Raw genomic sequence first — 115,343 nt, 5'->3', positions numbered from 1 at the left:
TCACCAATGAAACCATCGCGCCTATTTATCTGGATAAGCTGACTCGCCAGTTTGCCGGCATCCAGTGTGACACCCTGATTCTGCCGGATGGCGAGAAATTCAAGACGCTGGATACCCTGGAAACCATCTTTGATGCGTTGATGAGCAAGCGTCACTCGCGCACCACTACTCTGGTGGCGCTGGGTGGCGGCGTGATCGGCGATATGGTGGGTTTCGCTGCTGCCTGCTACCAGCGCGGAGTGGATTTCATTCAGGTGCCCACCACGTTACTGGCGCAGGTGGATTCCTCGGTGGGAGGCAAGACTGCCGTCAATCATCCCCGTGGCAAGAACATGATCGGTGCATTTCATCAGCCGCGACTGGTGCTGATCGATACCCTGGTGCTCGACACGCTGCCCGCTCGTGAGTTGGCGGCGGGTTATGCGGAAGTGGTGAAGTACGGCCTGATTCGTGATCCCGATTTTTACGCCTGGCTGGAAACCAACAACCAGGGATTGTTGTCCAGAGAAGCAGAACTGCTTGCGGAAGCGATCTATCGCAGCTGCGAAAACAAGGCCCAGGTGGTTGCCGATGATGAGACCGAGCAGGGCAATCGTGCCTTGCTGAATCTCGGCCATACCTTTGGCCATGCCATGGAAACAGCAACAGGGTATAGCCACTGGTTGCATGGTGAGGCTGTAGCTGTGGGCATGATTATGGCGGTTCATATGTCCAGAGAGTTGGGCTGGCTGGAGCAGGGGCTGGAGGAGAAGCTGACTGCGCTGCTGGCGAGCTGGAAACTGCCGGTGGCGGTGCCGCAGGGCATGACGCCAGCGCAGTTCATGGATCTGATGGCCATGGACAAGAAGGTTCTCAACGGACAGCTTCGGCTGGTGCTGCTCAAGGCACTGGGTCAGGCTGTAGTGACGGCAGAATACGACAAGGGTGCACTGGATAGCACCCTGGAGGCGTTTTGTGGAGTTTGATGAAGATCGTTTTTTCAGTGGTGCATCCCGCGGTGATTACCTCGAAGCGCTGACCGCCCATGCGGGCCTCGGGTCGGTGGTCGTGGTGGACGGCGAAGCGGGCAGTGGCGTCTCCACACTGCTCGGTCAGGCGGTGATGGCGTTGCTGGATGATCTTGAGGTGGTGCGCATTGATGGTGCTGATGATCATGATGGCAATGTGGTCGTCGATGCCTTGTTGCGCCATTTCAATATCGAGCGCCCGGAACTGCCGGAAACCCTGCGTCGCACCCTGGTGGATGGACGCATTGTGGTGGTGGTAGATAACAGTGAACGGCTGTCTGCCGAAGCGCTGGCGACCATGGCGTCCCTGAAGCAGAAGCTGGCCGGGCGGCTGGGCTATTTCTTCGGTGGTTTACCGGGCGCTATCGAGCAGATCCGGGCGGCCGGGTTCACCATTGATGACGTGTTGAGCCTGCCGGAGCTGAGCGCAGAGGATGTGCAGGATCTCGCCTGGTTCGTGCTCGGGCTTGAGCTCGATGATGGCGAATCAGCGGAGCAATGCGGCAGTGCCAAGGGCAATCTTGCCGCGGTGCTGGAGGCGTTGGCACCGCAGAGCCATCTGGTCGCGGCCGACGCTGATGATGATGACATGCTGCGTTTTGCTGCCCATGAGGCCGATGATGACCTGGATGAGGTCGACTCCTGTGATGACAGCGGCTCGGAGGGAGACGAGGCTGAAGATTATCGGGACAAGGCTGCGCCGCCCTGGCGCCATATCGCTGCTGTGGCCGGTCTGCTGATTGTGGTTGGCCTGCTGTGGGTTGGATTGTCTTCCGATCCGGAGGATGAGGCTGGTCCTCGGCCTATTGCTCTGCCAGTGCCGGATAGTGTGGAAGGCGCAGGCGGTGAGTCAGGGGCGGAGGTTGCAGCGGGTGATGCTGATCCGGCGGAGAGGTCGCCCATGCAGCCAACGATGGAGCCGGTGGCGCGACTGGAAGATCTCGGGCAGTCGGCGTCGCCATCGCGTACTGACGGTGAGGTGATCCTCGAGCCGGTTTCCGATCCGGTGATGCAGTCAGATCCGCCTCCGCAGGATACCGTGATGACCTTGCCGGACGCACCCGAAGCGTCGCTGGGCGAGGAGCCTGAGCCGGCGGAAGTGAAGGGGGAGGAGGCGGCTCCATTGGTGGATTCCCAGGGCTATCAGCATGCCGGCTGGCTGGCGACCCTGGCTGACGACCGCTGGTTTCTGCAGATTATGGCCACCAGTCAGCAAGAGGGGGCTCAGCAGGTGCTCGATCAGGTGGGGCGCAAGGGGGCTTATTATCGGGCGGAGCGTAACGGAAAGACCGTCTGGCTGGTGCTGGCCGGGGACTATTCCAGCCGTCAGGCAGCCCTGGATGCCAAAACCTCGCTGCCGTCGAAATTGCAGCAGGCTGGCCCATTTCCCCGCAAGATGGGCGACATTCGCGGCGAACTTTAGGAGTTTCGCCGCCTTAACGGTAAACAAAAATGCGGGCTGGGTGCGTGTTCAATTTGTCGCCCAACCCCGCAATGTGTAGAATGCATATCCCTTTTTTGCCGTCACCACTGGCCTGACGCCATTTGCCTTCTGTAAGTCTCTGAATTTCAAGAGGAAAAGGTTTTGATGCAGCAGAACTCAACGCTGGTGCGGGGGCTCACTGAGCCCGGAGAATTCCGGGACAACTGTGGTTTTGGTCTGATTGCCCATATGGAGGGCAACGCCAGCCACGAGCTTTTGCAAACCGCCATCGAAGCACTGACATGTATGACCCACCGGGGCGGCATTAATGCCGACGGAAAAACCGGTGATGGTTGCGGTCTGTTGCTCAAGAAACCCGACTCTTTCTTCCGCAAGGTTGCGCAAGAACAGTCCATCAGTCTGCCCGAGAACTACGGCGTGGGCATGGTGTTCACTCACCCTGACAGCGCTGAAGCCGACAAGCAGAAAGCTGCCATCAATGCCGCTCTGGAAGCGCAGGATGTGCAGGTGCTGGGCTGGCGCGAAGTGCCCACCGATGACGCCTGTCTCGGTGAGTTGGCGCGTGCCTCCCTGCCCGGTTTCTGGCAGGTGCTGGTGGCCGCTGATGGCAACACTGAGCTGGAACTGAATCGTCGACTGTTCTTTGCCCGTCGCCACGCGGAGAAGGCCATCGAGAGTGATGGCTATTTCTACGTGTGCTCTCTGTCCGCTTCGGTGATCTCCTATAAAGGGTTGATGATGCCGGTGGACCTGCCGACCTTCTTCCCGGATCTGGGTGATGAGGCCATGGAAACCGCCATCGTGGTGTTCCATCAGCGCTTCTCTACCAACACCCTGCCGCAGTGGCCGCTGGCCCAGCCGTTCCGTTATCTGGCCCACAACGGTGAGATCAACACCGTTCAGGGTAACCGTAACTGGGCGCTGGCCCGTGAAAACAAGTTCCAGAACGATTTGCTGCCGGGCCTGGAAGAACTGAGCCCGCTGGTTAACCGTACCGGTTCCGATTCTTCCAGCATGGACAACATGCTGGAAATCCTGTTGTCCGGTGGTATGGACCTGTTCCGTGCCGTGCGCATGATGATTCCGCCGGCCTGGCAGAACGTGGACACCATGGACGCTGATCTGCGTGCCTTCTACGAATATAACTCCATGCACATGGAGCCGTGGGATGGCCCGGCGGGTCTGGTACTGACTGACGGTCGCTACGCGGTATGCATGCTCGACCGTAACGGCCTGCGTCCGGCGCGTTGGGTTGTCACCAAGAATGGTTTCATTACCCTGGCCTCTGAAATCGGTGTTTACGGCTACAAGCCGGAAGACGTGGTGGCCAAGGGCCGTGTCGGACCGGGGCAGATTCTGGCCGTGGATACCGAAACCGGTGAAGTGCTGCACACCAAGGACATCGATAACCGTCTGAAAGTGCGTCACCCCTACCGTGACTGGCTGAAGAGCAATGCCCTGCGCATTGAGGCGGATTACGACCACGAAGTGGGTCGTACCGACGAAGTGGATCCACAGGATCTGCTCAGCTACCAGAAATTCTTCCAGATCAGCTTCGAAGAGCGTGATCAGGTGCTGCGCCCGCTGGCCGAATCCGGTCAGGAAGCCACCGGCTCCATGGGTGATGATACTCCCATGGCGGTGCTGTCCCGTCGTGAGCGTCAGCTGTCTGATTACTTCCGTCAGCAGTTTGCCCAGGTGACCAACCCGCCCATCGATCCGCTGCGCGAAGCGATCGTGATGAGCCTGGAAACCTGTGTCGGTGCCGAGCGTAACGTGTTCGAGGAAACTGCCGATCACGCCGATCGTGCCATCCTCTCCACGCCGGTGCTGTCGCATTCCAAGTTCACCAATCTGCTGAACATCGAGCGCCCCGGCTACGACGTGGCCAAGCTGAGCCTGCACTACGATCCGAAGATCGGCCTCAAGCAGGCGGTGCTGGACGTTTGTGCTGCTGCCGAACAGGCGGTCCGTGATGGCAAGGTGGTGCTGGTGCTGAGCGACCACGGTATCAGCCAGGATACGCTCACCGTACCTGCGTTGATGGCCACCGGTGCCGTGCATCACTCGCTGACCGAAAAAGGTCTGCGCTCCGATGCCAACATCATTGTGGAAACCGCCACTGCCCGTGACTCCCATCACTTCGCGGTGCTGTTCGGTTTCGGTGCCACTGCGGTGTACCCGTATCTGGCCTACGACGTGATTGCCGACATGGTGCGCTCTGGCGAACTGTTGGGCGATGCTGTCGAGCTGCAGAAGAACTTCCGCAAGGGCATCAACAAGGGCTTGATGAAGATTCTCTCCAAGATGGGGATCTCCACCATTACCTCCTACCGTGGTGCGCAGCTGTTTGAGGCCGTAGGGGTCGACAGCGATGTGGTTGACCTGTGCTTCCGTGGCGTGGCCAGCCGTATCCAGGGTGCTGGCTTCGAGGATTTTCAGGCGGATCAGGTGAGCCTGGCCAAGGATGCCTGGAAGCAGCGCAAGCCCATCGACGCGGGCGGTATCCTCAAGTTTATCCACGGCAAGGAATATCACGCCTTTAACCCGGACGTGATCCATGCCCTGCATCGTGCCACCCAGGACAACGACTACGACGCGTACCGTGAGTATGCCGAGCTGGTCAACAAGCGCCCGGTGGCCACCCTGCGTGACCTGTTCGCCCTGCGTGATGACGTGGATGCGATCAGCGTTGATGAAGTGGAGCCGCTGCAGGACATCCTGCTGCGCTTTGACTCCGCGGGCATGTCTCTGGGTGCCTTGAGCCCGGAAGCCCACGAAGCTATCGCCACCGCCATGAACCGTATTGGCGGCCGCTCCAACTCCGGTGAGGGTGGTGAAGATCCGGCCCGTTATGGCACCGAGCGCGTATCCAAGATCAAGCAGATTGCCTCTGGCCGTTTCGGCGTGACCCCGCATTACCTGGTCAACGCTGAAGTGCTGCAGATCAAGGTGGCCCAGGGCGCCAAGCCTGGTGAAGGTGGCCAGCTGCCAGGCGGCAAGGTGAATACCCTGATCGCCCGTCTGCGTCATTCTGTGCCCGGCGTGACCCTGATTTCACCGCCGCCGCACCATGACATCTACTCCATTGAGGATCTGGCCCAGCTGATCTTCGACCTCAAGCAGGTCAACCCGGATGCCCAGGTATCCGTGAAGCTGGTGTCCGAGCCGGGTGTGGGTACGGTTGCGTCCGGTGTGGCCAAGGCCTATGCCGATCTGATCACCATTTCCGGTTACGACGGCGGTACCGCGGCCAGCCCGCTGACCTCCATCCGTTATGCCGGTTCCCCTTGGGAATTGGGTCTGGCGGAAGCCCATCAGGCACTGCGTGGCAACGATCTGCGTGACAAGATCCGCCTGCAGACCGATGGTGGTCTGAAGACCGGTCTGGATGTGGTCAAGGCGGCCATTCTGGGCGCCGAGTCCTTCGGTTTCGGTACCGTGCCGATGATCGTGCTGGGCTGTAAGTACCTGCGTATCTGTCACCTGAACAATTGCGCCACCGGTGTCGCCACCCAGCGTGATGATCTGCGTAAAGAGCACTACATCGGTGCTCCGGAGCTGCTGATCAACTACTTCACCTTTGTGGCCCAGGAAGTGCGTGAGCTGCTGGCAGTGCTGGGTGTGAAGAGCATCCCCGAGCTGATCGGCCGTACCGACCTGCTGAAAGTGCTGGAAGGTGAAACCGCGCGTCAGGGCAAGCTGGATCTCACTCCGATCCTGCGTAATGACCTGGTGCCGGCGGACAAGCCGACCTCCTGTCAGGTAAGCCGCAACGAGCCGTTCGACAAGGCGCTGCTCAGCCAGAAGATGGTTGAGGACATGAAGGTGGCTATCGACAGCAAGTCCGGTGGTTCCTTCCACTACGAGATCACCAACTGTGATCGCTCCGTAGGTGCCCGCGTCTCTGGTGAGATCGCCAAGCAATACGGCAACCTGGACATGGAAAGCGCGCCGATCAAGGTTCGCTTTACCGGTACCGCGGGCCAGAGCTTCGGTGTATTCAACGCCGGTGGTCTGCACATGTATATCGAAGGTGATGCCAACGATTACGTGGGTAAGGGGATGGCCGGCGGCAAGCTGGTGATTCGTCCGCCCCAGGGCAGCCCCTTCAAGAGTCAGGAAACCGCCATCATCGGCAACACCTGTCTGTACGGTGCCACCGGCGGCAAGCTGTTTGCCGCAGGTACCGCCGGTGAGCGTTTCGGGGTGCGTAACTCCGGTGCCCACTCGGTGGTAGAAGGCGCAGGCGATCACTGCTGTGAGTACATGACCGGCGGTTGCATCACCGTACTGGGCCGCACCGGCCATAACTTCGGTGCGGGCATGACCGGTGGTTTTGCCTTTGTACTGGACGAAGACAACGACTTCTTCGACCGCATCAACCCGGAACTGATCGAATTGCATCGCATCAGCTCGGAAGCCACCGAGTCTCACCGCAGCCATTTGCGCGGTGTAATCAGCGAATACGTTGAAGAGACCGGCAGCGAGTGGGGCCAGTACATTCTGGATAACTTTGATGCCATGAGCCGCAAGTTCTGGCTGGTGAAACCCAAGGCCGCGAGCCTGGACAGCCTGCTGAACTCCACGCGCGCCAATCCGGCATAACGGAGGTTGGGATAACATGGCTGAACGTTTGAACAACAATTTCCAGTTTCTCGACGTGCCCCGGCACGACCCGAAGAAAAAGGACATTGAAGACCGCAAGCACAAGTACGAGGAAATCTACTACCCGTTCGAAACCCGGGAAGTGGAGCATCAGGCACACCGTTGCCTGCACTGTGGTAACCCGTACTGCGAATGGAAGTGCCCGGTCCACAACTACATCCCGAACTGGCTGAAACTGATCAGTGAAGGCAACCTGATGGAAGCGGTGGAGCTGAGTCACCAGACCAACTCCCTGCCGGAAGTCTGTGGCCGTGTCTGCCCGCAGGACCGTCTCTGTGAAGGGGCCTGTACCCTGAACGACGGTTTCGGTGCAGTGACCATTGGTGCTACCGAGAAATACATCACCGACACCGCGCTGGCCATGGGCTGGCGTCCGGACATGTCCAAGGTGGTGTGGACCGACAAGAAGGTTGCCGTGATCGGTGCCGGTCCTGCCGGTCTTGGCTGTGCCGACGTGCTGGTGCGCAACGGCGTCAAGCCGGTGGTCTTCGATCGTTACGAAGAGATTGGTGGCCTGCTGACCTTCGGTATCCCCGAGTTCAAGCTGGAAAAGCCGGTCATGGCCAAGCGCCGTGAAGTGTTTGAAGGCATGGGCGTGGAATTCCGTCTGGGCGTGGATGTGGGCACCGATGTGACCATCGACGAGCTGCTGGCCGATTACGATGCCGTGTTCATGGGCATGGGTACCTACACCTACATGAAGGGTGGTTTCCCCGGTGAAGACCTGGATGGCGTGTTTGAAGCACTGCCGTTCCTGATCTCCAATGCCAACCGCAACCTGGGCTTCGAAAAAGACGAAGCTGATTTCATCGGTATGGCCGGCAAGCGTGTAGTGGTACTGGGTGGTGGTGACACCGCCATGGACTGTAACCGTACCTCCATCCGTCAGGGTGCCGAGGCGGTGACCTGTGCCTACCGTCGTGATGAAGAAAACATGCCGGGCTCCCGCAAGGAAGTGGCCAATGCCAAGGAAGAGGGGGTGCAGTTCCTCTTCAATCGTCAGCCCATCGAAGTGGTCGGCGAGAACGGCAAGGTGGTCGGCGTCAAGGTAGTGGAAACCAAGCTGGGTGAGGCGGACAATAACGGTCGTCGTCGTCCCGAGCCGATCCCGGGCAGTGAAGAAATCCTGCCGGCGGATGCGGTGATTATCGCCTTCGGTTTCCGCCCCAGCCCGGCGGACTGGTTTGCTGACAAGAACGTGAATACTGACGATTCCGGCCGCGTCACCGCTGCCGAGAAGCAGGAATTCCCGTTCCAGACCAGCAACGAGAAAATCTTTGCCGGTGGTGACATGGTGCGTGGTTCCGACCTGGTGGTAACCGCCATTTGGGAAGGCCGTGAAGCCGCCAAGGGCATTCTGGATTACCTCGACGTTTAAGCGTTGTGCTATGACATGTCCTGACAGAAAGGCCCGCATTAGCGGGCCTTTCTGTATGCGCGGGGAGGGGGCGAACTCGCCGCCAATCAGGTAAAGTGCGTTATTCAATATTTGTCCGGTGCGTCGCTCGCACCACTGTGAGATTCGGGAAACTGCATGACCAGCTTTGCGCCACTTCAGAATGACCTTTTCCTTCGTGCCCTCAACCGCGAGAACGTTGAGCGTACGCCGATCTGGATGATGCGACAGGCGGGGCGCTACCTGCCGGAATACCGTGCCAGCCGCGAACATGCCGGCTCGTTCATGGATCTGTGCAAGAACGCTGATCTGGCCTGTGAGGTGACCCTGCAGCCTCTGGAGCGCTACCCGCTGGATGCCGCTATCCTGTTCTCCGATATCCTCACCATCCCGGATGCCATGGGGCTGGGGCTGTACTTCGAGACGGGTGAAGGGCCGAAATTCAAGAAAGTGGTGCGCACCGAGGCCGACGTGGCGGCCCTGCCTATCCCGGATGCGGAATCGGATCTGGGCTACGTGATGAAGGCCGTGAGCACCATTCGTGGGGCCCTCAATGGTCGTGTGCCATTGATTGGCTTTTCCGGTAGCCCCTGGACTCTGGCCACCTATATGGTGGAAGGCGGCTCCAGCAAGGATTTCCGTCACCTCAAGGGCATGGTCTACAGCCAGCCGGAGCTGGCCCATGCCATGCTCGACAAGCTGGCCCAGTCGGTCACTGCCTACCTGAATGCCCAGATCCGTGCCGGCGCCCAGGCCGTGCAGATCTTTGATACCTGGGGCGGGGCGCTGTCTGCCGAGGCGTACCAGCAGTTCTCCCTGAAATACATGAAGCAGATTGTCGATGGCCTGATTCGCGATCATGATGGTCGCAAGGTGCCGGTGATTCTTTTCACCAAGAATGGTGGACTGTGGCTGGAGTCCATGGCGGACACAGGTTGTGATGCGCTGGGCCTGGACTGGACCATCAACATTGGCGAAGCTCGTCGCCGTGTGGGCCACAAGGTGGCCCTGCAGGGCAATATGGATCCGGCGGTGTTGTATGCGTCACCCGATGCCATCCGTGCTGAAGTGAAACGCATCCTGGACGATTTCGGGGATCATCCGGGGCATGTGTTCAATCTGGGGCACGGCATCACGCCGCAGGTAGACCCGGAGCATGCGCGGGTCTTTATCGAGGCTGTGCACGAGTTCAGTACGAAATAACAGAAAGGCAAGCTACAAGCTTCAAGCTGCACCGCGGTTGCAGGTTTGATGTGTGTGCGACGCTGGAGTCCGCGACCAACGTGTCGGCGCGGCTCCAGAGCAATCAAACCTTACAGACCCTTGGTTCGCGTTGCAGCTTGCAGCTTGCAGCTGCTCCACGGGGGGAAGGATTCTCATGCGTTTTTTGATGGTTGGGTTGTTGCTGGGGTTGTCGCTGCCGGCGTTTTCCATGTCTCTGGCGCTGGCCAAGGTCGAACGCGCCGAGGACGGCGAAACCGAACAGCAGGTCTGTGACCGGGCATTGACCAAGATGACCGATGAGCTACACACCAGCCTGCTCAGTGTGATTTCGGCCACCGATACCTATCAGCAGCGAAAACTGGCCTATCGCGACAAGGGGCTGGAAGAATCCTTGCTGAATGATGCCTATCTGAGCCAGCTGTTTGCAGAAAAGCCCGATGTTCAGGGTAAGCGCTGGACGGGCTCTCGCTGCTCTGTGCGGGCCCGCTATGAGGCCGATATCGATGCGCTTGCCTTGCGGGTACCGATGCCGGAAGTCGTTCCGGCCTCTTCCGGTGAATCCCGCAATCCGCCGCCGCCGGGTGTGGATGAGAAGACCTGGCAACTGTTCAGTAGCAGCCGCGACCGGGCAGAGCTATCCCAGGTGTTTACCACTGTAGCGGCGCTGCGAATACAGATGGTGGAATACTACGCCATGACCGGTGCCTGGCCTGAGGACCTGTCCAGTATTGGTGTGGCGCCGGAACAGGTGGTCGGCAAGCGTATCAGGCGTGCCTACATGCTTCAGGACGGTTTGCTCAAGCTGGAACTGGCGGGGCCGCTGCAGGGGCACAGTCTTAGTACCTGGCCAACCGATGCGGGGGTGCGTGGGGTGGAATGGCAATGCACCACCACCGTGGACATGGGGCCGAACAGCTTTTGTGAGCAGGTGGAATAAGAGACGCATCACGCACCACGCAGCACGCGGGCGTTCAGGATCGCTCAAAGTCTTTAATGCGCGAAACACAAAAAAAGGCCGCGTCCGGTATCTGGGCGCGGCCTCTTTTGTTTGAGTCGCTTACATCATCCCCCGCGTTGTTGCGTGCAGCGTGATGCGTGTTGCGTCTCTTTAAGCGCCAATTTTACGCATCTGGTAGACGTTGTGGGAGATAGCAACTACCTCGCCGTTGGCGTCTTTCAGTTCCACGTCCCACTCGAAGTCACACTTGCCGTTTTCTTCGGTGGTTTGCTCGATGCGCTGGATCTCTTCTTCGCTCAGGGTCACTTCCACGGTCACGTCAGTGGTGGCCGGGCGGCGGAAGCGGATCGACATGTCCTTGACGATGGGGTAGTACTTCTTGGTGTCGAAGGAGGTCAGGTAGATGGTGCCACCGGGCAGTTCGGCGATGGTGTACAGGGCGCCGGCGTACATGATGCCCACGTGGTTGATGTTGGGCTTGAACGGCATCAGCATCTTGCAGTAACCGCGATCCACATCCAGGGTCTGCACTTCACAGCGCTCCACGAACGGGAAAGTCTTGTCGCTGGCAGATTTGATAAAGTTCTTCTGTTCTTCGGTAAGGGCCATGTCAGTTTCTCCTCAAGTTACCGGGGATGCTAACAAAGGCCTGAAGTGTGCAGTGAAGCCGTTTCGTTCACTGCACTGGCGTAAACGGTCAGTCCGCGTGTCGCCGCCTACTGGTCCAGCAGGGCGTCCGTCTTGGCGGCACAGATGAAGTCATTGCGGTGCAGGCCGCTGATCTTGTGGGTCCACCAGGTAACGGTCACCTTGCCGTATTCCGTCAGGATGGCCGGGTGGTGGCCTTCGCGTTCAGCAAGCTGACCGACCTGGTTGGTGAAGGCCAGCGCTTGCTCAAAGTTGCGAAAGCTGAAATGGCGCTGGAGTTTTTCCACGCCATCTTCCTCTACCTGGATCCACTCGGGGATCTGGGGGAACAAGGATTCCTTTTCCTGCTCGGTGACCTCGGGAGCATCTGCCCGGCAGGCTTCGCAGGGTTGGTTATTCAGGGTTGTCATGGCTGTTTCCGTTCTCGCACTGACAATGAAATACCGCTTCCATTGTCAGTGATCCTCTCTGGATTGGCAATTTATGGGGTGGCAGGCTCGCACAGGCGAACCGGGTCACCATCGGTACCGCCCGGGGCCATTTTCTTCAGTACCCGGCGCAGTTTCTCCAGATCGGTGTCATCGCGTACCTGGCCGGGGATCTCCATGCCTTCGGCCAGATTCAGCAGTACCGCCTTCATCTTCTCGGGCATCAGTACCGGCTGTCTGTGCTGCAGTACATAAATCAGGTCGCCACGCTTGAACAGCAGGAAGCCGTAGTAGTAGGTGCCGCTCTCGGCTTCCAGATCCTTCACCTGGGCGGCATCAATGTTGATACCGATGATGGCAAACAGGGCCTTTGGGTCGGCATCTTCGAGGAATTCACGGTAGGACGCTTCGGCGCTGGTAATCATGGGAGCCTTGGCCACCACTTCGCGCAGGTAGCTGTTGAGCGTCAGGTTAAGCAGGGTCAGATCAGAGGCAAAGCGCGGGGCCTCGATCATCGGGTGATTCTGGACGTTCAGGAAATCGGCCCGGAACAGCCGTCCGCTGCCATCCCAGAAGGTGGTGGAGCCGCCGTTGCGGTCGCAACGTTCGTCCAGCACCACTTCGCCGCGGAAGGTGTTGATACTCAGGTCAAGGATGTAGGCGCCAGCCGGTGAGAAGTAATAGTCGCCCTCTCGTTCACCCTGCAATCCCTGGCAGCCCGCCAGAAGTGAGAGCATGAATGTCATGAACAGTGGCGCGGCGGTCTTGGTTATTTTCATTATTGGCCCCGAATTAAAAAATGCAGCTGGCAGCCTGCAGCACGCCTGATGGCGCCTGCCAGTACGGCAAAGCCGATGCTCGCTGATCATAGCATAATCCGGAAGGGGGGCCGCCAGCCTGCAGTCTGACCGCTGTGACTTACATCAATGGCAGATTGTCCACTGTCACAAGTGTCTTGCTGTCGCCGGGACGCCTGGTCCGGTTGTAGTGCCATGTGGCCTTGCCCGGCTCGGAAAAGACCCGCAGGGATACCGAGTCCAGCGGAGTGTCGCACGCTTTGAAGTTTCCCGCCGTGGCGTTAAACGCCTCCAAAAGTTGCACCATCAACGTTTCCTGTCGTTGTGTGGCTGCGGCATGGCATTCCAGTGTGCCGCTGTTGAAGTAGTTGACGGAGGGTGAGATCAGTAGCGTTTGCTGCAGCTGGCGCTTGCTCGCATCGATGATCTCCACACACTGGTGGCTCCAGTAATAGTAGCAATCACTGGCGCGGGTGGCGGTGGAGAAAAGCAGCACCAGGCCGCCCAGGATCAGGCGGATCATGTGGAAGCTCCCTGTTGCTGGCGCCCGGGTTCCCACTGCAGAAAGACATGATCGGCGATCAGATGGTCTGGAATACGGTCACGGATACGGGCATGAAGGGCCGGAAGCTCGCTCCAGTGAATGCCCGGTACCATGTGATGTGCAGTATGGTAGCCAAGGTTCCAGGACGGCAGGTTGTAACGTTTGAGTTCCACATTGCGTGAGGCATGAAAGTGATCCTCGAAACCGGTGCCCGCGTGCTGGCCATAGGTGTTGTCCAGTAACAGGAACAGCATGGTGACCATGGGAATGATGAACAGGATAGTGGCATTGCGGGGGTCGTAGAGTAATGCCGTTACCAAAGGGATATTGGCAATAAGAAGCAGACGGAGAAAACGCTGGTAGAGCTGACGGTGTTGCTGGCCAATCCGATGAATCTCCGGGTAGATCATCAGGGTGTTAACCAGCACATAACGCCAACGGGGCATCAGTGAGCCGTCAGGCATCTGCCACGGAGAAGGATCCTTTTGCGGGTCCAGATAGAGTTTGTGGTGGCCGATATTGTGGTGCAAGGTCCAACTCAGCGGGCTGGTCCCGGTCTGCAAATACAGGATGCATTCCAGTAATCGGTTAAGTGGGCGTTTGGTGAAGATGTTGACGTGGTGGTGGTTGTGGCAGATGGCGCCGCAGGAGACCTGTATCGGCAACAGGGCCAGCATGGCAAGCCAGGTCGTCAGTCCCTCACTGAAGAAAAACAGTGTCAGCTGCAGGAGAAAAACCGCCAACACCAGGGCAACAGCGGCACGATCGGCCCTATAGCGAATCAACATCTCACCCATCCAGGCCATGCATCCGGCCATTACTACGAATAATGGGTGATTCTAAATGTATTCAAAAGTATAGGTGAGGCCTCATTGACCAACACGCCAAGCGCGTTGGTCAATGGCTCTGTTTGAGCAGCCCGGTTGGCGGATCAGGCTCTGGCGAGCAGATCCCTGGCAATGGCGATGATTTGCATCTCATCGGTGCCGGCGTAGATTTGCAGGATCTTGGCATCGCGCATCAGCTGCTCTACCCGCGACTCACGCATGTAGCCATAGCCGCCGTGGATCTGAACCGCTTCGGTGGCCACCTCCATGGCGGCCTGGGCAGCATACAGTTTCATGGCCGAGGCTTCGGCCAGGGTCATCTGTTTACCCTCGGCGGTCATCTCGATATAGCGAAATACCATGTTCTGCAGGTTGCTGCGGGCCACTTCCATCTTCGCCAGCTTGAGCTGGATCAGCTGGTTCTGGCCGATGGGGCGACCAAACTGGCTGCGGTCGTTGGCGTACTGCACAGACAGTTCCATGGCCCGTTCCACCATTCCCAGTGCCATGGCGGCCACGCCAGCGCGCTCCTGCATGAAGGTGCCCTTGGCGCCACTGCGGCCATAGCTGTCTTCGCTGCCGCCCAGCAGACGGTCGGCACCGACCTTAACGTCAGACAGGAACAGTTCGCCGGTGGGGGAGGAGCCAATGCCCATCTTCTTGAAGGGTTTGGACTGTTCCAGGCCGTCCATGCCGCTGTCCAGAATGAAGGACACGATCTTGCGTTGTTCGGCAGGAACTCCTTCCTCATCCAGCTTGCAGATCAGGATGATGGTATCGGCAAAGGGACCGTTGGTGATCCAGGTCTTGCTGCCGTTGATGATATAGCCGCCTTCGCCGTCGCGGCGGGCCACGGTCTTCATCTGGCCGAAGGCATCTGAGCCGGCATTGGGTTCGGAAATGGCCCAGGCGCCGACCTTTTCCAGAGTCAGTAGCGGCAGTGCCCAACGTTCCTTCTGCTCGATGGTGCCCTTGCTCATGATGGCGCCACCCGCGAGCCCCATGGATACGCCCATGGCGGTGACCAGCCCCTGGGCGTGACGGCAAATCTCGATGATCGGGATCATGCGCATGGCGGCCTCTTCGCCTGCCATGGCGGAGGGACCATCCTTTTTCTTTTCCTCGGCCTCGCCGGCGGCAATGGCCTTCTCCCGGGCCAATTGTTTCTCGAAGTTCTGTTTGGCCATCACATCCATGCCGAAGGTCTTGATCAGCTTGCGCAGGATGTCATAGGGGGGAACACCGTTGTATTCAATCTCGTCCAGTTGCGGCACCACTTCCTTTTCCACGAAGTCGCGCACCATTTTCTGGATCATCTGTTGTTGTTCTGACCACTGAATCATGGGGCTGTCCTGTCCATTCGAAGTTGCCCCAACAGTAACAACAAGCTTCCCGCCGCCGCATTGATCATAACGAACGGAATCATTGACGTTCGGGATCAATGGCGCGCCAGGTGCTCAACGCCTGATACCTGTCGCAGAAATGCAACACCGGAAAAGCCTGCCTGAAGCCTTGCAGGCTGCTGTGCCGGGGATCAGTGGGCGGTGATGCAGGGGAAGGGGTCGAAGCGGACCTTCATGACCAAGGCGCCGGGACCGGCGTTGCTGGCGGCGGCCTCGATATCATCCGGGCGCAGGCGCGGGTGGCTGCCGTTGAAGAACTTCTGTGCGGCGCTGGCATTGAGGGTGCGCTGGCGGGCGGTCTCGTAGGTGATGCCTTCGCCGCCCAGCAGGTGGCGGATGTATTCGGCGCAGGCTACATCCTCATCGCCGGTGGGGTGAGAGGCTACCAGTACCACGGTGGGAGGATTCAGCTCGCGCAGGTAATTGGCTGTGGCCTCAGCATTGATCAGCCCGGCAACCAGTACCTCGCGGCTATCGCGGGCGCGCAGGGTGGCCGCTACACCGTTGGTGGTGCGCAGGATCATTTCCCTGCCGTCCAGATCGGCCTGATCCATTTCCCAGGGGGAGTTGCCGAAATCGAACCCCTTGATCGGCAGTGCCTCGACTTCGCCGGCCAGCAGGGCATCGGGCAGATGTTCATCGCGCAGGGCGAAGGCCTGCTCGGCGCTGGCCACGGGCCAGATGCAACGCAGGCCCTTGCGAAAGGCGTGGTGGCAGGTGGTGAAGGCGCGAATCACGTCAATTACCACGGTAATGCCATGGATGTTATGTGGCGGGTTGTGCCCCTGGGCAATATGAATATCCATAGAAATCCTTGCGGGGCACGGCGCTAGAACAGCAGCCCGATGCCCCAGGTCGCATTGTCAAAAATCTCTTCTTCGTCGTCCAGGTACTGCTCGATGGCGATGGTAAAGGTGATGCGGTCGCCAATGGTCAGTCTGTCCTTGGGCGTGCGGGTGCCGGACAGGAAGTCCATCACCGAGCGGAAGTTGAAATCGGAACGGTAGCGCATCAGGTCGCCGTGGTTGCCGTACCCGTATTGCACCTGAATCAGGCGACTGAAACCAATGCCGAGATAGCCATTGTTGACTCGTTCGCCATCGGCTTCGGAAAAGTTGTCGCGGCTGTCTGGCCGCAGGGGGGAATCGCCGAATTTCTTGGTCGCGACACCGCCGTTGAGAGCCACGCTGCTGTAGTTGGCATCTACAAAGAAGCCGGTGTCGATATCTTCGGTGGGATCTACTCGCCCGACAGACACCACGGTGCCGCGGATGAAGTTGACGCCACTGTAACGATCTTCCGCCTGAACGCCGCTACTGAGCAGGGCCAGAGTTACCATTGTGGTTATTATTGTTTTCATGCGTATCCCTCCGTGAACAAGGCGTCATTATGCCTACAGTCAGTGGGGGTTTCACCCATCCCGGCGCGCAATGGCCCGTTTGGCGGGGCGGTCGGGGGCGTTACAGGGTTCTTGCCAGACACCATACCCGTACCGAGGCTGCGCCGGCATCCAGCAGTGCCCGGCTGGCTTCCCGGGCAGTGCTTCCGGTGGTCATCACATCGTCGACAAGCAATACATGGCGCTGGCGTACATCCGTCTGACATTGAAAGGCGCGGCGCAGATTGCGCTGCCGCTGGCTACGGGTCAGCCCCTGCTGGTGCGGGGTGGCACGGCGACGGGCCAATGCTGTCACTACCGGGAGATGCCAGTGTTGGCCGAGCAGTCGGGCCAGTCGTTCGCCTTGATCGAAGCCCCGTTGCCAGCGACGAAACCAGTGAACGGGGAGAGGGCAGAGCAGGTCACACTCAGGCCAGGGGAGCTCGGCATGCAGGAGCAATTGCTGCAGGGCTCGCTCATTGACCAGCTTGCCCTGGTACTTGAAGCCCTGGATCAGCATATCCAGCGGGAACTGGTAGGGGTACAGGGCGGTGCTGGCCACAAACCCGGGAGGGCGGCGAATGCAGCGACCACACAGCGGAGGCGAGTCTGTGTCTGTGAGCGCCGGGGCGGCACTGAAAGGCAGGCCGCAGCGGCATTGCCTGCTGTTCATTGGCTGCAATAGTGACACACAGCCATGACATACCGGGTTGGCGTTGCGAAAGCCGCAGAGCAGGCAGGGCATGAATTGATCAATTTTTAATCGTCGGTAAACTTTTGTGGCAGTCTCAAGGTTGACAGGTGCCATGGCTCTCCCTAGCCTTTTGGATTCAAACAAGGAGACAAGCATGCCCGCCACCGCCAGCACCGCCCAATCGTCACAGTCTCAAATGGTTGTACGCCATGACTGGAAACGCAGTGAGATCGAAGCCCTTTTCGCATTGCCGTTCAACGATCTGTTGTTCCAGGCAGCCAGCGTTCACCGGGCCCATTTTGATCCCAATGCGGTGCAGGTCAGCACCTTGCTGTCCATCAAGACCGGCGCCTGCCCGGAAGACTGCAAGTACTGCTCCCAGTCCGGTCACTACAACACCGAGCTGGAAAAGGAAAAGCTGCTGGAAGTGGCGCGGGTAGTGGAAGAGGCTAAGGCTGCCCGTGAAAAGGGCGCATCCCGTTTCTGCATGGGCGCGGCCTGGCGCAGCCCCCGTGACCGTGACATGCCCTTCGTGCTGGACATGATTCGTCAGGTGAAAGGTCTTGGCATGGAAACCTGCATGACCCTGGGCATGCTGGACAAGGATCAGGCCGAAGCCCTGGCCGATGCCGGTCTCGACTACTACAACCACAACCTGGATACCTCGCCGGAGTACTACGGCAAGGTGATCACCACCCGTACCTACAACGATCGACTGAGCACCCTTTCCAATGTGCGCGATGCGGGCATGAAGGTGTGTTGTGGCGGCATCGTCGGTATGGGCGAAGAGCGTGATGACCGCGTCGGTCTGCTGCAGCAGCTGGCCAACCTGCCGCATCATCCGGAGTCCGTGCCGATCAACATGCTGGTAAAAATTGAAGGCACTCCGCTGGCCGACGTGGATGACCTGGATCCGTTTGAATTCGTTCGCACTGTGGCGGTGGCGCGGATTCTGATGCCGGAGTCTTATGTGCGTCTGTCCGCAGGCCGTCAGGAAATGAATGACGAAGCCCAGGCGCTTTGCTTCATGGCCGGCGCCAACTCCATCTTCTATGGTGAGCGTCTGTTGACCACCGATAACCCGGAAGCCAATCACGATCAGCAGCTGTTCAAACGTCTCGGTATCCACCCGCTGGACCCCCGCCATGAGGCTTCGGATGAAGCCCATGAAGAAGCGATCAAGGCTCAGGTGGCCGAACAGCAGGCGGAAGAAGCTGGCCTGTTCTATAACGCCATGGACAAGCGTGCAGCCAAGCACGTGCTCGACAAGGACACAGGCCGCCCTGCTGCTACCGAGCATTGATTCTCCGTAGGGTGGAAATCGGCGTGAGCCGATCTCCACCGATGGCTGATTACCATGCCGGGTATCCATTTTCTCCAGCCATTGATTGGCGCTTACGTCGTGGCGGAGATTGGCTCACGCCAATTTCCGCCCTACGGGTTTCGCAATGACCTTTGATCTCGCTGCCGATCTTGAAAAGCGCCGCCAGCAACATCGTTTCCGCGAGCCGCTGGTGATGGACGGCCCCTGTGGCCGTCATGCACGGCTGGACGGCCGGGACTATCTGAACTTCTGCAGTAACGACTACCTGGGGCTGGCCAATGACCGGGAGGTGATTGCAGCCTTTCAGCAGGCCGCCAGTGAATGGGGTGTCGGTAGTGGTGCCTCCCATCTGGTGTGCGGTCATCAGCGCCCCCATCAGGACCTGGAAGAAGCGCTGGCGGCACACACCGGCCGCGAACGCGCCCTGCTGTTTTCCACTGGGTACATGGCCAACCTTGGTGTGATCTCGGCGCTGCTGGGCAAGTCTGATGCGGTGTATGAAGACCGCCTCAACCATGCCTCCCTGCTCGACGGTGGTTTGCTCAGTGGTGCACGCTTTCGTCGCTTTGCCCACAACGATGCTGGCGCGCTTGCCGGCCAGCTTCAGCGTAGTGAAGCCCGTCGCAAGTTAGTGGTGACCGATGGCGTATTCAGCATGGATGGAGACGAAGCACCGTTGGCGGCGCTGGCTGATGTTTGTGAGGCCAGCGATGCCTGGCTGATGGTGGATGATGCCCATGGCATTGGCGTGCTGGATGAAATGGGGCGTGGCTCCCTGTTTGCCCAGGGCGTCAACTCGCGTACCCAGATTCTGATGGGGACGCTTGGCAAGGGCCTGGGTACCGGTGGTGCCTTTGTGGCCGGAAGTCATGAGCTGATCGAGACCCTGATACAATTCGCCCGCACTTTTATCTACACCACCGCCATGCCGGCGGCCGTTGCGGCAGCGACACTGGTCAGTCTGGAGAAATCCCGTCAGGAGAATTGGCGCAGGCAAAAGCTGGCGGCATTGATTACGCGTTTCCGTGCCGGTGTCGGTGAATTGGGTTACACGCTGATGGCCTCGCAAACGCCGATCCAGCCGATCCTGATCGGCAGTGATTCGGATGCGATGGCACTGAGTGCAGCCCTCAGGGAAAAGGGTTTTCTGATCACCGCGATTCGGCCTCCCACGGTGCCTGAAGGCGAGGCTCGCTTGCGGGTCACGTTGTCTGCGGCCCATGAACTGGCGGATGTGGATGCGTTGCTGACGGCGCTGGAAAGTGCAAAAAAAGATTGTTAACCACAGAGGTCACAGAGAACACAGAGCGTAACAAGCTTGTTGGCAGCCCTCGCTGGCAAGAAAACGTGGCATGTTTTTCTCTGTGTGCTCAGTGATCTCTGTGGTGAAAAAAGGAAATTCAATGCCCAAGCTGATTCCCTATCACAACACCTACAAGGCCACTGGCGTAGATGATGCCGATGCGCAGGACATTGTCCTGATTCATGGCTGGGGACTGCATGCCATTGTCTTTGATGACATCGTGCCTGCCTTGCTGGAGCGATTCCGGGTGACGGTGGTGGATCTTCCCGGTATGGGCCAGAGCCCGCTTCCCGGCGCGGATTACACGCTGGAGTTTCTTGCCGATCAGGTGTTGGCAATCATGCCGGGGAGAGCCCATGTTCTGGGCTGGTCACTGGGGGGGCTGGTGGCGCTGGCCATGGCGGGCAAGGCGCCCGAGCGGGTGCTGTCGGTGGTGACAGTGGCGGCTTCGCCTCGTTTCACCTCCACAGAGAATTGGGATGCGGCCATGAAGCCGGAAATCCTGGCGAAATTTGCCGAAATGTTCGATGAGGATCAGGAGGGCACGCTGGTACGTTTCCTTGCCCTGAACTGCAAGGGTAGTGCCGCCATGCGTGCAGATACTGCGCGGCTCAAGGAAATCCTGTATTTCTGCGGACTGCCTGCGCCCAGGGCATTGCGGGGCGGGCTGGATCTTCTTCGTGATGCGGACCTGCGTTCGCTGCTGCCGACGTTGCCCATGCCGGTGCTGATGGTGTTCGGCGAGAATGATCATATTGTCCCGGCAGCGGCCATGGCGGCCAGTGAACCATTGATCAACCAGGGGCGCACTGCCCTGATCGAGCAGGTGGCCCACGTCCCTTTCCTGTCGGCACCGGATACCTTTACCCAGGCCGTTTATGACTTCTATCGCGAACACCAACTGGTTCACTGAGATGGCAGCGACGCCTGACAAACATGCGGTCAGTGATCATTTCAGTCGTGCGGCGCGCAGTTACGACGAGCACGCAATCTTGCAGCTGGCGGTGGGCCGTTCGCTGGTGCAGCGTTTGCCGGCGGCCTTGCCCGTGGCGGCAGCGCTGGACCTGGGCTGTGCCACCGCCCCCTTTGCGCGGGCCCAGCAGCAGGCACTGCCGGAGATAAATTGGCAAGCGGTTGATCTGTCTCCCGCCATGCTGTCAGAAGCGTCCGTGCGCGGTCGCCTGAATGCGCGCTATCAACCCCTGTGTGCCGATGCAGAACAGCTGCCGCTGGCGGAAGCCAGTCAGGGGCTGGTGTTCAGCTGCTTCGCCCTGCAATGGTGTAATCCGCAGGCCGTACTGGAAGAAATTGCCCGGGTTCTGGTACCTGGCGGCAGGTTGCTGCTGGCGGTACCCCTGCGCGGTTCGTTGCAGGAATTGCAGCAGAGCTGGCAGGCGGTAAACCGGCGGCCTCACGTAAATGCCCTGCCGGATTTCGATGACTGGCAACAGGCAGCGTTGCAGGCGGGTTTCGTTGATGCCCAGCTGCAGCAACAGGTGATGGTGGAGTACTACGATTCCGTCAGGTCCATCGCCCGTCGTCTGAAAGCCACCGGCGCCGATCACGTCAGCGGCGCTTCCGGCCTGACCGGCAAGCACGCCTGGCAGGCCATGGTGGCAGAATACGAAACCCGACGCACAGAACAGGGCTTGCCGCTAACGTGGAATGTGCTTTTTCTTGAAGCGGAAAAAACACAGTAACGAGTTACGAGGAGCGAGTTGCGAAAGGCAAAAGCGGTTTTGCTTTTCGCAACTCGTCACTCGAAACTCGCTTGGCAAAAGCGCCGTTTGAACCTCACAACAATGATGATCCGGACATGACAGAACAGAAACCACCCCTTCCCGCCCTGAAAGGCATCTTCTTCGTCACCGGTACCGACACCGAAGTCGGCAAGACCTGGGTCAGCTGTCGCTTGCTGGAGCGTGCCCGGGAGGCGGGGTTGAGTTGCTATGGACTCAAGCCGGTGGCGGCGGGGTGTGAGGAAACAGCAGAGGGTTGGCGCAATGATGATGCTCTGCAGCTGATGGCGGCCAGTTCGGTGAAGCTGCCCTATGACACCGTGAATCCGGTAGCGTTCAAGGCACCGGTTGCGCCGCACATTGCTGCCCAGCAGGAGGGCAAGGTGATCACCCTTGCGCGGCTGGTTGGCTATGTACGTGGTGCTCTCAGTGCCCACCCCGCCGACCTGGTCCTGATTGAAGGGGCTGGTGGTTGGCGGGTGCCGCTGAATGATCGCGAAATGCTTTCTGCGCTGGCCAAAGAGCTGGAGCTGCCGGTGATTCAGGTGGTGGGTATGAAGTTGGGCTGTATCAGCCATGCCCTGCTCACAGCCGATGCGATTCAGAAAGATGGCCTGCGCTATGCCGGAACGATGGCAAATTGTTTTGGCGAAATGGAAGTGCAGGAAGAAAACCTGCTTACCCTGCGCCAGCATCTACCCGGGGCCTTCGCCATCCTCTGATTTCGGCTCGCCATGACCGGGATAATGCCATTGAAATTCATGCCACTGTCACCTTTAACTGGGCGGTTACAGGCGGCTACATAGCACTACAGTCCCACTACTCAAGCGCCACTGTCCGGGTGCAATTTCCTGCCTAACCTTGATAAGCCATGCAACATCGTGGCTTTCATTGTTTAGGGGGATGTATGGACAAGAAACGACGGGGCGTCATTCAGGCTCTGGGCGCCGGCGGCACTTTGGCGCTGGCGGGTTGTGGCGGCGGTAGCAGTTCTGTTGCGGTGCAGCCGAACCCGCCTGCGCAACCCACGCCGAATCTGCCGGAGGAGCAGCCGGAGACGGCCGCACCCAAGGTCAGTTTTGATCATGGTGTCGCGTCAGGGGATCCACTTTCCGACCGGGTCATTCTGTGGACCCGTGTCACCCCCGAGGAGGAAGGGGATATCCCGGTGTTGCTGACGGTGGCGACGGATCAGGCCATGTTGCAGCCGGTGGCGGTGTATTCAGCCCGGGCTTCTGCCGAGCGCGACTATTGCGTCAAGGTAGATGCCGATGGCTTGCAAGCCGATCGCTGGTATTACTATCAGTTCTCTGTCGGCAGCCAGCGCTCCCCGGTGGGACGTACTCGCACCTTTCCTGAGTCATCAGATTTTATCGACCGCGCCCGTTTTGCCGTAGTGTCCTGCGCCAACTACCCCTATGGCTTTTTCTCGGTATATCGCGCCGTTGCAGAACGGGGGGATCTGGACTTCGTGCTGCACCTGGGGGATTACCTTTATGAATACGGCCCGGGTGAATATGGCGATTTCCCCGAGCGTGATCCGCTGCCGCCCCAGGAAATGGTATCGCTGTCTGATTACCGTGCCCGTCATGCCCAATACAAGACCGACGAAGATCTGCAGGCGGTACACCAGCAGTTTCCAATGATCGCGGTCTGGGACGATCACGAATCCACAGACAACAGCTATCGCGATGGAGCGGCAAATCACCAGCCGCTGACTGAAGGCGATTGGGAAACCCGCAAGGCGGTTTCCCAGCAAGCCTATTTTGAATGGCTGCCAATTCGTCCGCGCGAGCCCGGTAATTTCAGTGTGATCTATCGGCAGTTCCAGTTTGGAGACCTGATTGATCTCACCATGCTGGATACCCGCATTGAAGGGCGTGATGAGCAACTCAGCGTGCCGCTGGATCCCGCTCGTAACAGTGAAGACCGTCATCTCATCAGCGGTGAGCAGATGGATTTCCTGCTCGACTCTCTCAGTCAGTCCACTGCCCAGTGGCGTTTCATCGGCCAGCAGATCATGTTCGGCCAGCTCAACATTGCCGAGCTGCCCGCCCTCACCGAAGACCAGGCACAGCTGCGCAGCAACCTGTCTGCCATCAACATGGATCAATGGGATGGTTATGCGGCCGACCGGCTGAAAATTCTCAACCACATTGACGATAACAACATCGACAATGTGGTGGTGCTGACCGGGGATATTCATACCTCCTGGGCCAGTGAGATTTATCGTAATCCGGCCACCTTGCTGGGTGATCTTTTCGACAAGCCACTGGCGGCGGAGTTTGTCACCCCTGCCGTCACCAGTCCGGGGTTCCCTGATGGCGCTGCTGAACTGGCCGGTATCCTGATCCCGGTGGCGAATCCGCATATCCGTTATGTGGAGGCCAAGTCCCGTGGCTTCATACTTGTGGACGTAACCCGCGAGCGTTCCCAGGCAGAGTTCTATTACGCGCAAAGCATCGAGTCGTTTGATCTGCGCGGTCAGATCGACACCAGCAAGACCAAGGTGGTGGCAGTGAACAGCGGCGACAGCCGCATTATCGAAGACGGCCCCATTTCGCGCCCGCGCACCATGAGAACCGCCTTGAATCATCCACCCCTTCCCCTGAATGCCATCGCCGGTAAAGAGGTATTGTCATGATGTCCCCCTGGAAAATTCTGCCGCTGGTGGCGGCAATCACCCTGGTTGCCTGCGGCGGCGATAGTGGCAGTTCGTCCGTTGTCGCTACCCCTTCCGGAAATAACGCGACCCCGAATCAGCCTGATGTGGGCGACGAAGGCGATGGTGACAGCAGCGCCGGTAACCCGCCGGCGGCGCTACGCTTTATTGTTATCGGCGATTCCGGCACCGGCTCTCCTGGCCAGTATGCGGTGGGTGAGGCTATCGCTGAGGTATGCCAGAACAAGGATGAGTTCTTCGACGACATGGCTTTCCCTGGCTGTGATCTGGTGGTGGGGCTGGGTGACAACATTTACGAGTCCGGTGTGACCAGCGTGGATGATCCCCAGTTCGAGGAGAAGTTCGAAAAGCCGTTTGAACCCGTGCAGTTGCCGTTCTACATGGTGCTGGGGAACCACGACAACACCGCCTATGTAGGTGGTGACGGTGCCGGTAACGCCCGTGGTGAATTCCAGGTCGACTACACCTTCTTTGACGGCAAGCTTTCCGAGCGCTGGAAAATGCCGGATCGCTATTACCAGCACAGTGCGGGCACCACGACTACCAATCCTCGCCCCCTGGTAGATTTCTTCGCGCTGGATTCCAACCCCATTGCCGGCGGCTTTGCTGATCCGGATCTCGCCTACGCCTATCACACCTACGGGATTGATCAGCGCAACTGGGCGGTGAACGCCCTGGGCAGTTCCAATGCGGTGTTCAAGATTGCCATGTCGCACCATCCTTACCTGTCCAATGGTTCCCATGGCAATGCCGGTAACTATGACGGTGTCCCCAGTGAACTGCTGCCGGTGCTGGCGGGAGAACGCTGGAAAGCGTTCATGGAAGAAGCGGTGTGTGACCAGGCGGACTTCCTGTTTGCCGGCCATGACCACGACCTGCAGGTACTGAACGCCGTACCGTCCTGTGGCCGCACCGAGTTTGTGGTCAGTGGGGCTGCAGGCAAGACCCGCTCCCTGGGGGATACCGAGCGCAATGCGGTCCGCTATCAGCAAGGGGATAGTTACGGTTTCTTCTGGATGAAAGCCACCGAAGCCAATCCGCAAACCATGGCTCCCGCCACCCTGTGTGTGGAAGCCTATACGGTGGATCCGGACGTGGAAGGGCTGGGAGTCATCGCGGCAGGCGAATTGCAGCCGGCGTTCACCCACTGCTTTGAAAAGCAGATGATGCGAATGGCTGCCCCCGGCAATGATTTCTCCGGGCAGAACCTGGGCGGCTATGCCTTGCCGCTGCCTTTGCCGGAAGGTTTCGATGCCAATTTCAACGGCCCGTTGAAGGAACTGCGTGAAACCCTGGTGTCCGGTTTTACCGAAGCAGGCTCCGGTCTGCCGGCAGAGCAACGTCAGGTGTTTGACCAGATGCTGGCGGGCAGTGACATTCTTTTCAACGCCCTGGATGCGGCCACCGCGGCCATTCTGTCCGGCGACAGCAGTGAAATGAGCCAGTCCGTGGAGGCTGTGCTGGCGGCAGCCGAGCAGCTCCAGGCTATCGACACCAGTACATTGCCGGAACCCTTCAATCAGCTGGGTGAAGCGTTTGATGCCTTTGCCGGTGGTTTTGGCAATGGCGGCATTGAGCCCGGTGAAGGGGATACCACTGCAGATATCGCCTTCATCGCCGCGCCTCTGGTAGAACTGGCGCGCAATCTGGACAACATCGTCGATGGTATCGAAGAGCAAGTGCCGCCGGAGGTGCCGGTGTTTGCGGGGCTGACAACGGTGCTGTCCACGGTGACCCTGGGGCTGGCCAACACCCTCGAGCAACTGGTGCTGCTGGATACCTCAGCCACTGGTGAGCAGTTGATCGGTACGGTGCAGGCAACGCTGGAGCAGCTGGTGGAGGATGTGCTCTGGTTGAACCAGATACCTGGCGCCGAAGAGTATGCGACCTTGCCAGGGGATGGTCTCTCGACCCTGCTGCTGCTGGTTGTCCGTGAAGTGACTGAGCAGCTGGACGAGAGTCTGCTCAATCCGCTGGATCCTCTTCTGGATCTGCTTTCACCAATCACTGGTTTGCTGGTGGGGCTACTGGATCTGTTCTGATCTCCCGCAGCAACTGATTCAACAGCCAGGCCGCAAGCACCAGCTTGCGGCCGCTCTGCGGCTGCTGTATGCAAGCGATCCGGGCCTAGGCGAGTTAATAAGTTACGAGTGACGAGTACCGAGTTTCGAAAGGCAAAATTCAAATCACATTCCCGGCAGGCATCTTTTGGTTTTCGCTACTCGGTACTCGAAACTCGCTTCTGGAATCCTTACCTCGCCAAGGCTTGGATCGCCTGCAGGCAGGCTCCTACGGAAAGAGGCAGGTCGGTCACTAATACAGTGCTCTGTGGATCGGTAATGGGGTGGCCTCTGGCAGCACTCCCAATCGGCCCAGTTGCTCCAGCACCTGATCCACGGTGATGCTCTGCAGGCAGGGGTAGCTGTCCAGCGCACAGCTATTTCGCGCACAGTCGGAACGGCAGGGCTGACGGCGCAGTGTCACAGCCTTTTCAGATAACGGCGCCCATTGCATATCATCGGTGGGGCCGAACAGGGCCACGGTGGGCAGGCCGCAGGCGGCGGCCAGATGCATGGGGCCGCTGTCGTTCCCCGCATAGCCCTGGCTGTCCTGCATCAGCGCCACCAGACCGGCAAGGCTGAGCTGGTCGCAAAGGTCGTACACCGGGGCGTTGAGGAAACCCTGCAGCCGTTCTATCTGACTGCGATCTTTCTGGCCGGCTCCTACCAGAACCGGCACGCAACCTGCCCGTCGCAATCGCTGGCACAGGGTGGCGAACTGTTCCGGGTGCCACATCTTGTAGGTCCTGGTGGCTCCGGCGTGAATCAGTACCCGTGGCCCTGCGGGGAGGTGGCCTGCAACCGCCAGCAGCTCTTCCCGGCCGGCCTGGTCTGTCGTTAGCGGCAGGTAACGGGAGGGGCGTGGCGCTGCCGGTTGGCTGAGGCTTGCATAGCCGAGCCAGCGGTGTCCTGAATGGTCCGGCTTGCGGATGTCGTTATAAAACCAGCTCCCGTGATGACGCGGTGGCCCGATACGTTGTCTCGCGCCACTGAGTCGTGACAGGGTCGCGGATTTCTGCTCCCCTTCGATATCTATTGTCACATCAGCAGCAAAGCGCCTCAGAGAACGCACGAATCCCAGATAACTGAAAGCCCGACGCAGGGCTGGCCTTGAAGAGGCAAGGGCCTGATCCGGATAAAACAGCAATCGTTGTTCGCCAGGAAGGCTCTGCTCTACCAGATCCCTAAAGCGGTCGCTGGTGACCAGCAAGGCCTGTTGATGAGCATCAAGCATGGCCTTGAGGTGTGGCAGGGCGATCAGCAAATTGCCCATATGACTGCAGGGAAAAAGAATCAGATGCCGGGACATGGAGGTCAGGGGCTGTTATCCATAACATGAATACTCAGCCTAGGAAGGGCGTGTGACGGCAGGATGACAGCAAGATACGCACCACGCACCACGCACCACGCATCATGCATCAAGCTACGAGCTACGAGCTACGAGCTACGAGCTACAAGCTACAAGCTACAAGCTAGCGCTTGAATTGGAAAAACCGGGAAAGTTCCCGGTTTTTTCAGCCTTTCTACGAAGCCGCTGTAGGAGCTTGCCTGCAAGCGATCCGAGCCTAAGCGAGGTAAGGATTCCAGAAACGCATTTCGAAATCCTTGGATAACCATCGAGCGATACCACAAGAAAAGCCGCGCCGAGGCTAGGGCGCGGCTTCGATGTTGGGGCTGCTGCAGGCAGTGATCCGCGTTGTTGCGTGATGCGCGTTGCGTCAGGCGTCTCTTTCAATCAACCAGTCGGCAATCTTTCCCCAGCTCTGTTTCTGTGCCGTGGTGCTGCCGAGAATGCCCATGTGACCGCCATCGATGGTGATGAAGGTCTTGTCCTTGCTGCGAATTAGCGGCTCCATGGCCTGGCTGCAATCGGCGGTGACGATGGGGTCGCCGGCGCCGGTGACGTTGAGCACATTGGCGGTGACCTTGCTCAGATGGCCGTCGCTGCCCTCCATGGGTAGGTTGCCTCTGGCGACCACGTTGTCGGTCCACAGGTAGCGCACGATGTCCTGAATCACGCCTCCGGGATAGGCCACCATGTCATCCAGAAAGGCCCCGTTGGTGGCGTGGGCCGCCACGAATTCGCGGTCATGCAGGTTCTTTACCAGATTCAGGTAACCCTGCAGGCTGCCCACCGGGTTGGTGAGCTTGAATGCCAGGCTGTTCATCCAACCGGGGGAGCGCAGCAACCTGGCAGGGACATCATGGATGCGCAGGCCGGTATTGCTGCGTACCCATTTGGCACGACGGCTGAGGCGCTGGTACTGGACGCCGAGAGCGCCGTTGCGATGATAGTCACAGGGGGCGCCAACCAACACCAGATTGCGGATATCGGGATCATTGCCAAGCGCGGCATAGCAGAGGCTGAACAGTCCGCCGAAACTCCAGCCATGCAGGCTAAGCTGCTGCTGCCCGCTGTGTTGGCGGACCTGCACCAGCAGCTTGGGCAGATAGTCGGCAAAGTAACTGCTCAGGCTCAGGTGGTTGTGGTACTTGCCTGGCCGTCCCCAGTCCACCATGTACAGCTCGAACCCCCGGGCGCGCAGGTAGCGCACCAGGCTGCGCTGCGGGAACAGATCGTAGATCAGCATGTTCACCGCCAGCGGCGGTACCACCACCAGCGGGGTGCGCTGGGCGCTCTGGCTTACCGGCATGATGCTGCCGTCGCTCAGCGGGACGGCTTTTTCCGGCAGGGGCGGGTAGTAGCGCAGTTTGACCAGCCCATCGTCGAACAGGGTGTCGAACGGGGTCTTTCCGGCCTGGCTCAGTTGCTCAGACGCAAACAGCCGGGCGCGGCCATTCTGCAGGCGGTGGCGCCAGGGGCGGGTCTTCTGTTGCAGGGATTCACTGAGCATGGTGATACCGGCGTTATCTGTTGGGCCGGTCATTGTAAGCAAGATGGAAGGCTGTGCACTCGCCGTAAGGACAGGGATTGGCGGCGTGGGGGATACCCCGCCGCGGGGCGGTCATTGCCCTGTGGCGGGGAATCTGTCTGGTGAGCCTAGTGGAAGCTGCCCAGCTTGCCGCGCACGCGAGTGACGCTGCCGGCCTTGAGTTCACTCTCGAAGCTGGCCTTGCCTTCCGGGAACAGCAGTACCACGGTGGAGCCGAGCAGGAAGCGGCCCAGTTCATCGCCCTTCTGCAGGGTGATGGGCTGGGTACGCTGGTAGTCGGTGCTCTGCACTTCACGGGGCAGGGGGCAAACCTGGCCAGAGAAGACAGTTTCGATGCCGGCCACGATCATGGCACCCACCAGAATGACCGCCATGGGGCCATTGTCGGTGTCGAAGATGCATACCAAACGCTCGTTGCGGGCAAACAGGTTGGGCACACCGTTGGCGGTTGCTTCGTTGACCGAAAACAGGTCGCCGGGCACGTAACGGGTTTCGCGCAGGGTGCCGGTGAACGGCATGTGCACACGGTGATAATCCCGCGGAGAGAGATAAATGGTGGCGAACTGGCCGTTGGTAAATTCGCTGGCCAGGGCACTGTCACCACCCACCAGGTCATAAAGCGAGTAGTCATGCCCCTTGGCCTGGAAGACCTGATTGGCACGGATGGCACCCAGTTGGCTGACGGCACCGTCCGCCGGGCTGGCGATGTCGTTCACTGCATCCGCTTCCAGCGGGCGGGCATCCGCCTTCAGGGCGCGGGTAAAGAAGGCGTTGAAGGTGGGAAACTGATCCGGATCCTGGATCTCGGCTTCGGACAGATCAATGCCGAATCGCTTCATGAACTGGTTGATGAAGGTGGTCTTGATCCATGGCACTTCGCTACGCGCCAGCATGCCCACCAGGCGGGACAATCCGTGCTGGGGCACCAGATACTGCAGAATCACAAAAAGCTTGTCGCGCAGGTTCAAGGGTGAAGCCTCATTCTATGTGTGGTTTTGATGTTGTCGTCAGACCTCCGACCTCGGACGTCCGACATATCAATTTCAGCTGTCCGGTTTTTCCACCGGGGTGTCCGGATGGTTACCCCATTCCGCCCAGGAGCCGGCATAACCGCGCAGGCGCGGGTAGCCGAGAATCTTGCCCACCAGCCAGGAAAAACTGGAGCGGTGGTGAGTCTGGCAGTGGCAGATCACTTCCTTGTCCGGCGTGATGCCGCGGTCTTCCAGTTCGGCACGGATTTCATCCAGCGGACGCAGGCGCAGGTTGTTGCTGCGGTCCATGGCATCGGTCCACTCATAGTGAATGGCGCCGGGAATATGGCCGGCTTTCTGGGCGAAGGCGCGTACACCGGCGTATTCCTCTTCGGAGCGGGAGTCCCACAGGGCCAGAGCCGGGTTGTCGAAGTTCTTGAGCAGGTAGTCCAGATCCACCTCGGTGAGAGGATCATGTTCGCCCACTTCGTAATCACTGGGCTCGGGTTCCGGGGACTCGCTGCTGGTGGGGTGGCCCTCGGCCAGCCAGGCATGGATACCACCGTTCAGATAGCTGTATTTCTTGTGGCCAATGGCATCCAGGGTCCACAGCAACCGCCCGGCCCAACCGCCGCCTTCATCATCGTAGGCCACCACATGGGTATCCGGCGTCAGCCCCAGGCTGGAGAACAGATCCCCCAGCACGTCGTCACTGGGGATCATCCCCGGCGCCGGTTGCGCGCCACTCTGCAACCGTTTGAAATCCAGATGAATCGCCCCGGGCACATGGGCCTGCACATAGATGGTGGGCTTGCTCAGATCAATGATCAGCAGCTTGTCGTCATCAAGGTGCCTGGCGAGTTCGGCGGGTTCTAGCAGTAGAGGGAGCATAAAGGCAGTTAACAGTTAACAGTGAATAGTGAACAGCGAAAACAGTGCGTCGCCATCAGGGTTGGGGGACATTGTCCCTTATTCGCTGTTCACTGTTAACTGTTCACTTTTCACTGGTATCTCTCCCGCCCCTCCTCATCCAGCGTATCGGCGATCTGGTAGAAGTTTTCCAGCCGCTCTTCGCTGATGGCGCCGCTGTCGGCGGCGTCCAGGAAGGCGCAGCCGGGTTCGTTGCGGTGGGAGCAGTTGCGGAATTTGCAGTGGCCGGCCAGTTCCGAGAGCTCCCGGTAGCCGTGTAGCAGTTCGTCTTCGCTGATATGCCAGAGGCCGAACTCGCGGATACCGGGTGAGTCGATCAGTTCGCCGCCGGTGGGCAGGTGGAACAGGCGGGCGGTGACGGTGGTGTGCTGGCCCAGGCCGGAATTGGCCGACAGGTCGCCCACATCCAGCTCGGCTTCCGGCAGAACCGCATTGACCAGAGAGGACTTGCCCACCCCGGACTGCCCTACGAATACACTGATCTTGCCCTTCAGGGCGTCGTGCAGTGGCGCCAGGCCCTGCGGGTCATGGGCGCTGAGTTCCATCACCGGGTAACCCAGCTGCTGGTACATGGCTTTCAGGTCGTCGATAAAGGGACGCAGTTCCTCGTCGATCAGGTCGGCCTTGTTGAGTACCAGTGTGGCCGGAATGTCGGAGAGTTCAGCGGCCACCAGATAGCGATCCAGCAAGGTGCTGGATGGCGTAGGGAGAGGCGCAAATACCACCAGCATCTGCTCCACATTGGCGGCCACCGGTTTCAGGTTGCCGTAGGGATCCGGGCGCTTGAGTACCGTTTCGCGGGGCTCGATGGCGACCACGACGCCGAGGCCTTCGCTCTTGGGCGGCTGCCAGATCACCCGGTCGCCCACCACCAGTTGTTCCAGGGTGGCGCGGAAGTGGCAGCGCCGGCTTTCGCCGTCGGGGCTCTCCACCTGCACCTGCTGGCCAAAGTGGGCGGTGATGATGCCCATCTGCTCGTCGCCCAGATCGTCCGCCACCAGCTCTTCCAGCTGCTCGTTGCGTTTCTGGGCGCGTTCGCGCTTTTCTGCCTGAATCTTTTCGATGCGCCAGCGCTGGCGGCGGTTGAGTTTACGTTTGGCCACGGTGTCAGGGGTATCATTCCGGTATTGGGTTGCGGCCATGCTACCATGCGGTCACAGCCACCGCGTAGCCAAGAGACAAGCCATGACCGACAAGCGCAACAATCTGATCTGGATCGATCTGGAAATGACCGGCCTGAGCCCGGAGAACGATCGCATCATCGAAATCGCTACCATCGTCACCGACTCCCAGCTCAACGTGCTGGCGGAAGGGCCGGTGCTGGCGGTGCATCAGAGTGATGAGCTGCTGGACGGTATGGACGAGTGGAACACCGAGCACCACAACAATTCCGGACTGGTGAAGCGGGTGCAGGAAAGCCGTATCAGCGAGATGCAGGCCCAGGCCCAGACCATCGACTTCCTGAAGGAGTACGTGGAGCCCGGCATGTCGCCCATGTGTGGCAACAGCATCTGTCAGGACCGTCGCTTCATGGCCAATTACATGCAGGAGCTGGAAGCGTTCTTCCATTACCGCAATCTGGATGTGTCGACCCTGAAAGAGCTGGCGCGACGCTGGAAACCGGAAATCCTCGATGGCTTCAAGAAGGAAGGCAAACATCTGGCGCTGGATGACATCCGTGAATCCATCGCCGAGCTGAAGTACTACCGCGAGCACTTTATTGGCGCATGAACACAGGTTGCGAGTGACGAGTTTCGAGTTGCGAAAACCTGAAAGGCGGTGGTTTCAGGGTTTTGACTTTCGCGACTCGCGACTCGTTACCCGAAACTATCCTTGATGCTGTTCCAGCGCCCACTGCACATGTTCCTGCACGGTCTCGTCCGGGTAATTGAGGCGTGCCTTGAGGGCATTCATTACCGCTTCCGACGAGGGGGCATTGCCCAACGCTACCGCAATATTCCTCAGCCATTTCCCGTAGCCCGCCCGACGAATCGCCGAGCCGGCGGTGCGTTCCAGAAATTCGTCTTCGCTCCATCCGAATAACGTGACCAGATCACTGTCCCCCAGCCCATGCCGGGGGTGGAAGTCGGTTTCACCGGTGTGCCGGGCATAACGGTTCCAGGGGCACATCAGCTGACAGTCGTCACAGCCGAAGATGCGGTTACCGATGCCCGGGCGCAGGTCTTCGGGGATGCTGCCATCGTGCTCGATGGTCAGATAGGAAATGCAGCGGCGCGCATCCAGCTGATAGGGCGCGACGATGGCGTCGGTGGGGCAGACGGTGATGCAGGCCTTGCACTTGCCGCAATGATCCTCGCCCGGTTCGTCCACGGGCAGGGGGATGTCGGTATAGATCTCGCCGAGAAAGAACCAGCTGCCGGCTTCCCGGTTCAGCACCAGGGAGTGCTTGCCCTGCCAGCCCAGGCCGGCCTTGGCCGCCAGGGGTTTTTCCATTACCGGGGCGCTGTCTACAAAGGCGCGGGCCAGTTCGCTGTCGCCCACTTCGGCACGAATTTTTGCTGCCAGGGTGGCCAGCCGTTTACGGATCAGTTTGTGGTAATCGCGGCCCAGGGCATAGCGGGAGACATAGGCCTTGTCCTTGTCCTGGAGCATTTTTACCGGGGCGGTGTCCGGCGGCAGGTAATCCATGCGGGCTGAAATCACCCGCAAGGTGCGGGGTTCCAGTTCCGCGGGGCGGTATCGCTTGTTGCCATGGGCGGCCATCCATTCCATCTGCCCCTGGTAGCCCTTTGCCAGCCAGGCTTTCAGGTCGGCTTCAGCGGCGGACAGGTCAGTATCGGCAATGCCAATCTGCTGGAAGCCGAGTTCGCGGCCCCATTGCTGGATTTTTTCCTTTAGCTGGTGAAGATCCATGGGTTTCTGAACGGCCCGGTCCCGTGGGTATAATGCGGAAAATGCACGCCGCGTCGATGAGTGAGCGGCGCCACGCTATGTCAGAGGCGAAGGGTAACATGACGGCACTGCCAACCGCGCTTTATACCGCAGCACAGACCCGGGAGCTGGACCGGTTGGCCATTGCTGCCGGAACCCCGGGCGCTGTGCTGATGCAACGGGCCGGGCAGGCGGCGTTCAATGCCCTGTGTGAACGCTGGCCGGAGGCTCGCCACCTGGCCGTGCTGTGTGGCGGCGGCAACAACGGTGGTGACGGCTATGTGGTGGCGGCACTGGCCCATGAGGCCGGATTGGCGCCCCGTATTTATTTTCTCAAACCCCCGGAGTCATTGTCCGGTGATGCTCTGACCATGGCCGAACGCTGCCAGGCCTTGCAGATACCCATGCAGCCTCTGGCCGTGGATGTGCTGCCCGAGGGCGCGGATGTGCTGGTGGACGGGCTGTTTGGTACTGGTCTGTCTGTGCCGCTGCGTGAGGATGCTGCCGGGGTGCTGGCCGCCCTGGATGCGCTCGCGGTGCCAAGGCTGGCGCTGGATATCCCGTCCGGACTCAGTGCGGATACCGGCATGCCGCTGGGGGCCGTGCTGCGGGCAGACCTGACCTGCACCTTTATCGGTGTTAAACGAGGCCTGCTTACCGGGCAGGGGCCGGTGTATACCGGGGTATTACAGTTTACGGATCTGCAGGTGCCGAGAGAGGTCTACCAGCAGGTGCCGGTGGATTGCCAGGTGCCGACCCCGCAAGCACTGCAAAGGGTGCTTGCTCCCCGGAGCCTTGATGGCCACAAGGGACGTTACGGCCATGTGCTGGTAATCGGTGGTGATCATGGTTTTGCCGGTGCGCCGATCATGTCTGCCCAGGCCGCGGCACGCTGCGGAGCAGGCAAGGTCAGCCTGATTACTCGCCCCGACAATGTGCCGATGATGATTGCCCGTCAGCCGGAGGTGATGGCCCGTGGTGTGAATGATCCGGCCCAGGCGCAGTCCCTCATAGAGGCAGCTACTGTGATCGCCATTGGTCCGGGGCTTGCCAGGGATGACTGGGGTAAAGGTTTGCTGGAATTGGCCCTGGCCAGCGGCAAGCCCATGGTGGTGGATGCCGACGCTCTCAACCTGCTTGCCGGGATGGATGATGCCGGTGAAGCCGATTGGGTGTTGACCCCCCATCCGGGGGAGGCGGCCCGACTGTTGAAAGCGGATACTGCTGCTGTTCAGCAGGATCGCTTTGCGGCGCTGGAAAGTCTGCATGCCCGTTACGGTGGCACTGTGCTGCTCAAGGGGCTGGGCACCCTGGTGCAGGGGCATACCGGTCGCGCCCTGATTCGGGAAGGTAACCCGGGTATGGCCAGCGGCGGCATGGGCGATGTGCTCACCGGCGTCATCGCCGCACTGCGCGCCCAGGGGTTGAGCGGGTATGATGCGGCACGTTTTGGTGCCATGGTGCATGCCCGTGCGGCCGATGCCTGCGCCTGTGGCAAGGACAAGGGAAAGGGCGAGCGTGGCTTGCTGGCCACGGATTTACTGGATGCTCTCAGAGAGAATATGAATGAGTAATGCCCCTGTGACGGTTGAACAGATCGATCTGCCGGATGAAGCCGCTACCCTGGCTCTGGGTGCGCAACTGGCCCGCCGCTTGCTTCAGGTAAAGGGCAAGGGGGGCTGTGTCTATCTGGAGGGAGATCTGGGGGCCGGGAAAACCACGCTGGTTCGCGGTATCCTTCGCGGTATGGGGCACCAGGGCGCCGTCAAGAGTCCCACTTATACCATTGTGGAACCCTACGAGCTGGAAGGCGTCCATATATATCACTTTGACCTGTATCGTCTGGCGGATCCGGAAGAACTGGAACTGATCGGGGTACGGGATTATTTCTCCTCTGGCGACCTGTGCCTGCTGGAGTGGCCGGAACGCGGCGCCGGAGTGGTGCCCGAACCGGATTTGACCATTACACTGGCCGTGGACGGCCATGGAAGAAAAGCGACCCTGGAATGGGCCTATGACGCGACACACTGACAATAAAAAAAGAATTCTGGGCGCGCTGCTACTGGTGGCGGGCTGGCTGGCCAGTCCCTCCTTGCTGGCAAAAGAGAGCATTGAGTCGGTGCGTCTGCATCGGGCGCCGGATCACACCCGTATCGTGTTTGATCTGCCCGCGCCCCTGGATCACAAGCTCGACAAGCTGGCCAACCCGGATCGCATCGTGCTGGATCTGCAGGATGCCAAGCTGGATTTCGATATCAATTCACTGGATTACGCCAGTAGCCCGATTGCCAACATTCGTGTCGGTGAACATGCGGACAAGACCCGGGTGGTGTTCGACATGCGCGAAGGGGTGCGTACCCGCACCAATCTGCTCAAGCCGATCGAGCCCCATGGCTGGCGTCTGGTGGTGGATCTTTTCGACAGGGCGTTGACGGATTCCACGGCCACCACAACCGGATCTGCTGCCACTTCCCCTTCCAGCAAGCCGAGCAAGGCACCGGAAGTGCGCAAGACGACCCAGGATGAGCAGCGTCTGATGATTGTCGCCATCGATGCCGGCCATGGTGGTGAGGATCCCGGAGCCCGTGGCCCCAGTGGTACCTGGGAAAAAAACGTGGTGCTGCAGATCGCCAAGAAACTGCAGAAACTGGTCAACGATCAGGCAGGCATGCGTGCGGTGATGGTGCGCGACGGTGATTATTATGTGCCGCTGGCTGAGCGCCGCAAGATTGCCCGCCAGAAGCATCGTGCCGACGTGTTCATCTCCATCCATGCGGATGCCTTCAATGATGCCCGTGCCCACGGTGCCTCGGTGTTTGCTCTCTCCAACCGTGGCGCCACCAGTGCCAAGGCCCGCTTCCTGGCCAAGATTGCCAACGAGTCCGACCGGGTAGCCGGGGTGTATGAAGAGGAAGAAGACGACAGCTCCCTGCTCAGTGTGCTGGCAGATCTGCAAATGAACGGCTCCATGGCAGGCAGCCTTTATCTGGGCCGTCAGGTGCTCAAGGAAATGGGCAAGGTGACCAAGTTGCACGGTAACCGGGAGAAAGTGGAACAGGCCGGGTTTGCGGTACTCAAGGAACCGGAAATGGTGTCGATCCTGGTAGAGACCGGCTTCATCTCAAACCCGACAGAAGAGCGAAACCTGCGTTCTTCTGCCCATCAGACCAAGCTGGCGAAAGCGGTACTGGCCGGGATCGATGACTACTTCCGTTCCCATCCGGCTCCCAACAGCTGGTATGCCGCCCAGCGCCGTGAGCGGGGTGAGGAGTATCGCATCCAGCCCGGTGATACACTGTCGGAAATTGCCCGTCAGTACAGTGTCAGCGAACAATCCATTCGAACTGCCAACGATATCCGGGGTGACCGCATCATGGTCGGCCAGGTGCTGAAAATTCCGCGCTCCTGAGGGCGCGGCTTTCATCAATAAGGCTTCACACTGACACCCGGCCCCCGCTTGAGTCGGGGGCATGTCGGTCCTCAATGACTCCACAAGGGTTCTGTTTTGTCCAAGATTCAACTGCTGGATTCCCGCCTAGCCAACCAGATCGCCGCCGGTGAGGTGGTGGAGCGCCCTGCATCGGTGCTGAAAGAGCTACTGGAAAATGCCCTGGATGCCGGCTCGGAATCCATCAGTGTGGATGTGGAGCAGGGGGGCGTGAAGCTCCTGCGAGTGCGTGATAACGGGCATGGTATCGAGCGCGAAGACCTGCCGCTGGCACTGTCCCGCCATGCCACCAGCAAGATTCGGGGGCTGGAAGATCTGGAGGCGATCGGCACTCTGGGTTTTCGCGGGGAGGCGCTTGCCGCCATCAGCTCGGTGTCCCGACTGACCCTGGCCAGCAACGTGGAAGGAGAAGCGGAAGGCTGGCAGGTACAGGTAGAAGGCCGTGACATGGCGCCCACCGTGACCCCGGCCGGGCACCCGCGCGGCACAACGGTGACCATGCGCGACCTGTTTTTCAACACCCCGGCCCGGCGTCGTTTCCTGCGCACCGAAAAGACGGAATTCAATCATCTGGAAGAAGTGTTCCGGCGCATTGCCCTGAGCGAGTTCAATACCGCCTTCCGGCTTACCCATAACCAGAAAGTGATTCATCAGTTGCCTGCGGGGCTGGATGACACCCTCCGTGCGGCCCGCGTCGCCAAGCTGTGTGGCAAGGGGTTCATGGATCAGGCGATACCGGTGGATGTGGAGCGCGACGGGATTCGTCTGCATGGCTGGATGGGGTTGCCCACCTTTTCCCGTTCCCAGGCAGACCTGCAGTATTTCTATGTGAATGGTCGGGTGATCCGCGACAAGGTGGTCAGCCATGCTGTGCGTCAGGCCTATGCGGATGTGCTTTACCACGGTCGCCATCCGGCCTATGTGCTGTTCCTGGAACTGGACCCGGCCATGGTGGACGTGAACGTGCACCCCACCAAGCACGAAGTGCGTTTCCGCGAGCAACGTATGGTGCACGGTTTTCTTTACAGCTCTCTGCATCGCGCCATTGCTGAAGTGCGCCCCGGCCAGGAGCCCGGCCCTGCGGTAGTGGAACAGGATCTTTCCATGCCGGTGAGTGAGCCGAGTCAGGGCAGCATGTCTCTCTCGGCGCCCTCCGGTCGACCCTATTCACCGCCGGCGTCCGCAGGCAACAGTTTTGGCTATGGTCAGGGCATGCGTCAGGCGGATGCCTATGGCGCCCTGGTGCAGCGGCAGGTGGAAGAGGCCGCTCCTGCGGTGATGCCGCCGGCCAGTGAGGATGAAACGGTGCCGCCGCTGGGTTACGCCGTGGCACAGCTGCATGGCATTTTTATTCTTGCCGAGAACCAGCACGGCATGGTGGTGGTGGACATGCATGCCGCCCATGAACGGATTACCTACGAGCGCCTCAAGCAGAGCTGGTCTGATGACAAGGTGCGTAGCCAGCCGTTGCTGGTGCCTGTGTCTCTGGCAGTTTCCTCCCGGGAAGCGGATTTTGCCGAAGAACAGCCGGAAGTGTTCAGTCGCCTGGGCTTTGTGGTCGAGCGGGCCGGCCCTGAGACGCTGGTGGTCAGAGAGGTGCCGGCCATGCTGCGCAACAGCGACAGTGAATCCATGGTGCGTGACGTATTGTCCGACCTGCTCGCGCAAGGCAGCAGCGAGCGCATCGAGCAGAAGCTGGATGAATTGCTCTCCACCATGGCCTGTCATGGCAGTGTGCGCGCCAACCGCCGTCTGACCATTCCCGAAATGAATGCCCTGCTGCGTGATATGGAGGCCACCGAACGCTCCGGGCAGTGCAACCATGGCCGCCCGACCTGGACCCAGATGAGTCTTAAGGATCTGGACCGACTGTTCATGCGGGGGCAGTGAATGGACGCCGGACACCGGATGCCTGACGCCGGACGCGAATCCTCCGCTGCCTTGCCGGTCATCTTGCTGATGGGCCCCACTTGTTCCGGCAAGACGGCGCTGGCCATTGAGGCGGCAAAAAAGCTGCCGGTCGAAATCATCAATGTGGATTCGGCACTGGTCTACCGGGATCTGGATATCGGTGCCGCGCGGCCAACACCGGAGGAGCTGGCGGTGGCACCTCATCGTCTGCTTGGATTCCGGGAGATCACCGAACCCTATTCGGCGGCAGATTTTCGCGCTGATGCCCTCCGTGAGATCCAGAGTATCCACGAGAATGGCAAACTGCCCCTGCTGGTGGGTGGCACTATCCTGTATTTCAAGGCGCTGGTGGAAGGTCTGGCGCCGTTGCCGGAGGCGGATGCCGGGGTGCGTGAGGAGATTGCCCGTCTGGCAGAGGAGAAAGGCTGGCCGGCGGTGCATGCGGAACTGCAAAAAGTGGATCCGGTCACCGCCGAGCGCCTCAAACCCATGGACCGGCAACGATTGCAGCGTGCCCTGGAAGTCTACCGGATCACCGGGCGGCCTCTTTCCGCCTTTCATGCCGAGCATCATACGGCTGTCACATTGCGCAAGGATGGTTTGAGTGAGTTCAGTGCGCTGCCGTGGCCGGTCTACAGTGCGGCGCTGGCGCCGGCGGATCGCAGCTGGTTGCACGAGATGATCGCCCGGCGTTTTGACGCCATGCTGGCGGCGGGGCTGGTGGATGAAGTAAAGGCCTTGATGGTGATGCCAGAGGTGCATCGGGATTTGCCGGCGATCAAGGCGGTGGGTTACCGGCAGGTCTGGGATTACCTGAACGGTGAGTATGACGAAGAAGAAATGATCCAGAAGGGGGTGATTGCCACCCGCCAACTGGCGAAAAGACAGTACACCTGGCTAAGAAAATGGCCGAATCTGGCATGGTTTGACAGTAACAACGAGCAACAGCGCAATGCGCTGTATGGCCAGCTTGCGAATATCTGTAATTCTGTGTTTAGTTAAAGCCGAGTGCTGACTTTTTGGTCTATAATGCCAATGAATTGGGGGCTGGGGATCTTGAAATCAGGTTTCGCCATCCCATATAGGTCGGATCTGGAACCATTTTTCCGGGTTGTTGACGAAAAAGATGTCTGATTGCGGATCAGGCAGGCAGTGGCCGTTCGGGACGGTTTCACTGTCACAAACCGCGCTGATTGCCCGAAGTGTTGGGCACTACTTTTTACTGTGATTTCTCAAGGAGACTTGCCATGTCTAAGGGGCATTCTTTACAAGACCCTTTCCTGAACGCTTTGCGTAAGGAACGGATTCCGGTTTCAATCTTTCTGGTGAACGGCATCAAGCTGCAGGGCCAGATCGAGTCATTTGACCAGTACGTGGTTCTGTTGAAGAACGCTGTCAGTCAGATGGTTTACAAGCACGCCATTTCTACCGTGGTGCCTGCCCGTAACCCCCGCGCCGGTGGTAACCCGGCCATGGCCGCGGGTAACGGTGGCACGGCAGCACCCGCCGGTGAGGGCTACGGCAACCAGTAAGCCGTACCGCTCTCGGTAAAGAAGGCCACCTCCGGGTGGCCTTTTTTGTGGGCCGCGTTGCGGCCGCAGTCAGAAAACGTTGTCTGGCAACTTGAAACAGGCCCTTTCAGCCCAAATATGCCGATACATGGCCCAGGCGCGTGATGTTCCCTGCCTTTTTGGCCACGCTGGTTTACAATCGGCACATTCATCCCCATATCAGGTCTCTATGGACTTATTTGATCGTACAGAACAGTCGCGCACGGGCGCCGGAGAGAAGGCCATCCTGGTCCACATGGACCTTCCGGATGCCATGGGGCGTGAAGATCTGGACGAATTTCATCATCTGGTGACCTCCAGCGGTGTGGAGCCGGTGGTGGAGCTCACTGGCAAGCGCGACCGCCCGGATCCGGCTCTCTTTATCGGTACAGGCAAGAGCGATGAGCTGGCCCAGTTGGTCAAGGATCACGAGGCCGATGTGGTGCTGTTCAATCATGCCCTCAGTCCTGCCCAGGAACGTAATCTGGAGCGCGCGGTCAAGTGCCGGGTGCTGGATCGCACTGGCCTGATTCTGGATATCTTTGCCCAGCGCGCCCGCACCCATGAAGGGGTGCTTCAGGTCGAGCTGGCCCAGCTGCGCCATCTTTCCACCCGGCTGGTGCGGGGCTGGACTCACCTTGAGCGTCAGAAAGGCGGTATCGGCCTGCGTGGCCCGGGTGAAACCCAGCTGGAGACTGACCGCCGTCTGCTGCGTGACCGCATTCGCGCCATCGAATCGAAACTGGACAAGGTGCGTAAGCAGCGTGCCCAGGGGCGTCGGGCCCGGCAGCGTTCAGAAACCCCGCTGATCTCGCTGGTGGGTTACACCAATGCCGGCAAGTCCACCTTGTTCAATGCCATCACCACCGGTGATGTGTATGTGGCGGACCAGTTGTTCGCCACCCTGGATCCGACCCTGCGCAAGGTAAAAGTGCCCGGCGTCGGCCCTGCCATTCTGGCCGACACCGTGGGTTTTATCCGCCATTTGCCCCACCGCCTGGTGCAGGCATTCCGGGCAACCCTGGAAGAAACCGTTAACGCGACCTTGCTGCTGCATGTGACAGATTGCAGTGCCGAGGAGCGCGACAGCAACGTGGAAGCGGTCAACGAAGTGCTGGAAGAAATCGGTGGCGACAAGCTGCCGGTGCTGCACGTCTACAATAAGGTGGACAACCTGGGCGAGGCGCCGCGCATCGATCGTGATGAGCATGGTCAGCCCTGGCGAGTGTGGATTTCAGCCCAGACCGGTGACGGTTTTGATCTGCTTTTTGAGGCCATTGCGGAACGTTTGGCTGCGGGTTGGGTCGATTGCTGGGTGCGTCTGCCTGCCCATGCCGGTCGACTGCGCGCCCGCCTGCACGAGGCCGGCGAAGTGCTGGATGAGCAGGCTGCGATGGATGGCAGCATGCTGCTGCGCATCAACGTTAACCGGGTGCATTTCGAGCGCCTGTTGCGTGAGCAGGGTCTGCGTGAAGAAGAATTGGTAGTACCTGCGCCAGAAGAGGGTGCGGGTTCGGTTGCAGGGGAAGAAAGCCCTTCCTACAATTCAGAACGCTCGCCGAAGGCGGGATAACGTAAATGCCGGAGGGCGCACAGCCCGAACGGATTGGAGACCTACATGGCGTGGAATGAACCCGGCGGCAACAAGCCGAAAGACCCCTGGGGTGGTGGCGGTGACCAAGGTCCGCCGGATCTTGATGAAGCTCTGAAGAATCTCAAGGACAAGATCAACAACGTCTTTGGCAGCAAGGGCGGCGGTAGCGGTGGCAGCAGCGGTGGCGGTTCCCCCTGGCCAGTGATCGTGATCGGTATCGTGGTGGCGGCGCTGGTGTACATCGCCGTGGGCACTTTCCAGGTGGATCAGCGCGAGCGCGCCGTGGTGCTGCGTTTCGGCAAGTTCGATCGCATCGTGGAGCCGGGCCTGAACTGGCGTGCGCCGATTTTCGAACAGTTTGAAAAGGTGGATGTGGGCCAGAACCGTCGCTTTGAAATCACCGAAGAGATGCTCACCAAGGACACCAATATCGTCAGTGTGACCCTTCAGGTGCAGTACCAGGTGCTGGATCCGCGCCCGTTCCTGCTGAAAGTGGCCCAGCCGGAAGCCATTCTGGAGCACGCTACCAGCTCGGCCCTGCGTCACGTAGTGGGTGCCTCCTCAATGGATGACGTGCTCAAGGACAACCGGGAAGCCATTCCGGTGCAGGTTCGTGAGCGTCTGGCGGAATACCTGAACCGTTACGATACCGGCCTGGTACTGCGTCAGGTGGTGCTGGACAAGACCGAAGCGCCGAATGCGGTGCGTGATGCCTTCGATGACGTATCCAAGGCCAAGGAAGATGAAGACCGCTTCCGCAATGAGGCCGAAGCCTATCGCAACGCGGTGATTCCCCAGGCCCGAGGTGAAGCCCAGCGCGTGACCGAAGAAGCGGAAGCCTACAAGCAGCAGGTTGTAGACCGTGCCAGTGGTGATGCGGATCGCTTTACCGACCTGTTGACCGAATATCGCAAGGCGCCGGATGTGACCCGTGAGCGTCTCTACCTGGAAACCATGACCCAGGTGTTTGGTTCCACCAGCAAAGTGCTGGTGGATGTGGAGAAGGGCAACAGCCTGATCTACCTGCCGCTTGAGCAGCTGATGAAGAATAACGCTGCCAAGGCGGGAGACAGTGGTTCCCAGACACGCCCCTCCAGCAATACGCCGGCCAGTGCCGGTGCCGATGACGGGGGCAGCGGTCGCAGTGGTAGCCGCAGTCTGTACAGCACACAGAACCAGGGGTTGCGCTAATGAATAATCGAGGATGGGTCGCGCTTCTGGCAGCAGGTCTGGTGGCTTTGTTGGCACTGGATTCCTTCTACATTGTGAAGCAGACCGAAAAAGCCGTACTCAAGCAGTTCAGCCGTATCGAACTGGCAGATATGGACCCGGGCATTTATTTCAAATGGCCGTTGGTGTCGGAAGTGGTGAAAGTGGATGGCCGTGCTCTGGTCTATGATGTGCCCACTCAGGCGTTCCTCACTGCCGAGAAGAAGCTGCTCAATGTGGATGCCTTCGTGGTATGGCGGATCAATAACGTGCAGCGCTATATCGTTAGCGTCGGCGGTGGCTCTTCCAATCCGCAGATCATGGAAGACCGTGCCCGTCAGCTGCTGGACCCGCGTGTGAACGAAGCCCTGCGTAACGAGTTTGCCTCGCGCACCGTATTTCAGGTGGTGGCCGGCGAAAGCGACGTGGAGTCGGTGGAAGATGGCAAGGCGATCATTCGTGACCCGGCCACCGGAGAAACCACGGAAGTGCCCGCGGATCAGTTGGATGAGTCGATTCTGAGCAAGACTGATGACAGTGGTGAAGCGCAGCAAGCCATGGCAGATCAGGGCGCCGCTTCCGATCAGCGCGAAGCATTGATGGATCAGGTTCGTGAAGAGGTGAACAAGTCCACCATGGAAGATCTGGGTATCGAAGTGGTGGATATCCGCGTGAAGCAGGTGGACTGGCCGGATCAGGTGCGTGGCAGGGTATTTGACCGCATGCGCGCCGAGCGTCAGCGTGATGCCGCCGCGCACCGTTCCCAGGGCCGTGAGGAAGCGGAGAAGATCCGTGCTGGCGCCGACCGTCAGCGCACCGAGATCCTGGCTGACGCCTACCGCAAGTCCCAGGCGATCCGCGGTGAGGGTGATGCCCAGGCGGCATCCATCTACGCCGGGGCCTACAATCAGGACAAGGAGTTCTTCCGCTTCTATCGCAGCCTGCAGGCCTACAAGGAGAGCTTCAAGGATCCGGAAGACGTGATGATCCTGGAGCCCGACAGCGACTTCTTCCGCTATATGAAGGGAGCCAAAGGGCAGTAATCGTCCCGGCCCACAAAAAAGCCCCGCTCTGGCGGGGCTTTTTTGTGGGCCGCTCTGCGGCTGCAACACGCGTCAGGCAACACGCAACACGCGAGACCCCTCGCGTGCTGACAACTCCTGCGTCAGAAATTGGGCCGTAGGAGCCCTCTGTGCTCGTCAGGGTATGCCTGCAGGCGATCCGAGCCTCGGCGAGGTCATGAGTTTCGAGTTGCGAGAGACGAGTTTCGAAAGGCAAAACCTCAAACCGGGTTCCTTTCCAGCGGTTTCAGGTTTTCGAAACTCGTTACTCGAAACCCGCTTCTGGAATCCTTACCTCGCTCAGGCTCGGATCGCTTGCAGGCAAGCTCCTACAGCGGGTATTTCCGCTGGGCAGGGGCTGGAGCGCTGTGGCCAGTCCGGTGCTCAGGAACCTGTCAGATACCGGGAACCCGTGGTAGAATGCCGCAACCGGGGGCAATGCTCCCGGTTTTTTTGTGGCTGTTGTCTGGCAGGAATGATGGATTTTTCCTTGTTGATCAAGGCGTTGTGCCTGGTGTTGGTCATTGAAGGCATTCCACTGTTTCTGGCCCCGGAGCGTGCCCGTGCGGCAGCGCTGCAGGTGGCGGGAATGCCCGGACGCACATTGAGAATTCTTGGGCTGGTGCTGATGTTACTCGGCGCCGGCCTGTTGGCAGGTCTGTAGGATCTGACTTCACGGCGAAGTGGAAAGGTCGGTGACGGCATTTTCAACACCCGAACATGGTGAACGAATGAATCAGGAAGCACAGTGGCTGCTGCCCGACGGGGTAGAAGAGGTTCTCCCCGGCCGGGCCCGCGCAATTGAACAACTGCGCCGCCGTACACTGGATCTGTATCAGCAGTGGGGTTACGAACTGGTGTTCCCGCCGCTGATCGAGTTTCTCGAGTCCCTGCTCAACGGCGCAGGCCGTGATCTGGAGCGGGAAACCTTCAAGATCACTGACCAGCTCACCGGTCGCCTGATGGGGGTGCGCGCCGATATCACTCCCCAGGTGGCACGGATGGATGCCCACAGTCTGCGCCAGAGTGCGCCCACCCGGCTGTGTTATTGCTCCAGCGCACTGCGTACCCGCCCGGCTGTGGCGGGTGGTACCCGTCTCCCTTACCAGATTGGCGTGGAACTGTTTGGCCATGCCGGTAGCGACAGTGATCTGGAAGTGATCACCCTGTTGCTGGAAACCCTGCGCCTGGCCGGTCTCGATCAGACCATTGTGCTGGATCTGGGCCATGTGGGTCTGTTCCGCGGTCTGCTGGGAGCCTGTCAGCTCAGCGAAGCGGAGCAGTACCAGCTGGAAGATATCTTCGTGCGCAAGGCGCGGGTCGAGCTGGAGACCTTTGTCAGCGAGCGCGACCTTCCCGGCAAGGCCGGCGAGGCGCTGCTGGCTTTGCCCTGGCTGGCTGGCGGTGCCGCGGTACTGGAACAGGCCCGAACCTTGCTGGGAGATTTCCCGGCGGCGCTGGAGGCGCTGGGCGAACTGACCGAACTGGTCGAGGTGCTGGACGCGAAAGGCGTCAACCTGCATCTGGATCTGGGTGAGCTGCGCGGTTACCACTACCATACCGGCTGTGTGTTTGCCGCCTACCTGCCCGGCGAAAGCGAGCCGCTGGCCAAGGGCGGTCGCTATGACCACATTGGTGAAGTGTTTGGTCGTGCCCGTCCTGCCACCGGCTTCAGTGCTGACCTGAAGATGCTGGCCTCCCGGGTTCAGGCGGATGCCTGCGATGGCATTCTGGCCGAAGGTTCATTGCGCAACGCGGACTTCGCCGCCAGCGTGGCCGCTCTGCGCGAACAGGGTGAAAGAGTCGTGCTGGCCCTGCCGGGCGCAGACAACGACCCGCAAGTACTCGGTTGCCAGCGCAAGCTGGTACAGGGTGATAACGGCTGGGTCATTCAGGACTTATAGAATTCGTAGGGCGGAAATGGGCGTCAGCCCATCTCCGCCGTTGTGATGGTGGCGCAGACGGGTTACGGCCAGTCCGCTTCCTACGGTAAAGCGTGTCGCGTGAAGCGTGATGCGTGCAAGCGTTCAATCAACAGGCAGCTAGCAATCATGGGTAAGAACGTAGTCATTCTCGGCACCCAGTGGGGTGATGAAGGCAAGGGCAAGATCGTGGATCTGCTCACCGACCAGGCCTCTCTGGTGGCCCGCTTTCAGGGCGGCCATAACGCCGGGCATACCCTGGTGATCGACGGCAAGAAGACCGTCCTTCACCTGATCCCCTCCGGTATTCTGCGCGAAGACGTGCAGTGCCTGATCGGTAATGGTGTGGTGCTGGCCCTGGATGCGCTGCTGAAAGAAATTGGCGGTCTGGAAGCAAATGGTGTTCCGGTGCGTGAGCGCCTGCGTCTGTCCGCGTCCTGCCCGCTGATCCTGCCCGTGCACGTGGCGCTGGACCAGGCCCGTGAAGCGGCCCGCGGCAACAAGAAGATTGGTACCACCGGCCGCGGTATCGGTCCTGCCTATGAAGACAAGGTAGCCCGTCGCGGTCTGCGTCTGGGTGATATCTATCACCGTGAGCGTTTCGCTGCCAAGCTGGGCGAAGTGATGGATTACCACAACTTCGTGCTGCGCAATTACTACAATGCCGAGCCGGTGGACTTCCAGCAGACCCTGGATGAAACCCTCAAGCTGGGTGAAGAAGTGCGCGACATGGTCACCGACGTGACCTCCGTGCTGCATCACGCCCGTGAGCAGGGCGAGAACATCATGTTCGAAGGGGCCCAGGGCACCCTGCTGGATATCGACCACGGTACCTACCCCTACGTGACCAGCTCCAACACCACCGCCGGCGGTACCGCCACCGGTTCCGGGGTTGGCCCGCTGTATCTGGATTACGTGCTGGGTATCACCAAGGCCTACACCACCCGTGTCGGCAGTGGTCCGTTCCCCACCGAGCTGTTCGATGAGAATGGCCGATACCTGGCCGAGAAAGGTCACGAGTTCGGTTCCACCACTGGCCGTGCCCGTCGTTGTGGCTGGTTCGATGCGGTGGCCCTGAAGCGCTCCATCCAGATCAACTCCATTTCTGGCCTGTGCCTGACCAAGCTGGATGTACTGGATGGTCTGGAAGAAGTGAATATCTGTATTGGCTATCAGGATGCGGAAGGCAACTCTCTGGCCTGTGCATGGGATGCAGACAGCTACGAGGAAGTGAAGCCGGTGTACGAAACCCTGCCGGGCTGGAGCGAATCCACTCTGGGGGTGAAGGCAGTGGAAGATCTGCCGGCCAATGCCCAGGCCTACCTCAAGCGTATCGAGGAGGTGACCGGCGCGCCCATCGACATCATCTCCACCGGTCCTGACCGGGTAGAGACCATCATCAAGCGCCATCCGTTCGCTTGAAGTTGAAGCGATAACAAAAACGCCCCGCATCGCGGGGCGTTTTTTTTGGCCGCTCTGCGGCCGCTACACGCTTCATGCATCACGCAACACGCAAAGATCAAAAGCGGATTTACCACAGAGGTCACAGAGGTCTCTGAGCGCGAATTGCTGAGTGATGCTGTTCTTGCTGATCTTGTTTTAGGAGCCCCACTGGAGGGGCGAACAAAACCCGGGATCAAAACCCCCTTCGTTGCCCTCATGGCATCAATCTCACTCAGGGCGGAGTAAAACGCTGGAGCAGCAGATTCCCGCAAACCCGCGATAAATCTTTTTTCCGGGGTGGGGCAGCAAGATTGTCGCCTGCAGGCAGGCTCTCTCTTTCTGTGCTGCCCTTCCGGTTCCGCCGTTCGCATGTTGCGTAAGGCGTGTTGCTTTTAGCGGATTATTCGCCTTCCGGGTTGTAGATCCACAGCATGTTGTTCACGTGCTTGCTGGTGTCTTCACCCATGAGTACACGGCCGTCATTGAGAACGTAAACGTTGTCCGGACGGGACACGTTGTCATCGGAACACTGGCTGCCGGTGGCGCCGCTGTCATACGGACCACCCGCTACCACCGGATCCATGCGGCTGACGTTGAAGTCCGCTTCCAGTGGCAGGCGGTACATGATGCCACAGGGGTTGCCGGATACCTGGATGTCGCCGGCATCGTCGGTCATGGCACCGGTGATGTCGGTCAGGCCCACGTACATGTACGGAATGCTGCCGCTCTTGGCGCCTTCGTAGTTGATGTTGATGCCTTCCATCTTGTTGAACTCGACGGTTGCACTCAGGGCTTCTGCGGCTTTCAGGGTTTCCAGGAAAGCGACGCGATCATCCGCGAACGGTGAAGAGGCAATGCCGTTCATGCCGTCCAGATCCTGGTTCAGCTTGCTCTCTGCCCAGTCGTTGATCTGCTGGTCGGTGATGTAGCTGTTGGCGTCGGCGACGAAGTCACCTTCATCAATGTCATCGTACTCATCAATGGCCGCTTCCAGGGTGGCATTGGTGCTGGTGCCCAGTGCAATCCATTCCAGGTCAAAGCCGGCGATGCTGCTGTCGGTTTCATCGTCCTGGGTTGCCTTGGCCGCATACATGGTGCCGGAAGACAGGTCTCCGGCGGTGTCTGCCACAAACTTGTAGAAGCCCTTGTGGCCGCCATCATCGGTCAGGTAGACGGTCTTCTCGTCAGGCATGATGATCGGGTTTTCGTGGGCAACGCGGCCCAGGGTGAAGTGCTTCACCGGTACCGGCGCGGCATCGGTAGGGTTGGTGATTTCCACGATGTAGCCGTAGTCATACGGGTTCGGGAAGGTGCCACCCAGATAGTCCTGGATTTTCTGCACGTCGCCGTAGCTGGGGTAACCGCCGGAATAGCTGCTGTCGTTCCAGTGGGCAGTATTTTCGGCTTCGTAGTTTTCTTCGGACGTCAGCGGGGTGCCCCACGGAGAGACGCTGCCGAAGCAGTTGATCATGGTGCCTTTCACGCCAGAGAAGTCGATGTTCATGGCGCTGTTTACGAACCACTCATCATCAACCTTGCTCAGCTCCATGCGGCTCATGCCGCCGGGGCGATCTTCCCAGGCGGTGAACAGATAACCGTTGTTGCCTTCTTCATCGGTGGCGATGAAGGCATTGAAGTCCGGGTTGTTGGATTGCTTCACGGAGCTGTTGCCGTCGCCGCTGACGATGTGACCGAGGCCAAATGGCAGGCCGCCGGCAAAGGTGGCGCCTTCACGGCCCAGTACCTGATAGCGGCCGGTGGCGACGCGAGTGGTCATGGCTTCAACGGATTCCGGGTCTGGTACGCTAACCGGCTCCAGATCGGTGGGCAGGTTCTGGATGTCCACACCGATCCAGGCGCCGACGGCGGCCTTGTCTTCCCCATTGGGCAGGGTGTCGGAGGGATGCTGAATATTAAAGAAGACTTCCCCGTTGGGGCTGACCTCGATGCCGGTCAGCTCGGCCCCCTTGGGGATGGTGGCAAGACGGGTCACTTTGGCGCCGGCGACGCCGTCTTCAGCGGCTGCGTCATTGTTGCTGTTGCTGCCGCCACAGGCAGCCAGGGTGGCTGCGGCGATGGCCACTGCCAGGGCTTTCTTGTTCAACATCATGTTCATGGCTTCCCACCAGGTTGGAGAATTTTGGAGTCCTGATTGTGGGAAGCGAATATGAAAAATTGACGATAAACAGATTGCGGTTTCAAGGCGCCGCTTGCGACTGTTTCTCAACACCATTCTGCCAGTCCAGCCGCACATCCCAGCCGTAATACTGGTGCTCGCGGGGCAGTGGCGGTTCGCCGGCGCTGACTTCATCAAACACATTCTGTGCGGGTAACCAGGTGGCATCACGGCCACGAATATAGCTCTGGTGGCGCACAATATGGGTGTAGGCCTTGTTCAGTTTCAGGGCGCGTTCCCGTGAGGGGGCGATCAGGGTATAGACATCGGCGCCCTTGATCTTTTCCTCATTCACACTGCCGTCGTCGTGATACCAGCGCTTGAGCATCTCCGGATTTTCGCGGAACTCACTGCCGCCACCGGCACGCTTGAGGTAATTGAGAATCTCGCCTTCGGTTTCGGCAATGCTGGGCGCATCCTCCATGCCGCGGGTATCGATATAACCCCAGCCACGGGCGCCACTGACCTTGCGGGCGAAGGCAAAGGTCTGGTCGATGGTGGTGCCCACGGCCGCATGGCAGCCCATGCATTGCATGTTTTCTTCAAACGTCTGTGGTCGCAGTTCACCGTCATAATCTTCGATAAAGCCACTGACCATCCAGCCCAATCCGTTTTCCATTCCTTCATCAAAGTGATTGATGAAGGTGGGCAGCATGCCAAGCCGTTTGTCCTTGCGCTCGCGGGCGTAACGACTTTCCACATCATAGGGATCCAGCTGGCGGATCTTGCGCATGTAGCGTAGTTCCTTCATGCGTGGCGGCACCACGATGGTGTCGTTGTCATCGATACCGACATAGCGCACCGAGTGCATGAACTCGGTGCCGGTGGGGTATTGCTGTTGGGCCAGGGCAATGTCGCCGGCATCGCCAAGGTAGTGTTGTCGGTGACGCAGCTGTTGCACCTTGCCGTCGATGTTGCCGTCACCATTCAGGTCAGCATTGATGGTGCTCTCATCAATTTCCGGGATGGTGATGTTGTCCAGCTGCTTGATAGCCATTTCCAGCAGGGAAAGATTGAGCAGATAAATGTCGCGGCTGTCCTTGCCGCGCTGTTCCCGAAATGCCTTGGGAAGGCGAATGATGACGTCATCGGTGGAGCCATTGGTGGGCCAGAAGGTGCCGGGGAACGGCTTGTAGTTGAACGCCACCCAGCCGCTGCCATCCAGCGCAAAGCCCTGTTCATCGAAGGCCTGTTGTGGGTTTGCATAGTTGGCCAGATCCGGCATGAAGCCTTTCCAGTCCTGTTGCTGCAGGCGCGCAGGTAAACCGCTGTAATTATCCTGATTGATCCAGGCAAGGATGGCTTCATCGCTGACCTGTTCGAGCCATTGCTGGCGATCCACAAACAGGTTGGACCAGTGATTGCTCAGGCCCACATCGGAGAAAGCGTAGCCGCCCTGGAGCGCGCCATCATCGAGTTTGTTCATTCGTTTTTCGTCGGAAGGATAGCGCTGGTGACAGGTGTAGCAGGGATTAAAGCGGTCTTCGGTTTTGGTGTAGCACTGGGGCGGAATGGGCGCTTCCAGATTGGTGATGGCGTTGTTGGTGACCTCGGTACGCTGTGCTTCGGGGACTTCGGGAAGCAGGTCGCCGGCACTGTCATTACCGCAGCCGCTCACTGAGAGGAGTGCAGCAAGAGCAACAAGGAAGGCGGTGATTCTGATGGTGACGGCAAACTTCATGGTCGGTTCCTGACGGGAATGATTCGCAGGCAGGCTAGAGAGGGCTGATGACACTCAAATGACAATTCACGCATTGGTCGTTGCTGACATAAAACTGTCCGATAGTTGTGCTCAAATTGTCATCGGTTTTGCCGGTGTGATGCGTCTGCTTTTTGCGCATTCATCGAGCCTTCTTTTTGGGGATGTTATGAAATTGAAATCCAGTTTATGTCTGGCCGTGGCAATAGCGATGATGGTCGGCTGTGCCGAGCACGGTAACCAGAACGAGATCGGTGCAGCGCTGTCAGTTACTGACCAGCAATCGGCTTCACATTGGTTTGTCGACGGTGAGCAGGCAGTGCAGTCGAGCCTGGATCTGTTTGGTTCACCGGCCAACGGTCATGCCCGTAATGTGATTCTCTTTGTGGGGGATGGCATGGGCATTTCCACGGTGACCGCGGCGCGGATTCTGGCCGGCCAGCGTGCCGGTAATCCCGGCGAAGAGCATCGTCTGAGCTTCGAGCATTTTCCGGTCACCGGTCTGATCAAGACCTACAACACCAACCAGCAGACGCCGGATTCGGCGGGCACCATGTCGGCAATGATGACCGGGGTGAAGACCCGGGCCGGGGTCATCGCAGTGGATGAGAACGCCTTGCGGGCGGATTGCCAGTCCAGTCAGGGAAGGGAGCTGGTATCGGCCCTGGAGCTTGCCGAGAGCCGTGGCAAGGCCACCGGCATCGTTACGACGGCAAGGATTACCCATGCCACGCCGGCGGCCACCTATGCCAAGAGCCCGGAGCGGGGTTGGGAGTCCGATGATGCCATGCCCGCTGCGGCCCGTGAGGCGGGTTGTCGGGATATTGCCGAGCAGCTGGTGTCCTTCAGTGTGGGAGATGGGCTGGAAGTGGCCCTTGGCGGCGGTCGCCGGCATTTCTTGCCGCAGCAAGAGGGCGGGCGCCGTGCAGATGGTCGTAACCTGATTCGCGAGTGGCAGGCCATGCATCCACAAGGGAATTATGTGGCCAGTGCCGACGAGCTGCAGCAGGCGCCCATGCAGGGGCCGTTGTTCGGTCTGTTTTCCTCCAGTCATATGGCCTATGACGCCCAGCGTCAGGACAGTGAGCTGGATCAGCCCTCGCTGAGCGAGATGACCGCCCTGAGCCTGGACCGTCTTGCAACTCACAAGCAGGGCTATTTTCTGATGGTGGAAGGGGGGCGTATTGATCATGGTCATCACGCCGGCAGTGCCTTTAATGCACTGAATGAAGCGGTCGCGTTTTCCGATGCGGTTCGGGTGGCCATGGACAAGACTGACCCGTCGGAGACATTGATCATTGTCACCGCTGATCACAGTCACGTATTCACGATTGCCGGCTACCCCACTCGTGGTAACCCGATCCTGGGCAAGGTGGTGGGTAATGATGAGCATGGTGAGCCGGCATCTGCCCCTTTGCTGGCAGCCGATAATATGCCCTACACCACGCTGGGCTATATGAATGGTCCGGGCTTTGCGCAGCGCGAGGGCGTTGGCAATCCGGATGAGCGCAAGGAGATGCCGGTGAAGGCGGGGCGCCAGGATCTGTCACAGGTGGATACCCGGGCGCCGGGCTATCACCAGGAGTCGCTGGTGCCGATGTCATCCGAAACCCATGGTGGCGAAGATGTGGGGGTATGGGCGCGGGGGCCGGGAGCGTTGTTGCTGTCCGGTACCCATGAGCAGAACGTGATTTTTCATGTCATGGCGCGGGCCGCCGGGCTGCTGCCGCAATCGTCCGGGGAGTGATCATGAGCACACGCGCACGCCTGACCACCGCCCTGTTGTTGATGTTGCTGGCGGTCAATGTCCGGGCGTCCTGCCTGGGCGGCGAGGGTTCAGTGTTGCATGCCCGCTATGATGTCTACGGCCAGACCCAGCGCTATAGCGTGGACTTTTTCCGTGATGACCAGCGTGTGGCCTGGAGGCAGGGTGCGGTGATTAATGTCTGGTCCGGCGAGACCCGGACGCCATCCCTGTTGCGGGCCTTTCCCCAGTATCAGCGTTCCATCTGGTATCCGGCTGCGGACCTTGAGGCCCTCAATCGCGGGGCTGACTGGCAGTCTGTGGCCGGATGGCCTGCGCCTGCGTCACTGGGTTATGCGCTGAAAGACGGCGAGGCCGGGGTCGTGCAGGGGTGTACGGTCAGCGAGTATGTCCGTGGTGACAGCCGGGTGCAGTGGGTCGAGGCGGCGGGAGTGCCGGCGCGTATTGCCGAGGGCGAGACGGTCTGGCAGCTGGTGGAGCTGGATAGCGTGCCGGCGGAGGAAACGTTTCTGCGCTGGGCGCGTTGGCCAAGCACCGATTTTGCTGATGTGGGTGACAGCGAAGCAGATCCGTTTTTGCGCCGGATGATTGCGCAGGGCTTTATCGGGCGCGGGACGCATGAGGCGGCTTCTGGTGAAGCCGCACATTAATATCAGCGCTTGCGGCGGGTGATCACGATCAGGCCGACAGTGATCACGACCACTGCCGCGGGGAACAGCAGCAGGTAGCGCTTGCGTTGGGCTTCCTTTTCGCGCTGGGCATCCGCTCTGGCGATATCCGGATGGATTTCGCTGGCAGTACTGGCTTCATTGTCTGCGGCGTAAGTCGCAACGGGCGTCAGAAACAGGCCCAGGGCAAACAGACTGGCAGCAACAAGGTTGCGTAGGGGGGTAATGATCATAGCTACCTCTCAGTGTCGTAAGACCGGTGACGGTAGGCCTGAAACGAAAAAGGGCCCCCGTCTGGGAGCCCTTTCGAAATTGGTGCCGAGGAGAGGACTTGAACCTCCACGGGGTTGCCCCCACTAGCACCTGAAGCTAGCGTGTCTACCAATTTCACCACCTCGGCATTTTCGTTCTGTCCCTTAAGTGCTTGTCGGTAAAGTTTTTACCGTTTCACGTAAGGTTCATCGCGAAAGCGCGTGCATTCTAGTATATGATGGCGGGATGTCAAACCCCTTTTCGAAAAAATCTTCAATGCCCCCAAAAAAACGTTATCGCGACCCCCATGCCGACCGAGAGGCGGAAAAGTACGAAAACCCGGTGCCCAGCCGTGAGCTGATCCTGGACGTACTCAATGATCAGGGTAAACCCCTGTCCTTCGACGAGCTCGCGGAGCTGCTGGAGGTGGGCGAGGACGGCGAAGTCGGTCTCGACCGCCGTGTCAGAGCCATGCTGCGCGATGCCCAGCTGGTACAGAACCGCAACGGCAAGGTCGGTGTGGTCTCCCGCATGGACCTGATCCCCGGAAAAATCCAGGGCCACAAGGATGGCTTCGGCTTCCTGATTCCTGACGACAAGACCCAGAGCGATCTGTTTCTGGGGCCGCGGCAGATGGAAAAGGTCATGGATGGTGACCGGGTGCTGGTTTCCGATGCCGGCGTGAACCGCTTCGGCAAGAAAGAAGCCCGTATCGTGGAAATCACCGAACGTGTCACTACGGAAGTGGTGGGCCGTTACTATCGTGAAGCTGGTATCAGCTTTATCGAGCCGGAAAACCGCCGCATCACCAAGGAAGTCCTGGTTGAGGACAAGAACGGCATCAAGCCCAATCCCGGTGACCATGTCCGCGCCACCATTACCCAGTACCCCAGCCGTGACCATCATGTGCTGGTGCGTCTGGAAGAAGTGATTGCGACCCCGGATCAGGCCGGCATGGAAATCGAGGTGGCCCTGCGTCGCTTTGAAATTCCCCACGTCTGGCCGGAAGGCGTCGAAGAGCAGGCCAACGCCTTTGGTGATGCGGTGCCTCACAAGGCCAAGGCCAACCGGGTGGATCTCCGTGATCTGCCGTTGGTGACCATTGATGGCGAAGATGCCCGTGACTTTGATGATGCGGTATATGTAGAGCGTCGTCCCCGTGGCGGCTGGCGCCTGATCGTGGCTATCGCCGATGTCAGTCATTATGTCTATCCGGGTTCGGCGCTGGATCGTGAAGCGGCCAAGCGTGGTAATTCGGTGTACTTCCCCAACCGGGTGATCCCCATGTTGCCGGAAGCACTGTCCAATGGTCTGTGTTCCCTCAACCCCCATGTGGACCGGCTGTGTCTGTATTGCGACATGACCATCTCCGCCAATGGCCGGTTGTCCGGTTTCGTGTTCCGCGAAGGGGTAATGCGCTCCCGCCACCGCCTCACCTATACCAAGGTGGGCGCCATGATCGAGGAGCCGGAATCCGAACTGGCCCGGGAGACCGTGGCCGGCCTGGATGATGAATCCCTGGATATGCTGTGGGCGTACCACGAGATGTTCCTGGCGCTGCGCAAGCGCCGGGTAGAGCGTGGTGCCATCGACTTCGACAGCGAAGAAACCCGCATCATCTACGATGAAAATCACAAGATCGAAGGCATGGTGCCGGTGGTGCGCAACGTGGCACATATCATGATCGAGGAGGCCATGCTGGCCGCCAACATCTGTGCGGCCAAGTTGCTGGAGAAGGCAAAGGTTCCGGCGTTGTACCGGAACCACGAGCCGCCCAAGGAAGAGCGCCTGAGCAAGCTGCAGCAATTCCTGGGAGGTCTGGGCTTGAGTATTGCCTGGTCAGAAGGCGCGCCAAAGCCCGCCGTGTTCCAGCAACTGCGTGAGCAGATTCTGGACCGCCCGGATCGCAACGTGATTCAGACCATGATGCTGCGCTCCATGACCCAGGCCAAGTACGAGGCCGAGAACAAGGGGCATTTTGGCCTTTCCTATAAGGCTTACACCCACTTTACTTCGCCGATTCGTCGTTATCCTGATCTGCTGGTGCATCGCGCCATCCGTTTCCTGATTCGCAGCGAGGCAATGCCGGCCCACGTGGACAATCCGGGCAAGTTGCCGGCCATCCCGCGGGAAAAGATTGCGCCTTATAATCAGGCCGACATGGTGGTGATTGGCGAGCAGTGTTCCATGACTGAACGCCGTGCCGATGATGCCACCCGTGACGTAATTTCCTGGCTCAAGTGCCAGTTTATGGAATCGCGCATCGGTGAAGTCTTCGAGGGCGTGATCAGCGGCGTGGCCAACTTCGGTCTGTTCGTTCAGCTCAACGAGCTGCATATCGACGGCCTGGTGCACGTGGCCAACCTGGACAGCGACTACTATCACTTTGATGAGGTGAACCTGAGCCTCAAGGGTGAGAGTAGTGGTCGTACCTTCAGTCTGGGCGATTCCGTGACGGTGCGTGTGGCTGCGGTGCACACAGAGGATCGCAAGATCGACCTGCAGCTGGAGTCTTCCACCCCGTCCCGCAAGGGCCGTCCCAAGAGCGGTAGCAAGCAGGGCGGCAGGGGGCGTGCAGGCCAGAAGGGCGAGGGTCAATCCGCCTCGGCGAAGAAAGGTCCGTCCGAACGCGAAAAACTGGCCAAGGGCGATATCCCCAAGCCCAAGGCCAAGCGCAAGGGCCCGCCCCGCGGTAAAAAGGCGGCGCGGCGCACCAAGAAGAGCTAGGCTTCTCTTCATTCTGTAGGAGCTTGCCTGCAAGCGATTCGCGCTAACGGTGCGAAAGGTAAATCGATTGCAGGCACGCTCCCACCTCTCTCTTTTTCCACCGCGTGTTGCGTGGTGCATGTAGCGTGCAGGCGTCTCAATGAGTAAAGCCCAGAAACCCCTGATGTATTCCGGCTTCCACGCGGTGGAGGCGCTGTTGCGGCATCGCCCCGAGGCGGTGCTGGAGCTGTTTGTCCAGGACTCCCGTGCCGAGCGCGAAGAGCCGCGGCTGGAAGCCATGATCCGTGCCGCAAAGGATTTCGGTATTGCGGTGCAGCGCGCCCGTCGTGAGGTGCTGGAGAAGCATGCCGGTCCCCAGCATCAGGGCATCGTGGCCCGGGCCCGTCCGCGCAAGGCGGCAGATGAAAATGCCTTGCTCAAGTGGCTGGATGGCAAGCCGGCCAATCCCTTCCTGCTGATCCTGGAAAATGTCACCGATCCCCATAATCTGGGCGCCTGCCTGCGCAGCGCCGATGCGGCTGGTGTGCAGGCGGTGATCGTGCCACGTCGCGGCGCCGCCGGCCTGACCCCGGTGGCTTGCCGTACCGCCGTGGGGGCGGCGGAAAGCCTGGCCTATTACGAAGTGGGCAACCTGGCGACCCTGCTGGATCAGATCAAGGAGCGGGGCGTGCAGGTGGTCGGTACCGCGCTGGAAGAGCGCAGTACCTCCCTGTTCGACTTCCAGGCGCCGGAGGCGCTGGCGGTGGTCATGGGTGCCGAAGGTGCCGGCCTCAAGCGACTGACCAAAGACAAGTGCGACCAGCTGCTGGAGATTCCCATGGCCGGCGAGGTACAGAGCCTGAATGTGTCCGTGGCGACGGGGGTGGTGTTGTTTGCGGTTCGGGCGCAGAAGAGCAGTTAACAGTTAACAGTGAATAGTGAACAGTTGCGCGAGCAACGCTTGCTGTTTTCCAAAGCAAAGAGGCCGCGCCCAACTCCCGGGCGCGGCCTCTTTGCTTTCAGGCATCGAAAACCAGGATCGCGACGCTGTTAACTATTCACTGTTAACTATTCACTGCTCCCCGGCGTGGCTCAGCAGGCGCTGCGTCTCAGTGCTGGGCTGGCGGTGGTTGCCTTTGAGTGGTGGTCGCACCGGTTTCAGTTGTTCCCTGGCCAGTTGCTGCTTGCCCAGCGGTGGCAGGGGGAAGCTCAGGTGGGTGGTGCGGTCGTAGCGACGGGCTTCCTTGTAGTTGGGCTGTTGGTAGCCTTCGGCATTCTGTAGTGCGGTGTCCAGATCTTCCGGGCCGGTGACATGGTGCCAGTCATCAGGCTTTTCCGGTTCGGGGGGTAGTATGGCTTCGCCCTCCAGTAGCCTGTCCGTCAGTTCCTTGCGTCTGGCTTTCCAGGCCAGCAGATCGGTGACGAACTGGTCCTGACGGTCGTAGTTGCGGATTTCCGGGCGCGGCCCCAGGGCTTGCTCCAGCATGCCCTGTTGCTCGTCTGTGAGATCCGGGCCGGCCAGGCTGGCCAGCGGATAACACAGTCCAACAATCAGAATCAGGCGCAGAATGACGTTGCCCCGGATCATGGTGTTACATCTCCCCGTACGCGATCCCCTCAATGCGAACCATGTCGCCATTCGGGTCATAGTAGAAGGTCAGGTTGCCGGCGAAATAGATGCTGGTGATCAACGGCAGGTTGTCTGCCGTGAAAGCGGCAATGGCGGCCTGGTTTTCTCTCGCGCCCAGGGTGCCGTAGACCATGTCGGATTCCTGGTGCTGGGCGTCGCCGCCATCATTGACCCCGTCCAGCTGCATGCCGACGATGGTCATGGGTAGCACCAGCGGCTCATCACTGCCGGCATTGCCGAGCAGGGTGCGAATGTGCTCCCCGGAAAGGCCGGTGGCGGCCAGCTGGGGCAGTTGGAAGCTGCGTGAGGTGGTGCGCTCATACCAGGTGGGATGGGTCTGGTAATCGATGGGTGTTATCTGCGCGGTGCGGGCCAGGGCGCTATCCAGGGTTTCCGGTTCCAGAATCACGGTGGGGTCGTTGCTGGCCACCTTCTGCGGGCGGTAATCCTCCGGGCAGGTGGCCTGATGGGCGCTCTGCAGCTGGCTGGCCTGCTTGTATTTCATGATCTGCAGCAGGAAATCGGAGTAATCCGGGTAGGCCTCCAGGTCCGGCTTGGCCGGCACATCCACCGGGCTGCCGCATGGCGGAAGGCTGTCCTCGGCATGCAGCGGAGACAGCAAGCAAAAACTGCTCAGGCCAAGGGCCAGGGCTTTGAGGTGCATGGTCGTATCCCGTTTGTTTTTGTTTTCCCTCATAAATCAGAGGGTTAGGGTAGACGACGCTTTTTGTAAGCGTTTGTAGCGTTTTGTTTCGAATCAGGATACGACGGCGCACCGCAATTGGCAATGGATATGCCTTGAGCCCGACGGGGTGGATGGGATAGAATCGCGCGCTTCCTGCGTCTCCCCCGTGTTTTCATGGTGTGAGGCCGGGTCTCCTTGCTTCACCGGGATGTCGTCAGACGAACGGGAAGCTGATCTGACACCGTGAGGTGTCTCAACCGTAAGGAGCTATCATGCGTCATTACGAAGTTGTGTTCCTGGTTCATCCGGACCAGAGCGAGCAGGTGCCTGCCATGGTCGAGCGTTACAGCGCGATCGTGACTGATGGCAAGGGCACCATCCACCGTCTTGAAGATTGGGGTCGTCGCCAGCTGGCCTACTCCATCAACAAGATTCACAAAGCCCACTATGTGATGTTGAACATCGAATGTGACGGCGAAACCCTGGCCGAGCTGGAAAACACTTTCCGCTTTAACGATGCCGTAATCCGTCACCTCGTGATTCGTCGCGACAACGCTGTTACCGAGCCGTCGCCCCTGGCGAAGAACGAAGAGAAGGAGGGGGCTGCCAGCTAATTTTGGAAAGCAATCGCTGTGAACTCACCGGTGTAATCGTCACCTTGGAAAAGGTCGCACTGACACCGGCAGGGGTACCCCGCCAACGGCTGTGGCTCGAGCATCGCTCCCGCCAGCTGGAAGACGGACATCCCCGTGAAGTCCAGGCCCGCATCGCCGTGATACTGGCGGGCGGGATGACCCGACAGGCCCAGGGCCTGCAAGAGGGTCAGCGGATCAAGGTGACCGGATGCCTGAGCAGGGCCGGTTACAAGGGAGACGCCCGGGACCGTTTGCAACTGATTGCCCAAACGCTGGAACCCCTCAATCAGGATTAAACAGGAGATATCCAATGGCCCGTTTTTATCGCCGCCGCAAGTTCTGCCGCTTCACCGCGGAAGGTGTTGAGTACATCGATTACAAAGATCTCGACACCCTAAAAGCCTACATCACCGAAACTGGCAAGATCGTGCCCAGCCGTATCACCGGCACCAAGGCACGCTATCAGCGTCAGCTGGCCTCTGCTATCAAGCAGGCCCGCTACCTGGCGCTGCTGCCGTACACTGACAGCCACGACAGCTAAGCCGAGGGGACTACTATCATGCAAGTGATCCTGCTGGAAACTATCAAGAACCTGGGTGACCTGGGTGCTGTGGTTGACGTACGTTCCGGCTACGGCCGTAACTTCCTGATCCCCCAGGGCAAGGCTCTGCCGGCCACCAAGACTAACCTGGCCGAAGTGGAAGCACGTCGTGCCGAGCTGGAAAAAGCCGCTGCCGAGCAGCTGGGTGCTGCTCAGGAACGTGCCGAGAAGCTGAACGAAGCTACCGTAACCATCGCCGCCAAGGCCGGTGACGAAGGCAAGCTGTTCGGTTCTGTGGGTACCCGCGACATCGCTGAAGCTATTTCTTCCTCCACTGGCGTGGAAGTCGAGAAAGCTGAAGTGAAGCTGCCCCACGGCGCTCTGCGCGTGACCGGTGAGTTCGAAATCGACGTGGTTCTGCACGCCGACGTGACCGTGACCATCAAGCTGGCTGTGGTTCCTGCCGAGTAATCGACAGTAACTGACAACCGGTTTGCCCCTTGCGGGGCACGGTGACAGAATCAGGGCATTGTCCGAGAGGGCAGTGCCCTTTTTAATGGCAGCTACAAGCTTCAAGCTGCAAGCTACAACGCGACCACAGCTTCTCTTGATTTTGAACGTCTGCAGCCGCGCCGAAAGTCCGGGGCGCGGGTGATGGCCTCTCCAATAATGGTGACTGTGCCCGTGTTGCAGCTTGCAGCTTGAAGCTTGCGGCTCATAACTGAGTCCTGATTACCCCATGAACGAACCCGTATCGCTGGATAAACATCTTCCTGAAAACCTGAAGATTCCGCCCAATTCCGTTGAAGCGGAACAGGCGATTTTGGGGGGGCTGCTGCTGAACAACAGTGCCTGGGATGATGTGGCCGAGCGGGTGGGGGCGCGGGACTTTTACCGCAAGGCCCACCGCCAGATCTTCGAGGTGATTGCCCAGCTGGTGGAGGAAGAGAATCCCTGTGACCTGGTAACCGTATCCCAGGCGCTGGGTCAGCTGGGTCAGCTGGAAGATATCGGCGGCATGACCTACCTGTCGGAACTGGCCCGTAACACCCCCAGTGCGGCCAACATTACTGCCTACGCCGAGATTGTCCGTGAGCGCAGCATCCTGCGTCAGCTGATCAATGTGTCTCACGATGTGGCGGACAGCGCGTTTAACCCGGAAGGACGAAAGTCGCTGGAAATTCTCGACAAGGCAGAATCTGCCATCTTCGAGATTGCCGAGCAGCAGAAGAAAGGCTCCGGTCCCCAGGACATCAAGACCGTGCTCAAGAAGACCGTGGACCGGATCGATGAGCTCTACAAGAACAAGAGCGCCATCACGGGGGTGACCACCGGCTTCGATGAACTGGACAAGATGACCGGTGGTTTGCAGCCCTCGGACATGGTGGTCATCGCCGGTCGTCCTTCCATGGGTAAGACCACCTTCGCCATGAACCTGTGTGAGAACGTGGCCATCAAGGCCGGCAAGCCGGTGCTGGTGTTCTCCATGGAAATGCCCGCGGACTCCATCGTTATGCGGATGCTCGCCTCCCTGGGGCGTATCAACCAGACCTCGGTGCGTTCCGGTAATCTGGAAAAGGATGACTGGCCGCGGATTACCTCTGCCATTCACATGCTCAGTGAGCAGAAGTTCTATATCGACGACACCCCGGCCCTGAGCCCGCTGGAAATGCGCGCCCGTGCCCGCCGGGTGGCCCGGGAGTGTGGCGGTGAAATTGGCTGCATCATGGTGGATTACCTGCAGCTGATGCAGGTGCCCGGGGTGGATAACCGGGTAAACGAAATCTCGGAAATCTCCCGCTCCCTGAAAGGGATCGCCAAGGAATTGAATTGTCCGGTTCTGGCCTTGTCCCAGCTTAACCGCTCGCTGGAACAACGCCCCAACAAGCGCCCGGTGATGTCGGATCTTCGTGAATCCGGGGCCATCGAGCAGGATGCCGACTTGATCACCTTCCTGTACCGGGACGAGGTGTACAACAAGGACACCAATGAAAAAGGCGTGGCTGAGGTAATCATCGGCAAGCAGCGTAACGGTCCCATCGGCACCGTGCGGCTGGCCTTCCAGGGCCAGTTTTCCCGCTTCGATGATCTGGCACCGGAATACTATGCCCAGCTGGCAGCAATGGATGAATAAGGCGCTTGACGCCGGATGCCTGACGCCTGACGTGAACACAATGCGTAGCGTCGAGCGTTGGGCGTGTGGCCTCTGGCGGATGTGATCATGCGCGGTACCCGGGTCGAAATTCGAAATGCAGCTCTGGCGCACAACGCTGGTCGGGCGAAACAGCTGGCAGGTGATGCCGAGGTGTTCGCCATGGTCAAGGCTAATGGTTATGGTCATGGCCTGATCAATGCGGCCAGTGCCATGCAGACGGAGGTGGATGGGTTTGGCGTGGCGCTGCTGGAGGAAGCCCGGCAGTTGCGTGAAGCGGGTATTGGCGCGCCAATTCTGGTGGCCGAAGGGTTTTTCGATCTGGACGAGCTGCATGAGGTGCGACAGTTGTCGCTTGACGTGGTGGTCCACTCGCCCTGGCAGGTGACTCTGCTATTGGAAAATCCCGGCGAGAACGATCGTATCTGGCTGAAAATCAATACTGGCATGAACCGCCTGGGTTTGCGCCCGGCCATTGCCCTGCAGGCAGCCGAGCAGCTGGCCGCTGCCGGCATGAAGCCGGTGGGGGTGATGACACACTTCGCCTGCGCCGATGACGAACAGGATGACCGCACGGCCCGCCAGCTGATGCTGGCCCAGGAAGTGGCGGACGGTCTCGGTCTGCCTTTGTCGGCTGCCAATTCAGCCGCCCTGATTCGCTATCCCCATTCCCATGGCAAACGGGTGCGCCCCGGTATCATGCTCTACGGCTCCTCGCCTTTTACCTGGAGGAGCGCCGCTGAAATCGGCCTGCAAGTCAGTCATCGCTTTAGCGCCAGGTTAATCGCCATCAATGACATCCAGCCGGGTGAAGCGGTGGGCTATGGTGCCACCTGGACGGCAGCGCAAGCGGGCCGGGTGGGCGTAGTGGCGGTGGGTTACGGTGACGGTTACCCCCGCCATGCTCCCAGCGGTACTCCGGTGGCCATCAACGGCGAACCCTCCGTGCTGGTAGGGCGAGTGTCCATGGACATGCTCACCATCGACCTGAATGGTATCGATGCCCATGTGGGCGATGAGGTTGAGCTGTGGGGCGATGCGGTGGACGTGGATGCGGTGGCGAAAGCCTGCGGCACCATCAGCTATGAATTGTTCTGCCAGATCACCAGCCGTCCCGAACGTATTATCGTTTGATCCGGTGCTACTGTAGGAGCGCCACTTGAGGCGCGAATCCGAGCGTTAGCGAGTAACGAGTTTCGAAACTCGCTTCTCGCAACTCGAAACTGTTTGTTCGCGCCTCAAGTAGTGTTATTCGCTTCGCTCAGCCTACGGGCCGCACTCCGTGCGTTACTCCGCTGCGCTACGTTCCTACAGCGGCTCCGTAGATTCGCCTGCACAAGAAGGATTTGTTGTGGCCAAGAAAAAAATCGCCTTTGTCTGCACCGATTGCGGTGGTGATACCCCCAAGTGGCAGGGCCAGTGTCCCTCCTGTGGTGCCTGGAATACCTTGCAGGAATTTGTGCACGACCCGGCCACGCCAATGTCGAAAGGCGCGGGTAGTCGTGGTGGTTTTGCCGGGCAATTGTCCGAGGTGCAGAACCTGGACGAGATCGTGCTGGAAGAAACGCCGCGTATCGGTTCCGGCATGGGCGAGCTGGACCGGGTGTTGGGCGGAGGTCTGGTGCCCGGTTCAGCGATCCTGATTGGTGGCCACCCGGGTGCCGGTAAATCCACTCTGTTATTGCAGACCCTGTGCAAGCTGGCTGACACGCAAAAGTGCCTCTACATCACCGGTGAGGAATCCCTTTCCCAGGTAGCCATGCGCGCCGACCGCCTCAAGTTGCCCAAGGACAAGCTGCGCCTGGCGGCAGAAACCGACGTGGAGCAGATTCTTGAGCTGGCCCGTAAGGAGCAGCCAAGGATTCTGGTGGTGGATTCCATCCAGGTCATGTTTCTGGCGGCATTGCAGTCCGCGCCCGGTAGCGTGGCTCAGGTGCGCGAATGTGCTGCGGCCCTGACTCGTTTTGCCAAGCAGACCGGCACCGTGTTGTTGCTGGTGGGCCACGTCACCAAGGACGGCACCCTGGCCGGCCCCAAGGTGCTGGAGCACATGATCGACTGCTCGCTAATGCTGGAAGGTTCCACTGACTCTCGTTTTCGCACCCTGCGTGGTTTGAAGAACCGCTTCGGCGCAGTGAATGAGCTGGGGGTCTTCGCCATGACCGGCGAGGGCCTCAAGGAAGTGAAAAACCCCTCGGCGATTTTCCTCAATCGTGCCGACGAGATTGCCTCAGGCTCACTGGTAACGGTGGTGTGGGAAGGGACCCGGCCGCTGCTGGTAGAGTTGCAGGCGCTGGTGGATGCTTCCCACTTCGGCAACCCCCGCCGGGTGTGCGTGGGCCTGGAAGGCAACCGGCTGGCCATGTTGCTGGCGGTATTGCACCGCCATGGCGGCATTCAGGTGGGCGATCAGGACGTGTTCATGAACGTGGTAGGCGGTGTGAAGGTCACCGAAACCGCGGCGGACCTGGCCCAGGTGCTGGCCATTGTCTCCAGCTTCCGGGACCGTGCTCTGGAGCGAGAACTGGTGGTATTTGGTGAAGTGGGGTTGTCCGGGGAAATCCGGCCGGTGCCACAGGGGCAGGAGCGCCTTTATGAAGCGGTAAAGCATGGCTTCAAGAAAGCCATCGTGCCGAAAGCCAACCTGCCACGGAATCTGCCTGATGGTGTTGAAGTGATCGGTGTGAGTAATGTGGCGCAGGCGCTCGAGTATCTTTGAAGGGCAATTAATAGTTAACAGTTAATAGTGAATAGTTAACAGCGAAAACCCGAAACCCTGGAAGGCTTCGTGGCGCCTCGCTACGAAGGTGATATTGCAGGAAGCTCAACGTGTTGAGGGAATGGGGCGGGGAGCTTGATGCCGGATTGCTGTTGATGTGGCCTGTTTGGTGAAAATGGCGGAGATGGGCATGGGCCCATTTCCGCCCTACGGTTTCATCATCGGCGTCCGGCTACTGTTTGTTCAGTTGCCAGTCGTAGTCAAGATGGCGGATGCGGATGTTGTCTTCTTTCAGGGTTTTGCGCAGGGCTGCAGGAACACCAAGCTGGTCCGCATAGGGCAGCAGATATTCGGCCACGCTGCCAGCGGCGTCCTCAAAATCCCCTTCATACCAGTCAAAGATTTTCGAAATTTCCAGTGCGTTGCTGTCGGCATTGAAGCGATTGCGCTGTGTGTCGCTGAGAAACTTTACCGCGCTGTCTTGCAGTTGCGCGGCCAGTCTGTCGGCGGTGTAGGCTTCCGGGCGCAGTGCCGGGCAGCCGATGGAGGCACAGTTCACGGCGAAGTGGATGCGTGGGTCCATCAGTTCCGGATTGCCGCGGATCATTTCGTGCTCCACTTCATCCAGGGTGCGCGGCTGGCCGAGTAGGGAAAAGAATTCCTTGTCCCAGGGGCCAGAAAAGATATTGCCGATATCACGAATGGAATCAGGTTGTCCTTCAAGAAGAATCAGTTCTACGGTGAAAGCGTTGTAGGCATTGATCAGGAAGGAAAGTTGCTCATCACTGGGCCATTGCTGAAACTCTGCCGTGGTGACCGCTGACAGCGCATTAAGGTAGCCCTGCAGATCCTGGCGGTCCGTATCCATGCCATTGTAGTCCACCGCCGTGGCCACTCCGCCTCGCAGGGGGGTGACATGCTCTTTGAGCAGCGTATCCCAGCGGCCATGGTCGAAGGCATGAGCGACGCTGCACATCAATAGCAGGGGGATCAGCAAGTGTTTCATGGGGCCTCCCGAAGTGGTTATTACAGTATGCAAATTTTCTGATCTTTATCACGTGATGGTACGGGGTTGTCGCGGACTCTGCCCTGTTCCAAATACTGCTATCTATGGCGGATTTTGTCAGCGCGAGGTGGCGGGGCTTGTTCGGGGCGAGGTTTGGATACGAACAGGGAGAGGGGCGGGCTCTGAATCAGGTGCGAGGCTGGCGGCGTTGGCTGGCCTTGCGCTTCAGCTGGCGCTTGGTCCACCAGAGATAGCAGCCTGTGATAAAGAACAGCAAGGGGGCGAGCCCGCTTAGCATTACCACAAGCCGGCCGGGAAGTCCGAGGGCGTCACCATTATGCAGGGGAAACTGCCAGCTCATGAATTGGCTGCCGGCGGGTAGCTGGCTGATTTGCCAGAGTGCCAGTCGCTCGCCGCTATATTGATCCAGCCACAGGTTGTTGGCGCCATGCTCTTGCCAGGCGTCGTCGGGCAGGGTGAAAGCGACACGATAACTGCCATTGGGGTCTGCTGGTAAATACAGACGCCGTAGTAACGCGTCGGGAAAATGAGACCGGGCCAGTGCCACTGCGTCATCCGCTGAGAGTGGCGCGCCTTCGCCGGGGAGAGAGGAAGGGGATGGGCGCTCCTGCAGGGGCAGGGTCGTGCCGACGATGGCGCTGACCTGTTTGCCAAACACCAGACTGACACCGGAGAACGCAATAACCAGCAGTACCGGCAACAGGTAGATGCCGGCGACCTGGTGCAGATCAAAGTGCAGGCGATAGCGCCCTGCGCCGCGCTTTACCGTCAGATTGCGTTTCCATTTGCCCTTGCGTTTGCCTGTCGGCCACCACAGCGCGACCCCGGTAACACAGAAACCCAGCAGGCACAGGCCAAGAATGCCGACGACGATCTTGCCGTTATTGCCGGCCAGCAGGGTGTAGTGCAGCCGGTACAGCCAGGTCATGGGATAGTGCCCCCAGTCACGCACGGCGAGGACTTCGCCGGAATAGGGGGAGACGCTCACCTGCAACGGGCCGGCGGCGTCAGGGTTTTTGGCAAAGCGCAGGGTGTGAGGGCTGCCAGGCTGGCGCGACAGATCGATACGTTGGGCCGTTTTCCCGGTGGCGGCCTCGGCGTTGGCGATCACCACGCTGAGTGGCGCCAGGCTGTCGCCGTCGGTGATCAGGGCAGGGGTGAGTTGCTCATCCAGCGCGTCGTGAAACACCAGCAGGCTGCCGGTAAGGCCGCTGATAACCAGCAGTATGCCCAAGGTCAGGCCGGTGTATTTGTGCAGGGTGAACAGCAATGAGCGCATCAGGTTGGCTTCGGCGGGTAAACCCACAGGCAGCCAACGGCTGCCTGTGGAGTCATCCTGGTTCAGAAATCCAGGCTGTAGCCCAGGGTAAAGGTGCGGCCGCGACCCTTGAAGTTGCGGTCATCACGGGTGGTGGCTGCCTGCGCGTAGTAGGTGAAATAGTCCTCGTTGAAAAGGTTTTCCACCCCGGCGGTCAGTTCCCCTTTGGGCAGGTCATAGCCGAGGCTGAGATCTACCAGCTGGTAGGCGGTGAAGTCGTTGATGTCACCTTCGAAGTCCTTGTTGAAGTAGTGGGTACCCTGCAACTGGGAGTCCAGTTTGCTGGTCCACTGGGCAATCCAGCGCAGCTGGAAGCTGTCCGGGGCGATGTTGTTGCCGTCCAGACGGGTATCCACGTTGCCATCTTCATCATCGTCGTACTTGCCTGACGTATGGGCATAGGTGGCATTGAGGGCATGGGAGGCATTGAACTGCCAGCCGGCCTCGGCCTCGATGCCCTGAATCTCGGTACGCTCCCTTTTTACTTCAAATACGCCGCCATTGTTTTCCAGCCGCTGGCCCAGGTCCGAGTCGGAGCTGAAGTGGCTGATCTGCAGATGGCTGCGCTCGCCGTTCAGGCGTACACCTATTTCGGTGTTGTCAGTCAGGATAGGCTGCAGGTCGAGGAAGTCTTCCACGTTCTGGTCCGGCACATTGATGCCGCGCAGCACTCGACCCACGTCCGGCATGCCGAAGCCTTCCGAGTAGTTGGCGAATAGCTGGGTATTCTCTGTAGCCTGAAAAACCACACCGTAGTTGAACAGGGTTTCGTCAAAGTCCGGGTTGCCGCCTTTTACCTGTTCGCTACCGTAGGAGGCGAGAGTGGTGAAGTCGTCCACGTTCAGTTCCGCGTACTCGTAACGTACCCCGGCCTGCAGGATTAGCTGCTCGGTGGGCGATACTTCAGCCTGCAGGAAAGGGGCGATATTGCGGAACTGGGTTTCCGGTACCCATTCGCGGCCGGTCTGGGCCAGAATCTGGGTGGTCTCGTCCTGCATGATATCCAGGCCGGTGGTCAGCTTGAGGCGGTTATCCAGCATGCCATTCCGGCTCAGGGTCAGCTTGCCGCCAATCTTGTCGGACTCGTTCTGGGACTGGTCATACAGGTTGGGCCCGTAGACAGGATCCTGGAAGGTGGCGAAAGCTCCGCCGCCATAACGGCCCTTGAAGGTCTGGCTGTACAGCTGGGCGGTGAAGTGATTACCACCGAGGTTGCTGTGGGTATAGGTCAGCCCGGCAGTGGTCACCTCGTTCATGGGGGCGTCGCCTTCCGGCATTCCCTTTGCGGATGTGGTGGGAATACCGTTGGCCCAGTCGCCGTCAACCGCGACGTAGTCATGGTTGCCTTCCAGTTCAAAGCGATTCACGGACAGCTGGATGTTCTGCTCGTCAGTGAGCCAGTAGCCGAGCTTGACGAACACGTCCCCGCTCTGCGAATCCATGATGTCACCCTGGGTACCATCCACGCCGATGTAATCGCCGTCCGCATCGTAGAACATGCCGCGGTCCACGTAGCTGACGCCCAGCAGGTAGTCCAGATTGCCGGCCATGCCATCAACGCGATAGTCCACCTTGTAGCTGAGGCTGTCGGATTTGATGTCGTTGGTGGGGGCGGTGGCCTGTACCCCAATGTGCTGGTTCACGGTGCCGGATTCAGGGCGGCGAGTGACGAAATTGATGATCCCGCCGGTGGCGCCCAGGCCATGTTCGGCGCTGGCGCCATGGATCACCTCGATGCGCTCCACCATGGACAGGTCGATGGTGTAACCATCCCGGGAGCCATCGCGCAGCGGGTTGGATTGGGGAATGCCATCAATCAGGAACAGGGGCGCGCGGCCGCGGAAAGTCTCACCGGCGTTGGTCAGTTTCTGGCGGCTGGGCGTGTAGGACGGAATCAGATTGCTCAGTACCTGGGACTGGTCCGAGGTCATGCGCAGCTGCTGCTCGATTTCCTGCTTGCTGATCACCGTGATTTTCTGGGGCGTTTTGCCCACCTCGCTGTTGGAGCGGGTGGCAGACACCGTTACCGCTTGCAGCTCGTTGGTGTTGTCTTCAGCGTTGGCAAGTGGGGAAACGGCTAGGGTCAGCAGGGATACAGGCAAGCCAAGATGGCGCAAACGGGGCACGGCAACTCTCCCGGAGTGTTCGTAAGGAATGTAAGATGCCGTGCACGGTAGTGCTAATGATAATGATTGTCAATATGACTGCAGTTCGCTATCGCCTCCAGGCATGCAGTTTTTCCACCCAGCGCAGCAGCCCTTCCGGCTTGCGGGCCTTCTTCCATTCACCGGCGGCGAACTTGTTGGCTTCGGCCATGGTGGGGTAGATGTGGATGGTGCCGAGGATCTTGTTGAGGCCCAGTCCGTGCTTCATGGCCAGCACATATTCGGCAATTAGGTCGCCGGCATGCTGGCCGACGATGGTGACGCCGAGGATCTTGTCACTGCCTTTGGCGGTGATGACTTTCACGTAGCCTTCGGCGGCACTGTCGGCGATAGCCCGGTCGAGATCGTCAATGCCGTAGCGGGTGACTTCATGATCAATCCCTTGCTCAATGGCGTCCTGCTCGTTAAGGCCAACCCGGGCCACTTCCGGGTCGGTAAAGGTGCACCAGGGAATCACCCGGTAGTCCACCTTGAAGCTTTTCAGGAAGCCGAACAGGGCGTTCACCGAGGCATACCAGGCCTGATGGGCAGCAGTGTGGGTGAACTGGTAAGGGCCGGCGACGTCGCCACAGGCATAGATATTGGGATAACGGCTTTGCAGCAGATCGTTGGTCTGGATGGTGCCGTTGGCGGCAGTGGGCAGGTTGAGCGCGTCCAGTCCCAGTCCGTCGGTGTTGGCCTTGCGGCCCACGGCCACCAGCACCTGATCGAAGGGCAGGGCAATCTCCTTGCCGTCATGTTCTGCGTACAGCACCTTCTCGCCATTCTCCTGGACGAAGCGTACCGCCTTGTGACCGGTGAGCACCTGCACGCCGCTGTCCTGCAATGAGCGGGTCACCATCGCGCTGGCTTCTTCGTCCTCGCGGATCATGATGCGGGGAAGCATTTCCACCTGGGTGACCTGGCTGCCCAGCCGGGCAAAGGTCTGGGCCAGCTCGCAGCCGATGGGGCCGCCGCCCAGCACCAGCAATCGTTTGGGCTGCTCCTCAATTTGCCAGAGGTTGTCGGAGGTGAGGATGTCCATGTCTTCGATGCCGGGGATCGGCGGCACGAAGGGGCGGGCACCGGAGGCAATGATGATGCTGCGGGTGGTCAGGGTTTCCACCTGGTCACCGTTGCGAATTTCCACTTCCCAGGGAGAGACGATGCGGGCTTCACCTTGTCGGCATTCCACCCCCAGCCCTGTGTAGCGTTCCACCGAATCGTGGGGCTCGATATCCGCAATCACCTGCTGCACCCGGGTCATCAGTTTCTTGAAACGGAAATCGGTCTTGATGCTGTCGAAACCGTACTTGTCCGCCTGCTTTTCCTGATAGGCGAGATGAGCACTCTTGATCAATGCCTTGGAGGGAACGCAGCCGGTATTGAGGCAGTCGCCGCCCATCTTGTGTTTTTCGATCAGGGTCACTTTGGCTTTCACGGTAGCGGCGATATAGGAACTGACCAGCCCTGCGGCACCGGCTCCGATCACGACCAGGTTACGGTCAAAATGTTTGGGCTTGTTCCAGCCTTTGTATACCTTGCGGGCTTGAAGGCGGGCCATGATGCCTTTGGCGATCCACGGGAAGATCCCCAGCAGTACAAAAGCGCCCAGCAATCCCGGAGACAACAGGCCGCCCAGGCTGTCCAGTTGCCCCAGCTGGGTGCCGGCATTCACATACACGGCGGTGCCGGCAAGCATGCCGACCTGGCTGACCCAATAGAAGGTGCGGGTCTTGAGGGGAGTCAGGCCCATCACCAGATTGATCACGAAGAATGGGAAGGCCGGGACAAGACGCAGGGTGAACAGATAGAAGGCGCCTTCCTTTTCGATGCCCTGATTGATTTTTTTCAGCCGTTCGCCGAAGCGCTCCTGAACCGCATCATGGAACAGAAAGCGGGAGGCCAGAAACGCCAGGGTAGCGCCGATGGTGGAGGCGAAGGACACCAGTACAAGGGCAATCCAGAAACCAAACAGCGCGCCTGCTGCCAGTGTCATGATAGCGGCGCCGGGCAGGCTCAGGGCGGTAACCGCCACATACACGGCAAAGAACGCCCCCAGCACCAGGGCGGGTTTGTCGGCATAAAGCGCATCAAAGGCGCCTTGCTGTTCCTTCAGGTAAGTGAGGCTGAAGAACTGACCCAGATCGAAAATGAAGTAGCTGGCGATCAGCGCGGCGATGATGATAAACAACAGCGCTTTTTTGATGTTCATTGGGCTTCCTTGGTCCGTGTATCTGTGCCAGTGGGTTTTGGTCGCAGCTCATGCTCGTCGGGCGTTTGAGTGGCGAGTTACGAGGCGCGAGTTACGAAGATCAAAAGCGAGGCCCTCTACAGGGTTTTGCCTTTCGAAACTCGTTACTCGTACCTCGCCATTTTGTTCTTAGCAGCAGCTCGCCGCGCCGCCTTCCTCGTTATCTTCAAACGGTACATTCAATCCGCAGCCTTCGAAGATGCCGTAGTGGGTATCGAAGTTGCCGATGAATTCAAAGTGTTCGGCAAAGCGGCTTTTTTCCAGCATCAGCCAGGTGTTGCCGCAGACGGGAAATACCTTGCCGGTTTCGATGATGTGGTGATCGTCGAGCATGAAGGCGTGCGGACAGTTCTCCATCGTGCCCTTGTAGATCACCGCCTGGCCATAGTCCTCACAGGCGGGTTCCAGGTTCTCAATATTGAACAGCCGGTAGGTGGCAGAGTAGAAACGGATGTTGCCGAGCTTCTTTTCGATGGCCGGGTTTTCGATAGTCAGGCGGCGAGACTCCACCAGACGCGGATCGGCAAAACCGCTGCGCTTGCCCAGGTTGATAAAGTCATTCCAGTAGAGAGCGCCGGACAGGCATTCGCCATACAGCACAGGGTCATTCACCAGCGCGCTTGGTACCCGGCGATCAGCGTAGACATCAGAAAAATAGAATTCGCCACCGGGTTTGAGCAGGCGCTTCACATCGGCCAGTACCTTGGCCTTGTCCGTACTCAGGTTGATCACACAGTTGGAAATAATGATGTCGAAGTAACCATCCTCGAGATCCAGTTGATCCAGTTCTTCGATGTAGCCTTTCAGGAAGCGCACGTTACTGTTGGCGTAGCCGAAGACATCACGATGGTAATCCTGGTGGCGGCGAGCGACGTCCAGTTGTTCGTCGGTCATGTCCACGCCGACCACTTCGCCTTGCTCTCCGACCAGTGCTGACAACAGGAAGACATCACGGCCGGAGCCGCTGCCAAGATCAAGAATACGCATGCCCTTGAGTTGTTCCGGAGCCACCAGGCCGCAGCCGTAGTAGCGCATCACCACTTCGTCATGCAGTTGTGCCAGCAGCGGCTTCAGGTGCTCCGGGGGTTCCTGGTCGCAGCAGGCGTTGGTCTGCAGGTCTTCACTGGATTGCAGCTGTTTGCCGTAGTAATCCTGTACGTCATTGCGCATCGGTGTCTCCAGACGTGCGTCTTGGTATCGAAATCGGGCTCGTCAGTCGCAGGGTATATACCGTGTCGACATGTTAAAGGGCTTGTCGGTCAACGAGGATGATAAAAATTGCATTTGGCGGGTAGTAGCGGTCAGAAAACGTGAAGAACACGTGAGTCAGGATTTGCTGTCCAGCTGATTCATCACCTTGCTAACCTGATCGTCGCTGACGGGTGGTGGTGTCCTGTTCCGCAATGAGGCCACCAGAGATTGTAACTGGCGGACATAACGGCGACAGTGATGACACATCATCAAATGCAGGCGCAGGGCGAAACGCTCACGCCAGCTTAGCGGCGTACCGTCCACCAGGGCGTCGGCTTTTTCCACCACCTCTTTGCACTTCAGCACTCGCCTGTCTCCTGAAAATGATCCACCAGCTCAAACAGCCGGGCCCGGGCCCGGTGTAACAGCACCCGGACATTGGATGCACTGATGTCGAGCATGTTACAGATGGAGTCGAAATCCATGCCCTGCATGTCGCGCAGTTCCAGTACCAGTCTCTGGTTCTCGGGCATGCCGTCCAGGCACTTTGCCATGCAGTGGCGCAGTTCGTCGCGGGTGAGCAGGGAATCCGGGCCGCCCAGATCCCATTGCCGGGGGGCATGCTGCCAGTGGCCGCCTTCGCGGAACCGGTGGGCGAGGACATCGTTGTCGTCAGTGGGGTCAAACTGGATTTCGCGGCCCTGCTTGCGCAGCATCATACGCGCCTGGTTGATGACAATGCGGGTCAGCCAGGTGCGCAGCTGGCTGCGGCCTTCGAACTTGCCAATGGCACGGTGCGCGGCGATCCAGGCGTCCTGGACGGCTTCTTCGGCATCGGCGGGGGAAAGCAGGGAGCGGGCGGTGGAAAGCAGAAAACCGTGGTGCTCTTTGACCAGTTGGCCGAAGGCGGTGCGATCGCCCTGCTTCAGCCTTGCAATGAAATCTGGGGCATCCAATTGCAAAAGATCAGTGCTCCGGGCTCAGCAGGCTGGCCGGGTTGTCATCCCCTTCATCGCCGTCGTTGAGCATGACCAGACGACGCAGATGCTGCATGTCATCCACTGAGGGCTTCTCGAACATGATGCCGATATCCAGCCCTTCCTGACGCTTGACGCGACCGGGCAGGGTGAGGGCGATGTCGGTATCTTCGAGAACAATCTTGAGAGAAATCGGAGAAGCATCGGGCAGGGCCAGCGGGATTTCACTGTGCACCCGGGCGCCAAGAACAGACAGATCCTGCAGTTCCACACTGAAACTGTCTTGCTGGAAGATCAGGGTCGCCTCACCATCAAATTCGATGCGGTTGACCCGGCGCCGTTCGCTCATGAGCGTTTCCTTCTTCCTTCTGCTGCCAGCCAGGCTGGCCCGCGACCTGCCCCGGCACGGCTGCCGGGGCGGCCGCAACGGGTCAGACGTCGATCCGTTTGTACTTCATGCGCTTGGGCTGCAGGGCTTCGTCGCCCAGCTGCTTGCGCTTGTACTCTTCATACTCGGTGTAAGAGCCTTCAAACCACTCTACTTTAGCATCTCCTTCAAAAGAAAGAATATGCGTTGCGACACGGTCCAGGAACCAGCGATCGTGCGAAATCACGATGGCACAGCCGGGGAAGGCCAGCAGTGCTTCTTCCAGCGCCCGCAGGGTTTCCACGTCCAGGTCGTTGGTGGGCTCATCGAGCAGCAGCACGTTGGCGCCCTGCTTGAGCAGCTTGGCCAGATGCAGACGGTTGCGCTCACCACCGGACAGCTCGCCGACCCGCTTCTGCTGGTCGCCGCCCTTGAAGTTGAAGCGGCCCAGATAGGCCCGGCTGGGCACTTCATAGTTGCCGATGCGCAAGATGTCATTGCCGTCGGACACTTCTTCCCACACGGTTTTCTTGCCATCCAGGTCTTCGCGGCTCTGATCCACGTAGGCCATATGCACGGTTTCACCGGTGGTGATTTCACCCTTGTCCGGAGTTTCCTGGCCGGCCAGCATGCGGAACAGGGTGGTCTTACCAGCACCGTTGGGGCCGATGATGCCGACGATGGCACCGCGCGGCACCTTGAAGCTCAGGTCTTCGTAGAGCAGCTTGTGGTCGAATTCCTTGGCCACGCCATTCAGTTCGAACACCTGCTCACCCAGACGCTCACCCGGCGGGATGTACAGTTCCTGGGTTTCGTTGCGCTTCTGGAATTCCTGGCTGGCCAGTTCCTCGAACGCGGCCACACGGGCCTTGTTCTTGGCGCGGCGGCCTTTCGGATTCTGGCGCACCCACTCCAGTTCCTTTTCCACGGTCTTGCGGTGGGCGGATTCGCTCTTGGCTTCCTGCTCCAGACGCTGCTCTTTCTGCTCCAGCCAGGAGGAGTAGTTGCCTTTCCACGGGATGCCTTCGCCGCGGTCCAGTTCCAGAATCCACTCACAGGAGTTGTCGAGGAAGTAACGGTCGTGGGTCACCGCCACCACGGTGCCGGGGAATTCGTGCAGGAAGCGCTCCAGCCAGGCCACGGATTCGGCGTCCAGGTGGTTGGTGGGTTCGTCCAGCAGCAGCATGTCCGGGGCGCTCATGATCAGGCGGCACAGGGCCACCCGGCGGCGCTCACCCCCGGAGAGGTGTTTGACGCTGGCTTCCCAGGGCGGCAGACGCAGGGCGTCGGCAGCGATTTCCAGCTTGCGCTCCAGGTTGTGGGCGTCGCTGGTTTCGATGATGGCTTCCAGCTTGGCCTGCTCGGCGGCCAGCTTGTCGAAGTCGGCGTTTTCGTCGGCGTAGGCGGCGTACACCTCGTCCAGACGCTTCTGGGCGTCGAGAATCTCGGACAGGGCCTCTTCCACGATCTCGCGGACATTCTTCTCCGGATCCAGCTCCGGCTCCTGGGGCAGGTAGCCGATCTTGATGCCGGCCTGGGGCCGCGCCTCACCAAGGAAATCCTTGTCCACTCCGGCCATGATCTTGAGCAGGGTGGATTTACCGGAACCGTTCAAACCCAGCACGCCGATCTTGGCGCCGGGGAAGAAGGACAGGGAAATGTCTTTCAGGATGTGCTTCTTGGGCGGGACAACCTTGCCCACCCGATCCATGGTGAAGATGTACTGGCTCATAAACTCCGACCGCAGTGTCGTTAAGTGTGCGGGGCGGCGTGTTTTGTCGTTAAATGCACAAAAATGGGTAGCCTGGGCCCCGGCGGAATGGCGCCTAAGCTAACGGAAAGTGCTCTGGAGTGAAAGGCCGCAGGCCCCGGAATGGGGCGATTTGGCCGGGTTTGGCGGTATGAGACAGCCGGCAGGTTCTCTTGAGGCGTCTTCATGTGTCTTTAGCGGCAGTTTTGGTTAGAATACGCGCCCTCGAATCCACCAAATATTGCGCAGGGTTAGCCAATGTTCCCGAAATCCATGTCCATTGCCGAGTTCGATCCGGAAATCCAGGCGGCCATCGAGGCCGAGGAAGTGCGTCAGGAAGAGCACATCGAACTGATCGCTTCTGAAAACTATGCCTCCCCGCGGGTCATGGAAGCCCAGGGCTCCGTGCTGACCAACAAGTACGCGGAAGGCTACCCCGGCAAGCGCTACTACGGCGGCTGTGAAAACGTGGACGTGGTGGAGCAACTGGCCATCGACCGTGCCTGCCAGCTGTTCGGCGCCGACTGGGCCAACGTGCAGCCGCACTCCGGTTCCCAGGCCAACGCCGCCGTTTACATGGCCATGCTGCAAGCTGGCGACACCGTGCTGGGCATGAGCCTGGACGCGGGTGGTCACCTGACCCACGGTGCCAAGCCGAACTTCTCCGGCAAGACCTACAACGCGGTTCAGTATGGTCTGGACACCGAGACCGGCCTGATCGACTACGAGCAGGTAGAAAGCCTGGCTCGCGAGCACAAGCCGAAAATGATCGTGGCGGGTTTCTCTGCCTATTCCCAGGTGGTGGACTGGCAGCGTTTCCGCGATATCGCCGACGAAGTGGGTGCGATCCTGCTGGTAGACATGGCCCACGTGGCCGGTCTGGTTGCTGCGGGTGTGTACCCGAGCCCGGTAGGTATTGCTGACATCACCACCACTACCACCCACAAGACCCTGGGCGGTCCCCGTGGTGGTCTGATCATGGGCAAGGCCAACGAAGAGATTCAGAAGAAGATCAACTCTGCGGTATTCCCCGGTGGCCAGGGTGGCCCGCTGGAGCACGTGATTGCCGCCAAGGCGATCTGCTTCAAGGAAGCCATGCAGCCTGACTTCAAGGGCTACCAGCAGCAGGTAGTGAAGAACGCCCAGGCCATGGCCAGCGTGTTCATCGAGCGCGGTTTCGACGTGGTATCCAACGGCACCGAGAACCACCTGTTCCTGCTCAGCCTGATCAAGCAGGACATCACCGGTAAAGATGCTGACGCCGCCCTGGGCCGCGCCTTCATCACCGTGAACAAGAACGCCGTCCCCAACGACCCGCGTTCCCCGTTCGTCACCTCCGGCCTGCGCATCGGCTCCCCGTCCATCACCCGCCGTGGCTTCAATGAAGCCGACGCCAAAGAACTGGCCGGCTGGATCTGCGACATTCTCGACAACATGGGCGATGAGTCTGTGATTGAGAGTGTTAAAGGGAAGGTGAAGGAAATCTGTGCGCGTTTGCCGGTGTATGAGCGCTGAATTAATAGTTAATAATGAATAATTAATAACTGGAGGCCAAGGATGGCTGAAGGTAATGCAGCGCGGGAGAAATCCCGCGCTTTTGCTTTGCGGGTGGTGAATAGCTATCGCTTTCTGCAAAGTGAAAGAAAAGAATATGTGCTTAGTAAGCAGTTGCTGCGTAGTGGTACAGCAATTGGCGCGATGCTTCGTGAAGCGGAATATGCTGAAAGTCGTGCTGATTTCGTGCACAAGCTGCATATCGCATTAAAGGAAGCCAGTGAGACTGATTACTGGATAGACTTGTTATGCGATTCTGGTTATTTCAACCCTGAAGCTGGAGCTTCATTGCAGGCGGATGCCGAAGAGCTGATCAAGCTTTTGACCGCCATCATCAAAACCACCAAGGCTCGCAGTTAATGGTTTTTAGCTATTAACTATTAATTATTAACTATTAATTGAGGTTCCCATGCACTGTCCTTTCTGCGCTGCCCAGGACACAAAGGTGATCGACTCCCGTCTGGTGGCTGATGGTGGGCAGGTGCGTCGGCGGCGGGAGTGTTTGAGCTGTAATGAGCGTTTTACCACGTTCGAGACTGCTGAGCTGGTGATGCCACGATTGGTAAAGTCCGATGGCACACGTCAGCCGTTTGATGAGGCCAAGCTGCGGGCGGGGATGTTGCGGGCGCTGGAGAAGCGGCCAGTGAGTATGGAAGATCTGGAGGCGGCCATCAGCCGGGTCTGTCACCGTCTGCGCGCTACCGGTGAGCGAGAACTGCCCGCCCGGGAATTGGGCGAGTTTGTCATGGAAGAGCTGCAGCAGCTGGATGATGTCGCCTACGTGCGTTTTGCGTCGGTATACCGCAGTTTTCAGGATATCTCCGAGTTTTCTGCCGAGGTGGATCGTCTGCGTAGCAAGGGCGGCAGCAAAGACGACGATCAGGAAAAGTAGCGGCCCCCTGCCGTCCTGATGGGCCATCGACGATGTTGCCCATCGCAGCCATTCTTGTTTTTGTCTTGTGATGTTTTCCCCAGACGGCAGCCTGGTGGCTGCCGTCTCTCTCTTATGATTTTCTTATTGCCAAACTGGCAGACTGATCATGGGCTGATGGCACTCCCCTGAAGCCACTGGGCCAGGAGCAGGTAAAGAGGAATGCCGGCCAGCACATTGAACGGAAAAGTGATGCCCAGAGAGGCCGCCATGGAGAGTGTGGCGTTGGCCTGGGGCAGCGCTACCCGCATGGCGGCAGGGACGGCGATGTAGGAGGCGCTGGCGCCCAACACTGCCAGCAACGTCACACCGCCCACCGATAAACCCAGTCCATGGCCGAGCAGGGAGCCCAGTCCTCCTGCCAGCAGGGGCATGAAGACCCCGAAGGCCGCTAGGAAAGGGCCGTCCTGTTTCAGTGCGCTGAGCTGTTCGGTGGTGATGAGCCCCATTTTTAACAAGAACAAGGCCAGCGCTCCCTGGAACAGGTCCATGAAGAAGGGAGTGATCTTGATGAGGCTGCCCCCGGAAAATGCGCCAATGAGCAAGCCGCCCACCATCAACACAATCCCCGGACTGAGGAGCGTTTCATGGGCCAGTTCACGGCTGGCGAGCCCCGCAGACAGTCCTCTGGCCAGCACCAGTCCGACAATGATGGCCGGGATTTCCAGCAGCACCACGAACAGGGGGAAGTAAGCCTCATAGGTGACCCCGGCGGCATCCAGTACTGCCACGGCCACCGCGTAGGTAGCGACGCTGACGCTGCCATAGTGGGCGGCAATGGCGGCGGCATTGATCTTGTCCAGGCCGCCAATCTGACGCAGCAGGGGAAAGGCCAGCAGTGGCAAGGCGGCACCAAAGCCAATCACTAGCAGCGACTGCCAGACGATCCGCGCGCTGGCATGTTCCGCGAGGGCGGCACCGCCCTTGAGACCGATGGCCAGCAGCAGAAACAGTGTCAGGCTCTGATACAGGTCGGTGGGGAACGGCAATCGTACCTTCAGTACCCCTGCGACCAGACCCAGCACAAAGAACAGCACCACCGCATCAAGCTGCATGGGCATCCCCCTCGCCAGCGGACACGGCCGTAGTGTCGGGCTGGCGACCAGCCAGCCAGGCCAGCGGCAACAGCGCGCCGCCAATCACACCCAAAGGGGCGCCGGCATGGCCGTTCAGGGACAGGGTGGCGGCTAGAGCCAGATTGAGCAGTGCTACCAGGCTGATAAACAAACGTTGACGAGTAATCAGTGACATAGGGCCTCCCTTATGAAAACGGGGGCATTATCCAGAGAAGCAATATTAGATAAAAATAGATACTATCTAGTTTTTATATAGACAAATATCTAATCATGAGTCGATTGCACGCCCGGGTGGGCACCCTGAGACAACTGGAGATCCTGCTCGCGGTTCACGATACCGGTACGGTCACGGCTGCCGCAGAGGCGCTGCACCTGACGCAGCCGACGGTGTCCATGCAGCTGCATAAGCTCGCGGATGCCATGGGGATTACCCTTTATGCGCAGCATGGCCGAAAGCTGCGCTTTACCGACGCAGGCCTGGCGGCGGTCGCCTCTGCTCGCCGGGTAATGGAGGAATTCGAACATCTGGATATGACCCTCGCGGATCTGCGTGGGCTGAAAGCCGGTACCTTGCGGTTGTCAGTGGTCACCACCGCCAAATACTTCGTGCCGCATCTGTTGGGGCCGTTCTGCGAGCGTTATCCCGGGATTGAGGTGTCATTCCATGTGGGCAACCGGGAGCAGATCATCGAGCGGCTGGAGGCGGGGCTGGATGACTTCTATGTGTTCAGTCATGTTCCGGGCGGGTTGTCGTTGGAGTCCAGTGCGTTCCTGGATAATCCGCTGGTGGCCATTGCTGCCGAGGGGCATGCGTTATCACGACAGCCCGCGCTGAGCCTGAAGGATATTGCCAGAGAGCCATTCTTGATGCGCGAGTCGGGTTCCGGCACCCGGCATGCCATTGAGCAGTATCTTCAGCAGCAGGGACAAGCGCTGAACGTGAAAATGACTGTAGAAAGCAATGAGGCTATCCGTCATTCGGTGATGGCTGGGCTTGGTATTTCGATCCTTTCCGCCCATACCCTGAATCTGGGTGGGTGGGTCGGCCTGTCGCCGTTGCGCGTGGAAGGGTTGCCTATCGTGACCCAATGGCACCTGGTCAGGCCCTCGCGCAAGCGTCTTTCGGTGGTGGCTGGCGCGTTCCAGCAGTTCATGGAAGAACAGGGGCGGGCCGTGCTGGCAGATTTTGTTGAGGATGCGGGTCGCTTTGTTGCGGCATCCGGGGCCGGCATCAAGTAGAATATGCCCATGTTCACCGACTTTGACCGCCAGATGATGGCGCGGGCCCTGCAGTTGGCCCGTCGCGCTCTTTATACCACCGACCCTAATCCACGGGTGGGTTGTGTGCTGGTGCGTGATGGCGTGATTGTCGGTGAAGGTTTTCATGTTCGCGCCGGTGAGCCCCATGCCGAGCGTCATGCCCTGGCGGCTGCCGGTGACAAGGCCCGCGGCGCCACCGCCTATGTCACCCTGGAACCCTGTTCCCATACTGGCCGTACCGGGCCCTGTGCCGATGCGCTGGTGGAAGCGGGGGTCAGCAGGGTGATTGCGGCCATGCAGGATCCCAACCCCCAGGTAGCAGGGCAGGGACTGAAGCGACTGGCGGATGCCGGTATCGATTCGGCCTCTGGTCTGCTCGAAGACGAAGCCCGTGCACTCAATCCCGGCTTTATTTCCCGCATGACCCGCCAGCGTCCCTTTATCCGTATCAAGATCGCCGCCAGCGTGGACGGTCGTACCGCCATGGCCAGCGGCGAATCCCAGTGGATCACCGGCCCGGCTGCCCGTGAAGATGTGCAGCGCCTGCGGGCGAGAAGTTCGGCAGTGGTTACTGGTGTGGGTACGGTGCTGGCGGATCGCCCCTCCTATACGGTGCGCCCGGATCAGTGGGTGCTTACTTCCTATGACAATGACTGGGTGCGCCAGCCGCTACGGGTGATTCTGGATCGCACCCTGCGCACGCCCCCCAATGTGCCGGTAGTGAGTGCGCCGGGGCATTGTCTGCTGGTGGCCGGGGAACGTCATGACGGGCGCCAGAATGCGCTGGAGTCTGCAGGGGCTGAGGTGATCCATTTACCGGCCTCTGGTTCCGGCATCGACCTGCAGCAGTTACTCAAGGAATTGAACCGGCGCGAATGCAATGAAGTGCTGGTAGAATGTGGCGCCACGCTGGCCGGGGCCTTTGTTCGTGAAGGGCTGTTCGACGAACTGATTGTCTATATGGCGCCGGCCTTGCTGGGTTCTTCGGCCCGCCCCCTGCTGGGGCTGCCGCAACTGGCCAGCATGAGCGAGAAGGTGTCGCTGCAGTGGCAAGATGTACGGATGGTGGGGGATGACCTGCGCCTGACGCTCGTTCCAGCCTGACAAACCCTGCTGTAGGAGCGTCGCTGGCGGCGCGATCAATCAGTATCGAGTTGCGAGTAACGAGTTTCGAAAGGCAAAACCAGTAGATGGCACGGTCTGAAGGTTTTCGCTTCTCGCCTTAAATATCGCGCCGCGAGCGACGCTCCTACGGAGAGATGAAGAGGTTTTTGCATGTTTACCGGCATTATTGAAGCCATGGGTACCGTGGCCGCGATGACCCCGAAAGGCGGGGATGTGACCCTGCTGGTCAAGAGTGATGACCTGGACTTTGGCGATGTGCAGCTGGGTGATTCCATTGCCGTGAACGGCGTCTGCCTTACCGCCACCGCGCTGCCGGGCGGTGCTTTCGAGGCAGATGTGTCCGGCGAGACCCTGTCGCTCACGTCGCTGAAGCAGATCACCGTGGGCAGCAAGGTGAACCTGGAGAAGGCGCTGACCCCGACCACCCGGCTGGGCGGGCACCTGGTCAGCGGCCATGTGGACGGGCTCGGCAAGATTGTCGAGATGAAGCAGGATGCCCGCTCCGTGCGTATCGATATCGAGGCGCCCAAAGAGCTGGCCAAATACATTGCCCACAAGGGCTCCATCACCGTGGATGGCATCAGCCTGACGGTGAACAGTGTGTCTGGCGCGGTGTTCTCACTGAACATCATCCCGCACACCCAGGACATCACCACCATCGGCCAGTGGAAGGTGGGGACGCCAGTGAACCTGGAAGTTGATATAATCGCCCGCTACCTGGAGCGCCTGCTGCTGGGAGAAAAGGCCGCCGAGCCCACTTCCCAGGGGATTTCCATGGCGTTTCTGGCGGAAAACGGGTTTTTGAAAGGCAGTTGAAAGTGAAAAGTTGAAAGTTAAAACGCGGTTAAGAGCAGTGCTAGCCTGAAAGGTGAGCGCCGCGATTCCCGGTAATGCGCGGGCTCGGCATGGCCACCAGGCAGGACCTGATCCGAGCTTTTCAACTTTGAACTTTAAACTTTCAACTCCAACAGCGAGTGAAGTTATGCAGCTCAACAGTATTGAAGAACTGATCGAAGATATCCGTCAGGGCAAGATGGTTATCCTGATGGACGATGAGGATCGTGAGAACGAGGGCGATCTGGTGATGGCGGCGGAGCATGTGGATGCGGCGGCCATCAATTTCATGGCCAAGTACGGTCGTGGCCTGATCTGTATGCCCATGTCCCGCGAGCGCTGTGAGCTGCTGGAACTGCCTTTGATGGTGCAGAGCAACGGCAGTGGCTTCGGCACCAAGTTCACCGTGTCCATTGAGGCTCGTGAAGGGGTGACCACCGGGATTTCTGCCGCGGACCGCGCCCGCACCGTGCAGGCAGCGGTGGCCCGCAATGCCAAGGCCTACGATATCGTGCAGCCGGGCCATATCTTTCCGCTGATGTCCGAGCCTGGTGGCGTGCTGCGCCGTGCCGGTCACACCGAGGCGTCCTGTGATCTGGCCCAGCTGGCCGGGTGCGAGCCCGCCGGGGTGATCTGTGAAGTCATGAACGAAGATGGCTCCATGGCCCGCCGTGAAGATCTGGAAGTGTTTGCCAAGGAGCACGATCTGAAGATCGGTACCATCGCCGACCTGATTCAGTACCGTGCTCTCAACGAAAAGACCATCGAACAGGTGTCCGACAATGTGCTGGATACCTGGTACGGCGATTTCCGTCTGGTGGCGTTCCGCGACACCGTGGATGGCCTGACCCACGTGGCGCTGGTGAAAGGCGAGATCAACGAAGAGAAGGAAGTGACCGTGCGGGTGCATCAGGTGGATCCGCTCCGCGATCTGATGAGCGCCAAGATGAATGGTCGCACCGGTTGGAACATGCACCGGGTACTGGAAGCGGTATCCGATGCGGACGCCGGCGTGGTGATCATTCTCGGTCAGGATTACGATTCCCAGGACATGGTCGAGCGTCTGGAGACTTTCTTTGGCGGCGCACCGCGCAAGCCCAAGGGCGAATCCCGTGCCTACCGCAATATCGGCACTGGCTCCCAGATTCTCAAGGCTCTGGGTGTGCGCAAGATGCGCCTGCTCAGCTCCCCCATGCGCTTCAATGCACTCAGTGGTTTCGATCTGGAGATCACCGAGTACGTGGACGCAGGTAGTTAATAGAACGCTGGATGCCAGACGCCCGAGGCCTGACGCTAAAACCCAAAAGCGTTCGGCATCAGGCTTCGGGCGTCTGGCGGCTAAATGAAACCACTGGAAGCACTTGGGTTGCCAGGCGTGACCAGCGATCAGGACAAGACACATGCAAAACATCAAGACCCTTGAAGGTTCCCTGAACAACGTTGGCGGCCGTTACGGTATCGTTGTTGCTCGTTTCAACAGCTTTGTGGTGGAAGCCCTGCTGGAAGGCGCTGTTGATGCGCTGGTGCGTCACGGTGTCAGCCGTGATGACATCGAGATCATCCGTGTGCCGGGTGCCTGGGAGCTGCCGGTGGCGGTGAAGAAAGTGATCGAGAAGCGTGATTATGACGCGGTGATCACCCTGGGTGCGGTGATCCGTGGTGGTACTGCCCACTTCGAATACGTGGCTGGCGAAGCCGCCAAGGGCCTGGCTGGCGTGCAGAACGCCACTGGCGTACCGGTGATCTTCGGTGTGCTGACTGTCGACACCATCGAGCAGGCCATCGAGCGTTCCGGCACCAAGGCCGGCAACAAGGGTGCCGAAGCTGCCATGTGTGCGCTGGAAATGGTTTCCCTGTTCAAGTCGCTGTAATCAAACCGGACGTCTGACACCGGATACACGACGCGGCCTCTCCCGGACGGGGGAGGCTTTGTTAATGCGGTATACGCACCAAGAGATTGTTATGAGCCAAGCCACACCCGCTGCCCGTCGCAAGGCACGCCGTTTTACCCTTCAGGCGCTGTATCAGTGGCAGCTGGCCGGTGCCAGTGTCACCGATATTGAAGCCCAGTTTCTGGCGAATAATGATTTTGCCAAGACCGATCGCGAGTACTTCCACGCGCTGTTGCATGGTGTGCCGGGTCAGGTAAATGAGCTGGACGAGCTGCTGACACCGTTTCTGGATCGTCGGGTGGAAGAGCTGTCTCAGGTCGAGAAGGCAATCCTTCGCATGGGCGCGTTCGAGCTGAAAGAGCGTATTGATGTGCCTTACCGGGTAGTGATCAACGAAGGAATCGAGCTGGCCAAGGTGTTTGGTGCGGAAGAATCCTTCAAGTACGTCAACGGTGTGCTCGACAAGTTGGCGCGCAAGCTTCGCTATGAGGAAGCCTCTGAACGCCCATCCAAAGACGACTAGCATGCCCGCGGTTCTCCAACCCTTTGCTGGCCCCTGCTAGACTGGCGGCATGACTTCCGCCTCCTCCCCCGATTCGCCGCTGGATGAGTTCTCGCTGATCCGGCGGTATTTTCACCGCGATGCTGTACTTGCCGGGCAGGGTGACTCTGTTGTGCTTGGCCCCGGCGACGATGCGGCTATCCTGACCCCTCCAGCGGGCCAGCAACTGGTCATGACCCAGGACACCAGTCTGGAAGGCCGGCATTTTCCTGAAGATATGGATGCCGCCGATGTGGGCTACCGTTGTCTGGCGGTGAACCTGTCTGACCTTGCCGCCATGGGCGCCACTCCGTTGTGGTTTCTGCTCTCACTGACGCTCCCGGAAGTGAACGAAGACTGGCTGGCTGACTTTTCCCGCGGCATGTTCGAGCTGGCCGATGCCAGCGGCATTGCCCTGGTAGGCGGCGATATCACCCGCGGTCCGCTGGCGGTGTCGATTCAGGCCTCCGGTGCGGTGCCCGCCGGGCAGGCATTGTTGCGAAGCGGCGCCCGGGCAGACGACGTAATTTGTCTCGGCGGCGTTACGGGTGCCGGCTTGCATGGACTTCATCTGTGGCAGCAAGGCGTGCGTCAGGGGCCGGCGATCGATCATTTTCGTCGTCCACAACCGCAGCTGGCGCTGGGTCAGTCCTTGCGCGGCCATGCCACAGCCTGCATTGATATTTCCGACGGGGTGCTGGCAGACCTGAACCATTTGCTGGACCGGTCCGGTGGGCTAGGGGCGTTACTGGATGAGGCGTCTTTGCCGCTGGATACTGCTATCCTTCGCGACTGTCCCGTTGATGAGCAGCGCCGACTACAGCTGCAGGGGGGCGATGATTATCTGTTGCTCTTCACCCTGCCGGAAGGCGAGCCAATACCTGCCGGCTGCCATGCCATTGGTCGCATCGAAGCGCAGCCGGGGATTCGGCTGGCGACCGTGGCGGGGGAGAGGATGACCCTGGAAGCGAAGGGTTGGCAGCATTTTTAGCAAGAGAAGCAACACGCAGCACGCTTCATGCTGCACGCGACAAGATTCGCCACACGCAGCACGCTTCATGCAACACGCAAAAACCAAGATCAAAAAACAGAACAGAGGAAGTCCATGGAACTGAAACGGCCGCAGATGAAGAACCCGGTGCATTTTCTGGCCTTTGGTTTTGGTTCCGGGCTGGCGCCGGTGGCGCCGGGCACGTTCGGGACGGTGGCGGCCATGCCGATCTGGTGGCTGTGCGCCCAGCTGCCCCTGTGGGGTTACCTGCTGGCGACGCTGCTGGTCATCGCGGTGGGTCCCTATCTGTGCGGCAAGACGTCCCATGACATGAATGTGCATGATCATCCTGGCATTGTCTGGGATGAGATCGCGGGTTTGCTGGTCACCATGATCGCGGTGCCGGTCACGCCAATGGGGGCGCTGGCCGGTTTTCTGGCGTTCCGCTTCTTCGACATCATCAAGCCCTGGCCCATCGGCTGGCTGGATCGCCGGGTTGAGGGCGGTTTGGGCATCATGGTGGATGATCTGCTGGCCGGTGTGTATGCCGCGGTGGTCATGCAACTGCTGATTTACTTCCTGCCGGCCTGGTTCTCCTGACCTGCCGTTGAGCGGCCCTGCCGGGCTGTGTCATTCGTCGGCTGCCGGCATCTTCCGGCAGCCAATGCCGACTGCGTCACTCTCCATCCGTGCAATTTGCTGCATTCTGACATGATGTCGTTCTGTCACTACCGTTCGGAGATCGGTAATGGCATGCCACGAACGGACGATCTAGCCTGAGAACTCAAGGTTTGGGTTGTGCAAAGGATTTGCCATGGCGGAAACAGACCCCCGCTCCCGACGTGTGGTCGTGCCCGGCGTACGCTGGTTACGTTTTCCGCGGCGTCTGGAAGCCGAATATCGTGAATATCAGTGCCTGGAGGCGGTGGACAGCTTCCGGGTCAATGCCTTCTATATCCTGGTGCTTTACCTGCTGCTGGTCACAGGTATCTATGCCCTTGCTCCTGCGGATGTGCGTGGCCTGTGGCTGGGCACCTATCTCTGGGTGGGGGTCATCGTCATGGTGGCGGGTATCCTTGCCCAGTTCCGTGGCCTGGACCGCTACTTTCCTCTCTATACCGGTGTCGGCAGTTTCCTCGCGGTGATGCTGTCCATGGCCATCCCGGGGTTTCTTGACGAGCCCGGTTCCGTTCAACTCGCCAATGTATCCGTGATCTATGCCCTGGTGATTGTCTACGCCATGGTGGGGCTGCGCTTTCCGCTGGCCACCCTGGCCTGCTGGGCGGGGGGCATGTTCGGTTGGCTGATTGCGGAGCAGTTCGGTCGCGGCATTGACTGGCAGATTGCTCACCGGACCTATACCGGGGTGAGCCTGTTGGGCATGTTCCTCTGTTACACAGAAGAAGTGCGCGGGCGTTTGCTGTTCTTCAATCAACGTCAGCTGCAGCGCCAGCAGAATCGCACCCAGGCGCTGGCCGAGCGGTTGCACCGCCTGAGCCGGGAAGACAGCCTCACCGGGCTGGCCAATCGCCGTTACTTTGATGAGGTGCTGGATCGGGAATGGCGCCGCTGCCAGCGGGAGCGGGTGCCGCTGACGGTGATGCTGGTGGATGTGGACCGCTTTAAGGCCTACAACGATCATTATGGCCATCTGCAGGGCGATGAATGCCTCAGGGCGCTGGCGGCTGAGTTGCGTAGCTACAGCCGCCGCGGAGGGGACATGGTGGCCCGTTTTGGTGGCGAAGAGTTTGTCCTGCTTTATCCCGGTGTTGACGAAACCGAAGCGGCGCGATTGGCTTCAAGGCTCTGCCGGACGGTGCGGGGTATGGGCCTGCGCCATGAATACAACCCGCCCTTCGGCGAAGTGACCATCAGTGTGGGAGTGGCGTGGACTGTGCCGATGGAAAACCGCAGCGCCATCAAGTTGGTGGATGCGGCGGATCAGGCACTGTACCAGGCGAAGGAGGGTGGCCGCGACGGCTGGCGACTGTATGAGCCGCCGCCCACCGTACGTCTGGTCCGGGATATCGGCAAAAGAAGGGAAGACTAGCCGGGGCCTTGGCAGGAAGAGCCGGTCAACTCTCTCCGGCCTGTGCCAACGGCTGGCGGCTGAGGCGATCGCGGATGCGCTGTTCGATGCTGGCTGCGTCCAGACCGGCCTCGGCCAGCAGGGTGTCGCGCTTGCCGTGATGGATGAAGTGATCCGGCAGGGCCAGATTGATCACATCCATGACAATGCCTTCCTCGTTCAGCAACTCATTCACCGCAGAGCCGGCGCCGCCCATCAATTGATGATCCTCGACGGTGGCGATCAGGCTGTGGCTGGCGGCGGCGCGGACAATGGCGTCGCGATCCAGCGGCTTCACCCAGCGCATATCAATGACCGTGGCATTGAGTGCCTTGCCGGCTTCCAGTGCGGTAGCCGTGAGCGCGCCAAAGGCGAGAATGGCCACCTGTTTGCCCTCCAGCAGGGTCCGGGACTGGCCGATGGGCAGGGCTTGCAGAGGTTGCTGGATGTCCACACCGGGGCCGGTGCCTCGGGGGTAACGGACCGCGGAAGGGCCGTGGTGCTGGTAGGCACTGGTAAGCAACTGGCGGCATTCGTTTTCGTCGGACGGAGCCGCAACAATCATGTTCGGTACGGTGCGCAGGTAGGCCAGATCGAACACGCCGCCGTGGGTGGCACCGTCTTCACCCACCAGACCGGCGCGATCCAGGGCAAAGGTCACATCCAGATCCTGCAGGGCCACATCGTGGATCAGCTGGTCATAACCCCGTTGCAGGAAGGTGGAGTAAATCGCCACCACCGGCTTCTGTTCCTCACAGGCCAGCCCGCCGGCGAGAGTGACCGCATGCTGTTCGCAGATGGCCACGTCATGGAAGCGATCCGGGTACTGCTCACTGAACGCGACCATGCCCGAGCCTTCACACATGGCCGGAGTGATGCCCACCAGACGCTTGTCCTCGGCGGCCATGTCGCACAGCCACTGGCCGAACACATCCTGGTATTTGGGTGACTTCGGCTTGCTGGGCACGGCCACCTGTACCTTGGGCTTGGGCTCGATCTTGTTGATCGCATGGTAGCCCACCGGGTCCGCTTCTGCCGGGGCAAAGCCCTTGCCCTTGGTGGTATAGACGTGCAGCAGCTGCGGGCCTTCCAGGCTGCGCATGTTACCCAGCGTACGCACCAGCTCTTCGATATTGTGACCGTCGATGGGGCCGATGTAATTGAAGCCGATGGCCTCGAACAGCATGTCCGGGCTCACCATGTTCTTCATGCTTTCTTCAGTGCGGCGAATGAAATCCCAGGCCGCAGGCATGGTGGAGAGTACCCGCTTGCCGCCTTCGCGCAGGGCGATATAGCTCTTGCTGGCCCAGATCCGGGCGAAGTAGTTGGACAGCCCGCCCACGTTGTGGGAAATCGACATGTTGTTGTCGTTGAGAATCACCAACAGATTGGAGCGGGTGTGTGCCGCATGGCTCATGGCCTCGAAGGCCTGACCTGCGGTCATGGCACCATCACCGATGATGGCCACGGCGCGGCGGTCGCTACCAGCCATCTCTGCGCCCAGCGCCATGCCGAGCGCGGCGCTGATAGAAGTGGAGGAGTGACCCACCCCAAAGGTGTCGTACTCGGATTCGCTGCGCTTGGGGAAGCCGGACAGTCCATGCTGCTGACGAATGCTGGTCAGGGCTTCACGGCGGCCGGTAAGGATCTTGTGCGGATAGCACTGGTGGCCCACATCCCACACCAGCCGGTCGTCCGGGGTGTTGTAGAGGTAGTGCAGGGCCACGGTCAGCTCGACCACGCCCAGACCGGCGCCAAAATGCCCACCGGACTGACCGACTGCATAAAGCAGGTATTCACGCAGTTCATCTACTACCCGTTCCAGCTGGCTGGCAGGCAGTCGGCGCAGGGCCGCCGGGCTGTTCAGGGTGTCCAGCAACGGCGTGGCGGGGCGCGTCAGGGGAATCTGCGTAAAAGTCTTGGGCATAACGTTGGATTGCCTGGGGTTGGTACAAGCTGCGTATTTGGGCCTGTTCACGCTACCGGGATGACAGTTGATGAGCCCGGCAGGGTGAGCAGGCCCTAGTATACAGGCCCGCGGGGTGAGTCGTCAGTGATTGCGGGCAACGATGTACTGCGCCAATTGTTGCAAGGGGGTGGCGCGATCGCCATAGCCTGACAGAACCTGTTGTGCCTGCTCGCACAGTGCCCGGGCTCGTTCACGGCTGGCATCCAGCCCAAGCAGCGACGGAAAGGTACTCTTGTCGTGCTTTTCATCCGAACCAGAAGGCTTGCCGAGCTGTTCCGTGTCCATGGTCACATCGAGGATGTCGTCCTGAATCTGGAAGGCCAGGCCAATGGCGTCACCAAAACGGGTCAGGTCGTCCAGTAATCCCGGTTCATCGATTTCTGCTGCAAAGTACCCCAGCTGCAGGCTGACCGTGATCAGGCGCCCGGTTTTCAGGTAATGCATTGCCTCCAGTGCCGCCACGGTCTGTTGTTGCCCCTGGGCCTGCATGTCCTGCATCTGGCCGGCAGCCATGCCGTCCACACCGGAGGCGCGGGACAGGTGTCGAATCATGGCGATACGGGTGTCAGCACGGTACTGCCCTTCGCTGGCCAGTAACTCAAAGGCGCGGGTATGCAGGGTGTCGCCAGCCAGAATCGCCGTGGCTTCGTCAAAGGCGATGTGGCAGGTGGGCTGACCACGGCGCAGATCATCATCATCCATGGCGGGCAGGTCATCATGGACCAGGGAATAGGCATGGATCAGTTCCACCGCAGCGGCGGGGATATCGGCCTGTTCGTGGCGGGCGCCGGCCAGCTCTGCAGCCCCATAGACCAGTAGCGGCCGGATTCGCTTGCCACCGCCCAGGGCGGCATAGCGCATGGCTTCACTGAGGCGGCTGGCGGCACTGTTGGCCGGTAGCAATTGGTCCAGACTGTGGTCGAGCCGGGCAACGCAAGTGGTTCGCAGTGAATCCAGTGCGGAAAAATTACTGCTCATCATTGCCGCCTGTGAAAGGCGCCGGCTCGGCCTCGCTGTTCTGTTCCAGCAGGATGCGGACTTTCTGTTCCGCCTGCTGCAGGGCCTGCTGGCAGTCCCTGGACAGCCGAACCCCCTCTTCAAAGGCTTTCAGGGACTCTTCCAGGGTCAATTCACCGGATTCCATCCGTTCCACCAGGGATTCCAGGTTGTCCAGTGCGGTTTCCAGGGCGGGGGTCGCCTTCTTGGCCATGGGAGTCTCCGGAGCAGCGCTTGTGGTATTGAGGGGAAGTGATTCGGCGGCAACAGTAAATCAGCCAGAGGGGTGAATCAATCCGTTAAGTGCCTGAAATGACACCTTTTTGACCTTTTTTCGAGGAGGAGACTAATGATCAACTGTTTGAATATAAAGGATATTTGGTGGGAACTTTTGCGGGGGTGGGTTTGATTCCAAATGATTCTAAAGAAAGGGTTTCGGTCCCGGCCTGTGCCTGCTTATAGTGAAAGACCCGCCGGAATCCGCAGGGCGACTTCTTCCTCTGATCTCCTAAGCTATGGCGTGAGTTCTGCGGCGCCGGCGGGGTTCTTGTTAAGAGCCGCATCACGCATCACGCTTCACGCAACAGGCTAAAGACGCTGGATGCCTGAAGCTGGACGCCAGATGCTAAGACCGTGAGGCTGTGGGAGCTTGCCTGCAAGCGATCCGAGCTTGAGCGAGGAATGGGTTTCGAGTTACGAGAAGCGAGTTTCGAAGATCAGAGAGGCCGCGTCCCGGTGGGACGCGGCCTCTTTGCTTTCAGGCTGGCAGCATGCCTGGCCCACGTTGTTGCGTGAAGCGTGAAGCGTGAAGCGTGCTGCGTCTCCTTAGAAATCATAACGTAGCCCCAGCGAGACCGCCTGTCCGTCGCTGTCGACATGGTAGCCTGCCAGAATGTCGTCGAAGCGGGAGTTGGGGGTGTAGATGGCGTAGCCCAGCTCTTCATAGAAGTACTCCACGAACAGCTTCAATGCCTCGCTGTACTGATAGTCCAGTCCGAGCTGGTAGGAGTCTCCCTGATAGAAGGCCGCGGCCTCGTCGCTTTCATCACCATTGGCGAACATGGCTTTCACGGTGTACTTGTTCCAGCTGTATGAGCCGTACAGGTTATAAGTGACAGGGTCGTCCTTGAGGACTGTGCTGTCATTGGTCTGTAGTTGTTCGACCTTGGCTGCAAAGCGCCAGTTTCCCGGTGCGTACACCAATGAGGCCCCGAGCTGGTCGGCATTATCGCCGGTGTCTTGCTCGGTATCCTGATAGGCCACCCCAACGGTGACGTCACTGAACGCCCAAGACAGGGCGTATTGCCAGGTATCCAGATAATTGCTGCCCGCTTCATGGGTGAGATCCACCGCGGAAACCGTGGCCGTCAGGCCGGCGAAAGAGGGTGTGGTGTAGGTAGCCGCATCACGACGGAATGTGGCCTGGGTGGCCCAGCCGGAGTAATAGGAGCTGAAGAAATCTACCGGGTAGGCCACGGTGTTGTAGTAGGCCAGCCACTGGGTGCCGACTCGCAAGGTGCCCAGATTCTCCGTGGTGGCAGCAATATCCGCTACCCGCGGCTTGTTGTTGCCCTTGTAATAGGCCTGAAAGAATGTGGGATCTTCTGCCCTCAGCAATGCGGAGTTGATAGGGAATTCCACGGTGGCATCCAGGTCCACCCAGTCCAGATCCTTGTAGGTGGCTGTGACGCCAAGACGGGAATAGGCATCGCGCAGGGCGGTGTGGGAATCATCCTCGCCGGGTTTGGCATCATCCACTGACACGGCTTCGGTCTGAATCCGCAAGGATCCGTAGGGGGTGACTTCCATTTCCGCGTGGGCGGGCAGTGTGGCCATACAGGCCAGTATGGCCGTGTGCAGCCTCAGATTGCGTGGCTCATTCATCGCTTTCTCCCTCTGGTTTCAAACAATCAGTACCGGGCACGGGGCCATGCTGGCGACGCGCTGGGACACACTGCCAAGAAAATAGCCGTCCACATCACTGCTTGTTCCGCGGGCACCCATGACAATCAGATCGATCTTGTTGTCCCTGGCAAAATTGACGATGGCACGGGAGGGGCGACCTCCCTTGACGAAGGCGCGGACTTTTTTTGCTCCCGCCTTGATGGCCAGCTTCTTGGCATGTTCGGCCACCGTAGTGGCGTATTCCCGTAGCGCATCGTCGGGGAGATCGACTTCCTCGGGACGCACCATGGAAAGTGACGCTTCGAACAGGCTGTGATGCTTGAACACGCACAGCAGAATCATCTCGGAGTCGTCGCTGTCATCCTGTTGAAGATGGGCCGCATGATCCAGGGCCACCAGCGACTGTTTTGAGCCGTCGATTGGAACCAGTATTTTCTTGTACATGCGAGCCTCCGTGCGTTAGCGCCAGCTTGTTACTGGAAGAATATGTCCCTCAGGAACAGGGCAATCTGCGGGAAGAAGATCACCAGCAGCGTGGCTGCCAACAGCATGATCACAAAGGGTGGCGTGCCCCGGATGACTTCCCAGTAGGGGCGTTTGAAGATGGCGATGGCGGTAAAGATGTCGCAGCCAAACGGCGGCGTTGCCGACCCCACCGCCACCATCATGGTAATCAGGATGCCCACATGGACCGGGTCCAGACCGGTGGAGGCCACAGCAGGGGCAAAGATCGGAGTCAGTACCAGGATCACCACAATGGGGTCCACGAACATGCAGGCGACAAAAAAAGCGACCGCGATGGCCAGAAGTACGCCGTTGGGGCCGGCTTCATTGATACCCAGCGAGCCCAGTACCGCCTGGGGAATCTGGGCAAAGGAAATGATCCACGAGAAGCCGTTACCGACAGCCACAAGAATGAACACCACGGCGGTGATCAGCCCGGTGGACTTGGCAATTTCATAGATATCCGCGGCTTTCAGGGACCGGAAAACGACAAATTCCAGAATTACGGCATACAACACACAGGCGGCAGCGGCTTCCGTGGGGCTGAAAATCCCGCCATAGATGCCACCCACTATGATCACCGGAAAACCCAGTGGCCATAATGCTTCACGCACCGAGGTGATGCGTTCCCTCCAGCTGGCTTTTTCTTCCGTGGGCACGTCCATGCGGTAGGCATAAACGATGCAGTAAACGGAAAACATGGTCAGGATCAGCAGGCCGGGGCCAATGCCGGCGATGAACAGTTCGGCGATGGAGGTGCCTGAAATCACACCATAGATAATCATGCCGATGCTGGGGGGGATCAGGAAGGCGATGTCGCTGGCGTTAATGATCAGTGCCAGCGTGAAGGAATCCTTGTAGCCGGATTGCAGCATCCGTGGGCGCAGCGGTGAACCCACTGCCACCACGGTGGCCTGGGTGGAGCCGGACACCGCCCCGAACAGGGTGCAAGAGGCTGCGGTGCTGACGGCCAGGCCGCCTTTGATGTGACCGATGAAGGCCATCACCATGTTCACCAGCCGGTTGGCAGACTGGCCGCGGGTCATGATGTCCGCGGCGAGGATGAACATGGGCACGGCAATCAGGGCGGTGGGGCGGATGCCAGCCAGCATTTGCTGGATGAAGAAATCCATCCGGTCGAAGCCATCGAACATCATCACGAAGCCGACAATAGCGCCGAGAATCAGGGGGATCTTCATGGGGAAGCCAAACAGCAGCAACACCAGCATGACCAGGAACATGATCCACGCCATGATCAGACCTCCCTCTCTTGTTCTTCGTAGCCATCCAGCACCGAGGTGGAGAGATAGACATCACGGGAAACAATGTTCTTGATGGCGGTCATCAGATACTGAATGCCAGTGACGGCAAGGCCCACAGGTACCCACAGATAAATGATGTAGATCGGGAAGCCCAGGGTTGGCAGGACCCGGCCGGTGGCGTAGACCGAGTGGATATAGCTGACCGAATACCAGCACAGGAAGAACATCACTGCAGCAGTGACGAAGCTGATGATCACCATCATCACCCGGCGCGCCTGGGCGGGAAAGACATCGTAAAGTGCCGACATGCGAATGTGCCGGCCATGCCGTGCGGCGTAGCCGATGCCGGCAAAAGTGATGAGAATAATCAGGATACGGTTCACTTCCTCAGAGAAGTGCAGGCTCTCGCCAAGAACAAAACGTCCGACGACGTTGGCAACGGTGTTGAGCGCCATCAGCAGAACGCCGAGGGCAAGAATAATGGCTTCAATTCGGGCGATGCCGTTGTCTATGGTGCCGAGGAAGCCGGGCAGACTGGAGTCATGGTCCAGGGGCGCATCATCGCTCATGGTCGTTTCCCTTTGTCAGCCGGTACAGGACCGGGTCCGATCCTCCTGACCGGCCTCTGCTGATGCCGCCACAAACCCGGAAGCCCTCCCGGGCTCGCGGCGGATTGTCGAACCAGCAGGGAGTCGCGCTCCCTGCGATGCCTTACTCTGCGGCTTCGTCTTCGCCGCTTTCTTCACTATTGGTAACAGCGGCAAGATCTGCCTTGAACTGCTTGAGCAGTTTTTCGCCGCGCTCACCGGTCATTTCGATGAACTTGGCTTCCACCCGGGGAGCGCGGTCACGGAACGCCTGGCGTTGTTCCTCACTGAGGCGGGTGACGGTGACTTCATCGCTGTCATCGGTGATCTTCTTCAGCATTTCCTCACCGAGCCCGGGCACATATTCGAAGATATGCTTGCGAGCATAGGCGGTGGCCTCTTGTACCAGCTGTTTGTCGTCATCAGAAAGGCCGTTATAGAAATCCTGATTCGCCATCATGGCGGTAACAAACTGACTGTGGCCGGTGAAGATCAGGTTGGGAGACACCTCGTAAAGCCCACCGGATTGAATCCAGAAGATGGGGTTTTCCTGGCCCTGAATGATATTGGTCTGCAGCGCGCCATAGACTTCGCCCCAGGGCAACGGCGTGGGGGTGGCGCCGAAGGCGCTGTAGGTTTCAGACAGCAGCGGGTTGGTCATGACCCGAATATTCTTGCCCTTGAACTCTTCCGGTGAGGTGACCTTCTCATCGGCAGTGACCACCACTTCTCCTTCCGGATACATGGCCAGCAGCTCCAGTCCCTGTTCCTTGTACAGATCGGGGAACATTTCGTTGATGGCCTTGCTGTCCTTGAAGAAGGTGACGATTTGCTCGCCATCCACCGGGAGCAGGTAGGGAATGAAGAAGATTTGCGCTTCGGGGATCAGGGAGCCGGTAAAGCCCGGCGACTGATTGACGAACTGCAGCACCCCTGCCTGGGTAAGTTCCATGATGTCATCGGATTCGCCCAGTTCACCGAAACGATGAATTTTCAGGGTGTTGGCAGAGTTATCTTCGATGTATTCCTTGAATTTGTAGGCGAAGACATCCTGTACATCACCTTCATATTCTTCATGAGCGTAGCGCCATGTCTGTCCTTCAGGTTCTGCGCTGGCGGATTGGCTGGCGCTGTTGCTATCGCTGTCGCTGCATGCAGCGAGCGACGTCATCATGACTGCCGCGACGATAGCCCCCGGGAATGATCGAATGGTCATGGCTATACCCTCTCATTGCCTGTTTTTCGTCAATTTTTTTTACCCGTAACACGTCCATTGTGCCGGCGTAATGTGCATCACCGTGGCAAATGAAAAGCATGATTGCAAGGAACTGGGGGCATAAATCCCGGGAAATTCCGGGATTTCGCACGTTGGGATGAGAAAACGATGAACTGTTGCAGTGCGATATTTTGTTAAAAACGGCACCCCGGAAATGCAAAAAAAGATTTCTGTTTTTTGCCATTTCACAACAGGGAAAAGCGTGTTCCTGGTGCCTGTTGAATGCGCGGAAATGCGCGCGTTGTGGGAGCTGCAGCGTATCAGGAGCCGGCTGGTGCCTGGGCCGCCTCGGGGGAATCAAGGTGTGCCTGAAGTTGTTCGCGTTGCTGGTCTGTGATGGGTTGGCTTTGCCGCAGGGCGGTGTTGAAGCTGACCAGGGTGGCCTTGCCCTCGGCAGTGAGTACGCCATTCTGCCAGGCGCGCTGAATCACCTGCAGCGAGCTGTTGCCAATTTTGCCAATGCTGGTGGTGACCGTGACCGGACTGCCAAACAGGGATTCCGCCTTGAAGGCGATCTCCATGTTGACCATGGCCAGACCATGGTCGCTGCGGGTTAGATCCGGCGTAAAAATAGCGATCACCGGCTCCCGGGCATCCAGGAACCAGACCGGCAAAACGGTATTGTTGATGTGCCCCAGAGCATCGGTCTCGCAAAAGCGGGGGCGGATAGTTGTCGTCCACATGCAGGGAAGTATGGCGAAAAACCGGGGCAGGGCAATGATATTTAGCTACGAGCTACGCATGGTTGGAGTACATGGAAAAGTTCCCGGGGGTTTTGCGATGAACGGAAAAGCCTTCCAGATCGTTGAGTTCGGCGCCATCAGATAACCTCTGCACCTTGTAGGAGCCATGCTCGCATGGCGATCCGAGCCTCAGCGACGAGAGGTCACGCTGCCCCTCCGTCTCTGGAGAACCGGTAACTCAGCCTCCGCCAGCGTCGCATGTGCCCGCCGCAACGAAATAAGACGAGAACTTACCTGGCCTCCCTCACCCACTTCACGTGCCGCCTGCCCCGTCCTGCTATAGAATCCGCCCCATGAAACTGATCCTGGCCCCCATGGAAGGTCTGGCGGACTTCTGGGTGCGTCAGGCGTTGACCGATGTGGGCGACTACGACTGGTGTGTCAGCGAATTTGTCCGTGTCAACGGGCTGCTGCTTCCCCCCAAGGTGTTCTATCGCTGGTGTCCCGAGCTGAAAAACGGCGCGCGCACCCGGGCGGGCGTGCCTGTGCATCTGCAATTGCTGGGCTCGGACCCGAACTGTGTGGCGGAAAACGCCGCAAGGGCGGTAGAGCTGGGCGCGCCTGCCATCGATCTGAACTTTGGCTGCCCGGCCAAGACCGTGAATCGCCATCGTGGTGGTGCGGTATTGCTGGATGAACCGGAGCTGGTGCATGCGGTTACGGCGGCGGTCCGCCGGGCCATACCCGCCGATATCACCGTTTCTGTGAAGATGCGCCTGGGCAATGAAGACGATGCGCTGTCACTGGAGAATGCCCGGGGAGTCGAGGAGGCTGGGGCTGCCTGGCTTACCGTGCATGGTCGCACCAAGCGCCAGGGCTACAAGCCGCCGGCGTTCTGGGACCGTATTGGCCATATTCGTGAGACGGTCAGTATTCCTGTGATTGCCAATGGCGAGATCTGGACGGTTGAGGATGCCCGGCGCTGTCAGCAGGAAAGTGGTTGTGACGACCTGATGCTGGGACGGGGAGCGGTGGCCAACCCCTGGCTGCTGCGTGCCCTGCGCACTGGGCAGAGCGCCAGCTGGTCCGAGATCCTGCCGGTGCTGGAGGGCTTCGTTCGGGATGTGACCGGCACCGGTACCGATGCCCAGGAAGCTGGGCGGGTCAAGCAATGGCTCAGCTACATGCGCAAGCAGTGGCCTGAAGCCAGTCTGCTGCTGCAGCAGATCAAGCGTGAAACGGCTGCGGCGGCTATGGTGCCGTACCTTCGGCAGGCGCAGCTGGAGGCGTCAGCCCCAGGGAGTGGAACGGTCTGAGCACCAGAAAGTCCCCCTGATGCCGGCTTGTCAGTGCGGTGAAGGAGTCTTTCAGGTTGTCCATTACCCAGGGCAGGGTGGGTACATCTTCCGTGAGTTCGCTGAAGAAGTTGTCCCAGTGCACCGGGATAATGGTATGCGCGCCCACTGCGGCCACCGTTTCCCGGAAATAGGCTTCCTTGTAGGCTTCGCTTTGCTTGCCAAGGCTGGCAGTGGCCACCAGCGCATAATCGGCCTGATAACGATCCAGTTCGCCCGGCTGCATGCCGGCACTGCCCTGAATCAGTATCCGTGCCTGCGGATGCTCCACCACCAGTCCATAACTCTGACCTTCTTCCCACTCACCAATCCAGGCCGGTGGTGTCACGGGGTCGGTGATTTCCCCCTTGCCGGTCCACTTCTCGATGGCGGAGGGCAGTGGAACATGGCTGGCTGGCACGAAGGTCAGGGTAAAGTCGCCAAACCGATAGGGATGATGCGTTTGCACAGTGGTGATGTGCTCCTCGTCCAGACCGCTGCCAATAGCCGCCATGGCAGCTGAAGAGGAGCCCAGTAGCTGTGCGCCAGTGAGCTGGGCAACAATGCCGGAGTCCATCACGTGATCGAAGTGGGTGTGCAGCACCGGAATGGCATCCACCTTGTCGATCCCGGCCGTTTCCAGTGCCTGGCGTATGCGTGCCTGGTCCGGTGTCATGGGTAGAAACAGGGAGGGGATGCTGACCCGGGAAAAGTAGCCATCGGTCAGCAAGTGCGTTTCACCATCGCTGATCAGCAGGGTGCTGGTACCCAGAAACGTGATGGTTACCTGGCCTTGCTTTGGCGGCGTGTCATCGTTGGCCTGTGGCCAGCCTTCCAGGGAGGGAGAGATATGGAACGCGGCGGTCAACACGGCTGCGACCAGTATCATGGAGGCGATGATCCATCGCACAGCTTTCATCGATACATCCAGTATTGTTCTTTGTTTAAGGCCGATCCTGACCAGAAGTTCTATGCTACTGGATTTTCCTTTCCTGTGCAGTTGTCTGCATCACCCTTCAGGTAACGAAAACCCCTTCGACTAAAGTCATACTGTGCCCCCGGCGCCCTTTGGCTAGTCTTGATACAAGCCCGATCTCCTGAGGAGAAGGGCACTTGTAACGAGGACGCAGAGGGACGAGTAATGAAAGAAGAAAACGCCCGTGCATATTGGGCCGCCAACCTGCGATTGATTCTGACCTACCTGGCTATCTGGTTCGTAGTCTCTTATGGCTGCGGCATTTTGCTGGTGGACGAACTCAATCAGATTAACCTGTTCGGTTTCAAGCTCGGTTTCTGGTTTGCACAACAGGGCGCGATCTATGCGTTCCTGGTACTGATCATCATGTACGCGCATTCCATGAACAAGCTGGACCGCAAGTTCGACGTCCACGAAGACTGAGCTGGGAGGCCGTATGGATATTCAAACCCTTACCTATTTGTTTGTGGGCGGCTCCTTTGCCCTGTATATCGGCATCGCTATCTGGACGCGGGCCGGTTCCACCAAGGATTTCTACGTTGCAGGCGGTGGGGTATCTCCTCTTGCCAACGGCGCAGCCACGGCGGCTGACTGGATGTCAGCGGCGTCCTTCATTTCCATGGCGGGCATCATCGCCTATGCCGGTTACGATGCGTCGGTGTATCTGATGGGCTGGACCGGGGGGTATGTGTTGCTGGCCATGTTGCTGGCACCGTATCTGCGCAAGTTCGGCAAGTTTACCGTGCCGGATTTCATTGGTGATCGTTACTATTCCAGTGTCGCGCGTACCGTGGCGGTAATCTGCGTGATCTTTGTCTCGTTCACTTATGTGGCTGGTCAGATGCGTGGTACCGGTATCGTGTTCGCCCGCTTCCTGGAAGTGGATGTGAACACCGGTGTGGTCATTGGTATGGCGATCGTTTTCTTCTACGCCGTTCTCGGTGGTATGAAGGGCATTACCTATACCCAGGTGGCGCAGTACTGTGTGCTGATCTTTGCCTTCCTGGTGCCGGCGGTGTTCCTGTCCATCATGATGACCGGCCACGTGCTGCCGCAAACCGGGTTCGGGGGTACGGTGCTTGATGCCGCCGGCAATGACAGCGGGGTCTACCTGTTGCAGAAGCTGGATCAGGTTGTCACCGATCTTGGCTTTACCGAGTACACCGAGGGCTCCAAGTCCACCATTGATGTGTTCTTTATCGCGGCCGCCCTGATGTGTGGTACTGCAGGTCTGCCCCACGTGATCGTGCGTTTCTTCACCGTGCCGCGTGTGAAGGATGCCCGTATCAGTGCTGGCTGGGCGCTGTTCTTCATCGCTCTGCTGTACACCTCTGCTCCGGCAGTGGGCGCTTTTGCCCGTCTCAACCTGATCGATACCGTGAATGAAACCCAGTACAGCGAACTGCCCGACTGGTTCTATAACTGGGAAAACTCCGGGTTGATCGGCTGGGTGGACAAGAATGGCGATGGTGCTGTGCAGATGCGCGCGGGTGCACCCTTCGAAGGCAAGCCGACCTTTGCCGGCAGCCGTGAAGAAGCCTCCGGCAGCTACGGCGAGCGTGTGCTGACCAACGCGCCGACCGAAAATGCCTCCGAGGTATATATCGACCGTGACATCATCGTTCTGGCTAACCCGGAAATCGGTAATCTGCCTGCCTGGGTGATTGCTCTGGTCGCCGCCGGTGGTGTGGCGGCAGCATTGTCCACCGCTGCGGGTCTGTTGCTGGTAATTTCCAGTGCCATTTCCCATGACTTGCTGAAGAAGACCCTGAAGCCGGATATCAATGAAAAGCAGGAGTTGCTGGCGGCGCGTGGTGCTGCTGTGGTGGCGATCTGTATCGCCGGCTACTTCGGGATTAATCCACCAGGGTTTGTTGCACAGGTGGTGGCCTTTGCCTTCGGTCTCGCTGCAGCAAGCTTCTTCCCGGTGATCCTGATGGGTATCTTCTACAAGCGCATGAACAAGGAAGGTGCTATCTCCGGCATGCTGGTCGGTCTGATCTTCACCTTCAGCTACATCGTGTTCTTCAAGTTCGTCTCTCCGGAGCTGAACAATGCAGAACACTGGTGGTTCGGTGTGTCTCCGGAAGGCATTGGTACCCTGGGTATGCTGTTCAACTTCATCGTGGCCTTTGCGGTGTCCCATGTTACCGCTCCGCCGCCGGAACATATCCAGCATATCGTGGAAGATATTCGTATCCCCCGCGGTGCCGGTGAAGCTCACGCACACTAAGATGTAGAAAAAGGGAGAGCTGGCCGGTATGAATAAATCATTCATGCCGGCTTTTTTCTCAGAGTTTAAAGTTCAAAGTTGAAAGTTAAAACGCAATCAAGCATCAGGGGGTGTGTCGCCTGAGACTGCGATTCCGGTGTGGCGCGGGCAAAGAGTTAAAAGAATCACCGCCACCTGTCGTGCTTTTTAACTTTCAACTTTTAACTTTCAACTGGGTTTAACCAGATGATCGAACAGGAACTCAATCACTACCCCTTTACCCTGCTCAGCGAGGCGTCCCGTCATCGTCTCAATCAGGGCATGGATCTGGCGTACTTTGAAAAGGGTGACATCATCCTCGATGCGGCCAGCCCCAGTGATCATGTTTATGTTGTGCACAAGGGAAGCGTCGCCGAGCTGGATGTGAATGCGCCGGATGGTCGCAGCCAGGTGGGGGTGTATGCAGCCGGTGATCTGTTCGGTGCCATCAGTGTGCTCAATGGCAAGAGTCGTTACCGCTTTCGCTGTGAGGAGCAGACCCTTTGTCATCTGATCCCCGCCAAGTTGTTTCTGGAGCTGTGCGATAACGACGACGAGTTTGGTCGCTATTTTCGTCAGACACTGGCCGAAAAATCCCAGCGTCTGGCGGAGCGTCGCGAAGGTGGGGTGACACTGGCCGGTTTCATGCTGGCCCGTGTAGAGCAATGCATGCGCGAACCCATGATTATGTCTGCCGGTGCCAGCCTGCGTGATGCCGTGGAGTTGCTAAAGCGCAATGGCGTGGATAGCGTGCTGATCGAGATGGATGGGCAGTTCGCTATTGTCACCAAGACTGATCTGCTCACCGCGCTGGTGATGGATGGGCGCAGTGCAGAGGATCCGCTTTCCCATGTGGCGGAAACCCGTCTGGTCACCGCACTGCCGGAAGATTATCTGTTCACCGCGCTGACACTGATGACCCGTCACAAGGTGGCGCGGGTAGTGGTCATGGCCCACGGTCGCGCTGTCGGGGTGGTGGAACTCACCGACGTGCTCAGTTTCTTCTCCAGTCGTTCCTACGTGGTGGGGCTGGAAATCGAAAAGGCGGACGATCTGGAAGCCCTGCGACTGGCCAGCGAACGCCTGCCGGAACTGGTGCAGGCATTGATGGCCCAGGGCGTGAAGATGCGGTTTGCCATGGATCTGCTGGCGGCCCTGAATGGGCGCATCATGGCCAAGGCCTTCGAGATGGTCATCCCGGCTGAGCAACACTCTGCGGCCCTGATCGTCATGGGTAGCGAAGGGCGCGGCGAGCAGATCCTCAAGACCGATCAGGACAATGGTTTTATCCTCGGGGATCATCAGGATTGGCCTCGCTGTCAGCACGACGCCAATCAGTTCACCGAGACGCTGTTGACGCTGGGGTATCCACCCTGCCCGGGCAAGATCATGGTGTCCAACCCTGACTGGGTTGGCACCCAGAGCCAGTGGCGCGAGCGTATCTATGACTGGGCAGGAGATGCCGGTGGCGAAGGCATGATTCATATCACTACCCTGGTGGATGCGCACTGCGTGGCTGGCAGTTCCCATCTCCTCGATGAACTTCGCCAGACCCTGTTTGATCGTTGCAGTGATGACGAGGTGTTCCTGCGTCATTTCGCCCGGCCCATCCTGCAGTTTGCCACGCCCCTGAATCTGTTCGGTTCCCTGAAGAAACCGCAGCATGGCATCGACATCAAGAAGGGCGCTCTGTTCCCGCTGGTGCATGGGGTGCGAGCCATGGCGTTGCAATGTCGCATTGAGGAAACCTCCACCCTGGCACGGCTGGAGAAGCTGGTCGCTGCCGGCGCAATGGAAGCCAGTTTTGCAGAAGATCTTGGCGAGGCCATGGAATTGTTCAGCGAGCTGCGGCTCAACCACCAGCTGGAAAATCTGCATGGGGATGCCATGAACATTCCCGGCAACCATATCGTGGTGCAGAAGTTGTCGTCACTGGAGCGAGACCTGCTTCGTGATGCCCTGCATCTGGTCAGTGATTTCAAGCAGCGCCTGTCCCGCCGGTTCCACCTGGAATACTGAGGACATGGCATTGCCATTGGGAGTGAAAAACGTGCTCAGACAGTTGCGGCGCTATGCCGATCGATATCGCCATGCCCATGGCCCTTATGGGCATCTTTTCCTGCCCTATGAGGGCAAGGATGTGGTGGCGCTGGATTGCGAAACCACCGGTCTGGACAGTCGTCATGCGGAGCTGGTGTCCATTGCCGCCGTGCCGGTGCGCGGGGGACGGGTGTGCAACAGTGAAAGTATGGATGTCCATTTCCAGGCCCCCGCCAGCCTGACCAGTGAATCCATTACCATCCACCGGTTGCGTCCGGTGGATCTGGATGAAGGGGAAGAAGTGGCGGAAACCCTGGAGTCCCTGCTGGCTTTTATCGGAAACCGTCCGGTGGTGGGCTGGTGTATCGATTTCGACGTGGCCATGATCAATCGCTACCTGCGACCGTTGCTGGGCTTTGACCTGCCCAATGCGACCATTGAGCTGTCAGCTCTGTACCAGAAGAAGATGCGCTACTGGCAGCCGGATATCGAACCGGACTTGCGCTTCGAGGCCATGGCGAAGAATCTGCAGGTGCCGATGATGGCGCGCCACAGTGCCCGCGGAGATGCCGTGACTGCGGCCCTGATGTACCTGCAGCTGCAACGGCCCACCCTGAATCAATAACGGACAAGGGAGAGACATCATGCAAATTGCGGAACAGATTCTGCTGTTGGCCGGCCTGGCTATCGTCGCGTTCAGTTACCTGAGCTACTGGCGCCGTACCGGTGATGCCCGTGGGGTGCTGATGTTCTGGCGTAAGGGCATGGCAATGGATGTACGTGAGTTCAAGTTGCAGCGCGCCGGTCTCGCACTTTTGCTGGTGGCGGTAGTGCTGCGTTTTAGCGGGGCTCTGGTATAAAGGGAGGCATTCAGGCTTCACGGAACAGGCATCACGCGAAGATCCTGACAAGGCGAATAAGAATCGGGAGCTGCCGTGTTTTCTTTGTGGGAGTTGAGCGGCCTGGCGCTGTGTTACGTGCTGGTGCTGTTTGTCATCGCCTGGCTGGGTGACCGGGCGGCAAGAGAAGGCAGAAAAACCTATCAGAATGCCTGGGTGTACAGCCTCGGGCTGGGCGTGTATTGCACCTCCTGGACTTTTTTCGGGGCGGTGGGCGAGGCCGCCCAGAGCGGCTGGAATTACCTGCCTATCTATCTTGGCCCCATCATTACTGTGCTGCTGGGCGGTTCGCTGATCTACAAGATGGTATCGGTGACACAGCAGCAGAACATCACCTCCATTGCTGACTTTCTTGCCGCCCGCTATGGCAAGTCCCGCCGCCTGGCGGTGCTGGTTACCCTGGTGGCGGTGGTCGGGGTGCTGCCCTACATCGCCCTGCAGCTCAAGGCCGTGACCTTGTCTTTCGATTATGTGCTGCAGGAAACCGGAGAGACGTCGTTCGATACCGCCCTGGTGGTGGCGGCGCTGATGGCGTTGTTCACGCTGCTGTTCGGCACCCGTCATATTGATACCAGCGAGCACCAGTCCGGGTTGATGCTGGCGGTGAGCTTTGAGTCCTTCATCAAGCTGGTGGCGTTTGTGATGCTGGGGCTTTACTGCCTGTTCGGCATTTTCGATGGCCCGGTGGATCTTTGGCAAAGCCTGGCGGCCCGACCTGAAGTGATGCAGACCTTTGAGCCGACCCTGTTCTCGCAAAGCTTCGTGACCGCGTTGCTGTTGTCCATGGTGGCAATTCTTTGCCTGCCCCGGCAGTTCCATGCCGGTATGGTGGAAAACAACGACTTGCGACACCTGCGTAATAGTCGTTGGGTGTTGCCGCTGTACCTGTTGATGTTCGCCATCTTTGTGCTGCCGATTGTGGTCAGCGGGGTGCTCACCCAGCCCTATCTGTTGGGCCAGGCGGATACCTACATGTTGTCCCTACCCATGGCGCAGGAAAACTCCACCATGCTGGTGTTGTCGTTCATCGGCGGCATTGCGGCGGCCACCGGCATGGTGATTGTGTCGACCATGGCGCTGGCCATCATGCTGACCAACGAAGTGCTGTTGCCCATGTGGCTGCAGTCCCGTCTGCATGAAAAGGATCAGCTTTCCGATCTGGGACGGCAGCTGCGCTTTCTGCGCCGCGCCAGCATTCTGGTATTGCTGGGGCTGGCGTTCGCCTTTCACACCCTGATCGATCGTTTTGATGGGTTGGCCAGTATTGGTCTGCTCTCCTTTGCCGCCGTGGCGCAGTTTTCGCCAGCCCTGCTGGGGGCACTGTACTGGCGCAACGGTCACAAGCAGGGAGCCTTTGCTGGTCTGGCGGTGGGCTTTGTATTGTGGTTTTACTGCCTGTTGATGCCTGTGATGCTGCCGGTGGACTGGGTCAGTACCCTGAACAGCGACGGCTTGCTTGGGCTTGGCCTGTTGCGCCCCCATGCCATGTTCGGCATCGAAGGGCTGGAACCGCTCACCCACGGGGTATTCTGGTCGGTGAGCCTGAACCTGGCGGCGTTCATCTATTTCTCCCGCCGCGCCCGTCATGATGCGCTGGATGAAGCCCAGGCAGCCCGTTTTGTGGACATGCCCACGGACTGGTGGCGGGAAGGCATGGGGCATCCGTCCATTACCACGGCAGAATTGCTGGAAGTGTGCCGGCGTGGCTTGGGCAATCCCCGTGCGGAACCCTTGTTCTTTGATTACATGCGCCGCCGCCATGTGGCCGAGGACCTGGATCTACCAGCCCCGTTGCATCTGGTCCGCTACGTGGAGCGGTTGCTTTCCGGGGCCATGGGGGCCTCCACCGCCCGTATCGTGATGAGTTCGCTGCTGCGCAAACAGAACAGCCGCCACGATGATGTGGTGCGGATGATGGATGAGGCCTCCGAACTGATCCAGTTCAACCACCAACTGCTCCGTACCACCATTGAAACCATCGCCCAGGGGATCTGTGTGGTGGATCGCAACATGCAGGTGGTGGCCTGGAATCAGGCCTACGTAAAACTGTTCGAATACCCGGATGGTCTGATCCGGCTGGGGCGTTCCATTGAAGAGGTGTACCGCTTCAATGCCGAGCGGGGCTTTTATGATGGTGAGGATATGGATGCCAATGTGCAGAAGCGGGTGCAGCTGCTGCGTGATGGCCATTCCCACCAATTCGAGCGGGAACTGCCCACTGGTATCGTGGTGGAAGTGCGTGGTACGCCCATGGTGGGCGGTGGCTTCGTCAGTACCTATATGGATATTACCGAACGCAAGCGGGATGAACTGGCGCTCAGGCAGATCAACGAAAACCTGGAAAATATGGTCTCCGAGCGGACCCGCAAACTTACCGAGTTGAATGTACAGCTGGCACAGGCCAATGAAGGCAAGACACGATTCCTTGCGGCGGCGGGGCATGACTTGATGCAGCCATTGAACGCCGCCCAGTTGTTTGCCTCCTCCCTGCGCCAGCAGCTACGACAGCAGGACGCGCAGGGCTTTGCCCGGGAAGTGGATGTGCTGGGGCATATCGACAGCTCACTGCAGACGGCGGAACAGATCATTTCCGCGCTGATGGAGATCAGCAAGCTGGATACTGGCGCCATGCCGGTACATGTGCACCCACTCAGTCTGCAGAAGCTGATGGAGCCATTGGGGCAGGAATTTTCCGCGTTGGCCCAGGCCAGCGGACTCAGTCTGCATATGGTCTCCAGTTCCTGCATTGTGGAAAGTGATGAAGTGTTGCTGCGGCGGGTGCTACAGAACCTGCTGTCCAACGCCATTCGCTATACCGAATCCGGGCGTGTGCTGTTTGGTTGCCGTCGTCGTAACGGAGCCGTGCGTATTGATGTGTGGGATACCGGCCCGGGGATCCCGGATGATCAGCACGAACAGATTTTCCAGGAATTTCAGCGCCTGCCCCAGCAGAACGGCCGGGATGTGAAGGGGCTTGGGTTGGGGCTGGCGATCGCCGACCGTATCTGTCGTCTGCTTCACCATACCCTGACAGTGCGTTCCTGGCCGGGCAGGGGCACCTTGTTCAGCGTCACCGTGCCGCTGGCTAGCGGCGAGCTGCCTCCGATGCTTTCCCAGGAAGATGAAACTCCCCAGCGTGACGTGGCGGGGATGCGGGTGTTCTGCGTGGATAACGATGCCGGCCTGCTGGACAGCCTGGTAGAGGCGTTGCGCACCCTTGGCTGTGAAGTGATTGCGGCCAGTGGTCTGGAGGATGCCCAGAAAAAAGCCAAGGGCACAGCGGCACCAGACCTGTTACTGGTGGATTATCAACTGGACCATGAAAACGGTTTTGATGTCATCGAAGGACTGGACGACTGCTGGGAAGACGTGGTCCCCGCCACCCTGATGACCGCAGACCGTCGCCCCGAAATCCGCGAGCAGGCAGAAGAGTTGGGAGTCGGCTTTCTGCAGAAGCCGTTGACGGAGGCGATGCTTAAGCGAACGTTAGAGGCAGTGAATAGTTAACAGTTAACAGTTAACAGTTAATAGTTGCGCGTGCAGCGCATTCGGGTTTTGAAACATATGAGGCCGCGCCCGGATTCCGGGCGCGGCCTCATACGTTAAAGATCAAGAGCACGCGTGACCGCGCGCTGTTCACTGTTCACTGTTAACTATTCACTGCCCACCGACGGTTGCTCAATCGCCAGATCCTTCAACGCCAACACCGCCTGGGTGCGGTTGCGGACGCCGAGTTTGCGGAAGATGGCGGTCATGTGGGCCTTGATGGTGGCTTCGGAAACGTCCAGTTCGTAGGCGATAACCTTGTTCTGCATGCCTTCCATGAGCATGCCCATGACACGGAACTGTTGCGGGGTGAGGCTGGCGATGCGTTCGCTCATGGCGGAGAGGTCGGGCAGGGTAGGGGGCATGGCGCGGCGGGCATACTCAGGCAGCCAGCGTTCCCCGTCCATGACCTTCTGCATGGCTTCGGTCATGGTGTCCACCGGCGCGGATTTGGGTATGAAGCCATCGGCGCCGAAGTGGATAGCCCGTTGAATCACATCCACATCTTCCGTGGCGGAAATCACGATCAATGGCACCTTGCGATATTGCTCGCGCAGATAGATCAAACCGGAAAAACCATGGGTGCCGGGCATGTGTAGATCCAGCAGAATCACATCAAAGGGAACTGATTGCTGGCCGAGGGATTCCAGTGCCGCAAGTGAATCCGCTTCGTGGATGTTGGCGTCGGTAAAGCTGGCACTCACGGCCTGCTTGAGGGCCGCGCGGAACAGGGGGTGATCATCTGCAATCAGTATATTTGTCATGGCATTGTTCTAGCGATTCTTGTTCTGTACAGCCTTCGGAAGGGAAGGCTATGTAGCGTCTTGTATCCGGGCTTCATGCCTTTGGGCCTTGTCCCGTGTTGTCTACATCGAGTTTCGATTAACCCGCGGTGAAAGGCAAATAAACCTGTAGGCGCGGCATTGTTCTTTGTCATGGTGCATGTTGCATGAAGCGTGAAGCAGCCGCAGAGCGGCAAAAAAAAGGCCGCCTGGGGAGGCGGCCGGGGGAAGGGGTGTAGAAATAACAACAGAATCCTTTCCATCATGCCGACTGCTTTTATCCATCCCATGCGGGGGGTTGGGGGAGGAAAAGTCTGCAGGTCGGTCCATTCCCTGGAAAAAGATCGGTGCTCACGTGGAAGCGAAGACAGTGTGTTATGACGTGAAGAAAAGCCCAATTAGACTTTGGTCGTAATTGGTTTTCAGGCTCTCCTGAACCAGGTAAACAGAGCTTCGACCTATGGCTAATGGAGAACAAATCCTGTCCTGAAGCAAGCTGCTATCCGGAGTCACTTATTTCTTGCGGATGACAAAAAGAGGACAGGGCCATGAAAGCAATAACACCCAAGTACCTGTGCGCCAGTATCGCACTGGCCTGCGCCGGAACGGTCGGCGCGGCAACACTGGAAGAACGCGTGGAAATGCTCGAGCAGCAGGCAGCCAACCAGCCGGCAGCCGGGCAGGCGCAGGCAGGCAACACCCAACTCAGTTTTGGTGGCTTTATCAAGGCGGACACCATGTACAGTGAGTACAGTGACGGCGAAGAAGCCACCTCTGGAGTCGGGGATGATTTCATGGTGCCCTCCACCATTCCGGTGGACCCGGCAGATCTGGTTGATGAAGGCTCCGGCAAGCTGAACATGATTGCCAAGCAGAGCCGCTTCTGGCTGAAAAGCAAAACCCAGACCGAGGCTGGCGAAGTGGGTAGCCATATCGAAGTGGACTTCCAGACCAATGGCATGGGCGATGAGCGTATCAGTAACAGCTATGCGGTGCGGGTGCGTCACGCCTACCTGACCTGGGACAAGTGGCTGTTTGGCCAGACCTGGTCCACGTTCTTTAACGTCAGTGCGCTGCCAGAGACACTGGATTTTGTCGGTGCTGCAGGTACCGTGTTTGAGCGTCAGCCGCAGATTCGCTACACCAATGGTGGCTTGATGCTGGCTCTGGAAAACCCCTCCACCACTCTGTATGGCGGTGCCGAAAATCCCTATGACGATAACGCCATGCCGGATCTGGTTGCCCGTTATAACTTCACTGGTGACTGGGGCAACATGAGCCTGGCCGCCATGGGCCGGGAGCTAGCCTATCAGGACAACATTGGCGGCGTGGACCAGGACGAAAGTGAATACGGCTACGGCGTGTCCTTTGCCGGTCGCGTCAAGCTGGGCGAGATGGATGATGTGCGGTTCCAGGCCAACTACGGTAATGCGCTGGGCCGTTATACCACTCTTAACGCCTTCCGTTCCGGTCAGATTGAAGCGGATGGCAACATTGACCTGATCGATCAGTGGAGCGCAGTGCTGGCGCTGCGTCATCACTGGAGCGATCAATGGCGCTCCAACTTTGCGCTTTCTGTGAGCCAGGCCGATAACCCGGATACCGTCGCCCTGACCACCAACAAGCGTGTCGAGAGTGCCCATGCCAACCTGATCTGGCAGGTGGCCAAGCCGCTGTCACTGGGTGGCGAACTGATCTACGGTAACCGTGAAATTGAAAACGGTGAAGACGGCGATCTCAAGCGCGTGCAGTTCACCGCCAAATATGCGTTTTGAATGAGAGACGCTACATGCAGCACGCAACACGCTGCACGCGAAAAACAGAAAGAGCGCTTCGGCGCTCTTTTTTTGTGCCGCTCTGCGGCGGCTTTGGCGTGTTGCATGAAGCGTGGTGCTTGATGCGGCCGCAGAGCGGCATAAAAAAGGACGCCGAAGCGTCCTTTTCTTTTGGCGTGCAGCGTGTTGCGTGCCGCATGAAGCGTCTCACGTTTAATCCAGATCAGCCGGGTATACGCCATTTTCGTCGTGCACTTCCTTGCCGCTCAGCGGCGGGGTGAAGGCACAGGCCACTACCATGTCTTCGTCACCACCATACAGCCAGTGCTCGTCGTGTTCGTCGAGCAGGTAGATGGTGCCCGGCTTCAGGTCGTAGACCTTGCCATCGGCAATGGTTTCGATCTTGCCGTTGCCGGAAATCACGTACACGGATTCCCAGTGGTTCTTGTAGTGGATGTGGGTCTTGGTGCCTTTGAAGATGGTGGTGATGTTGAAAGAGTGCCCCATCTTGTCATCTTTCAGAGACAGGCGAACGGATTGCCAGTTGCCGTTTTCGGCCTTGACGCAACGCTCAGAATTCTCGGCTTCCGCCAGAGTACGAACGATCATGGATTCATTCTCCAGGGTGGGTGTTGGCACAGCCGCCCGGCGGGGCGGCTGTGTGAGTCTTGCGATGCTGACCGTGATTAGCTGGCCAGGCTGGATACGGAGTGAGCTTCACCGCGCTTGATGCGGTCGGTCATCACTTCGCTGACGCTTTCCTTGATGATGTCCAGCGCACGGGTCAGGTCTTCCTCGCTGATGGTCAGCGGGCACAGGGTCTTGATCACCTGGTCGTCGGCACCGGAGGTCTCGATTACCAGCTGACGCTTGAAGCAGGCCTTGGTGATTTCACCGGCCAGCTCGCCGTCACGGGCCACCAGGCCCTGCATCATGCCGCGGCCGTTCAGGTAGAACCAGTGCGGATCATAGGTATTGGCGATCTCGCGGAAACGCTCGGTAATGATGCCGGCTTTCTTCTGCACTTCCTTGGCGAACACATCATCGCGCCAGTAGTGGTTCAGGGCAGCGGTGGCAGTGACAAACGCCAGGTTATGACCACGGAAAGTACCGTTATGCTCGCCCGGTTTCCACTGGTCCAGATCCGGCTTCATCAGCACCATGGCAAACGGCAGGCCGTAACCACTCAGGGATTTGGACAGGGTAATAATGTCCGGATTGATGCCGATGTCATCAAAGCTGAAGAAGGTGCCGGTACGGCCACAGCCAGCCTGGATGTCATCCAGAATCAACAGCATGTCATGCTTGCGGCAGACTTTTTCCAGGTTGCGCAACCAGTCAAAGCTGGCCGCGTTGATGCCGCCCTCGCCCTGTACGGTTTCCACGATTACGGCAGCGGGATGATCTACGCCGCTTGAGGAATCGCTGAGTACCTTGTCCAGGTATTCGGTGGTGTCAAACGCATCGCCCAGATAGCCGTCGTACGGCATCGGGGTCACGCCGCCCAGGGTAACGCCGGCCACGCCACGGTGATGGCTGTTACCGGTGGTGGCAAGAGCGCCCAGACTTACACCGTGGAAACCATTGGTGAAGCTGATGACGTTCTCACGACCCTTGATCACGCGGGCAATCTTCAGTGCCGCTTCCACGGCATTGGTGCCGGTGGGGCCGGTGAACTGCATCACGTGGTCCATATCGCGGGGCTTCAGGATCACTTCATAGAAGGTGTCCATGAATTCACGCTTGGCCGCGGTGTGCATGTCCAGACCGTGCACGATGCCATCACGCTGGATGTACTCCAGCAGCTTTTCTTTCAGGATCGGGTTGTTGTGCCCGTAGTTCAGGGTGCCTGCACCAGCCAGGAAGTCGATGTATTCCTTACCGGTTTCGTCGTAAAGGTAGCTGCCTTTTGCCTGGTCGAAAACAACCGGGAAGCTTCGGGCATAGCTCATTACTTCCGATTCATGGCTTTCAAAAATGTCTGTGTCCATAGTCATGGTCAAAATTCCTCGCTTGAATTCGTTCAGGCTTCGTCGCGGTTGAAAGGGCCAATCCGCAGCAAATATTCATCGTTATGTTCGCCGGCAAAATGAATGCGCGAATCGAACAGGATGAACTCTTCCGTCGGGTAGCTGCGCTCATAGGCGAAGCTGCGGAACATCCCCCAGGACGCTTCGTTGTCCGGGGTGATGGTGGTTTCGATAAACTGCACGTCGGCACTTTCCTCGCGGTTGATCAGTTCGGCCAGCATGCGCTTGGCCAGACCTTTGCCGCGAGCTTTCTCGTGTACCGCTACCTGCCAGACAAACAGCACGTTCTGCTGCTTGGGTGGGATATAGCCGGAGATGAAGCCGACCAGATCGCCGTCCATTTCTGCCGCCACCGAGGTGTCCGCGAAATGGGTGCATTGCAACAGGTTGCAGTACACGGAGTTCTCGTCCAGCGGTTTGCACTCGCTGACCAGTTTGTGAACCCGGCTGCCGTCCTGGCTTTCGGGTTTGCGAAAAGTGATTTCGTCCGCAGTGGACGTTTTCTTTGCGTCGTTATCTGAAGGCATAGTCTCAGTTGTGGTCCGCTTCGAAAGTTACTGGTTGCTGCCGTTGGCTCGTGGGGTCAAATCCACCGCGGGCTGTGCCCGGTCGATGGCGCCCAGGTCAAGCATCGGCGAGGCGTCAATTTCTTCGGCATTCATCATTGCCGCGACCCGCTGCAGTGAGCTGAGGATCAGCGACTGTTCCCAGTCCTCCAGCCGGTCAAACCGGGAGATGAATTCTTCCTGGAGGGGGGTGGGAGCCTGATCAATGATGGCTTCCCCGGCGGGGGTCAGGTGGGCATACACCCGGCGCTTGTCGCTTTCGCCCCGTTTGCGCTCGATCAACTCACGCTTTTCCAGACGGTCAAGAATGGTGGTCACGGTGGCCTGGCTCAGGGATACCTCGTTGGCCAGATCACCCATGGTGATCTCACCCTTTGCACCCACCGCCTGCATGATCAGCAGCTGGGGGGAGGTCAGCCCGGATACCTTGCTCAGCTTGCGCGAGTACAGGTCCGTGGCGCGAATAATCTGTCGTAATGAAATCAGCACGTCTTCGTGTCTGGCCATTGCCGCTAATTCTCTTGATAACAAAGTAATGTGACGAAAAATGGTCATAATGCCTCCTCAAACAGTTTTGAGGTGTAAATGGCCTTTTTCGGTTCAAATCGTAACTTAGCCAAGGCAAGGCCGTTAGTTTCCTTGCTAGAATCGGCGACATATTTTAGGGATATAACATTTAGATGT

103 protein-coding genes and 1 tRNA gene (1 of these 104 cut by a window edge) are annotated in these 115,343 nt (G+C 59.1%); 57 read left to right on the top strand and 47 right to left on the bottom strand.

Features of this window, described 5'->3' with window-relative positions:
- From aroB to MWU49_RS07650, 6 genes are all read left to right on the top strand, one after another.
- On the top strand, positions 1-965 hold the 3' portion of the coding sequence (gene aroB / locus MWU49_RS07675) for a 3-dehydroquinate synthase (protein ID WP_246970239.1). It extends 115 nt beyond the left edge of the window; only the last 965 of its 1,080 coding nucleotides appear in the window; the start codon falls outside the window, past its left edge; the stop codon is at positions 963-965.
- Positions 955-2,430, top strand: coding sequence for an SPOR domain-containing protein (locus tag MWU49_RS07670; RefSeq protein WP_246970236.1), 1,476 nt, complete (start codon positions 955-957; stop codon positions 2,428-2,430). Before aroB ends, MWU49_RS07670 begins: the two co-directional genes overlap by 11 nt.
- 165 nt (positions 2,431-2,595) lie before the next feature.
- Positions 2,596-7,059 carry a glutamate synthase large subunit gene (gltB, locus tag MWU49_RS07665; protein ID WP_246970233.1) on the top strand — a complete coding sequence of 1,488 codons (4,464 nt, stop codon included), beginning with the start codon at positions 2,596-2,598 and terminating at the stop codon, positions 7,057-7,059.
- A gap of 16 nt (positions 7,060-7,075) precedes the next feature.
- Positions 7,076-8,497, top strand: a complete 1,422-nt coding sequence (locus MWU49_RS07660; protein ID WP_246970230.1) for an FAD-dependent oxidoreductase — start codon at positions 7,076-7,078, stop codon at positions 8,495-8,497.
- 156 nt (positions 8,498-8,653) lie between these two features.
- Positions 8,654-9,718 (top strand): uroporphyrinogen decarboxylase, encoded by a 1,065-nt coding sequence (gene hemE, locus MWU49_RS07655; protein WP_246970227.1) that lies wholly within the window; start codon positions 8,654-8,656, stop codon positions 9,716-9,718.
- A gap of 175 nt (positions 9,719-9,893) precedes the next feature.
- Positions 9,894-10,676, top strand: coding sequence for a pilin (locus tag MWU49_RS07650; protein ID WP_246970224.1), 783 nt, complete (start codon positions 9,894-9,896; stop codon positions 10,674-10,676).
- A 171-nt stretch (positions 10,677-10,847) separates the two neighbouring features.
- Here MWU49_RS07650 and MWU49_RS07645 read toward each other — a convergent pair whose 3' ends face one another.
- The 9 genes from MWU49_RS07645 to MWU49_RS07605 all read right to left on the bottom strand — a co-directional run bounded on the left by MWU49_RS07645 (position 10,848) and on the right by MWU49_RS07605 (position 17,530).
- Complete coding sequence (locus MWU49_RS07645) at positions 10,848-11,306, bottom strand: YiiD C-terminal domain-containing protein (protein ID WP_246970221.1); 459 nt, start codon at positions 11,304-11,306, stop codon at positions 10,848-10,850.
- Positions 11,307-11,413: 107 nt separating this feature from the next.
- Positions 11,414-11,755 carry a 4a-hydroxytetrahydrobiopterin dehydratase gene (locus MWU49_RS07640; RefSeq protein ID WP_246970218.1) on the bottom strand — a complete coding sequence of 114 codons (342 nt, stop codon included), beginning with the start codon at positions 11,753-11,755 and terminating at the stop codon, positions 11,414-11,416.
- Between the two features lie 71 nt (positions 11,756-11,826).
- On the bottom strand, positions 11,827-12,552 hold the full coding sequence (locus tag MWU49_RS07635) for a hypothetical protein (protein ID WP_246970215.1): 726 nt from the start codon (positions 12,550-12,552) through the stop codon (positions 11,827-11,829).
- A gap of 139 nt (positions 12,553-12,691) precedes the next feature.
- Positions 12,692-13,093 (bottom strand): hypothetical protein, encoded by a 402-nt coding sequence (locus tag MWU49_RS07630; RefSeq protein ID WP_246970211.1) that lies wholly within the window; start codon positions 13,091-13,093, stop codon positions 12,692-12,694.
- Complete coding sequence (locus MWU49_RS07625; RefSeq protein WP_246970208.1) at positions 13,090-13,902, bottom strand: fatty acid desaturase; 813 nt, start codon at positions 13,900-13,902, stop codon at positions 13,090-13,092. The genes MWU49_RS07630 and MWU49_RS07625 overlap by 4 nt, the downstream gene beginning before the upstream one ends.
- A gap of 143 nt (positions 13,903-14,045) precedes the next feature.
- The gene (locus tag MWU49_RS07620) at positions 14,046-15,284 is read right to left on the bottom strand and encodes an acyl-CoA dehydrogenase family protein (RefSeq protein ID WP_246970205.1); all 1,239 of its coding nucleotides are present in this window, start codon (positions 15,282-15,284) and stop codon (positions 14,046-14,048) included.
- Between the two features lie 191 nt (positions 15,285-15,475).
- The gene (locus MWU49_RS07615) at positions 15,476-16,150 is read right to left on the bottom strand and encodes a 2-phosphosulfolactate phosphatase (protein ID WP_246970202.1); all 675 of its coding nucleotides are present in this window, start codon (positions 16,148-16,150) and stop codon (positions 15,476-15,478) included.
- Positions 16,151-16,173: 23 nt separating this feature from the next.
- Positions 16,174-16,704 (bottom strand): hypothetical protein, encoded by a 531-nt coding sequence (locus MWU49_RS07610; protein WP_246970200.1) that lies wholly within the window; start codon positions 16,702-16,704, stop codon positions 16,174-16,176.
- 100 nt (positions 16,705-16,804) lie between these two features.
- A complete protein-coding gene (locus tag MWU49_RS07605; RefSeq protein ID WP_246970198.1) occupies positions 16,805-17,530 on the bottom strand; it encodes a ComF family protein in 726 nt (241 codons plus the stop codon).
- Positions 17,531-17,570: 40 nt separating this feature from the next.
- On the opposite strand from MWU49_RS07605, the gene bioB reads away from it, so the two are divergent.
- From bioB to MWU49_RS07570, 7 genes are all read left to right on the top strand, one after another.
- A complete protein-coding gene (gene bioB / locus MWU49_RS07600; protein WP_246970196.1) occupies positions 17,571-18,719 on the top strand; it encodes a biotin synthase BioB in 1,149 nt (382 codons plus the stop codon).
- Positions 18,720-18,864: 145 nt separating this feature from the next.
- Positions 18,865-20,022, top strand: a complete 1,158-nt coding sequence (gene bioF / locus MWU49_RS07595) for an 8-amino-7-oxononanoate synthase (RefSeq protein WP_246970194.1) — start codon at positions 18,865-18,867, stop codon at positions 20,020-20,022.
- 121 nt (positions 20,023-20,143) lie between these two features.
- Positions 20,144-20,956 (top strand): pimeloyl-ACP methyl ester esterase BioH, encoded by an 813-nt coding sequence (gene bioH, locus MWU49_RS07590; protein ID WP_246970192.1) that lies wholly within the window; start codon positions 20,144-20,146, stop codon positions 20,954-20,956.
- Positions 20,922-21,743, top strand: a complete 822-nt coding sequence (gene bioC / locus MWU49_RS07585) for a malonyl-ACP O-methyltransferase BioC (RefSeq protein WP_246970190.1) — start codon at positions 20,922-20,924, stop codon at positions 21,741-21,743. Before bioH ends, bioC begins: the two co-directional genes overlap by 35 nt.
- A 116-nt stretch (positions 21,744-21,859) precedes the next feature.
- The gene (gene bioD / locus MWU49_RS07580) at positions 21,860-22,504 is read left to right on the top strand and encodes a dethiobiotin synthase (RefSeq protein ID WP_246970187.1); all 645 of its coding nucleotides are present in this window, start codon (positions 21,860-21,862) and stop codon (positions 22,502-22,504) included.
- Between the two features lie 185 nt (positions 22,505-22,689).
- Positions 22,690-24,426, top strand: coding sequence for an alkaline phosphatase D family protein (locus MWU49_RS07575; protein ID WP_246970184.1), 1,737 nt, complete (start codon positions 22,690-22,692; stop codon positions 24,424-24,426).
- Positions 24,423-26,507, top strand: coding sequence for a metallophosphoesterase (locus tag MWU49_RS07570; RefSeq protein WP_246970182.1), 2,085 nt, complete (start codon positions 24,423-24,425; stop codon positions 26,505-26,507). Before MWU49_RS07575 ends, MWU49_RS07570 begins: the two co-directional genes overlap by 4 nt.
- A gap of 271 nt (positions 26,508-26,778) precedes the next feature.
- Here MWU49_RS07570 and MWU49_RS07565 read toward each other — a convergent pair whose 3' ends face one another.
- From MWU49_RS07565 to rsgA, 5 genes are all read right to left on the bottom strand, one after another.
- Positions 26,779-27,798: a glycosyltransferase family 9 protein gene (locus MWU49_RS07565; RefSeq protein WP_246970180.1), complete on the bottom strand. Its 1,020-nt coding sequence runs from the start codon at positions 27,796-27,798 to the stop codon at positions 26,779-26,781.
- A 445-nt stretch (positions 27,799-28,243) separates the two neighbouring features.
- Positions 28,244-29,413 (bottom strand): alpha/beta fold hydrolase, encoded by a 1,170-nt coding sequence (locus tag MWU49_RS07560; RefSeq protein WP_246970178.1) that lies wholly within the window; start codon positions 29,411-29,413, stop codon positions 28,244-28,246.
- A gap of 113 nt (positions 29,414-29,526) precedes the next feature.
- The gene (asd, locus tag MWU49_RS07555) at positions 29,527-30,387 is read right to left on the bottom strand and encodes an archaetidylserine decarboxylase (protein WP_246970176.1); all 861 of its coding nucleotides are present in this window, start codon (positions 30,385-30,387) and stop codon (positions 29,527-29,529) included.
- Positions 30,388-30,462: 75 nt separating this feature from the next.
- Complete coding sequence (locus MWU49_RS07550; RefSeq protein ID WP_246970174.1) at positions 30,463-31,281, bottom strand: rhodanese-like domain-containing protein; 819 nt, start codon at positions 31,279-31,281, stop codon at positions 30,463-30,465.
- A gap of 110 nt (positions 31,282-31,391) precedes the next feature.
- Positions 31,392-32,423 (bottom strand): small ribosomal subunit biogenesis GTPase RsgA, encoded by a 1,032-nt coding sequence (gene rsgA / locus MWU49_RS07545; protein ID WP_246970770.1) that lies wholly within the window; start codon positions 32,421-32,423, stop codon positions 31,392-31,394.
- 82 nt (positions 32,424-32,505) lie between these two features.
- Between rsgA and orn the strand changes: the two genes are divergently transcribed.
- The gene (gene orn / locus MWU49_RS07540; protein WP_246970172.1) at positions 32,506-33,051 is read left to right on the top strand and encodes an oligoribonuclease; all 546 of its coding nucleotides are present in this window, start codon (positions 32,506-32,508) and stop codon (positions 33,049-33,051) included.
- A gap of 96 nt (positions 33,052-33,147) precedes the next feature.
- Here the strand turns inward: orn and queG are convergent, their stop codons facing one another.
- On the bottom strand, positions 33,148-34,194 hold the full coding sequence (queG, locus tag MWU49_RS07535; RefSeq protein ID WP_246970170.1) for a tRNA epoxyqueuosine(34) reductase QueG: 1,047 nt from the start codon (positions 34,192-34,194) through the stop codon (positions 33,148-33,150).
- 98 nt (positions 34,195-34,292) lie between these two features.
- On the opposite strand from queG, the gene MWU49_RS07530 reads away from it, so the two are divergent.
- From MWU49_RS07530 to MWU49_RS07475, 12 genes are all read left to right on the top strand, one after another.
- Positions 34,293-35,786 carry an NAD(P)H-hydrate dehydratase gene (locus MWU49_RS07530; protein WP_246970167.1) on the top strand — a complete coding sequence of 498 codons (1,494 nt, stop codon included), beginning with the start codon at positions 34,293-34,295 and terminating at the stop codon, positions 35,784-35,786.
- The gene (gene tsaE / locus MWU49_RS07525) at positions 35,779-36,243 is read left to right on the top strand and encodes a tRNA (adenosine(37)-N6)-threonylcarbamoyltransferase complex ATPase subunit type 1 TsaE (protein WP_246970163.1); all 465 of its coding nucleotides are present in this window, start codon (positions 35,779-35,781) and stop codon (positions 36,241-36,243) included. The genes MWU49_RS07530 and tsaE overlap by 8 nt, the downstream gene beginning before the upstream one ends.
- Positions 36,227-37,621: an N-acetylmuramoyl-L-alanine amidase gene (locus MWU49_RS07520; RefSeq protein ID WP_246970160.1), complete on the top strand. Its 1,395-nt coding sequence runs from the start codon at positions 36,227-36,229 to the stop codon at positions 37,619-37,621. Before tsaE ends, MWU49_RS07520 begins: the two co-directional genes overlap by 17 nt.
- 96 nt (positions 37,622-37,717) lie before the next feature.
- Complete coding sequence (gene mutL, locus MWU49_RS07515; protein WP_246970157.1) at positions 37,718-39,550, top strand: DNA mismatch repair endonuclease MutL; 1,833 nt, start codon at positions 37,718-37,720, stop codon at positions 39,548-39,550.
- 18 nt (positions 39,551-39,568) lie between these two features.
- Positions 39,569-40,573, top strand: coding sequence for a tRNA (adenosine(37)-N6)-dimethylallyltransferase MiaA (miaA, locus tag MWU49_RS07510; protein WP_246970154.1), 1,005 nt, complete (start codon positions 39,569-39,571; stop codon positions 40,571-40,573).
- A 245-nt stretch (positions 40,574-40,818) separates the two neighbouring features.
- Positions 40,819-41,103, top strand: coding sequence for an RNA chaperone Hfq (gene hfq / locus MWU49_RS07505; protein ID WP_246970151.1), 285 nt, complete (start codon positions 40,819-40,821; stop codon positions 41,101-41,103).
- A gap of 208 nt (positions 41,104-41,311) precedes the next feature.
- Positions 41,312-42,694, top strand: a complete 1,383-nt coding sequence (gene hflX / locus MWU49_RS07500) for a ribosome rescue GTPase HflX (protein ID WP_246970148.1) — start codon at positions 41,312-41,314, stop codon at positions 42,692-42,694.
- A 45-nt stretch (positions 42,695-42,739) separates the two neighbouring features.
- On the top strand, positions 42,740-43,906 hold the full coding sequence (gene hflK / locus MWU49_RS07495; protein ID WP_246970145.1) for an FtsH protease activity modulator HflK: 1,167 nt from the start codon (positions 42,740-42,742) through the stop codon (positions 43,904-43,906).
- On the top strand, positions 43,906-44,967 hold the full coding sequence (gene hflC, locus MWU49_RS07490; protein ID WP_246970143.1) for a protease modulator HflC: 1,062 nt from the start codon (positions 43,906-43,908) through the stop codon (positions 44,965-44,967). Before hflK ends, hflC begins: the two co-directional genes overlap by 1 nt.
- Before the next feature lie 493 nt (positions 44,968-45,460).
- Positions 45,461-45,649, top strand: coding sequence for a DUF2065 domain-containing protein (locus MWU49_RS07485; protein ID WP_281502123.1), 189 nt, complete (start codon positions 45,461-45,463; stop codon positions 45,647-45,649).
- Positions 45,650-45,716: 67 nt separating this feature from the next.
- Positions 45,717-46,889: an ATP phosphoribosyltransferase regulatory subunit gene (locus MWU49_RS07480; RefSeq protein ID WP_246970141.1), complete on the top strand. Its 1,173-nt coding sequence runs from the start codon at positions 45,717-45,719 to the stop codon at positions 46,887-46,889.
- 147 nt (positions 46,890-47,036) lie between these two features.
- The gene (locus MWU49_RS07475) at positions 47,037-48,329 is read left to right on the top strand and encodes an adenylosuccinate synthase (protein WP_246970139.1); all 1,293 of its coding nucleotides are present in this window, start codon (positions 47,037-47,039) and stop codon (positions 48,327-48,329) included.
- Between the two features lie 421 nt (positions 48,330-48,750).
- Here the strand turns inward: MWU49_RS07475 and MWU49_RS07470 are convergent, their stop codons facing one another.
- On the bottom strand, positions 48,751-50,466 hold the full coding sequence (locus MWU49_RS07470; RefSeq protein WP_246970137.1) for an alkaline phosphatase PhoX: 1,716 nt from the start codon (positions 50,464-50,466) through the stop codon (positions 48,751-48,753).
- A gap of 82 nt (positions 50,467-50,548) precedes the next feature.
- Entirely contained in the window at positions 50,549-52,207 is a 1,659-nt protein-coding gene (locus tag MWU49_RS07465; protein WP_246970134.1) for a hypothetical protein, read from the bottom strand.
- Positions 52,208-52,394: 187 nt separating this feature from the next.
- On the opposite strand from MWU49_RS07465, the gene MWU49_RS07460 reads away from it, so the two are divergent.
- Both MWU49_RS07460 and MWU49_RS07455 read left to right on the top strand, forming a co-directional pair.
- Positions 52,395-53,972: an alkaline phosphatase gene (locus MWU49_RS07460; RefSeq protein ID WP_246970132.1), complete on the top strand. Its 1,578-nt coding sequence runs from the start codon at positions 52,395-52,397 to the stop codon at positions 53,970-53,972.
- A 2-nt stretch (positions 53,973-53,974) separates the two neighbouring features.
- The gene (locus MWU49_RS07455; RefSeq protein WP_246970129.1) at positions 53,975-54,640 is read left to right on the top strand and encodes a hypothetical protein; all 666 of its coding nucleotides are present in this window, start codon (positions 53,975-53,977) and stop codon (positions 54,638-54,640) included.
- Positions 54,641-54,642: 2 nt separating this feature from the next.
- Here the strand turns inward: MWU49_RS07455 and MWU49_RS07450 are convergent, their stop codons facing one another.
- Positions 54,643-54,891, bottom strand: a complete 249-nt coding sequence (locus MWU49_RS07450) for a hypothetical protein (RefSeq protein WP_246970127.1) — start codon at positions 54,889-54,891, stop codon at positions 54,643-54,645.
- 80 nt (positions 54,892-54,971) lie between these two features.
- Positions 54,972-55,058, bottom strand: a tRNA-Leu gene (locus tag MWU49_RS07445).
- Positions 55,059-55,186: 128 nt separating this feature from the next.
- On the opposite strand from MWU49_RS07445, the gene rnr reads away from it, so the two are divergent.
- A complete protein-coding gene (gene rnr, locus MWU49_RS07440) occupies positions 55,187-57,637 on the top strand; it encodes a ribonuclease R (protein WP_246970125.1) in 2,451 nt (816 codons plus the stop codon).
- Between the two features lie 139 nt (positions 57,638-57,776).
- Positions 57,777-58,538, top strand: coding sequence for a 23S rRNA (guanosine(2251)-2'-O)-methyltransferase RlmB (rlmB, locus tag MWU49_RS07435; protein WP_246970123.1), 762 nt, complete (start codon positions 57,777-57,779; stop codon positions 58,536-58,538).
- Positions 58,539-58,688: 150 nt separating this feature from the next.
- Here the strand turns inward: rlmB and MWU49_RS07430 are convergent, their stop codons facing one another.
- Both MWU49_RS07430 and MWU49_RS07425 read right to left on the bottom strand, forming a co-directional pair.
- On the bottom strand, positions 58,689-59,204 hold the full coding sequence (locus MWU49_RS07430) for a hypothetical protein (RefSeq protein ID WP_246970121.1): 516 nt from the start codon (positions 59,202-59,204) through the stop codon (positions 58,689-58,691).
- Between the two features lie 4 nt (positions 59,205-59,208).
- A complete protein-coding gene (locus MWU49_RS07425; protein WP_246970119.1) occupies positions 59,209-59,910 on the bottom strand; it encodes a hypothetical protein in 702 nt (233 codons plus the stop codon).
- Between the two features lie 293 nt (positions 59,911-60,203).
- On the opposite strand from MWU49_RS07425, the gene rpsF reads away from it, so the two are divergent.
- From rpsF to radA, 7 genes are all read left to right on the top strand, one after another.
- Positions 60,204-60,545 (top strand): 30S ribosomal protein S6, encoded by a 342-nt coding sequence (gene rpsF / locus MWU49_RS07420; RefSeq protein WP_246970116.1) that lies wholly within the window; start codon positions 60,204-60,206, stop codon positions 60,543-60,545.
- Positions 60,546-60,547: 2 nt separating this feature from the next.
- Positions 60,548-60,862, top strand: a complete 315-nt coding sequence (gene priB, locus MWU49_RS07415) for a primosomal replication protein N (RefSeq protein WP_246970113.1) — start codon at positions 60,548-60,550, stop codon at positions 60,860-60,862.
- A 14-nt stretch (positions 60,863-60,876) separates the two neighbouring features.
- Entirely contained in the window at positions 60,877-61,107 is a 231-nt protein-coding gene (rpsR, locus tag MWU49_RS07410; RefSeq protein WP_022983792.1) for a 30S ribosomal protein S18, read from the top strand.
- Positions 61,108-61,125: 18 nt separating this feature from the next.
- Positions 61,126-61,578: a 50S ribosomal protein L9 gene (gene rplI, locus MWU49_RS07405; protein ID WP_246970110.1), complete on the top strand. Its 453-nt coding sequence runs from the start codon at positions 61,126-61,128 to the stop codon at positions 61,576-61,578.
- 268 nt (positions 61,579-61,846) lie between these two features.
- Positions 61,847-63,241: a replicative DNA helicase gene (dnaB, locus tag MWU49_RS07400; RefSeq protein WP_246970107.1), complete on the top strand. Its 1,395-nt coding sequence runs from the start codon at positions 61,847-61,849 to the stop codon at positions 63,239-63,241.
- A 63-nt stretch (positions 63,242-63,304) separates the two neighbouring features.
- Positions 63,305-64,393 (top strand): alanine racemase, encoded by a 1,089-nt coding sequence (gene alr, locus MWU49_RS07395; RefSeq protein ID WP_246970104.1) that lies wholly within the window; start codon positions 63,305-63,307, stop codon positions 64,391-64,393.
- Positions 64,394-64,610: 217 nt separating this feature from the next.
- The gene (gene radA / locus MWU49_RS07390) at positions 64,611-65,978 is read left to right on the top strand and encodes a DNA repair protein RadA (protein WP_246970101.1); all 1,368 of its coding nucleotides are present in this window, start codon (positions 64,611-64,613) and stop codon (positions 65,976-65,978) included.
- A gap of 232 nt (positions 65,979-66,210) precedes the next feature.
- Here radA and MWU49_RS07385 read toward each other — a convergent pair whose 3' ends face one another.
- The 9 genes from MWU49_RS07385 to ettA all read right to left on the bottom strand — a co-directional run bounded on the left by MWU49_RS07385 (position 66,211) and on the right by ettA (position 76,988).
- The gene (locus tag MWU49_RS07385; protein WP_246970099.1) at positions 66,211-66,984 is read right to left on the bottom strand and encodes a DUF547 domain-containing protein; all 774 of its coding nucleotides are present in this window, start codon (positions 66,982-66,984) and stop codon (positions 66,211-66,213) included.
- Between the two features lie 187 nt (positions 66,985-67,171).
- Positions 67,172-68,311 carry a PepSY-associated TM helix domain-containing protein gene (locus tag MWU49_RS07380; RefSeq protein WP_246970097.1) on the bottom strand — a complete coding sequence of 380 codons (1,140 nt, stop codon included), beginning with the start codon at positions 68,309-68,311 and terminating at the stop codon, positions 67,172-67,174.
- Positions 68,312-68,346: 35 nt separating this feature from the next.
- On the bottom strand, positions 68,347-70,449 hold the full coding sequence (locus MWU49_RS07375; RefSeq protein WP_246970095.1) for a TonB-dependent receptor: 2,103 nt from the start codon (positions 70,447-70,449) through the stop codon (positions 68,347-68,349).
- Positions 70,450-70,537: 88 nt separating this feature from the next.
- A complete protein-coding gene (locus MWU49_RS07370; RefSeq protein WP_246970093.1) occupies positions 70,538-72,682 on the bottom strand; it encodes a bifunctional TVP38/TMEM64 family protein/FAD-dependent oxidoreductase in 2,145 nt (714 codons plus the stop codon).
- A gap of 168 nt (positions 72,683-72,850) precedes the next feature.
- On the bottom strand, positions 72,851-73,891 hold the full coding sequence (locus tag MWU49_RS07365) for a methyltransferase domain-containing protein (RefSeq protein WP_246970091.1): 1,041 nt from the start codon (positions 73,889-73,891) through the stop codon (positions 72,851-72,853).
- Positions 73,892-74,047: 156 nt separating this feature from the next.
- The gene (locus MWU49_RS07360; protein WP_246970088.1) at positions 74,048-74,278 is read right to left on the bottom strand and encodes a zf-HC2 domain-containing protein; all 231 of its coding nucleotides are present in this window, start codon (positions 74,276-74,278) and stop codon (positions 74,048-74,050) included.
- Positions 74,272-74,874 (bottom strand): sigma-70 family RNA polymerase sigma factor, encoded by a 603-nt coding sequence (locus MWU49_RS07355; RefSeq protein ID WP_246970086.1) that lies wholly within the window; start codon positions 74,872-74,874, stop codon positions 74,272-74,274. The genes MWU49_RS07360 and MWU49_RS07355 overlap by 7 nt, the downstream gene beginning before the upstream one ends.
- A 4-nt stretch (positions 74,875-74,878) precedes the next feature.
- Positions 74,879-75,238, bottom strand: a complete 360-nt coding sequence (locus tag MWU49_RS07350) for a PilZ domain-containing protein (protein ID WP_246970083.1) — start codon at positions 75,236-75,238, stop codon at positions 74,879-74,881.
- Positions 75,239-75,320: 82 nt separating this feature from the next.
- Positions 75,321-76,988, bottom strand: a complete 1,668-nt coding sequence (gene ettA / locus MWU49_RS07345) for an energy-dependent translational throttle protein EttA (RefSeq protein ID WP_246970081.1) — start codon at positions 76,986-76,988, stop codon at positions 75,321-75,323.
- Between the two features lie 276 nt (positions 76,989-77,264).
- Here ettA and glyA point away from each other — a divergent pair, with 276 nt between their 5' ends.
- The 3 genes from glyA to nrdR are packed head-to-tail and all read left to right on the top strand — an operon-like array spanning position 77,265 to position 79,452.
- On the top strand, positions 77,265-78,521 hold the full coding sequence (gene glyA, locus MWU49_RS07340; protein WP_246970078.1) for a serine hydroxymethyltransferase: 1,257 nt from the start codon (positions 77,265-77,267) through the stop codon (positions 78,519-78,521).
- A 42-nt stretch (positions 78,522-78,563) separates the two neighbouring features.
- Positions 78,564-78,920, top strand: a complete 357-nt coding sequence (locus MWU49_RS07335; RefSeq protein WP_246970075.1) for a four helix bundle protein — start codon at positions 78,564-78,566, stop codon at positions 78,918-78,920.
- A 49-nt stretch (positions 78,921-78,969) separates the two neighbouring features.
- Positions 78,970-79,452 carry a transcriptional regulator NrdR gene (nrdR, locus tag MWU49_RS07330; protein WP_246970072.1) on the top strand — a complete coding sequence of 161 codons (483 nt, stop codon included), beginning with the start codon at positions 78,970-78,972 and terminating at the stop codon, positions 79,450-79,452.
- Positions 79,453-79,598: 146 nt separating this feature from the next.
- On the opposite strand, the gene MWU49_RS07325 is transcribed toward nrdR, so the two are convergent.
- Together MWU49_RS07325 and MWU49_RS07320 are read right to left on the bottom strand one after the other, a co-directional pair.
- Positions 79,599-80,552, bottom strand: a complete 954-nt coding sequence (locus tag MWU49_RS07325; protein WP_246970069.1) for a sodium-dependent bicarbonate transport family permease — start codon at positions 80,550-80,552, stop codon at positions 79,599-79,601.
- Positions 80,536-80,742: a hypothetical protein gene (locus MWU49_RS07320; protein ID WP_246970066.1), complete on the bottom strand. Its 207-nt coding sequence runs from the start codon at positions 80,740-80,742 to the stop codon at positions 80,536-80,538. The genes MWU49_RS07325 and MWU49_RS07320 overlap by 17 nt, the downstream gene beginning before the upstream one ends.
- Before the next feature lie 95 nt (positions 80,743-80,837).
- Between MWU49_RS07320 and MWU49_RS07315 the strand changes: the two genes are divergently transcribed.
- The 9 genes from MWU49_RS07315 to MWU49_RS07275 all read left to right on the top strand — a co-directional run bounded on the left by MWU49_RS07315 (position 80,838) and on the right by MWU49_RS07275 (position 89,260).
- The gene (locus tag MWU49_RS07315; protein WP_246970062.1) at positions 80,838-81,806 is read left to right on the top strand and encodes a LysR family transcriptional regulator; all 969 of its coding nucleotides are present in this window, start codon (positions 80,838-80,840) and stop codon (positions 81,804-81,806) included.
- 9 nt (positions 81,807-81,815) lie between these two features.
- On the top strand, positions 81,816-82,931 hold the full coding sequence (gene ribD, locus MWU49_RS07310) for a bifunctional diaminohydroxyphosphoribosylaminopyrimidine deaminase/5-amino-6-(5-phosphoribosylamino)uracil reductase RibD (RefSeq protein WP_246970060.1): 1,116 nt from the start codon (positions 81,816-81,818) through the stop codon (positions 82,929-82,931).
- Between the two features lie 171 nt (positions 82,932-83,102).
- Complete coding sequence (locus tag MWU49_RS07305) at positions 83,103-83,768, top strand: riboflavin synthase (RefSeq protein WP_246970058.1); 666 nt, start codon at positions 83,103-83,105, stop codon at positions 83,766-83,768.
- Positions 83,769-83,934: 166 nt separating this feature from the next.
- Positions 83,935-85,044, top strand: coding sequence for a bifunctional 3,4-dihydroxy-2-butanone-4-phosphate synthase/GTP cyclohydrolase II (ribBA, locus tag MWU49_RS07300; protein ID WP_246970056.1), 1,110 nt, complete (start codon positions 83,935-83,937; stop codon positions 85,042-85,044).
- A 142-nt stretch (positions 85,045-85,186) separates the two neighbouring features.
- Positions 85,187-85,657, top strand: coding sequence for a 6,7-dimethyl-8-ribityllumazine synthase (ribE, locus tag MWU49_RS07295; RefSeq protein ID WP_246970054.1), 471 nt, complete (start codon positions 85,187-85,189; stop codon positions 85,655-85,657).
- Between the two features lie 64 nt (positions 85,658-85,721).
- Positions 85,722-86,201 carry a transcription antitermination factor NusB gene (nusB, locus tag MWU49_RS07290; protein ID WP_246970052.1) on the top strand — a complete coding sequence of 160 codons (480 nt, stop codon included), beginning with the start codon at positions 85,722-85,724 and terminating at the stop codon, positions 86,199-86,201.
- 49 nt (positions 86,202-86,250) lie between these two features.
- The gene (thiL, locus tag MWU49_RS07285) at positions 86,251-87,210 is read left to right on the top strand and encodes a thiamine-phosphate kinase (RefSeq protein WP_246970050.1); all 960 of its coding nucleotides are present in this window, start codon (positions 86,251-86,253) and stop codon (positions 87,208-87,210) included.
- 114 nt (positions 87,211-87,324) lie between these two features.
- Positions 87,325-87,810 (top strand): phosphatidylglycerophosphatase A, encoded by a 486-nt coding sequence (locus MWU49_RS07280; protein WP_246970047.1) that lies wholly within the window; start codon positions 87,325-87,327, stop codon positions 87,808-87,810.
- A gap of 214 nt (positions 87,811-88,024) precedes the next feature.
- On the top strand, positions 88,025-89,260 hold the full coding sequence (locus tag MWU49_RS07275; RefSeq protein ID WP_246970043.1) for a GGDEF domain-containing protein: 1,236 nt from the start codon (positions 88,025-88,027) through the stop codon (positions 89,258-89,260).
- Positions 89,261-89,285: 25 nt separating this feature from the next.
- Here the strand turns inward: MWU49_RS07275 and dxs are convergent, their stop codons facing one another.
- The 9 genes from dxs to MWU49_RS07230 form a co-directional block, all read right to left on the bottom strand.
- A complete protein-coding gene (gene dxs / locus MWU49_RS07270) occupies positions 89,286-91,205 on the bottom strand; it encodes a 1-deoxy-D-xylulose-5-phosphate synthase (protein WP_246970040.1) in 1,920 nt (639 codons plus the stop codon).
- Positions 91,206-91,328: 123 nt separating this feature from the next.
- Positions 91,329-92,228 carry a farnesyl diphosphate synthase gene (locus MWU49_RS07265; protein WP_246970037.1) on the bottom strand — a complete coding sequence of 300 codons (900 nt, stop codon included), beginning with the start codon at positions 92,226-92,228 and terminating at the stop codon, positions 91,329-91,331.
- Positions 92,215-92,457: an exodeoxyribonuclease VII small subunit gene (locus tag MWU49_RS07260; protein WP_246970034.1), complete on the bottom strand. Its 243-nt coding sequence runs from the start codon at positions 92,455-92,457 to the stop codon at positions 92,215-92,217. Before MWU49_RS07260 ends, MWU49_RS07265 begins: the two co-directional genes overlap by 14 nt.
- A gap of 611 nt (positions 92,458-93,068) precedes the next feature.
- Positions 93,069-94,127 carry a porin gene (locus MWU49_RS07255; protein ID WP_246970030.1) on the bottom strand — a complete coding sequence of 353 codons (1,059 nt, stop codon included), beginning with the start codon at positions 94,125-94,127 and terminating at the stop codon, positions 93,069-93,071.
- An 18-nt stretch (positions 94,128-94,145) separates the two neighbouring features.
- On the bottom strand, positions 94,146-94,592 hold the full coding sequence (locus MWU49_RS07250; protein ID WP_246970027.1) for a universal stress protein: 447 nt from the start codon (positions 94,590-94,592) through the stop codon (positions 94,146-94,148).
- A gap of 29 nt (positions 94,593-94,621) precedes the next feature.
- Complete coding sequence (locus tag MWU49_RS07245) at positions 94,622-95,905, bottom strand: TRAP transporter large permease (RefSeq protein WP_246970024.1); 1,284 nt, start codon at positions 95,903-95,905, stop codon at positions 94,622-94,624.
- A gap of 2 nt (positions 95,906-95,907) precedes the next feature.
- Positions 95,908-96,483: a TRAP transporter small permease gene (locus MWU49_RS07240; RefSeq protein ID WP_246970021.1), complete on the bottom strand. Its 576-nt coding sequence runs from the start codon at positions 96,481-96,483 to the stop codon at positions 95,908-95,910.
- 142 nt (positions 96,484-96,625) lie between these two features.
- Positions 96,626-97,717: a TRAP transporter substrate-binding protein DctP gene (gene dctP, locus MWU49_RS07235; RefSeq protein ID WP_246970018.1), complete on the bottom strand. Its 1,092-nt coding sequence runs from the start codon at positions 97,715-97,717 to the stop codon at positions 96,626-96,628.
- Positions 97,718-98,037: 320 nt separating this feature from the next.
- A complete protein-coding gene (locus MWU49_RS07230; protein WP_246970015.1) occupies positions 98,038-98,460 on the bottom strand; it encodes an acyl-CoA thioesterase in 423 nt (140 codons plus the stop codon).
- Between the two features lie 353 nt (positions 98,461-98,813).
- On the opposite strand from MWU49_RS07230, the gene MWU49_RS07225 reads away from it, so the two are divergent.
- Positions 98,814-99,776 carry a tRNA-dihydrouridine synthase gene (locus MWU49_RS07225; RefSeq protein WP_281502114.1) on the top strand — a complete coding sequence of 321 codons (963 nt, stop codon included), beginning with the start codon at positions 98,814-98,816 and terminating at the stop codon, positions 99,774-99,776.
- Here MWU49_RS07225 and MWU49_RS07220 read toward each other — a convergent pair.
- On the bottom strand, positions 99,712-100,713 hold the full coding sequence (locus MWU49_RS07220; RefSeq protein ID WP_246970013.1) for an MBL fold metallo-hydrolase: 1,002 nt from the start codon (positions 100,711-100,713) through the stop codon (positions 99,712-99,714). The two genes, MWU49_RS07225 and MWU49_RS07220, sit on opposite strands and share 65 nt — an antisense overlap.
- A 222-nt stretch (positions 100,714-100,935) precedes the next feature.
- Here MWU49_RS07220 and MWU49_RS07215 point away from each other — a divergent pair, with 222 nt between their 5' ends.
- The 6 genes from MWU49_RS07215 (at position 100,936) to MWU49_RS07190 (ending at position 109,467) form a co-directional block, all read left to right on the top strand.
- Positions 100,936-101,193 (top strand): DUF4212 domain-containing protein, encoded by a 258-nt coding sequence (locus MWU49_RS07215; protein WP_246970011.1) that lies wholly within the window; start codon positions 100,936-100,938, stop codon positions 101,191-101,193.
- Between the two features lie 13 nt (positions 101,194-101,206).
- Positions 101,207-103,003 (top strand): sodium:solute symporter family protein, encoded by a 1,797-nt coding sequence (locus MWU49_RS07210; RefSeq protein WP_246970009.1) that lies wholly within the window; start codon positions 101,207-101,209, stop codon positions 103,001-103,003.
- Positions 103,004-103,228: 225 nt separating this feature from the next.
- On the top strand, positions 103,229-105,040 hold the full coding sequence (locus MWU49_RS07205) for a putative nucleotidyltransferase substrate binding domain-containing protein (RefSeq protein ID WP_246970007.1): 1,812 nt from the start codon (positions 103,229-103,231) through the stop codon (positions 105,038-105,040).
- 4 nt (positions 105,041-105,044) lie between these two features.
- Positions 105,045-105,686, top strand: a complete 642-nt coding sequence (locus tag MWU49_RS07200) for a 3'-5' exonuclease (RefSeq protein WP_246970004.1) — start codon at positions 105,045-105,047, stop codon at positions 105,684-105,686.
- Between the two features lie 19 nt (positions 105,687-105,705).
- Positions 105,706-105,921 carry a hypothetical protein gene (locus MWU49_RS07195; protein WP_246970001.1) on the top strand — a complete coding sequence of 72 codons (216 nt, stop codon included), beginning with the start codon at positions 105,706-105,708 and terminating at the stop codon, positions 105,919-105,921.
- Positions 105,922-105,996: 75 nt separating this feature from the next.
- On the top strand, positions 105,997-109,467 hold the full coding sequence (locus MWU49_RS07190; protein ID WP_246969998.1) for a hybrid sensor histidine kinase/response regulator: 3,471 nt from the start codon (positions 105,997-105,999) through the stop codon (positions 109,465-109,467).
- Between the two features lie 146 nt (positions 109,468-109,613).
- On the opposite strand, the gene MWU49_RS07185 is transcribed toward MWU49_RS07190, so the two are convergent.
- Complete coding sequence (locus MWU49_RS07185) at positions 109,614-110,270, bottom strand: response regulator transcription factor (RefSeq protein WP_246969995.1); 657 nt, start codon at positions 110,268-110,270, stop codon at positions 109,614-109,616.
- Between the two features lie 566 nt (positions 110,271-110,836).
- Between MWU49_RS07185 and MWU49_RS07180 the strand changes: the two genes are divergently transcribed.
- Entirely contained in the window at positions 110,837-112,063 is a 1,227-nt protein-coding gene (locus MWU49_RS07180; protein WP_246969993.1) for a DcaP family trimeric outer membrane transporter, read from the top strand.
- Positions 112,064-112,276: 213 nt separating this feature from the next.
- Here the strand turns inward: MWU49_RS07180 and MWU49_RS07175 are convergent, their stop codons facing one another.
- The 4 genes from MWU49_RS07175 to MWU49_RS07160 form a co-directional block, all read right to left on the bottom strand.
- On the bottom strand, positions 112,277-112,672 hold the full coding sequence (locus tag MWU49_RS07175; protein ID WP_035233423.1) for an ectoine synthase: 396 nt from the start codon (positions 112,670-112,672) through the stop codon (positions 112,277-112,279).
- A 77-nt stretch (positions 112,673-112,749) separates the two neighbouring features.
- The gene (gene ectB, locus MWU49_RS07170; protein WP_246970761.1) at positions 112,750-114,054 is read right to left on the bottom strand and encodes a diaminobutyrate--2-oxoglutarate transaminase; all 1,305 of its coding nucleotides are present in this window, start codon (positions 114,052-114,054) and stop codon (positions 112,750-112,752) included.
- Positions 114,055-114,086: 32 nt separating this feature from the next.
- Complete coding sequence (gene ectA, locus MWU49_RS07165; protein WP_246969991.1) at positions 114,087-114,620, bottom strand: diaminobutyrate acetyltransferase; 534 nt, start codon at positions 114,618-114,620, stop codon at positions 114,087-114,089.
- A 27-nt stretch (positions 114,621-114,647) separates the two neighbouring features.
- Complete coding sequence (locus tag MWU49_RS07160; RefSeq protein ID WP_246969989.1) at positions 114,648-115,166, bottom strand: MarR family transcriptional regulator; 519 nt, start codon at positions 115,164-115,166, stop codon at positions 114,648-114,650.
- Positions 115,167-115,343 lie beyond the last annotated feature (177 nt).

The sequence above is a fragment of the Alcanivorax sp. S6407 genome, assembly GCF_023016115.1.
In the GTDB taxonomy this organism is placed as follows: domain Bacteria; phylum Pseudomonadota; class Gammaproteobacteria; order Pseudomonadales; family Alcanivoracaceae; genus Alcanivorax.
This window is presented reverse-complemented; position numbering and strand designations above follow the sequence as displayed.

Coding starts and splice junctions, on each gene's coding strand:
- gltB (WP_246970233.1), top strand. CDS start 2,596: ATGCAGCAGAACTCAACGCTGGTGCGGGGGCTCACTGAGCCCGGAGAA.
- MWU49_RS07660 (WP_246970230.1), top strand. CDS start 7,076: ATGGCTGAACGTTTGAACAACAATTTCCAGTTTCTCGACGTGCCCCGG.
- hemE (WP_246970227.1), top strand. CDS start 8,654: ATGACCAGCTTTGCGCCACTTCAGAATGACCTTTTCCTTCGTGCCCTC.
- MWU49_RS07650 (WP_246970224.1), top strand. CDS start 9,894: ATGCGTTTTTTGATGGTTGGGTTGTTGCTGGGGTTGTCGCTGCCGGCG.
- MWU49_RS07645 (WP_246970221.1), bottom strand. CDS start 11,306: ATGGCCCTTACCGAAGAACAGAAGAACTTTATCAAATCTGCCAGCGAC.
- MWU49_RS07640 (WP_246970218.1), bottom strand. CDS start 11,755: ATGACAACCCTGAATAACCAACCCTGCGAAGCCTGCCGGGCAGATGCT.
- MWU49_RS07635 (WP_246970215.1), bottom strand. CDS start 12,552: ATGAAAATAACCAAGACCGCCGCGCCACTGTTCATGACATTCATGCTC.
- MWU49_RS07630 (WP_246970211.1), bottom strand. CDS start 13,093: ATGATCCGCCTGATCCTGGGCGGCCTGGTGCTGCTTTTCTCCACCGCC.
- MWU49_RS07625 (WP_246970208.1), bottom strand. CDS start 13,902: ATGTTGATTCGCTATAGGGCCGATCGTGCCGCTGTTGCCCTGGTGTTG.
- MWU49_RS07620 (WP_246970205.1), bottom strand. CDS start 15,284: ATGATTCAGTGGTCAGAACAACAACAGATGATCCAGAAAATGGTGCGC.
- MWU49_RS07615 (WP_246970202.1), bottom strand. CDS start 16,150: ATGGATATTCATATTGCCCAGGGGCACAACCCGCCACATAACATCCAT.
- MWU49_RS07610 (WP_246970200.1), bottom strand. CDS start 16,704: ATGAAAACAATAATAACCACAATGGTAACTCTGGCCCTGCTCAGTAGC.
- MWU49_RS07605 (WP_246970198.1), bottom strand. CDS start 17,530: ATGGCACCTGTCAACCTTGAGACTGCCACAAAAGTTTACCGACGATTA.
- bioB (WP_246970196.1), top strand. CDS start 17,571: ATGCCCGCCACCGCCAGCACCGCCCAATCGTCACAGTCTCAAATGGTT.
- bioF (WP_246970194.1), top strand. CDS start 18,865: ATGACCTTTGATCTCGCTGCCGATCTTGAAAAGCGCCGCCAGCAACAT.
- bioH (WP_246970192.1), top strand. CDS start 20,144: ATGCCCAAGCTGATTCCCTATCACAACACCTACAAGGCCACTGGCGTA.
- bioC (WP_246970190.1), top strand. CDS start 20,922: ATGACTTCTATCGCGAACACCAACTGGTTCACTGAGATGGCAGCGACG.
- bioD (WP_246970187.1), top strand. CDS start 21,860: ATGACAGAACAGAAACCACCCCTTCCCGCCCTGAAAGGCATCTTCTTC.
- MWU49_RS07575 (WP_246970184.1), top strand. CDS start 22,690: ATGGACAAGAAACGACGGGGCGTCATTCAGGCTCTGGGCGCCGGCGGC.
- MWU49_RS07570 (WP_246970182.1), top strand. CDS start 24,423: ATGATGTCCCCCTGGAAAATTCTGCCGCTGGTGGCGGCAATCACCCTG.
- MWU49_RS07565 (WP_246970180.1), bottom strand. CDS start 27,798: ATGGGCAATTTGCTGATCGCCCTGCCACACCTCAAGGCCATGCTTGAT.
- MWU49_RS07560 (WP_246970178.1), bottom strand. CDS start 29,413: ATGACCGGCCCAACAGATAACGCCGGTATCACCATGCTCAGTGAATCC.
- MWU49_RS07550 (WP_246970174.1), bottom strand. CDS start 31,281: ATGCTCCCTCTACTGCTAGAACCCGCCGAACTCGCCAGGCACCTTGAT.
- orn (WP_246970172.1), top strand. CDS start 32,506: ATGACCGACAAGCGCAACAATCTGATCTGGATCGATCTGGAAATGACC.
- queG (WP_246970170.1), bottom strand. CDS start 34,194: ATGGATCTTCACCAGCTAAAGGAAAAAATCCAGCAATGGGGCCGCGAA.
- MWU49_RS07530 (WP_246970167.1), top strand. CDS start 34,293: ATGACGGCACTGCCAACCGCGCTTTATACCGCAGCACAGACCCGGGAG.
- tsaE (WP_246970163.1), top strand. CDS start 35,779: ATGAGTAATGCCCCTGTGACGGTTGAACAGATCGATCTGCCGGATGAA.
- MWU49_RS07520 (WP_246970160.1), top strand. CDS start 36,227: ATGACGCGACACACTGACAATAAAAAAAGAATTCTGGGCGCGCTGCTA.
- miaA (WP_246970154.1), top strand. CDS start 39,569: ATGCCTGACGCCGGACGCGAATCCTCCGCTGCCTTGCCGGTCATCTTG.
- hfq (WP_246970151.1), top strand. CDS start 40,819: ATGTCTAAGGGGCATTCTTTACAAGACCCTTTCCTGAACGCTTTGCGT.
- hflX (WP_246970148.1), top strand. CDS start 41,312: ATGGACTTATTTGATCGTACAGAACAGTCGCGCACGGGCGCCGGAGAG.
- hflK (WP_246970145.1), top strand. CDS start 42,740: ATGGCGTGGAATGAACCCGGCGGCAACAAGCCGAAAGACCCCTGGGGT.
- hflC (WP_246970143.1), top strand. CDS start 43,906: ATGAATAATCGAGGATGGGTCGCGCTTCTGGCAGCAGGTCTGGTGGCT.
- MWU49_RS07485 (WP_281502123.1), top strand. CDS start 45,461: ATGATGGATTTTTCCTTGTTGATCAAGGCGTTGTGCCTGGTGTTGGTC.
- MWU49_RS07480 (WP_246970141.1), top strand. CDS start 45,717: ATGAATCAGGAAGCACAGTGGCTGCTGCCCGACGGGGTAGAAGAGGTT.
- MWU49_RS07475 (WP_246970139.1), top strand. CDS start 47,037: ATGGGTAAGAACGTAGTCATTCTCGGCACCCAGTGGGGTGATGAAGGC.
- MWU49_RS07470 (WP_246970137.1), bottom strand. CDS start 50,466: ATGAACATGATGTTGAACAAGAAAGCCCTGGCAGTGGCCATCGCCGCA.
- MWU49_RS07465 (WP_246970134.1), bottom strand. CDS start 52,207: ATGAAGTTTGCCGTCACCATCAGAATCACCGCCTTCCTTGTTGCTCTT.
- MWU49_RS07460 (WP_246970132.1), top strand. CDS start 52,395: ATGAAATTGAAATCCAGTTTATGTCTGGCCGTGGCAATAGCGATGATG.
- MWU49_RS07455 (WP_246970129.1), top strand. CDS start 53,975: ATGAGCACACGCGCACGCCTGACCACCGCCCTGTTGTTGATGTTGCTG.
- MWU49_RS07450 (WP_246970127.1), bottom strand. CDS start 54,891: ATGATCATTACCCCCCTACGCAACCTTGTTGCTGCCAGTCTGTTTGCC.
- rnr (WP_246970125.1), top strand. CDS start 55,187: ATGCCCCCAAAAAAACGTTATCGCGACCCCCATGCCGACCGAGAGGCG.
- rlmB (WP_246970123.1), top strand. CDS start 57,777: ATGAGTAAAGCCCAGAAACCCCTGATGTATTCCGGCTTCCACGCGGTG.
- MWU49_RS07430 (WP_246970121.1), bottom strand. CDS start 59,204: ATGATCCGGGGCAACGTCATTCTGCGCCTGATTCTGATTGTTGGACTG.
- MWU49_RS07425 (WP_246970119.1), bottom strand. CDS start 59,910: ATGCACCTCAAAGCCCTGGCCCTTGGCCTGAGCAGTTTTTGCTTGCTG.
- rpsF (WP_246970116.1), top strand. CDS start 60,204: ATGCGTCATTACGAAGTTGTGTTCCTGGTTCATCCGGACCAGAGCGAG.
- rpsR (WP_022983792.1), top strand. CDS start 60,877: ATGGCCCGTTTTTATCGCCGCCGCAAGTTCTGCCGCTTCACCGCGGAA.
- rplI (WP_246970110.1), top strand. CDS start 61,126: ATGCAAGTGATCCTGCTGGAAACTATCAAGAACCTGGGTGACCTGGGT.
- dnaB (WP_246970107.1), top strand. CDS start 61,847: ATGAACGAACCCGTATCGCTGGATAAACATCTTCCTGAAAACCTGAAG.
- MWU49_RS07385 (WP_246970099.1), bottom strand. CDS start 66,984: ATGAAACACTTGCTGATCCCCCTGCTATTGATGTGCAGCGTCGCTCAT.
- MWU49_RS07370 (WP_246970093.1), bottom strand. CDS start 72,682: ATGAACATCAAAAAAGCGCTGTTGTTTATCATCATCGCCGCGCTGATC.
- MWU49_RS07365 (WP_246970091.1), bottom strand. CDS start 73,891: ATGCGCAATGACGTACAGGATTACTACGGCAAACAGCTGCAATCCAGT.
- MWU49_RS07350 (WP_246970083.1), bottom strand. CDS start 75,238: ATGAGCGAACGGCGCCGGGTCAACCGCATCGAATTTGATGGTGAGGCG.
- ettA (WP_246970081.1), bottom strand. CDS start 76,988: ATGAGCCAGTACATCTTCACCATGGATCGGGTGGGCAAGGTTGTCCCG.
- glyA (WP_246970078.1), top strand. CDS start 77,265: ATGTTCCCGAAATCCATGTCCATTGCCGAGTTCGATCCGGAAATCCAG.
- MWU49_RS07335 (WP_246970075.1), top strand. CDS start 78,564: ATGGCTGAAGGTAATGCAGCGCGGGAGAAATCCCGCGCTTTTGCTTTG.
- nrdR (WP_246970072.1), top strand. CDS start 78,970: ATGCACTGTCCTTTCTGCGCTGCCCAGGACACAAAGGTGATCGACTCC.
- MWU49_RS07325 (WP_246970069.1), bottom strand. CDS start 80,552: ATGCCCATGCAGCTTGATGCGGTGGTGCTGTTCTTTGTGCTGGGTCTG.
- MWU49_RS07320 (WP_246970066.1), bottom strand. CDS start 80,742: ATGTCACTGATTACTCGTCAACGTTTGTTTATCAGCCTGGTAGCACTG.
- MWU49_RS07315 (WP_246970062.1), top strand. CDS start 80,838: ATGAGTCGATTGCACGCCCGGGTGGGCACCCTGAGACAACTGGAGATC.
- ribD (WP_246970060.1), top strand. CDS start 81,816: ATGTTCACCGACTTTGACCGCCAGATGATGGCGCGGGCCCTGCAGTTG.
- MWU49_RS07305 (WP_246970058.1), top strand. CDS start 83,103: ATGTTTACCGGCATTATTGAAGCCATGGGTACCGTGGCCGCGATGACC.
- ribBA (WP_246970056.1), top strand. CDS start 83,935: ATGCAGCTCAACAGTATTGAAGAACTGATCGAAGATATCCGTCAGGGC.
- ribE (WP_246970054.1), top strand. CDS start 85,187: ATGCAAAACATCAAGACCCTTGAAGGTTCCCTGAACAACGTTGGCGGC.
- nusB (WP_246970052.1), top strand. CDS start 85,722: ATGCGGTATACGCACCAAGAGATTGTTATGAGCCAAGCCACACCCGCT.
- thiL (WP_246970050.1), top strand. CDS start 86,251: ATGACTTCCGCCTCCTCCCCCGATTCGCCGCTGGATGAGTTCTCGCTG.
- MWU49_RS07280 (WP_246970047.1), top strand. CDS start 87,325: ATGGAACTGAAACGGCCGCAGATGAAGAACCCGGTGCATTTTCTGGCC.
- MWU49_RS07275 (WP_246970043.1), top strand. CDS start 88,025: ATGGCGGAAACAGACCCCCGCTCCCGACGTGTGGTCGTGCCCGGCGTA.
- dxs (WP_246970040.1), bottom strand. CDS start 91,205: ATGCCCAAGACTTTTACGCAGATTCCCCTGACGCGCCCCGCCACGCCG.
- MWU49_RS07265 (WP_246970037.1), bottom strand. CDS start 92,228: ATGATGAGCAGTAATTTTTCCGCACTGGATTCACTGCGAACCACTTGC.
- MWU49_RS07260 (WP_246970034.1), bottom strand. CDS start 92,457: ATGGCCAAGAAGGCGACCCCCGCCCTGGAAACCGCACTGGACAACCTG.
- MWU49_RS07255 (WP_246970030.1), bottom strand. CDS start 94,127: ATGAATGAGCCACGCAATCTGAGGCTGCACACGGCCATACTGGCCTGT.
- MWU49_RS07250 (WP_246970027.1), bottom strand. CDS start 94,592: ATGTACAAGAAAATACTGGTTCCAATCGACGGCTCAAAACAGTCGCTG.
- MWU49_RS07245 (WP_246970024.1), bottom strand. CDS start 95,905: ATGGCGTGGATCATGTTCCTGGTCATGCTGGTGTTGCTGCTGTTTGGC.
- MWU49_RS07240 (WP_246970021.1), bottom strand. CDS start 96,483: ATGAGCGATGATGCGCCCCTGGACCATGACTCCAGTCTGCCCGGCTTC.
- dctP (WP_246970018.1), bottom strand. CDS start 97,717: ATGACCATTCGATCATTCCCGGGGGCTATCGTCGCGGCAGTCATGATG.
- MWU49_RS07230 (WP_246970015.1), bottom strand. CDS start 98,460: ATGTGGACGACAACTATCCGCCCCCGCTTTTGCGAGACCGATGCTCTG.
- MWU49_RS07225 (WP_281502114.1), top strand. CDS start 98,814: ATGAAACTGATCCTGGCCCCCATGGAAGGTCTGGCGGACTTCTGGGTG.
- MWU49_RS07220 (WP_246970013.1), bottom strand. CDS start 100,713: ATGAAAGCTGTGCGATGGATCATCGCCTCCATGATACTGGTCGCAGCC.
- MWU49_RS07215 (WP_246970011.1), top strand. CDS start 100,936: ATGAAAGAAGAAAACGCCCGTGCATATTGGGCCGCCAACCTGCGATTG.
- MWU49_RS07210 (WP_246970009.1), top strand. CDS start 101,207: ATGGATATTCAAACCCTTACCTATTTGTTTGTGGGCGGCTCCTTTGCC.
- MWU49_RS07205 (WP_246970007.1), top strand. CDS start 103,229: ATGATCGAACAGGAACTCAATCACTACCCCTTTACCCTGCTCAGCGAG.
- MWU49_RS07200 (WP_246970004.1), top strand. CDS start 105,045: ATGGCATTGCCATTGGGAGTGAAAAACGTGCTCAGACAGTTGCGGCGC.
- MWU49_RS07195 (WP_246970001.1), top strand. CDS start 105,706: ATGCAAATTGCGGAACAGATTCTGCTGTTGGCCGGCCTGGCTATCGTC.
- MWU49_RS07185 (WP_246969995.1), bottom strand. CDS start 110,270: ATGACAAATATACTGATTGCAGATGATCACCCCCTGTTCCGCGCGGCC.
- MWU49_RS07180 (WP_246969993.1), top strand. CDS start 110,837: ATGAAAGCAATAACACCCAAGTACCTGTGCGCCAGTATCGCACTGGCC.
- MWU49_RS07175 (WP_035233423.1), bottom strand. CDS start 112,672: ATGATCGTTCGTACTCTGGCGGAAGCCGAGAATTCTGAGCGTTGCGTC.
- ectB (WP_246970761.1), bottom strand. CDS start 114,054: ATGGACACAGACATTTTTGAAAGCCATGAATCGGAAGTAATGAGCTAT.
- ectA (WP_246969991.1), bottom strand. CDS start 114,620: ATGCCTTCAGATAACGACGCAAAGAAAACGTCCACTGCGGACGAAATC.
- MWU49_RS07160 (WP_246969989.1), bottom strand. CDS start 115,166: ATGGCCAGACACGAAGACGTGCTGATTTCATTACGACAGATTATTCGC.